The sequence below is a fragment of the Kitasatospora sp. NPDC001683 genome (genome assembly GCF_053596495.1).
The window spans coordinates 1-113406 of sequence record NZ_JBSFGK010000003.1; the positions used below are offsets into that span (position 1 = coordinate 1).

Annotated in this window: 96 protein-coding genes and 1 pseudogene (1 of these 97 only partly in view); 38 read left to right on the top strand and 59 right to left on the bottom strand. The window is 73.1% G+C overall.

Translation table 11 applies throughout. The features are described from left to right. Nucleotides 1-209 precede the first annotated feature (209 nt). Nucleotides 210-1817: a PucR family transcriptional regulator gene (locus tag ACWCYO_RS01940; protein WP_449783043.1), complete on the bottom strand. Its 1608-nt coding sequence runs from the start codon at nt 1815-1817 to the stop codon at nt 210-212. A 419-nt stretch (nt 1818-2236) separates the two neighbouring features. Between ACWCYO_RS01940 and ACWCYO_RS01945 the strand changes: the two genes are divergently transcribed. From ACWCYO_RS01945 to ACWCYO_RS01965, 5 genes are all read left to right on the top strand, one after another. Next, nucleotides 2237-3124 (top strand): FAD binding domain-containing protein, encoded by an 888-nt coding sequence (locus ACWCYO_RS01945; protein ID WP_270142148.1) that lies wholly within the window; start codon nt 2237-2239, stop codon nt 3122-3124. Continuing rightward, nucleotides 3121-3606 carry a (2Fe-2S)-binding protein gene (locus ACWCYO_RS01950; protein ID WP_449783044.1) on the top strand — a complete coding sequence of 162 codons (486 nt, stop codon included), beginning with the start codon at nt 3121-3123 and terminating at the stop codon, nt 3604-3606. The genes ACWCYO_RS01945 and ACWCYO_RS01950 overlap by 4 nt, the downstream gene beginning before the upstream one ends. 64 nt (nt 3607-3670) lie before the next feature. Further along, nucleotides 3671-6037, top strand: a complete 2367-nt coding sequence (gene pucD / locus ACWCYO_RS01955) for a xanthine dehydrogenase subunit D (protein WP_449783045.1) — start codon at nt 3671-3673, stop codon at nt 6035-6037. A gap of 330 nt (nt 6038-6367) precedes the next feature. Continuing rightward, complete coding sequence (locus ACWCYO_RS01960) at nt 6368-7852, top strand: NCS2 family permease (protein ID WP_270142154.1); 1485 nt, start codon at nt 6368-6370, stop codon at nt 7850-7852. Nucleotides 7853-7942: 90 nt separating this feature from the next. Next, nucleotides 7943-9127 carry an XdhC family protein gene (locus ACWCYO_RS01965; RefSeq protein ID WP_270142155.1) on the top strand — a complete coding sequence of 395 codons (1185 nt, stop codon included), beginning with the start codon at nt 7943-7945 and terminating at the stop codon, nt 9125-9127. A gap of 61 nt (nt 9128-9188) precedes the next feature. Here ACWCYO_RS01965 and ACWCYO_RS01970 read toward each other — a convergent pair whose 3' ends face one another. The 13 genes from ACWCYO_RS01970 to ACWCYO_RS02030 form a co-directional block, all read right to left on the bottom strand. Then, entirely contained in the window at nt 9189-9605 is a 417-nt protein-coding gene (locus tag ACWCYO_RS01970; protein ID WP_270142156.1) for a PIN domain nuclease, read from the bottom strand. Further along, the gene (locus tag ACWCYO_RS01975) at nt 9598-9795 is read right to left on the bottom strand and encodes a type II toxin-antitoxin system VapB family antitoxin (protein WP_270142157.1); all 198 of its coding nucleotides are present in this window, start codon (nt 9793-9795) and stop codon (nt 9598-9600) included. Before ACWCYO_RS01975 ends, ACWCYO_RS01970 begins: the two co-directional genes overlap by 8 nt. Before the next feature lie 97 nt (nt 9796-9892). Next, a complete protein-coding gene (locus ACWCYO_RS01980) occupies nt 9893-11653 on the bottom strand; it encodes an SDR family oxidoreductase (protein WP_270142159.1) in 1761 nt (586 codons plus the stop codon). Then, the gene (locus tag ACWCYO_RS01985; protein ID WP_449783046.1) at nt 11650-12591 is read right to left on the bottom strand and encodes a M24 family metallopeptidase; all 942 of its coding nucleotides are present in this window, start codon (nt 12589-12591) and stop codon (nt 11650-11652) included. Before ACWCYO_RS01985 ends, ACWCYO_RS01980 begins: the two co-directional genes overlap by 4 nt. A gap of 13 nt (nt 12592-12604) precedes the next feature. Further along, on the bottom strand, nt 12605-13693 hold the full coding sequence (locus tag ACWCYO_RS01990; protein ID WP_449783047.1) for a PDR/VanB family oxidoreductase: 1089 nt from the start codon (nt 13691-13693) through the stop codon (nt 12605-12607). A 126-nt stretch (nt 13694-13819) separates the two neighbouring features. Beyond that, complete coding sequence (locus ACWCYO_RS01995) at nt 13820-14734, bottom strand: metal-dependent hydrolase (protein WP_449783048.1); 915 nt, start codon at nt 14732-14734, stop codon at nt 13820-13822. Nucleotides 14735-14961: 227 nt separating this feature from the next. Then, the gene (locus tag ACWCYO_RS02000) at nt 14962-15741 is read right to left on the bottom strand and encodes an IclR family transcriptional regulator (protein ID WP_270142166.1); all 780 of its coding nucleotides are present in this window, start codon (nt 15739-15741) and stop codon (nt 14962-14964) included. 301 nt (nt 15742-16042) lie between these two features. Then, nucleotides 16043-17503 (bottom strand): catalase, encoded by a 1461-nt coding sequence (locus ACWCYO_RS02005; protein WP_449783049.1) that lies wholly within the window; start codon nt 17501-17503, stop codon nt 16043-16045. 61 nt (nt 17504-17564) lie between these two features. Beyond that, nucleotides 17565-18839, bottom strand: coding sequence for an allantoicase (gene alc / locus ACWCYO_RS02010; protein WP_270142168.1), 1275 nt, complete (start codon nt 18837-18839; stop codon nt 17565-17567). 77 nt (nt 18840-18916) lie between these two features. Next, entirely contained in the window at nt 18917-20296 is a 1380-nt protein-coding gene (gene allB, locus ACWCYO_RS02015; RefSeq protein WP_449783050.1) for an allantoinase AllB, read from the bottom strand. A gap of 168 nt (nt 20297-20464) precedes the next feature. Further along, a complete protein-coding gene (locus ACWCYO_RS02020) occupies nt 20465-21607 on the bottom strand; it encodes a glycerate kinase (protein ID WP_270142171.1) in 1143 nt (380 codons plus the stop codon). Nucleotides 21608-22004: 397 nt separating this feature from the next. Continuing rightward, on the bottom strand, nt 22005-22898 hold the full coding sequence (locus ACWCYO_RS02025; RefSeq protein ID WP_270142173.1) for a 2-hydroxy-3-oxopropionate reductase: 894 nt from the start codon (nt 22896-22898) through the stop codon (nt 22005-22007). Nucleotides 22899-22979: 81 nt separating this feature from the next. Continuing rightward, nucleotides 22980-23822: a TIM barrel protein gene (locus tag ACWCYO_RS02030; protein ID WP_449783138.1), complete on the bottom strand. Its 843-nt coding sequence runs from the start codon at nt 23820-23822 to the stop codon at nt 22980-22982. 219 nt (nt 23823-24041) lie between these two features. Between ACWCYO_RS02030 and ACWCYO_RS02035 the strand changes: the two genes are divergently transcribed. The 7 genes and pseudogenes from ACWCYO_RS02035 (at nt 24042) to ACWCYO_RS02065 (ending at nt 29925) form a co-directional block, all read left to right on the top strand. Next, nucleotides 24042-24287: a thiamine-binding protein gene (locus ACWCYO_RS02035; RefSeq protein ID WP_402815750.1), complete on the top strand. Its 246-nt coding sequence runs from the start codon at nt 24042-24044 to the stop codon at nt 24285-24287. Next, nucleotides 24284-24667 carry a helix-turn-helix domain-containing protein gene (locus ACWCYO_RS02040; RefSeq protein WP_449783051.1) on the top strand — a complete coding sequence of 128 codons (384 nt, stop codon included), beginning with the start codon at nt 24284-24286 and terminating at the stop codon, nt 24665-24667. The genes ACWCYO_RS02035 and ACWCYO_RS02040 overlap by 4 nt, the downstream gene beginning before the upstream one ends. 203 nt (nt 24668-24870) lie before the next feature. Next, the gene (uraD, locus tag ACWCYO_RS02045; RefSeq protein WP_449783052.1) at nt 24871-25374 is read left to right on the top strand and encodes a 2-oxo-4-hydroxy-4-carboxy-5-ureidoimidazoline decarboxylase; all 504 of its coding nucleotides are present in this window, start codon (nt 24871-24873) and stop codon (nt 25372-25374) included. 94 nt (nt 25375-25468) lie between these two features. After that, nucleotides 25469-25804: a hydroxyisourate hydrolase gene (gene uraH / locus ACWCYO_RS02050; protein WP_270142180.1), complete on the top strand. Its 336-nt coding sequence runs from the start codon at nt 25469-25471 to the stop codon at nt 25802-25804. Between the two features lie 30 nt (nt 25805-25834). After that, nucleotides 25835-26755, top strand: a complete 921-nt coding sequence (gene pucL / locus ACWCYO_RS02055; RefSeq protein WP_270142182.1) for a factor-independent urate hydroxylase — start codon at nt 25835-25837, stop codon at nt 26753-26755. A gap of 288 nt (nt 26756-27043) precedes the next feature. Next, a pseudogene (locus ACWCYO_RS02060) lies at nt 27044-28470 on the top strand (nucleobase:cation symporter-2 family protein). A 69-nt stretch (nt 28471-28539) separates the two neighbouring features. Continuing rightward, the gene (locus ACWCYO_RS02065; protein ID WP_449783053.1) at nt 28540-29925 is read left to right on the top strand and encodes an 8-oxoguanine deaminase; all 1386 of its coding nucleotides are present in this window, start codon (nt 28540-28542) and stop codon (nt 29923-29925) included. Between the two features lie 419 nt (nt 29926-30344). On the opposite strand, the gene ACWCYO_RS02070 is transcribed toward ACWCYO_RS02065, so the two are convergent. Both ACWCYO_RS02070 and aceB read right to left on the bottom strand, forming a co-directional pair. Further along, on the bottom strand, nt 30345-30746 hold the full coding sequence (locus ACWCYO_RS02070) for an allophanate hydrolase-related protein (RefSeq protein WP_270142185.1): 402 nt from the start codon (nt 30744-30746) through the stop codon (nt 30345-30347). Between the two features lie 145 nt (nt 30747-30891). Further along, nucleotides 30892-32544: a malate synthase A gene (gene aceB / locus ACWCYO_RS02075; protein ID WP_449783054.1), complete on the bottom strand. Its 1653-nt coding sequence runs from the start codon at nt 32542-32544 to the stop codon at nt 30892-30894. Nucleotides 32545-32745: 201 nt separating this feature from the next. Here aceB and ACWCYO_RS02080 point away from each other — a divergent pair, with 201 nt between their 5' ends. Next, nucleotides 32746-33543, top strand: a complete 798-nt coding sequence (locus tag ACWCYO_RS02080) for an IclR family transcriptional regulator (RefSeq protein WP_449783055.1) — start codon at nt 32746-32748, stop codon at nt 33541-33543. A gap of 260 nt (nt 33544-33803) precedes the next feature. Here ACWCYO_RS02080 and ACWCYO_RS02085 read toward each other — a convergent pair whose 3' ends face one another. Further along, nucleotides 33804-34229, bottom strand: coding sequence for a glycoside hydrolase family 16 protein (locus tag ACWCYO_RS02085; RefSeq protein WP_449783056.1), 426 nt, complete (start codon nt 34227-34229; stop codon nt 33804-33806). A 227-nt stretch (nt 34230-34456) separates the two neighbouring features. On the opposite strand from ACWCYO_RS02085, the gene ACWCYO_RS02090 reads away from it, so the two are divergent. Then, entirely contained in the window at nt 34457-34786 is a 330-nt protein-coding gene (locus tag ACWCYO_RS02090; protein WP_270142192.1) for a phenolic acid decarboxylase, read from the top strand. Nucleotides 34787-34880: 94 nt separating this feature from the next. Here ACWCYO_RS02090 and ACWCYO_RS02095 read toward each other — a convergent pair whose 3' ends face one another. Then, nucleotides 34881-36059, bottom strand: coding sequence for an alpha/beta hydrolase (locus tag ACWCYO_RS02095; RefSeq protein ID WP_270142194.1), 1179 nt, complete (start codon nt 36057-36059; stop codon nt 34881-34883). Between the two features lie 235 nt (nt 36060-36294). Then, nucleotides 36295-36921, bottom strand: coding sequence for a TetR/AcrR family transcriptional regulator (locus ACWCYO_RS02100; RefSeq protein WP_449783057.1), 627 nt, complete (start codon nt 36919-36921; stop codon nt 36295-36297). Nucleotides 36922-37058: 137 nt separating this feature from the next. Between ACWCYO_RS02100 and ACWCYO_RS02105 the strand changes: the two genes are divergently transcribed. Beyond that, nucleotides 37059-37823 carry an SDR family NAD(P)-dependent oxidoreductase gene (locus ACWCYO_RS02105; RefSeq protein ID WP_449783058.1) on the top strand — a complete coding sequence of 255 codons (765 nt, stop codon included), beginning with the start codon at nt 37059-37061 and terminating at the stop codon, nt 37821-37823. Nucleotides 37824-37959: 136 nt separating this feature from the next. Here ACWCYO_RS02105 and ACWCYO_RS02110 read toward each other — a convergent pair whose 3' ends face one another. The 5 genes from ACWCYO_RS02110 to ACWCYO_RS02130 form a co-directional block, all read right to left on the bottom strand. After that, the gene (locus ACWCYO_RS02110) at nt 37960-38622 is read right to left on the bottom strand and encodes a Pr6Pr family membrane protein (RefSeq protein WP_270142199.1); all 663 of its coding nucleotides are present in this window, start codon (nt 38620-38622) and stop codon (nt 37960-37962) included. Nucleotides 38623-38729: 107 nt separating this feature from the next. Next, on the bottom strand, nt 38730-39710 hold the full coding sequence (locus ACWCYO_RS02115; protein ID WP_270142200.1) for a phosphotriesterase family protein: 981 nt from the start codon (nt 39708-39710) through the stop codon (nt 38730-38732). Then, nucleotides 39707-40156: a carboxymuconolactone decarboxylase family protein gene (locus ACWCYO_RS02120; RefSeq protein ID WP_270142202.1), complete on the bottom strand. Its 450-nt coding sequence runs from the start codon at nt 40154-40156 to the stop codon at nt 39707-39709. Before ACWCYO_RS02120 ends, ACWCYO_RS02115 begins: the two co-directional genes overlap by 4 nt. 17 nt (nt 40157-40173) lie before the next feature. Then, nucleotides 40174-40812, bottom strand: a complete 639-nt coding sequence (locus tag ACWCYO_RS02125; RefSeq protein ID WP_449783059.1) for a DUF4865 family protein — start codon at nt 40810-40812, stop codon at nt 40174-40176. A gap of 96 nt (nt 40813-40908) precedes the next feature. Continuing rightward, nucleotides 40909-41475: a TetR/AcrR family transcriptional regulator gene (locus tag ACWCYO_RS02130; protein WP_270142205.1), complete on the bottom strand. Its 567-nt coding sequence runs from the start codon at nt 41473-41475 to the stop codon at nt 40909-40911. Between the two features lie 403 nt (nt 41476-41878). Here ACWCYO_RS02130 and ACWCYO_RS02135 point away from each other — a divergent pair, with 403 nt between their 5' ends. Further along, nucleotides 41879-42871 (top strand): aldo/keto reductase, encoded by a 993-nt coding sequence (locus ACWCYO_RS02135; RefSeq protein WP_449783060.1) that lies wholly within the window; start codon nt 41879-41881, stop codon nt 42869-42871. A gap of 132 nt (nt 42872-43003) precedes the next feature. Here ACWCYO_RS02135 and ACWCYO_RS02140 read toward each other — a convergent pair whose 3' ends face one another. The 5 genes from ACWCYO_RS02140 to ACWCYO_RS02160 all read right to left on the bottom strand — a co-directional run bounded on the left by ACWCYO_RS02140 (nt 43004) and on the right by ACWCYO_RS02160 (nt 49242). Beyond that, the gene (locus tag ACWCYO_RS02140; RefSeq protein WP_449783061.1) at nt 43004-43744 is read right to left on the bottom strand and encodes a winged helix-turn-helix domain-containing protein; all 741 of its coding nucleotides are present in this window, start codon (nt 43742-43744) and stop codon (nt 43004-43006) included. A 732-nt stretch (nt 43745-44476) separates the two neighbouring features. Continuing rightward, on the bottom strand, nt 44477-45100 hold the full coding sequence (locus tag ACWCYO_RS02145; protein ID WP_270142211.1) for a GTP-binding protein: 624 nt from the start codon (nt 45098-45100) through the stop codon (nt 44477-44479). Then, entirely contained in the window at nt 45081-45656 is a 576-nt protein-coding gene (locus ACWCYO_RS02150; protein WP_449783062.1) for a DUF742 domain-containing protein, read from the bottom strand. Before ACWCYO_RS02150 ends, ACWCYO_RS02145 begins: the two co-directional genes overlap by 20 nt. 8 nt (nt 45657-45664) lie before the next feature. Further along, on the bottom strand, nt 45665-46084 hold the full coding sequence (locus ACWCYO_RS02155) for a roadblock/LC7 domain-containing protein (RefSeq protein ID WP_270142213.1): 420 nt from the start codon (nt 46082-46084) through the stop codon (nt 45665-45667). After that, on the bottom strand, nt 46081-49242 hold the full coding sequence (locus ACWCYO_RS02160) for a nitrate- and nitrite sensing domain-containing protein (RefSeq protein WP_449783063.1): 3162 nt from the start codon (nt 49240-49242) through the stop codon (nt 46081-46083). The genes ACWCYO_RS02155 and ACWCYO_RS02160 overlap by 4 nt, the downstream gene beginning before the upstream one ends. Before the next feature lie 552 nt (nt 49243-49794). Between ACWCYO_RS02160 and ACWCYO_RS02165 the strand changes: the two genes are divergently transcribed. Beyond that, a complete protein-coding gene (locus tag ACWCYO_RS02165) occupies nt 49795-51621 on the top strand; it encodes an AMP-dependent synthetase/ligase (protein ID WP_449783064.1) in 1827 nt (608 codons plus the stop codon). Nucleotides 51622-52159: 538 nt separating this feature from the next. Beyond that, nucleotides 52160-53047: a nitroreductase/quinone reductase family protein gene (locus ACWCYO_RS02170; protein WP_449783065.1), complete on the top strand. Its 888-nt coding sequence runs from the start codon at nt 52160-52162 to the stop codon at nt 53045-53047. Between the two features lie 92 nt (nt 53048-53139). On the opposite strand, the gene ACWCYO_RS02175 is transcribed toward ACWCYO_RS02170, so the two are convergent. The 4 genes from ACWCYO_RS02175 to ACWCYO_RS02190 all read right to left on the bottom strand — a co-directional run bounded on the left by ACWCYO_RS02175 (nt 53140) and on the right by ACWCYO_RS02190 (nt 57411). Then, a complete protein-coding gene (locus ACWCYO_RS02175) occupies nt 53140-53937 on the bottom strand; it encodes an SGNH/GDSL hydrolase family protein (protein ID WP_449783066.1) in 798 nt (265 codons plus the stop codon). 371 nt (nt 53938-54308) lie between these two features. Beyond that, entirely contained in the window at nt 54309-55106 is a 798-nt protein-coding gene (locus ACWCYO_RS02180; RefSeq protein ID WP_449783067.1) for an SGNH/GDSL hydrolase family protein, read from the bottom strand. Nucleotides 55107-55430: 324 nt separating this feature from the next. Further along, nucleotides 55431-56069: a hypothetical protein gene (locus ACWCYO_RS02185; protein ID WP_449783068.1), complete on the bottom strand. Its 639-nt coding sequence runs from the start codon at nt 56067-56069 to the stop codon at nt 55431-55433. A 190-nt stretch (nt 56070-56259) separates the two neighbouring features. Next, nucleotides 56260-57411: a hypothetical protein gene (locus ACWCYO_RS02190; protein WP_449783069.1), complete on the bottom strand. Its 1152-nt coding sequence runs from the start codon at nt 57409-57411 to the stop codon at nt 56260-56262. A gap of 394 nt (nt 57412-57805) precedes the next feature. On the opposite strand from ACWCYO_RS02190, the gene ACWCYO_RS02195 reads away from it, so the two are divergent. Both ACWCYO_RS02195 and ACWCYO_RS02200 read left to right on the top strand, forming a co-directional pair. Next, a complete protein-coding gene (locus ACWCYO_RS02195; RefSeq protein ID WP_270142228.1) occupies nt 57806-58975 on the top strand; it encodes an exonuclease SbcCD subunit D in 1170 nt (389 codons plus the stop codon). Next, entirely contained in the window at nt 58972-62010 is a 3039-nt protein-coding gene (locus ACWCYO_RS02200) for an AAA family ATPase (RefSeq protein ID WP_449783070.1), read from the top strand. Before ACWCYO_RS02195 ends, ACWCYO_RS02200 begins: the two co-directional genes overlap by 4 nt. A 66-nt stretch (nt 62011-62076) precedes the next feature. Here the strand turns inward: ACWCYO_RS02200 and ACWCYO_RS02205 are convergent, their stop codons facing one another. Continuing rightward, nucleotides 62077-62310, bottom strand: a complete 234-nt coding sequence (locus ACWCYO_RS02205) for a hypothetical protein (protein WP_270142232.1) — start codon at nt 62308-62310, stop codon at nt 62077-62079. 142 nt (nt 62311-62452) lie between these two features. Here ACWCYO_RS02205 and ACWCYO_RS02210 point away from each other — a divergent pair, with 142 nt between their 5' ends. Then, a complete protein-coding gene (locus ACWCYO_RS02210; RefSeq protein ID WP_270142234.1) occupies nt 62453-63019 on the top strand; it encodes a DUF1990 family protein in 567 nt (188 codons plus the stop codon). Here ACWCYO_RS02210 and ACWCYO_RS02215 read toward each other — a convergent pair. After that, nucleotides 63016-63471, bottom strand: coding sequence for a YjbQ family protein (locus ACWCYO_RS02215; RefSeq protein WP_270142236.1), 456 nt, complete (start codon nt 63469-63471; stop codon nt 63016-63018). The genes ACWCYO_RS02210 and ACWCYO_RS02215 overlap by 4 nt on opposite strands. A 206-nt stretch (nt 63472-63677) precedes the next feature. Further along, nucleotides 63678-63947 (bottom strand): hypothetical protein, encoded by a 270-nt coding sequence (locus tag ACWCYO_RS02220; protein ID WP_270142237.1) that lies wholly within the window; start codon nt 63945-63947, stop codon nt 63678-63680. 737 nt (nt 63948-64684) lie between these two features. On the opposite strand from ACWCYO_RS02220, the gene ACWCYO_RS02225 reads away from it, so the two are divergent. Beyond that, complete coding sequence (locus ACWCYO_RS02225; protein ID WP_449783071.1) at nt 64685-66898, top strand: bifunctional glycosyltransferase/CDP-glycerol:glycerophosphate glycerophosphotransferase; 2214 nt, start codon at nt 64685-64687, stop codon at nt 66896-66898. 75 nt (nt 66899-66973) lie between these two features. Here ACWCYO_RS02225 and ACWCYO_RS02230 read toward each other — a convergent pair whose 3' ends face one another. Beyond that, the gene (locus ACWCYO_RS02230) at nt 66974-67186 is read right to left on the bottom strand and encodes an EF-hand domain-containing protein (protein ID WP_270142241.1); all 213 of its coding nucleotides are present in this window, start codon (nt 67184-67186) and stop codon (nt 66974-66976) included. A gap of 176 nt (nt 67187-67362) precedes the next feature. On the opposite strand from ACWCYO_RS02230, the gene ACWCYO_RS02235 reads away from it, so the two are divergent. Then, nucleotides 67363-68031: a lysophospholipid acyltransferase family protein gene (locus ACWCYO_RS02235; RefSeq protein WP_270142243.1), complete on the top strand. Its 669-nt coding sequence runs from the start codon at nt 67363-67365 to the stop codon at nt 68029-68031. 16 nt (nt 68032-68047) lie between these two features. On the opposite strand, the gene ACWCYO_RS02240 is transcribed toward ACWCYO_RS02235, so the two are convergent. The 3 genes from ACWCYO_RS02240 to ACWCYO_RS02250 all read right to left on the bottom strand — a co-directional run bounded on the left by ACWCYO_RS02240 (nt 68048) and on the right by ACWCYO_RS02250 (nt 71764). Continuing rightward, nucleotides 68048-69883, bottom strand: coding sequence for an ABC transporter ATP-binding protein (locus tag ACWCYO_RS02240; protein WP_449783072.1), 1836 nt, complete (start codon nt 69881-69883; stop codon nt 68048-68050). A gap of 246 nt (nt 69884-70129) precedes the next feature. Next, nucleotides 70130-70903 (bottom strand): SDR family NAD(P)-dependent oxidoreductase, encoded by a 774-nt coding sequence (locus ACWCYO_RS02245; protein WP_270142246.1) that lies wholly within the window; start codon nt 70901-70903, stop codon nt 70130-70132. A gap of 162 nt (nt 70904-71065) precedes the next feature. Beyond that, complete coding sequence (locus tag ACWCYO_RS02250; protein WP_449783073.1) at nt 71066-71764, bottom strand: LysE family translocator; 699 nt, start codon at nt 71762-71764, stop codon at nt 71066-71068. Between the two features lie 126 nt (nt 71765-71890). On the opposite strand from ACWCYO_RS02250, the gene ACWCYO_RS02255 reads away from it, so the two are divergent. Further along, a complete protein-coding gene (locus ACWCYO_RS02255) occupies nt 71891-73216 on the top strand; it encodes an aminotransferase-like domain-containing protein (RefSeq protein WP_449783074.1) in 1326 nt (441 codons plus the stop codon). Nucleotides 73217-73323: 107 nt separating this feature from the next. Here ACWCYO_RS02255 and ACWCYO_RS02260 read toward each other — a convergent pair whose 3' ends face one another. Genes ACWCYO_RS02260 through ACWCYO_RS02270 form a run of 3 tightly spaced genes read right to left on the bottom strand, consistent with a single transcriptional unit; the run spans nt 73324 to nt 76786 of the window. Beyond that, complete coding sequence (locus ACWCYO_RS02260; protein ID WP_270142250.1) at nt 73324-74229, bottom strand: SDR family oxidoreductase; 906 nt, start codon at nt 74227-74229, stop codon at nt 73324-73326. Next, nucleotides 74226-75218 carry an alpha/beta fold hydrolase gene (locus ACWCYO_RS02265; RefSeq protein ID WP_270142252.1) on the bottom strand — a complete coding sequence of 331 codons (993 nt, stop codon included), beginning with the start codon at nt 75216-75218 and terminating at the stop codon, nt 74226-74228. The genes ACWCYO_RS02260 and ACWCYO_RS02265 overlap by 4 nt, the downstream gene beginning before the upstream one ends. Continuing rightward, nucleotides 75215-76786, bottom strand: a complete 1572-nt coding sequence (locus tag ACWCYO_RS02270) for a flavin-containing monooxygenase (protein ID WP_449783075.1) — start codon at nt 76784-76786, stop codon at nt 75215-75217. The genes ACWCYO_RS02265 and ACWCYO_RS02270 overlap by 4 nt, the downstream gene beginning before the upstream one ends. 259 nt (nt 76787-77045) lie before the next feature. On the opposite strand from ACWCYO_RS02270, the gene ACWCYO_RS02275 reads away from it, so the two are divergent. Then, nucleotides 77046-77822 carry a MerR family transcriptional regulator gene (locus ACWCYO_RS02275; RefSeq protein ID WP_449783076.1) on the top strand — a complete coding sequence of 259 codons (777 nt, stop codon included), beginning with the start codon at nt 77046-77048 and terminating at the stop codon, nt 77820-77822. 283 nt (nt 77823-78105) lie between these two features. Here the strand turns inward: ACWCYO_RS02275 and ACWCYO_RS02280 are convergent, their stop codons facing one another. The 4 genes from ACWCYO_RS02280 to ACWCYO_RS02295 all read right to left on the bottom strand — a co-directional run bounded on the left by ACWCYO_RS02280 (nt 78106) and on the right by ACWCYO_RS02295 (nt 84226). Continuing rightward, the gene (locus tag ACWCYO_RS02280) at nt 78106-79704 is read right to left on the bottom strand and encodes a M4 family metallopeptidase (protein WP_405000793.1); all 1599 of its coding nucleotides are present in this window, start codon (nt 79702-79704) and stop codon (nt 78106-78108) included. A gap of 611 nt (nt 79705-80315) precedes the next feature. After that, nucleotides 80316-82256, bottom strand: coding sequence for a protein kinase domain-containing protein (locus tag ACWCYO_RS02285; protein WP_449783077.1), 1941 nt, complete (start codon nt 82254-82256; stop codon nt 80316-80318). A 106-nt stretch (nt 82257-82362) separates the two neighbouring features. Then, the gene (locus ACWCYO_RS02290) at nt 82363-83286 is read right to left on the bottom strand and encodes an alpha/beta fold hydrolase (RefSeq protein ID WP_449783078.1); all 924 of its coding nucleotides are present in this window, start codon (nt 83284-83286) and stop codon (nt 82363-82365) included. 178 nt (nt 83287-83464) lie between these two features. Next, nucleotides 83465-84226: a dienelactone hydrolase family protein gene (locus tag ACWCYO_RS02295; RefSeq protein WP_449783079.1), complete on the bottom strand. Its 762-nt coding sequence runs from the start codon at nt 84224-84226 to the stop codon at nt 83465-83467. A gap of 93 nt (nt 84227-84319) precedes the next feature. On the opposite strand from ACWCYO_RS02295, the gene ACWCYO_RS02300 reads away from it, so the two are divergent. Continuing rightward, nucleotides 84320-84661: a DUF6191 domain-containing protein gene (locus ACWCYO_RS02300; protein ID WP_270142266.1), complete on the top strand. Its 342-nt coding sequence runs from the start codon at nt 84320-84322 to the stop codon at nt 84659-84661. 21 nt (nt 84662-84682) lie between these two features. Here ACWCYO_RS02300 and ACWCYO_RS02305 read toward each other — a convergent pair whose 3' ends face one another. Then, a complete protein-coding gene (locus ACWCYO_RS02305; RefSeq protein ID WP_449783080.1) occupies nt 84683-85630 on the bottom strand; it encodes a (2Fe-2S)-binding protein in 948 nt (315 codons plus the stop codon). 270 nt (nt 85631-85900) lie between these two features. Between ACWCYO_RS02305 and ACWCYO_RS02310 the strand changes: the two genes are divergently transcribed. The 10 genes from ACWCYO_RS02310 (at nt 85901) to ACWCYO_RS02355 (ending at nt 98163) form a co-directional block, all read left to right on the top strand. Further along, nucleotides 85901-86866: a FecCD family ABC transporter permease gene (locus ACWCYO_RS02310; protein WP_449783139.1), complete on the top strand. Its 966-nt coding sequence runs from the start codon at nt 85901-85903 to the stop codon at nt 86864-86866. A gap of 17 nt (nt 86867-86883) precedes the next feature. Beyond that, a complete protein-coding gene (locus ACWCYO_RS02315; RefSeq protein WP_449783140.1) occupies nt 86884-87897 on the top strand; it encodes a FecCD family ABC transporter permease in 1014 nt (337 codons plus the stop codon). Then, nucleotides 87897-88727: an ABC transporter ATP-binding protein gene (locus ACWCYO_RS02320; protein WP_270142269.1), complete on the top strand. Its 831-nt coding sequence runs from the start codon at nt 87897-87899 to the stop codon at nt 88725-88727. The genes ACWCYO_RS02315 and ACWCYO_RS02320 overlap by 1 nt, the downstream gene beginning before the upstream one ends. Before the next feature lie 64 nt (nt 88728-88791). Beyond that, complete coding sequence (locus tag ACWCYO_RS02325) at nt 88792-89790, top strand: ABC transporter substrate-binding protein (RefSeq protein ID WP_270142270.1); 999 nt, start codon at nt 88792-88794, stop codon at nt 89788-89790. 122 nt (nt 89791-89912) lie between these two features. Beyond that, a complete protein-coding gene (locus tag ACWCYO_RS02330; protein WP_449783081.1) occupies nt 89913-91112 on the top strand; it encodes an ATP-grasp domain-containing protein in 1200 nt (399 codons plus the stop codon). Beyond that, the gene (locus tag ACWCYO_RS02335; protein ID WP_449783082.1) at nt 91109-92899 is read left to right on the top strand and encodes an IucA/IucC family protein; all 1791 of its coding nucleotides are present in this window, start codon (nt 91109-91111) and stop codon (nt 92897-92899) included. Before ACWCYO_RS02330 ends, ACWCYO_RS02335 begins: the two co-directional genes overlap by 4 nt. Continuing rightward, nucleotides 92896-94083: an MFS transporter gene (locus tag ACWCYO_RS02340; protein ID WP_449783083.1), complete on the top strand. Its 1188-nt coding sequence runs from the start codon at nt 92896-92898 to the stop codon at nt 94081-94083. Before ACWCYO_RS02335 ends, ACWCYO_RS02340 begins: the two co-directional genes overlap by 4 nt. Further along, a complete protein-coding gene (locus tag ACWCYO_RS02345) occupies nt 94080-95876 on the top strand; it encodes an IucA/IucC family protein (protein ID WP_449783084.1) in 1797 nt (598 codons plus the stop codon). Before ACWCYO_RS02340 ends, ACWCYO_RS02345 begins: the two co-directional genes overlap by 4 nt. Before the next feature lie 44 nt (nt 95877-95920). Continuing rightward, the gene (locus ACWCYO_RS02350) at nt 95921-97183 is read left to right on the top strand and encodes a type III PLP-dependent enzyme (protein WP_449783141.1); all 1263 of its coding nucleotides are present in this window, start codon (nt 95921-95923) and stop codon (nt 97181-97183) included. 182 nt (nt 97184-97365) lie between these two features. Then, complete coding sequence (locus ACWCYO_RS02355) at nt 97366-98163, top strand: inositol monophosphatase family protein (protein WP_270150861.1); 798 nt, start codon at nt 97366-97368, stop codon at nt 98161-98163. A gap of 52 nt (nt 98164-98215) precedes the next feature. Here ACWCYO_RS02355 and ACWCYO_RS02360 read toward each other — a convergent pair whose 3' ends face one another. The 4 genes from ACWCYO_RS02360 to ACWCYO_RS02375 form a co-directional block, all read right to left on the bottom strand. Beyond that, complete coding sequence (locus tag ACWCYO_RS02360; protein WP_449783085.1) at nt 98216-99730, bottom strand: pyridoxal phosphate-dependent decarboxylase family protein; 1515 nt, start codon at nt 99728-99730, stop codon at nt 98216-98218. Continuing rightward, nucleotides 99727-101205, bottom strand: coding sequence for a diaminobutyrate--2-oxoglutarate transaminase (locus tag ACWCYO_RS02365; RefSeq protein ID WP_449783086.1), 1479 nt, complete (start codon nt 101203-101205; stop codon nt 99727-99729). The genes ACWCYO_RS02360 and ACWCYO_RS02365 overlap by 4 nt, the downstream gene beginning before the upstream one ends. Before the next feature lie 229 nt (nt 101206-101434). Beyond that, nucleotides 101435-102157 carry a response regulator gene (locus ACWCYO_RS02370; RefSeq protein ID WP_270142280.1) on the bottom strand — a complete coding sequence of 241 codons (723 nt, stop codon included), beginning with the start codon at nt 102155-102157 and terminating at the stop codon, nt 101435-101437. After that, a complete protein-coding gene (locus ACWCYO_RS02375; RefSeq protein ID WP_449783087.1) occupies nt 102154-103893 on the bottom strand; it encodes an ATP-binding protein in 1740 nt (579 codons plus the stop codon). Before ACWCYO_RS02375 ends, ACWCYO_RS02370 begins: the two co-directional genes overlap by 4 nt. Before the next feature lie 254 nt (nt 103894-104147). Between ACWCYO_RS02375 and ACWCYO_RS02380 the strand changes: the two genes are divergently transcribed. After that, a complete protein-coding gene (locus ACWCYO_RS02380; protein ID WP_449783088.1) occupies nt 104148-105524 on the top strand; it encodes a cation:dicarboxylate symporter family transporter in 1377 nt (458 codons plus the stop codon). A 107-nt stretch (nt 105525-105631) separates the two neighbouring features. On the opposite strand, the gene ACWCYO_RS02385 is transcribed toward ACWCYO_RS02380, so the two are convergent. Next, the gene (locus ACWCYO_RS02385; RefSeq protein ID WP_270142285.1) at nt 105632-106597 is read right to left on the bottom strand and encodes a hypothetical protein; all 966 of its coding nucleotides are present in this window, start codon (nt 106595-106597) and stop codon (nt 105632-105634) included. Nucleotides 106598-106710: 113 nt separating this feature from the next. Then, nucleotides 106711-107214, bottom strand: coding sequence for an RNA polymerase sigma factor (locus ACWCYO_RS02390; RefSeq protein ID WP_449783089.1), 504 nt, complete (start codon nt 107212-107214; stop codon nt 106711-106713). Between the two features lie 315 nt (nt 107215-107529). Here ACWCYO_RS02390 and ACWCYO_RS02395 point away from each other — a divergent pair, with 315 nt between their 5' ends. After that, nucleotides 107530-107901 carry a hypothetical protein gene (locus ACWCYO_RS02395; protein WP_270142288.1) on the top strand — a complete coding sequence of 124 codons (372 nt, stop codon included), beginning with the start codon at nt 107530-107532 and terminating at the stop codon, nt 107899-107901. A 175-nt stretch (nt 107902-108076) separates the two neighbouring features. On the opposite strand, the gene ACWCYO_RS02400 is transcribed toward ACWCYO_RS02395, so the two are convergent. From ACWCYO_RS02400 to ACWCYO_RS02420, 5 genes are all read right to left on the bottom strand, one after another. After that, entirely contained in the window at nt 108077-108718 is a 642-nt protein-coding gene (locus ACWCYO_RS02400) for a GTP-binding protein (RefSeq protein WP_270142289.1), read from the bottom strand. Continuing rightward, a complete protein-coding gene (locus ACWCYO_RS02405; RefSeq protein ID WP_270150863.1) occupies nt 108699-109046 on the bottom strand; it encodes a DUF742 domain-containing protein in 348 nt (115 codons plus the stop codon). Before ACWCYO_RS02405 ends, ACWCYO_RS02400 begins: the two co-directional genes overlap by 20 nt. A 161-nt stretch (nt 109047-109207) precedes the next feature. Then, on the bottom strand, nt 109208-109618 hold the full coding sequence (locus tag ACWCYO_RS02410) for a roadblock/LC7 domain-containing protein (protein WP_270142291.1): 411 nt from the start codon (nt 109616-109618) through the stop codon (nt 109208-109210). Continuing rightward, the gene (locus ACWCYO_RS02415; protein ID WP_449783090.1) at nt 109615-112554 is read right to left on the bottom strand and encodes a nitrate- and nitrite sensing domain-containing protein; all 2940 of its coding nucleotides are present in this window, start codon (nt 112552-112554) and stop codon (nt 109615-109617) included. Before ACWCYO_RS02415 ends, ACWCYO_RS02410 begins: the two co-directional genes overlap by 4 nt. 109 nt (nt 112555-112663) lie before the next feature. After that, on the bottom strand, nt 112664-113406 hold the 3' portion of the coding sequence (locus ACWCYO_RS02420) for an MHYT domain-containing protein (RefSeq protein WP_449783091.1). It continues 136 nt past the right edge of the window; the window shows 743 of its 879 coding nt (coding positions 137-879); the start codon falls outside the window, past its right edge — the gene reads right to left on this strand; the stop codon is at nt 112664-112666.

Sequence of the window (113406 nt, forward strand, 5' to 3'; positions counted from 1 at the left end):
GCGGCCGTCGTTCCGCCCGCGGCTTTTGACGCGGATGGTGGTGAGCACCTCTTGTTTGCGGTCGGCCCGCCGCGAGCTTGCGGGGCGGGCCCTCGGCCTTTGACGGCTTCTGCCAGCGGATTCCCAGGAACGTACCGGATTCGATCAGAGTCGACCGCCGCCCGGCCACAACTGCCAGGAATCAATCAGACCATCGATCAGACCATCGATCAGGCCAGTTCCAACGCCAGGTAGAAGTCCACCCGGTCCTCCAGCCGGGAGAGGTCCCGCCCGGTCAGCTCCTCGATCCGGCCGATCCGGTAGCGCAGGGTGTTGACGTGGACGTGCAGCTGCCCGGCGCAGCGGGTCCAGGAGCCGTCCGAGCGCAGGAAGGCCTCCAGGGTGCGGACCAGGTCCGCCTGGTGCTCTATGTCGTACGCGATCACCTTGTCCAGCAGCCGGCTGCGGAACGCCCGGCGGACCTCGTCCGGGACTGCGGCCAGCAGCAACACGTGCGAGGCCAGCTCCTCGGGGCCGGCCACGCAGACCCGGCCGACCCGGGCGGCGGCGATCCGGCGGGCGTGCCGGGCCTCCTCCAGGGCGCCGCGCAGGCCGCCGGCCTCGGAGGCGGGGGCGGAGACGCCGAGGGTGATCCGGCCCTCCGAACCGAGTCCGGCCTCCAGCGGGGCGAGCAGTTCGCGCAGGGTGTCGGCGGGCACCGGGGTGTCCAGCGCGGGCAGCACCACCACGGCGCCGTTGCCCGCCCCGGCGACCAGGGCGCGGTCGGTGGTGCCGCCGAGCGCCTCCTCCAGGACGGCCCGCACCGTGCCCTCCGGCAGTCCGGTGCCCTCGGCGCTGAGCACCAGCCAGGAGCCCGCCTGGGGGTGGGACTTGGGTTCGGGGCTCTCGTAGCGGGCGGCCATCGCCGAGGAGGCGAACAGGGTGCGGCTGATCTCGGCCGGGTCGGCGTCGCGGCGCAGCAGGGCGAGCAGTTCGTCGGCCAGCCGGCGGCGCAGCCGGCGGCCCTCGTCCCGGCGCTGGCGCTCGGCGGCGACCAGCCGGGCCAGGTTCTCGGCGAGCTGCTGGCGCTTGGTGGTCCACTCGGTGACGTCGCCGGCCACCGCGAGCATCCAGTCGGCCAGCAGCGAACCGGCCTGCGGCGTCTCGTGCTCGGCGGAGACCGCGGCGGGCAGCAGCGAGTAGGCGCCCCCGGCCAGCCGGGCCCGGTGCGGGGGGCGGCGGCGCTGGCGCTGGGCGGCGAGGTGGGCGCGGACCAGCTGGTCGCGGTCCTCGGCGGTGAGCCGGTCGGCCGGGCCGGCGATCACCGCGCCGGTCGGGGCGAGCACCCAGCAGTCCAGGTCGAGGTCGCCGCCGAGCAGGTCCAGCACGGCGTCCAGTCCGCCGCCGCCGGCCGCCGAGACCAGCAGCCGGTGACGGTCGACCAGGGCGGCGAGGTCGGCGGCGCGGTCGGCGGAGACCTGGCGGCCGATGAACTCGGTGACGGTGCCGAACGCGATGTCGTCGGGGACGGCCAGCAGCGGCATCCGGTGCCGGCGGCAGGCCTCGACCAGGTCCTCGGGCACCGGGCCGACCTCGGCCTCGCCGGCCGCCAGGGCGACCGCGCCGCCGGCCGCGATGGTCCGGACGAACCGTTCGGAGTCGGCGGGGCCGCTGCGCCAGAGCATGCCGGTGAGCACCAGCTCGCCGCCGTGCAGGTAGCGGCCGGGGTCGTGCAGGTCCGTGGTCATCACACCGCTGACCTGCCGGTCCAGCTCCTCCTCGGCCGCGAGCAGGCGCAGTCGTGGGGCGCCGGGGGCGAGCAGGTCACGGACACGCATCCGCGGACTCCTTACGGGGGGTGGATCAAGGGGATGGACCAGGGGGGTGGACCTGGGGGGTGGACCTGGGGGCAAGGGCTGGAACGGGGGCGGGGGGCCGGATCGGGGGGTGGGGGACGCCGGACGGACGGTCCGGGGGTGACAGTCTGCCCGAACATCAGTGCTCGGCGTTACGCACCAGCGGGTCACCGGGTCACGGGTCCGTAGCCCGCGAATCACGGCCGGATTACGGTCATAGGTAGCACCCGGTGGGTACCTGGGCTGCGGGATTCTCCTGCTTAGAGGAACGTACAGGATGCCGGGCGGGCTCACAGCCGGGGCTTCATGCCATCGGTGACTGCCAGTGGCCCCGGTCACAGGAGTTCACTGGGCGACACGCCACCGGACACCCGGTCGGCGAAGACTTGAGGAGACACCGCATGGAGTTCCTTCGGCCCGCCACCTGGGACGAGGCTCTCGCGGCGAAGGCTGAGTACCCGACCGCGTTGCCCATCGCGGGCGGCACGGACGTCATGGTCGAGCTGAACTTCGACGTGCACCGGCCATCCGCGATTCTCGACCTGAACCGCGTCACCGAGCTCACCGAATGGACGAACGACGGCAGCGTCGTCCGACTCGGCGCCTCGGTCCCGTACGCCCGGATCATCTCGGAGCTGTCCGGGCCGCTGCCCGGGCTCGCGCTGGCGGCCCACACCGTCGGCTCACCGCAGATCCGCAACCGCGGCGGCGTCGGCGGCAACCTGGGCGCGGCCTCCCCGGCCGGTGACTCCCACCCGGCGCTGCTGGCGGCCGGGCGGGACGTGTACGTCGAGGCGGCCTCGGTGCGCGGCACCCGGCTGATCCCGATCGACGAGTTCTACGTCGGGGTCAAGCGCAACTGCCTGGAGGCGGACGAGCTGATCCGGGCCGTGCACATCCCGGTCGCGGACGGTCCGCAGCAGTTCTCGAAGATCGGCACCCGCAACGCGATGGTGATCGCGGTGTGCGCCTTCGGCTTCGCCCTGCACCCGAAGAACGGGACCGTCGGCACCGGGATCGGTTCGGCTGCCCCCACGCCGCGCCGCGCCGTCGAGGCCGAGGAGTACCTGCAGGGCGTGCTCGCCGAGCGCGGGCTCTGGGAGTCCGGGGCGCTGCTGGGCACCGAGGTGGTCCAGCGCTTCGGCGAGCTGGTGAAGGCCGCGGCCTCCCCGATCGACGACGTCCGGGGCACCGCCGACTACCGGCGGCACGCGCTGGCCGTGATGGCCCGTCGCACCCTCACCTGGTGTTGGAACGACTACAGCAAGCAGATCAGGAGCGCGGCATGAGGGTCACGTTCACCGCCAACGGCAAGCCGGTCGAGGCCGACGACGTGTGGGAGGGCGAGAGCCTGCTCTACGTGCTGCGCGAGCGCGTCGGCCTGCCGGGTTCGAAGAACGCCTGCGAGCAGGGCGAGTGCGGTTCCTGCACCGTCTACCTGGACGGCGTGCCGGTCTGCTCCTGCCTGGTCGCGGCCGGCCAGGTGCAGGACCGCGAGGTGCGCACGGTCGAGGGCCTGGCCGAGGAGAACGGCGAGCTGGGCCTGGTCCAGCAGGCGTTCGTCGACGCCGGGGCCGTCCAGTGCGGCTTCTGCACCCCGGGGCTGCTGGTGCAGACCGACGCCCTGCTGGAGCGGGACGCCCAGCCGAGCGACAACGACATCCGCGAGGCGCTGTCGGGGAACCTGTGCCGCTGCACCGGCTACGAGAAGATCATGGACGCGGTGCGGCTCGCCTCGGCCCGCAAGTGTGCCGGAGAGGCTTCGGCATGAGCGAGCGAATCATCAAGAAGTGCGGATTGTGCGAAGCGCCCGCCGAGCGAAGCGAGGTGGACGCATGAGCGAGCGCACCATCCAGGGTCAGAAGAACCTGCAGAACATCAACCAGGCCTCCAAGGACGGCATCGGCGGCTCGCCGCTGCGCCCGGACGGCAACCTGAAGGTCAAGGGCGAGTTCGCGTACTCGTCCGACATGTGGCACGAGGACATGCTCTGGGGTATGGCGCTGCGCTCGCCGCACCCCCGGGCGAACATCCTCTCGGTGGACATCTCCGAGGCGCTCAAGGTGCCCGGCGTCTACGCGGTGCTGACCCACGAGGACATCCCCGGCTCCAAGTACTACGGCCTGGAGATCCAGGACCAGCCGGCCCTGGCGATCGACAAGATCCGCTACCACGGCGAGGCGATCGCGCTGGTCGCGGCCGACCACCCGGAGACGGCCCGGCGTGCGGTGAAGAAGATCAAGGTCGAGTACGAGGTGCTCACCCCGATCGTCACCGAGGAGCAGTGCCTGGACCCGGAGACGTACGGGTACGTGCACGAGCCGCACGAGTACAAGTCGCACGCGTACGGCAACATCTGCCACGAGCAGAAGCTGGTCTCCGGCCTCGGCGTGACCGACGAGGTGCGGGCGATGGCGGACGTCATCGTCAGCGGCGACTACGAGGTCGGCATGCAGGACCAGGCCTTCCTCGGCCCCGAGTCCGGCCTGGCCGTGCCCGCCGAGGACGGCGGCATCGACCTCTACATCGCCACCCAGTGGCTGCACGTGGACCGGGAGCAGATGGCCCCGGTGCTGGACCTGCCCGAGGAGAAGGTCCGGCTCACGCTGGCCGGCGTCGGCGGCGCCTTCGGCGGCCGCGAGGACATCTCGATGCAGATCCACGCCTGCCTGCTGGCCCAGCACACCGGCAAGCCGGTCAAGATCGTCTACTCCCGGGACGAGTCCTTCTACGGCCACGTCCACCGCCACCCGGCGAGGATGCACTACGAGCACGGCGCCACCCGCGACGGCAAGCTGGTCTTCGCCGACTGCCGGATCGTGCTGGACGGCGGCGCGTACGCCTCCGCCTCCCCCGCCGTGGTCGGCAACGCGGCCTCGCTCGGGCACGGCCCGTACGTGATCCCGAACGTGAAGATGCACGCCATCGCGCTCTACAGCAACAACCCGTCCTGCGGGGCGATGCGCGGCTTCGGCGCGGTGCAGGCGGCGTTCGGCTACGAGTCGCAGATGGACAAGCTGGCCGCCGAACTCGGCATGGACCCGGTGGAGCTGCGGCAGCTGAACGCGATGTCGGAGGGCGACTTCATGCCCACCGGCCAGCGGATCGACTCCCCCGCGCCGGTCGCCGAACTGCTGCGCCGGGCCAAGGAGATGCCGCTGCCGCCGCCGCTGGACACCGAGCACCTGGACGTCCGCGCGCTGCCCGGCGCGCTGTCCAACACCTCGCACGGCGAGGGCATCGTGCGCGGGGTCGGATACTCGGTCGGCATCAAGAACGTCGGCTTCTCCGAGGGCTTCGACGACTACTCCACCGCCCGGGTGCGGCTGGAGGTGATCGGCGGCGAGCCGGTCGCCATGGTGCACACCGCGATGGCCGAGGTCGGCCAGGGCGGCGTCACCGTGCACGCCCAGATCGCCCGCACCGAGCTGGGCGTCGAGCAGGTCACCATCCACCCGGCCAACACCGAAGTGGGCTCGGCCGGTTCGACCTCCGCCTCGCGCCAGACGTACATGACCGGCGGCGCGGTGAAACTGGCCGCCGAGGCCGTCCGGCGGGCGCTGATCGAGAAGGGCCGGCGCCGCTACGGCTGGACCCACCAGGACATCACGCTGTCCGGCGGCAAGGTCGTCTCGGAGAGCGCCGGCGTGCTGGTCCCGATGGTGGACCTGCTCGGCGACGAGGCCATCGACCTCACCCGCGAGCACCACCACCGGCCCACCCAGGCCTTCGACAAGGAGACCGGCCAGGGCTTCGGCCACGTCCAGTACACCTTCTGCGCCAACCGCGCGGTGGTGGACGTGGACGTGGAACTGGGCCTGGTCAAGGTGGTCGAGCTCACCGCCGTCCAGGACGTCGGCAAGGCGCTCAACCCGCTCTCCGTGGTCGGCCAGATCCAGGGCGGCTGCACCCAGGCGCTCGGGCTCGCGGTGATGGAGGAGATCATCGTCCGGGACGGGAAGGTGCGCAACGCCTCCTTCACCGACTACCTGATCCCCACCATCCTGGACACCCCGCCGATCCCGGTGGACGTCCTCGAACTGCCCGACCCGCACGCCCCGTACGGGCTGCGCGGCGTCGGTGAGGCGCCGACCGTGTCGGCGACCCCCTCCATCGTGGCGGCGATCCGCAACGCGACCGGTCTCGCACTCAACCGGATCCCGGTCCGGCCCGAGCACCTGACCACCGAACAGCCCGGCTGACCCCGGGAGTTCGGAGCAGCAGCACAACCGAACAGCAACACACCAAAACAGCAACACCGAACAGCAACACCGAACAGCACGACCGACAGCACGACCGAGCAGTACTTCCCGGGGCGGCGCCGAGTCTTCCCCGCCGCCCCGGGAGCCCCCCACCCGCTGCCCGCCCACGCCGGGGTTCCGCAGTGGTGCGCACCACCCACATCTGCACCGCTGGCACTCTCCCCGACGAGTGCCCCCAGTGAGTCGAGACCGTCCCCCTGTGCCAACTTCGTTGACTGGCAATCAGGTCGACTCGCCCACCCCAACCCCCGTTGACACTTGGGAGTGGACATGACCAGGATCCCCACGGAGCCCGGCACCACCGAAGCAGACAGACCCACCGAGGACGAGACCCACGCCTCGCCCACGGCGCCAGGGCCGAAGGGCGCGCTCGACGCGTACTTCAAGATCTCTGCCCGCGGCTCGACTCTCGCCAACGAACTGCGTGGTGGCCTCACCACCTTCATGGCGATGGCGTACATCATCCTGCTGAACCCGCTGATCCTCAGCGGCGCGGACGTCAACGGCGTCAAGCTCGACCACGCCGCGCTGACCACCGCCACCGCCCTCGCGGCCGCCGTCACCACCATCCTGATGGGCGTGGTCGGCAACGTGCCGCTGGCCCTGGCCGCCGGGCTCTCGGTCTCCGGCGCGGTCTCCGCACTCGTCGTACCGCACACCACCTGGCCGCAGGCCATGGGCCTGTGCGTGATCTACGGCCTGCTGATCGTGCTGCTGGTGGTCTCCGGACTGCGCGAGAAGATCATGAACGGCATCCCGCTGCCGCTCAAGCACGCGATCACCATCGGCATCGGCCTGTTCGTCACGGTCATCGGCCTCTACAAGGCCGGCTTCGTGCACACCGGCGGCCCCACCCCGCTCTCGCTCGGCCCCTTCGGTGAGCTCTCCGGCTGGCCCGTCCTGATCTTCTGCCTGACCCTCCTCGCGATCTTCGTGCTGATGGCGCGCGGCGTGCGCGGCGCGATCCTGATCGGCATCGCCGGCGGCACCGTGGTCGCGATCCTCGTCAACAAGGTCGCCCACGTGCCCGCCAAGGCCTGGGCGAACTCCGTCCCGGTGTGGCCCGGCAGCCCCGTCGCCGCCCCCGACTTCAGCCTGTTCGGCCACGTCGACCTGTTCGGCGCCTTCGGCGGCGAGGGCATGGGCGCGATCAGCGCCTCCGTCGCGGTGTTCACCCTGGTCCTGGCCGGGTTCTTCGACGCCATGGCCACCATCATCGGCGTCGGTACCGAGGCCGGACTGGCCGACCGGCAGGGCCGGATGCCCGGCCTGTCCAAGGCCCTGTTCATCGACGGCGCCGGCGGCGCGGTCGGCGGCATCGCCGGCGCCTCCGGCCAGACCGTCTTCGTCGAGTCCGCGACCGGCGTCGGCGACGGCGCCCGGACCGGCCTCGCCTCCACCGTCACCGGCGCCCTGTTCGCCCTGATGCTGTTCTTCTCCCCGCTGGCCGGCATCGTCCCGGTCGAGGTCGCCTCCGCCGCCCTGGTGGTGATCGGCTCGATGATGATGAGCCAGGCCCGGCACATCGACTGGTCCGACCGCGAGGTCGCCATCCCGGCCTTCCTGACCGCCGTGCTGATGCCCTTCACCTACAGCATCACCGCGGGCGTCGCCGCCGGCGTCATCTCCTACTCGGTGATCAAGGCCGGGCAGGGCAAGTGGCGCGAGCCCGGAGTGCTGATGTGGATCCTCACCGGGGTGTTCGTCCTGTACTTCGCGCTCACCCCGATCAAGTCCTGGCTGGGCGTGCACTGAGCGCTTTGATCACCGTCGCCGCCGTACGGGATCGTTTCCCGTACGGCGGCGTCTCCCGCTACTGTCGAAACCGTGTAAGGAGCCTCCGACATGCAGGACATCGCCGAGCAGATGCAGGCCTGGCACGCGTCCGGGCGCTCCTTCGCCGTGGCCACCGTGGTCGGCGTCTCCGGCAGCGCCCCGCGTGATCCGGGGGCCGCCCTGGCCGTCGACGCCGCCGGTGAGGCGGTCGGCAGCGTCTCCGGCGGCTGCGTCGAGGGCGCCGTGTACGAGCTCTGCCAGGCCGCCATCGAATCCGGCGAGCCGGTGCTGGAGCGCTTCGGCTACAGCGACGAGGACGCCTTCGCGGTCGGGCTGACCTGCGGCGGGATCCTCGACGTGTTCGTCCAGCCGGTCGTCCCCGGGAGCGACTCCGGAATGGACGCCGGCCTCGCCCTCATCGCCGACGGCACGCCCGTCGCCCTCGCCCGGGTGATCGCCGGACCGGCCGGAATGCTCGGCGCCACCATCGCCGTCACCGCCACCGGACAGCACGGCGCGCTCTCGGTCGGACCGTCCACGGTGGGCGCGCTGGAACGCTCCGTGGTCGCGGAGTCCCGGGCCATGCTGGACGCCGGACGCACCGGGCGGATCGTGCTCGGCCTGGACGGTCGGCCCTGCGACGAACACGGACAGGGCACCGTCACCTGCTTCGTCGAGTCCTACGTGCCCGCGCCGCGGATGCTGGTCTTCGGCGCGATCGACTTCGCCGCCGCCGTGGTGCGGATCGGCAAGTTCCTCGGCTACCACGTCACCGTCTGCGACGCCCGGCCCGTCTTCGCCACCGCGCGGCGCTTCCCCGAGGCCGACGAGGTGGTCGTCGACTGGCCGCACCGCTACCTGGACTCCCAGCTCGGCCGCATCGACGGGCGCACCGTGCTGTGCGTGCTCACCCACGACGCCAAGTTCGACGTCCCGCTGCTGGAACGCGCCCTGCGGCTGCCGGTCGGCTACGTCGGCGCGATGGGCTCCCGGCGCACCCACCGCGACCGGCAGGCCAAGCTGCGCGAAGCCGGCCTGACGGACACCGAACTCGCCCGGCTGCGCTCCCCCATCGGCCTCGACCTCGGCTCCCGCACCCCGGAGGAGACCGCGGTCTCGGTCGCCGCCGAGATCATCGCCCACCGGCGCGGCGGCAGCTGCCTGCCACTGAGCGCCGGCAACGGGCCGATCCACCACGACGTGGCGGCGGCTCCGGAGGAGCCTCAGCCGGCGCCCCGGACCCACGCCGCCTGAGGCCGCCCAGCCGGGGACGGCCTGTGTCGACCGATCAGTCGGCACGGGCCCGATGAACTGCTCAGTCCGCCGTCCCCTGCGGAACGACCCACGCGGTCGGCTGACCGGTGACGGCGGCGATCATGTCGTAGTCGCCGTCGTAGTGCAGGACGGTCGCGCCGTGGCGCTCGGCGGTGGCGGCGATGACGAGGTCGGCCACGGACAGCGCCCGCCAGTTGACGGCGGCGGTCAGGAGGGCCTGCACCTCGATGGCGCGGTCCCACACCTCGTCGGGTGTGGACAACCAGCCGAAGCCGCGCAGGCCATCTCGGATTCGGTCTGCGTCGGTCTTGGACCTGGCGCTGTACATGATCTCCAGCTCGACGGCACCGCAAATTGCGAGCCGCCCTTGATTGAACAACCGATCGATCACTTCTCCAATCGCAGGCTTGGGGTAGCGAGCAAAAGCGGACTTGTCGATGAGGAAGCGCTCACTCACTCTTGTCCACCGGTCCAGTCAGATCTGGCAGTCCGCCCTCTGCGAGCCAGGCGAGAAACTCCTTACCCTTGCGACGCTTCACCGCGTCCTCAAGGGCGGCGTTGACGGTGGCGACCTTGGTCGTGGTTCCGAAGATCTCGGCCGCCTCGGCCAGGAGTTCGTCGTTGACGTCTATCACGGTGCGAGCCATGGCTGGGCCTCCTGAAGGACTACGGGCCTGCGATATCGAAATCCAGGTTCGTCGATATCGCAAGCTCATCAGGGCCGATCAGGTGATATTCACCTGTTCAGGTGACGTTGAGGCGGGCGGCGAGGCGCAGGAGGCCGGGGCTGAGGCGGGAGAGCAGGCGGGCGGCCTTGGCCTCGGGGGTGACCGGGACGACGGGCTTGCCGGTGCGGACGGCGGTGAGGATGGCGGTGGCGACCTTCTCCGGGGGGAAGCCGCGGCGGGCGTAGAGCCTGGCGGCGCGGGCCTGCTTGGCGGACTGCTCGGCGGCGGTGCTGGCGGAGAAGGTGGAGGTGCGGGTGATGTTGGTGTTGACGATGCCGGGGCAGATGGTGGAGACGCCGATGCCGTGGCCGACGAACTCGGCGCGCAGGCAGTCGGAGAGCATGAAGACGGCGGCCTTGCTGGTGGCGTAGGCGGTGAGCGCCTTCGAGGGGAGGTAGGCGGCGGCCGAGGAGACGTTGACGATGTGGCCGCCCCGGCCGCGGTCGGCCATCAGGGTGCCGAAGGCGCGGCAGCCGTGGATCACGCCCCAGAGGTTGACGTCCAGGACGCGCCGCCACTCCTTCTCGGTGGTCTGCAGGAAGGTCCCGGAGTGGCCGATGCCGGCGTTGTTGACCATCACGTCGGGCACGCCGTGCTCGGCGGCGACGCGCTGGGCGAAGGCGTCCATCGCGGCGCCGTCGGAGACGTCCACCCGGTAGGCGTGCGCCTTCGGGCCGATCAGCGAGGCGAGTTCGGCGGTGCGCTCGGCGGCCGCGAGGTCGAGGTCGCAGACCACCACCCGGGCGCCGTCCTCGGCGAAGGCGAGCGCGGTGGCCCGTCCGATGCCGCTGCCGCCGCCGGTGACGACGACCAGGCGGCCGTCGCCGTCGGCCTCCCGGGACCGTCCCGCCTCGATCCGGGCGGTGAACTCGCGGACCATGCCGGCCACGGTGGCTCCCTTCTCCAGCAGTGCCGACCAGTGGCCGGCGTGCAGTGTGCGTCGGGTCAGATCGGGCACCCAGCGCTCCAGGCCCTCGGAGAGGTAGGTGCCGACGTAGCGGTCCCGGGTGAGGGTGATCAGCTGGACCGGGACGTCCGTCCGCCGCTCACGCGGACTTCCCATCGTGGGGCGGAAGTTGGCCCGGTACAGCTCGATGCCGCGGACCGCGTCGCGGCGCAGGGTGCGCTGCGGGTGGTCGGCGCGCGGGGTGACGTGCTCCAGGTCGCGCAGCACCCGCGGCCAGGCCCGGGCGAGGCCGAGGCGCCAGACGGCCGGGGCGAGGTAGGGCAGGTGGAAGGCGGTGATGTACCAGGAGTGCAGGCCCTGGTGGAGCAGCTGCCCGAGGTGGCGCGGGGTGGGGCGGCGCAGCCGGTGGCGCAGCCAGTGGCCCATGTGGTCCAGGCTGGGGCCGGACAGGGTGGTGTAGGAGGCGATCCGGTGCCGGGCGCTCGGGTCGGTGACGGCCTCCCAGGACTGGATCGAGCCCCAGTCGTGGGCGACCAGGTGCACCGGGCGGTCGGGGCTGACGGCTTCGGCGACCGCGAACAGGTCGTCGGCCAGCCGCTCCAGGCGGTAGCCGTCGCGGTCCGCCGGGGCGGCCGACTCGCCGGCGCCGCGCACGTCGTAGCGCACCACGTGGTGGTCGCGGGCGAGGTCGGCGGCGATGTCGTCCCAGACGGTGTGGGTGTCCGGGTAGCCGTGCACCAGGAGGACGGTGGGGGCCTGCGGGTCGCCCTGCTCGAAGACGGCGAGCGGGAGGCCGCCGGAGTGGACGGTCCGGCGGCGGACGGCGGACGTCGTGGAGGGCGCCCTCGGGGGCGTCGTCGGGGGCGTCATCGGATGGCCTCCAGGGTGGTCTGCTCGTCGGTCGGCTCGGCGCCGGTCGGCTCGGCGCCGGTCGGCTCGGTGGTCGGCTCGGTGGTCGGCTCGGTGGTCGTGGCGGTCCAGCGGCGGACGTGCGGGAGGTCGTCGTCGAGCCAGTAGGCGTCGTCCTCGGTGACCACCAGCAGTTCCTCGAACTTGATGCCCACGCCGCGGAATCCGATGTGCGGCTCGACCGCCCAGAGGCCGGGGGTGGGCGCGTGCCGGGACGACCGTCCGTCCGCCCACAGCGGTGAACGGCCGTGCAGGCGCTCGGAGATGAGCTCCCGGCCGAGGGTCTGCAGGGTGCGCACGCCGAAGCCGAAGACGTTCACCCCGGCCGGGCCGCGCACGGTGGTGCGGGTGACCTGGTGGCCGATCACCCGGCCCGGGTAGACCTGGTGGCGGTTGTCGTAGCCGTGCGCGGCGATCTGCGCGTCCACCGCCGCGTACACCTCGTCGAGCGGTCGGCGGGCCCGCACCTCGGCGAGGATCAGCTCGCGGTAGACCCTGAGGTCGGCGGCCAGCCGGTCCCAGACCCGGTTCTCGCCGATCTTGCCGCCGTAGCCGATGTCGGCGGTGTAGCCGTCCACCACGGGCGCGCAGTCCAGCACGTACGGCATGCCCTCCTCCAGCCGGCGGTTGCCGGCGAAGAACTGCAGCGGGGTGTGGAAGTGCCGGAAGGCCGTGCGGTCGCCGAACCAGGCGAACGGGACGTGGAAGAAGTCCTGCACCCCGGCGGCGACCAAGCGGCGGCGCAGCTCGGCGGTGGCCTGCCGCTCGGTGACGCCCGGTTCGACCCAGGCGGCGACCTGTTCGGCGCAGTGGTAGGCGAGTTGCTGGGTCTCGCGGAAGCGGGCGAGGTCGCGCTCGGTGTACGGGAAGGCAGGGGTCGCTTTCGCCATCGGGGGCATCGGGGGGCTCCTTCTAGACGTCGAGCACGAGGGTCTCACCCTCGGCGGCCCGGGAGACGCAGGGCAGCAGGGCGCCGGCGGCGCGTTGCTCGGGGGTGAGGCGGCGGTCCCGGTGGTCGGGCTTTCCGGCGAGCAGGTGGACCTCGCAGGTGCCGCAGAAGCCCTGGTGGCAGGAGTACGGGAGGTCCGGGCGGGCCTCGCGCAGCACGTCCAGGGCGGAGCGGTCGGCGGGGACGTCCAGGGTCGGGCCGTCGGCGCCGAGCCGGACGGCGAAGGGCTCGCCGTCGGTGATCGGGGCGGCGCCGAAGCGCTCGAAGTGCAGGGCGGTGGCGGGCGACGCGTCGAGGGCCCGCTGGACGGCGGCGAGCATCGGGGCCGGGCCGCAGCAGTAGACGGCGGCGCCGCGCGGGGCGTGGGCGAGCAGTTCGGCGCCGGTGGCGACGCCGCCGTGCTCGTCGTCGGTGCGCAGCACGACGCGCCGCGGGTCGATGGCGCGCAGCTCGTCCGCGTACGGGAGGGTGTCGGCGCTGCGGCCGACGTGGACCAGGCGCCAGTCGAGGCCGTGGCGCTGCGCCTCGCGGGCCATCGGGAGGAGCGGGGTGATGCCGATGCCGCCGGCGAGCAGGAGGACGGCCGGTTCGGCGCAGAAGGCGAAGCCGTTGCGCGGGCGGCGGGCGGTGAGGCGGGCGCCGGGGTGCAGGGTGTCGTGGATCTCTACCGATCCGCCCCCGCCCTCGGGCAGGCGCCGGACGGCGATCCGGTAGTGGTGGCGGTCGGCGGGGTCGCCGCTGAGCGAGTAGTGGCGCTCGCGGCCGGAGGGCAGGGCGAGCCGCAGGTGGGCGCCGGGCTGCCAGCGCGGCAGCGGACCGCCGGAGGGGTCGGTGAGGCTCAGTTCGACGACGTCGGCGGCCAGTGGGCGGCGGGCGGCGACGACCAGCTGCAGCGGCGGGGCGGGGCGGCTGAGCGGGCGGCGGGGGTTGCGGCGCAGCAGCGGGCCGCCGAGGGCCTGGACGTAGCGGTCCTGGATCGCGGTGAGGCGGCGCAGGAAGCGGTCGGCGCGGGGGCGGCCGTAGAGGTCGGGGGGTGGGGTGAGCAGGTCCATCCGGCGGTCCTTGACGTCAGGGGACGGCGAACAGATGACACGGCGAACAGATGACAGATGACGTCATCTGTCATCTGTTCGCTGAAATCTGTCGATTGAAATCTGTCAGCTGCCGACTGTCCGCCGTCAGCGCCCCGCGGCGGCGCGGGCGGCCGGGGAGGTGGCGAGGTAACCGAGCGCCTGGCTGGAGGAGCCCTCCTGCGTGGGGTGGTAGCCGGGCCGCAGGTAACGCAGGCCGGAGCGGATCGACTTGACCGGGTCGGGCAGCAGGCCGCGCTTGGTGATCCGGTAGGCCTCGCGCCAGCTCGGGCGCAGTCGACCGTCCAGCGTCGGGTCGGCGGCCAGCAGGAAGCGGACGCCGCGGACCCAGAGGTGGACCAGCAGCGGGCCGGCCATCGCCATGGTGCGGACCCGGCGCGCATAGCCGGGGTCCAGGTGAACCAGTAGGTCGAAGGCGACGCTGCGGTGCTCGACCTCCTCGGCGCCGTGCCAGCGCAGCAGGTCGAGCATCGTCGGGTCGGCCTCGGCGCGGTCCAGCCCCGGGGAGTTGAGGATCCAGTTGCCGAGGAAGGCGGTGAAGTGCTCGATCGCCGAGATGGCGGCCACCCGCTCGATGAGGGCCTCGTGCCGCCGCGCGGGGGACAGCCCCGGCCGCTCGCCGAGCACGCGCTGGAAGACCCAGGCGACCTGACGCACGTACGGGCGCGGGTCGAGCCCCTGGCCGAGCAGGTGGTCGAGCACCTCCTGGTGGGCCTCGGCGTGGATGGCCTCCTGTCCGATGAAGCCGAGCACCTCCTCGCGCAGTTGCTCGTCCCGGACGAGCGGCAGCGCCTCCTTGAACACCTTGACGAACCAGCGCTCCCCCTCGGGCAGCAGCAGGTGCAGGACGTTGAGGATGTGGGTGGCCATCGGCTCGTCCGGCACCCAGTGCAGCGGCAGTCGGGCCCAGTCGAAGCGGACGTCCCGGGGTTCCAGCACGAGGCTGTCGTGCACGCGCGCGGCGGGGGCGGCGAGGGCGGGGACGGGGGTGGTTCGGGGCATGGCAGGCCCTCCTGACCTGGCAGCGGCGGCTCGGCTCAGGGAAACGTACTCGCCGGTAGTGGCGCCGACAAGGGTTTCGGCGACTCTTATCGACATCGAGTCTAATAAGTGTGTGCACCGGAGAACGACCGCGGAGACACGCCGCCGGAAGGCGAACGGGCCCCGCCGGACGCGGATCGTCCGACGGGGCCCGTCGAGCGGGGCCGGGCAGCGCGCGGAAGCGCCGCTCAGACCGCCATCGCCAGCATCAGCGGCGCCGCCCGCGCCGCCAGCAGCTCGGCGGCGGCCTTCAGTTTGTGGATGTTGTCCACCGGCATCGAAGTGGCCAGGCAGCCGACCGTGCTGCCCGCCGTGATCGGCACCGCCGCGCAGACCGTGCCGAGCGCGTACTCCTGGATGTCCAGCACCGGCACCGTGGCCGGCTGCCGCTCCAGCCGGTGCATCAGCTGGTCGGCGTCGGTGACCGTACGGGAGGTGAGCCGGGCCACCGGGTGGCGGGAGAGGTGGTCCCGCCGGGCGTCCGCGTCGAGCTGGCTGAGCAGGCACTTGCCGATCGCGCTGGCGTGCGCGGTGGCCCGGAAGTCCACCCACTCCTGCACGGCGGGCGCGTAGTCGGCCGCCGAGACCGCCTCGACCGTCAACTCCCCGTCGTGGTACCGGCTGAAGTACACCGCTGCACCCAACTCGTCCCGGAGTTCGGCGAGTTTGCGGTTCAGCCGGGCCTTGACGAGCTGTTCCCGGTTGTGCTGCCCGAGCAGGGCGAAGGTGCCGCCGAGCACCCAACCGCCGTCCTGGCACTGGAGGTAGCCCTCGATCTCGAGGATCTCCGCGAGCCGCCGCACGGTCGGCAGGCCCAGCGAGGTCTCCCGCGCGAGGGCGACCAGGGTGGCCCCGTCGGGGTGCCGGTCGACGGCCTCCAGCAGTCTGAGGGCGTGCTGCAGGGAGGTGAACGGGCCCGTCAGACCCTGGTCCAGCGCGGCGTGACGACCCGGGGCTGGTGTCGACATGTCGTCCCCTTCCGATGTCCCCCCACGGAGCGACCGCGGGCGGCCTCCAGCCTATCCACCCGGGGGCTCGGTCGACCGCTGTCCGTGAATATCGGTGAACATTCCGTGGAGCACCGGCCGTTCGCCTGGTAGAAGGGGCGCACCGACCGCAGCGGCCGCGCGCCCGGGCTGCGCGGCGGGCGCCCCCGGAACGCCCGACGGGCCCCTCCCCCACTGCCCTGGGGGAAGAGGCCCGTCGTACGCCCGCCGGGTGCGGGCCCGGCGGCAGGGAGGGTGCGGAGAGGTCGGTCGGGCGGGCGGCTCAGCCCTCGTCGCCCGCGCGGAGCTTGGCGACGGCGGCCTCGACCCGGGCGCCGTACTCCTCGTCGGCGGCGTGGAAGTGGGCGAGGTTCTTCTCGATCACGTCGTCCCGCGTGACCTGCGCCAGGAAGCCCGCGATGTTGTTGACCAGGCGGGTCCGCTCGCCCTCCGACATCAGCCGGTAGAGCTCGCCGGCCTGGAAGAAGTCGTCGTCCTTGCTGTGCGCCGGCGTGGTGTAGGTGCCGGTGTGGCCGTCGAGCTTGAGCGGCGCGGCGAGCGCGTCGTCGCTCTGGGCCGGGCCGTCGTACGAGTTGGGCTCGTAGTTCTTGCCGCGGCCGGCCGCGTTGAGGGCGTTGTAGCCGTCGCGCCCGTAGTTGTCGGCCTCGGTGGCGCGCGGGGCGTTCACCGGCAGCTGGGTGTGGTTGACGCCGAGGCGGTAGCGCTGGGCGTCCGCGTAGGCGAACAGCCGGCCCTGGAGCATCTTGTCCGGGGACGGGCCGATGCCGGGCACGAAGTTGTTCGGCGAGAACGCGGCCTGCTCGACCTCGGCGAAGACGTTCTCCGGGTTCCGGTTGAGCACCAGGCGGCCGACCTTGACCAGCGGGTAGTCGGCGTGCGGCCACACCTTGGTGAGGTCGAAGGGGTTGAAGCGGTAGTCCGCGGCCTCGGCGACCGGCATCAGCTGGACGTGGAGGGTCCAGGACGGGAACACCCCGCGCTCGATGGCCTGGTGGAGGTCGCGCTGGTGCGAGTCGGCGTCGGCGCCGAGCACCTCGGCGGCCTGGTCGCCGTCCAGGCTGCGGATGCCCTGGTTGGTCTTGAAGTGGTACTTCACCCAGTAGGCCTCGCCCTCGGCGTTGACCCACTGGTAGGTGTGCGAGCCGTAGCCGTTCATGTGGCGGTACGAGGCCGGGATGCCGCGGTCGCCGAACAGCCAGGTGATCTGGTGGGTCGAGGCCGGCGAGTGCGCCCAGAAGTCCCAGACGTTGTCCGCCTCCTGCACGCCGGTGTACGGGTCGCGCTTCTGCGAGTGGATGAAGTCGGGGAACTTGATCGGGTCCTTGATGAAGAACACCGGGGTGTTGTTGCCGACGAGGTCGTAGTTGCCCTGCTCGGTGTAGAACTTCAGCGCGAAGCCGCGCGGGTCGCGCACCGCGTCGCCGGCGCCCAGGTTGCCGGCCACGGTGGAGAAGCGCAGGAAGACCTCGGTGCGCTTGCCGACCTCGGACAGGAAGGCCGCCCGGGTGTACTTCGACACCTCGTCGGTGACCTCGAAGTAGCCGTACGCGCCGGAGCCGCGGGCGTGCACGACGCGCTCCGGGATGCGCTCGCGGTTGAACCGGGCCAGCTTCTCCAGCAGGTGCTGGTCCTGGAGCAGCAGCGGGCCGTACTCGCCGGCCGAGGCCGAGTTCTGGTTGTCGGCGACCGGGGCGCCGGACTCCGTGGTCAGGATCTTGGACATGGAGGGTCCTTCAGATGTCGATAAGGCGGTGCGTGGAGAGGTGGAGCGGGCGCGCCGAGTGTCAGACGCCCAGCAGGCGCCACAGCGCCGAGCGGCGGCGGGCGGAGTGCTCGCCGTCCGGGCCGTCGGCCGGCTGGAGGCCGGCGACCGCGGCGGTGGCCGCGGCCGGGTCCGCCAGCGGGCGGGCGGCGGCCAGCGCGGCGGCCTCCTCGGGGCCGAGGCCGGCGCCGGCGAGGGCGGCCACGGCTTCGGCGGCGGGGATCGCGTTGAACCAGCGCAGCGCGAGGGCCGCGCGGCCGGCCTCGGTGAGGCGGCCGGTGAGCCGGAGGCGGGCGAGCCCGCCGTCCGGGTAGACGTTGATCCGCACGTGGGTCACCGGGCGGCCGACGTCGAGCCGGAAGCGGTGCCGGGTGTCGGGCTGCAGCCGGGTGCGGGGCAGGATCTCGAACCATTCGCCGTCGGCCGGTGTCTGTGACGTCGCAGCCTGCCCGGTCGAGGCGTCGAAGCCGATCAGGTCGGCCCAGCCGGGGGCGTTGGCGACGAAGTGGGTGGTGTCCACCTCGGCGGCCAGGACCTCGCCGCCCCCGGCCAGGGCGATCTGCACCCAGTCGTTGGCCTTGTCGCGCCGACGCCGGGTCTCCCAGCCCTCGCCCATGACGGAGGCGCGACCGGGAGCGTTCAGGTTGTGCGGGGAGGAGAAGTAGCGGTCGGACGCCGCCTCGGCCACGCCGCCGTACTCCTGGGCGGCCAGGTCGAAGGTGAGGCCGTCCAGTTCGCGCGGGTCGGGCAGCACCTCGCCGTGCACCCGGAGCCGGGCGACGCCGCCGTCCGGGAAGATGCTGAGCCGTACGTGGGTGTAGCGGGCGTCGTCCTGGACGGTGAACTCGTGGGCGGTGTCGCCGCGGAGCGGGGTGCGCGGCACGATGACCGTCCACTCGGCGTCCTGCAGTTCCTCGGGCGAGGGGTGCCCGGGGACGGAGGCGGCCTCGACCGAGGCGCTCTGCGGGTAGTTGCCGGTGAAGTGGGCGGTGTCGACGATCACGCCGCGGATCACGCCGCCGACGCCGAGCCGCACGATCGTCCAGTCGTGGTCCTGGTCGGTGGGGTGCGGCTGCTCGGCGGAGACGCCGCGGCGGCGCTTGGACTCCCAGCCGTCCATGATCTGGCCCTTGTGGCCGAAGGTGTGCGGGCGGAACTCGGCGGGCTTGGCCACCAGCAGGTTCTCGGCGTCCGCGAAGGTGTCCTCATTGGTGGCGACGACGCCCGCGCCGAGCAGTCGGGAGGCCAGGTTGACCAGCTCGGTGAAGGGAGCGCTCGGGGTGTCGGCAGTGGTCACTGACTCTCCTCGGAAGACGGTGGCGGTTCGGGAAGCGGTCGGCTCGGAAAGCGGTCGGCTCGGGCCGCGGCTCCGGTTCAGGAGGCGGTGGCAGGACGGGAGTCGGCGGGCCGGGTGAGCTGCCGGCCGAAGGGCTCGGCGCCGGCGTCCACCGCGCGGCCGCGCAGCCAGGTGGTGCGGACCGCGCCGGTCAACGTCCGCCCCGCGTACGGGGTCACCGGGTTGCGGTGGTGCAACTCACCGGCGTGGACGGCGAATTCGCCGTCGGGATCGAAGGCGATCAGGTCCGCGTCGCAACCCGCCGCGATGGCGCCCTTGGTGCCGGTGAGGCCGACCAGTTCGGCCGGTCCGGCGGACATCCAGCGCACCACGTCGGACAGGGCGTGGCCGCGACGGCGGGCCTCGGTCCAGATGGCGGGCAGGCCCAGCTGCAGCGAGGCGATGCCGCCCCAGGCGGCAGCGAAGTCGCCGCTGCCGCCGTACTCGGGCAGCAGCTTGAGGTCGGGGGTGGACGGCGAGTGGTCGGAGACGACGGCGATGAACTCGCCGTCGGCCAGGGCCTCCCAGAGCGCGTCCCGGTTGGCCTCGTCGCGGATCGGCGGGCAGCACTTGAAGGCGGTGTCGCCGTCCGGCACCTGCTCCGCCGCGAGCGTCAGGTAGTGCGGGCAGGTCTCGGCGGTCACCCGTACGCCCTCCGCGCGCGCCGTGCGCAGCAGCGGCAGCACGGCCGCCGAGGAGACGTGCAGGATGTGCACCCGGGCGCCGGTGCGCCGGGCGGTGTCGAGCAGCTGGGCGACGGCCGCGGTCTCCGCTCCGGCGGGGCGGGAGGCGAGGAAGTCCCGGTAGTGGACGCCGGGTTGCTGCGGTGCGGCGGCCAGCACGGCCGGGTCCTCGGCGTGGATGATCGCCAGTGCCCCGATCCGGGCCTGCTCGGCCAGGGCGGCCTCCAGATCGGCGGCCTCGACGTGCGGGAACTCGTCGACGCCGGACGGGGCGAGGAAGCTCTTGAAGCCGAACACACCTGCCCGGTGCAGGGGTTCGAGGTCGGCGACGTTGCCGGGGACGGCCCCGCCCCAGAAGCCGAGGTCGACCCAGGCCTGGCCCTCGGCGGTCTTCCGCTTGACGGCCAGCCCCTCCACGGTGGTGGTGGGCGGGATCGAGTTGAGCGGCATGTCGATGATCGTGGTGACGCCGCCGGCCGCGGCGGCCCGGGTGGCGGTGGCGAAGCCCTCCCACTCGGTGCGGCCGGGCTCGTTGACGTGCACGTGGGTGTCGACCAGGCCGGGCAGCAGGGCGGTGTCACCGAGGTCGACGAGCTCGCGGTCGCCGACCACCAGCGATCCGTGGGCGGCGACCTGCTCGATCCTCCCGTCCCGGATCAGCACGTCGGCGGGGCGCTCGCCGTCGGGCAGCACCGCCCGGCGGGAGCGGATCACCGCTGGCTGGCTGAACGGCATGGGGACCTCCGAAACCTGGAACTGGGGGGATGGGGGTACGCGGGGGCACACCGGACCACGCGGCCCGGGGAGGCGCTCGCTGGGTGGTCGGAGTGGGCGGGAACCGAAGGATTGCGGGGAGCCTAGGCCCGCCTTCAACAAAACGTCAATGGAGGAACCTACGGGGGATCAGCCCGGCAGCAGCGCTTCGGCCAGCCGCTCCCCCGCCACCTCGGCCAGCTCACCGGCCCTGGTCATGCTGTCCCCCGGCTGCTCGGCCAGGTCGGTGAGCGCGATCGCGGCGGTGAAGCCGGCCGTCCGCCACTCGGGCTCGGACAGCTCCAGCCGACCGGCCACGGCAGCCACCCGAACCCCCGCCCGGGCGGCCGCCGCGGCGACCCCGGCGGGGGCCTTGCCATGGAGCGTCTGTGCGTCCAGGCAGCCCTCGCCGGTGACGACGAGGCGTGCCCCACGCACGGCCTCGTCGAAACCCAGCAGATCGAGCAGCAGCTCGATACCGGGTCGCATGGTGGCGCCGAGCAGGGCGAGGGCGGCGAAGCCCACCCCGCCCGCGGCCCCGGCGCCGGGGGCCTGCCGCACGTCGCGTCCGGTCACCGCGGCGACCTGGTCGGCGAAGCGGGTCAGCCCCTCCTCCAGGACCACCAGGTCGTCCCCGTCGGCACCCTTCTGCGGGCCGTACACGGCGGTCGCGCCGCGCGGGCCGAGCAGCGGGTTGTCCACGTCGCAGGCGACCACGACCTCGACGCCGGTCAGCAGTTCGGCCAGCGGGCCGAGTTCGATCCGCTCCAGCCGGCGCAACGCGGCGCCGCCGGGCGGCAGTTCGCTGTCGTCGGCGTCGCGCAGCCGGACCCCGAGTGCCTGCACCATGCCGGCACCGCCGTCCGTGCAGGCACTGCCGCCGAGGCCCAGCACGATCCGCTTGGCGCCCATGGCCACCGCCCGGCCGATCAGCTGGCCGACGCCGTAGGAGCCGGCCGCGAGCGGGGCGGTCCGGCCGCCGGGCAGCCGGGCGAGCCCGGAGGCCTGGGCCAGCTCGACCACGGCGGTGTCGCCGCGGACGGCGAGCGCCGCGTCCACCGGCAGGCCGGTCGGGCCGGCCACCTTGGCCGGGACGCGCTGGAAGCCGGCCGCGAGCGCCGCGGCCAGGGTGCCCTCGCCGCCGTCGGCCACGGGCAGTTCGCGCACCTCGGTGCCGGGCGCGGCGCGCCGGATGCCGGCGGCGATCCGGGCGGCGACCTCGGCACCCTCCAGGGTGCCCTTGAACTTGTCCGGCGCTACGACCACGTGACCCTGGTGGGGGGTGGGGGGCATCGGTGGTCCTCACTTCCGTACGGGTCTGGCGGTGGTTCGACAAGCATGTGTCCGGTGGCCCCGGGAACGCGACCCCCGCCCGGGTGGTGCGGTCCGGGCCGTGGGGGGGTGGTGCGACCCCCTCCCCGCCGTTCCCCTCGTCCCGCTTCCGACGTACGAGGGGCTCCCCTCGGCGGGGAGGGGGCCAGGCGACACGCAGCAGGCACGACCGAAGTGCCCCTCGGGGAGGGTGTGCGAGTCACCGGCTTGGGTCGACCGGCGGGCGGGCGGATGAGCCCCTGCCCGCACGCCGGTCGGGTCCGGCCTCCTGGCGGCGCGGGCACGACCGGATCAGGTACACGCCGCCAGGAGGAGTCTGTCGGGGCGCCGGGGCCCGTCGGTCACTTGACCTCGCGGATCACTTGACCTCGCGGCCGGAGAGCCGCTCGACGCCACGCAGCAGCGCCGAGTGGTCGAGGGAGCCGTCGCCGTTGGCCCGGGCGGAGGCGACCAGCTGGGCCACCACGGCGCCGACCGGCAGCGCGGCGCCCACGGCGCGGGCGGCGTCGGTGACGATGCCCATGTCCTTGTGGTGCAGGTCGATCCGGAAGCCGGGGGCGAACTCGCGGTTGAGCATGTTCGCCTTCTTGCGGTTGAGCACGGTGGAGCCGGCCAGGCCGCCGCCGAGCACGTCCAGCGCGGCACCGAGGTCGACGCCGGCGTTCTCCAGGAACACCACCGCCTCGGCGAGCACCTGGATGTTGACCGCGACGATCAGCTGGTTGGCGGCCTTGACGGTCTGGCCGGCGCCGTCCGGGCCGACGTGGACGACCGTGGTGCCCAGCGCGTCGAACAGCGGCTTGGCCTCGGCGAAGTCCGCGGCCTCGCCACCGACCATGATCGACAGCACCGCCTCGATCGCGCCGGCCTCGCCCCCGGAGACCGGGGCGTCCAGGGTGCGCACGCCCTTCTCGCGGGCGGCCTTGCCGACCTTGATGGAGGTCTGCGGGGTGATCGAGGACATGTCGATCACCAGGGTGCCCGCGGCGACGTTCTCCAGGACGCCGCCCTCGCCGAGGATGACCGCCTCGACGTGCGGGTCGGCCGGGACCATGGTGATGACGACCTCGGCGTCCTTCACCGCGTCCGCGATGCTGGCGGCGCCGTGGCCGCCGGCCGCGACCACGGTGTCGATCGAGGCCTGGGAGAGGTCGAAGCCGGTCACGTGGTGGCCGGCCTTGACCAGGTTGACGGCCATGGGCTTGCCCATGATGCCGAGGCCGACGAAGGCAATCTTGCGGGAGGCGCTCATCGCGTCGGGTTCCTTACGTGTGCGGGTGGGAGGGGTGGGCTCCGGGACAGGCCCCGAGGGGCGCCGCAACGGCGGACGGCGCTACCGGGCCGCGCGCAGCTCGCGCGGCAGCCAGCCGAAGCTGTCGGCGCTGACGCCGGTGGAGGGGCGGTACTCCAGGCCGATCGAGCCCGTGTAGCCCGCGGCGCTGAGCCGGGCGAAGAGGTCCTCGAAGTCCAGCTCGCCGGTGCCGGGCTCGTTGCGGCCCGGGTTGTCGGCGATCTGCACGTGGCCGATCCGGTCCGCGTGGGTGTCGATGACCGCCGCCAGGTCCTCGCCGTTCCTGGCCAGGTGGTACAGGTCGCAGAGGAACCCGGCGTTCCCCAGACCGGTGGCGGCGTTGACCTTGTCGACCACCTCGACCGCGGCGGCCGCGGAGACCAGCGGGTAGGCCGGGGACTCGGCCTTGTTGAGGGCCTCGATCAGCAGGATCGCGCCGATCCCGTGCGCCGCCTCGGCGGCGAGCACCAGGTTCTCCAGCGCCAGCGCGTCCTGCTCGGCCGGCTCGACGCCCTCGATCCGGTTGCCGTACAGCGCGTTGAGCGCGGTGGCGCCGAACGAGGCGGCGAGCTCCGCGGCGACCGGGACGTTGGCGCGGAACCGCTCCTTCTCGGACGGGACCGAGACGGTGCCCCGGGCGCCCTGGCTGAGGTCGTCCAGGAAGTTGAGCCCGGTGAGCCGGACGCCCGCGTCGCCGAACGCCTTGCGCAGCGCGTCCAGTTCGGCCTGGCTCGGGTTGTGCTCGGTGCCGAAGGGCCACCAGAGCTCGGCGGCCGTGAAGCCGGCCGCGGCCGCGGCCGCGGGGCGCTCCAGCAGCGGGAGTTCGCCGAACAGGATCGACAGGTTGACCGTGAAGCCGTGCTTGGCAGCCGCCGTCACGTCCATCACCTCTCACTCTCTCTTCCTTCATCCGCAACTTCCACGATCCGGAAGAGGGATTCTGTGTGGTGGAAGCATCTCCGGCCCGGCGAGCGAGTGTCAAGGCTGCCGCAACATTTTGTTGAAGTAGCCCGGACCCGCCCGCCGGCCGGGCCGGCCGCTGTTCGATCGCCCAGGCCCTGCCCCCCGCCCACCCCCGCTCGATACAGTGAGCACGTGCGATTGATGGTGGAGTTCACGACAGAACCGTTCGAACTGGACACGTTCCCGGAGCACGCCGCCGCGGCCCGCAAGGTCGTCGACGAGGCCGGCCTGGACGTGTCGGTCGGCCCCTTCGGGACCGGCGCCGAGGGCGAGGCGGAGCAGGTCCTCGCCGCGGTGACCCGACTGCTCCGGGAGACCCTGGACGCCGGGGCGACCCGCATCTCGGTCCAGGTCAGCCTGCTGGACGAGGAGGGCGGTACGCCGTGACCGAGCAGCACGTGGACCATCCCCTCGCCGCGGCGGTCAAGCCGCTGCTGGACGCGGTCGGCGCGACGCCCGTCCCGCTGGACGAGGCGAAGGCCGAGGACGTCGTCCTGGAGTGGGAGGGCACTCCGGCCCTGGCCGTCCGGTTGCCGCACCTGAGCAGCGCGCTGGACCGGCTGCTGGCCGAGATGACCCGACAGTTCGACGGCCGCCCGCTGGCCGAGCTGGACCGCTGGGAGAAGCAGCGGGTCGTCGCCCTCCTGGAGGAGCGCGGCGCCTTCACCGTCCGCCACGGAGTCGAGACGGTCGCCTCGGCCCTGGGCGTCAGCCGCTTCACCGTGTACAACTACCTGAACCGCCAGGACAGCTCGAAGCCGTCCTGAACGGACCGCGAAGCCAGTGACCCCGCCGGTATGGAGAGTGTGGATCCGTCCGCGGCGGGGCACACTTGGCGAATCGCACACGAAAGGGCCCCGCACCGGGGGCCGGTTCAAAACGTAACCACCAATCGTTCAACAAACTGTTGACGGCTGGGTGGGGTCGATCTAGCTTTTCCGGGTGGCACCACTCTTCAGGAGGTCCACTCGTGACCAACCACCCCCACGCCCTTGACGCCCTGGCCGCGGCCGATGCCGCGGAGCTGGAAGGGATCCTGCTGGAGGTATGCTCCAGCCCCCGTTGGGCCGCCGCCGTCGCGGAGGCCAAGCCCTGGTCCAGCCGTGAGGCGCTGCTCGCCGCCAACGCGGCGGCGATGGCGGGACTGACCGTCGCGGACCTGCGCGACGCGATGGCCGGACACGCCCGGATCGGACAGCCCAAGCCGGGCGACGCCACCTCCGAGCGCGAGCAGGCCGGCATCCAGGGCGTGGACCAAGCGGTCCTCGACGAACTGCACGAGGCCAACGCCGCCTACGAGGCCAAGTTCGGCCACGTGTTCCTGATCTGCGCGACCGGCCGCACCGCGACCACCATGCTCGCCGCCCTGCGCGAGCGCCACCCCAACGACCCCGCCACCGAGGCGGAGATCGTCCGGGGCGAGCTGCGCAAGATCAACGACATCCGGCTCAACCGCCTCCTCGACGCCTCCTGACTCATCGTCAAGAATGCTTCGTGGGCGGCCGCACGTTGCGCCCGTCGTGAATTGACGCACCATCACCTCTGCCATCAGTAAGGTCACTTCACCCATGACTGGCATCTCCACCCACGTGCTCGACACCAGCCTCGGCCGCCCGGCCGAGGGTGTCCCGGTCGAGCTCGCACTGCACACCGAGGGTGGCTGGCAGGTGCTCGGCGCCTCCGCCACGGACTCCGACGGCCGGGTCAAGGACCTGCCGGCCGTGGAGGCGGGCTCGGTCGTCCGGCTGCTCTTCGACACCGCCGCGTACTACGCGCGCAAGTCCGAGGAGCCGCCGTTCTTCCCCGAGGTCTCGATCGTCTTCACGGTCGCGCCCGCGCAGCACCACTACCACGTGCCGCTGCTGCTGAACCCGTTCGGATACTCGGTCTACCGCGGAAGCTAGTAGACCGACCTTGAAGCTTAGGAGCCTGTCATGGCCCACGTGCTCGGTCAGAACCAGTACGGCAAGGCGGAGAACCGCATCGTCCGGGTCTACCGCGACTCCACCCGGCACGAGATCAAGGACCTGAACGTCTCGGTCTCCCTCCAGGGCGAGTTCGAGGACGTCCACCTCACCGGGTCCAACGCCAACTGCCTCCCCACCGACACCACCAAGAACACCGTCTACGCCTTCGCCAAGGAGTACGGCATCGACTCGGCCGAGGCCTTCGGCATCCTGCTGGCCCGGCACTTCGTCGACGACACCGAGCGCGGCGTCGTGCACAGCGCCCGGATCCGGATCGAGGAGTACGCCTGGGACCGGATCAAGACGCCGGACAGCTCGGCCCGCTTCATCGGCTCGGAGGAGGTCGGCCACTCCTTCGTCCGCAACGGCCAGGAGACCCGCACCACCGAGGTCGTCTACGACGGCGAGAAGGTCCAGGTCATCTCCGGCCTGAAGGACCTCATCGTGATGAACTCCACCAACTCGGAGTTCTGGGGCTACATCAAGGACAAGTACACCACCCTGCAGGAGGCGTACGACCGCATCCTCGCCACCCAGGTCACCGCCCGCTGGAAGTACGGTTACAGCGGCCGCGACGGCGAGGCCCAGCCCAACTGGAACCGCTCCTACACCCACGTGAAGCGGCACATGCTCGAGGCCTTCGCCGAGACCTACTCCTACTCGCTGCAGCAGACCCTGCACTCGATGGGCACCCGGGTCCTCAACAACCGCGCCGAAGTCGACGAGGTACGCCTCGAACTGCCCAACAAGCACCACTTCCTCGTCGACCTGGAGCCCTTCGGGCTCAAGAACGAGAACGAGGTCTACTACGCCGCGGACCGCATGTACGGCCTGATCGAGGGCACCGTGCACCGTGAGGGCGTCGTCCCGGTCATCCCGGTCGTCTGACCTCCCCCGCAGCGCCACCGCTCCACCGCTCCACCCCGCTCATCCCCCGGACTCCGCCCGGAGTCGCCGCACCTCCGGCCCGCACGGGCCGGTCGAGACCGGGCGGACCGCACCACCCGCACCACCTGTTTCTCCACCCCCACCAACCGGAGTTCGTGTCTGCCTCGCGGCGGCCGGCCCGGGGCACTGGAGAAGCACCCCGAGGGATCCTTGCTCCGCCGTCCCGCCCTCGGGAGGTCTCCAGCGCCACGGGCGCGCCGGGAGCCACGGGCACAAGAGGGGCTCGACATGGCACCCAGCAACACCAGCAGTAACGACGGCGGTTCCACCCCTGCAAGAACCCCAGGTCCGGACGGCGCCTCAACCCGCCTCCCCGGCGAGCCGTCCGGGTCCGGAACCCATCCCGGTACCCACCCCGGTATCCACCCCGTGGACGAGGTGCTGCCCCCGGTGAAGCTGTTCTCCACCGGGCTCCAACACGTCGCCGCGATGTACGCGGGAGTCGTCGCACCCCCGCTCATCGTCGGCGCCGGCGTCGGACTCTCCGCCTCGCGGGAGTCGCGCCCATGATCGCCATCGCCAACGAACACGGACCGAAGGACGCCCTCCCGGTGATCTTCGGAGCGGTGATCGTCGCGGGGGCCCTGTGCTTCCTCGCGGCGCCGTACTTCTGCAAGCTCATCCGGTTCTTCCCCCCGGTCGTCCAGGGCACCGTGATCACCCTCATCGGGGTGTCCCTGCTCCCGGTGGCGGTGAACTGGGCGCGCGGCGGCTCGCCAGGCGCCCCCGGGTACGGCTCCATGCGGGCCATCGGCCTCGCCGCGATCACCCTCGTCGCGGTGGTGCTCTGCAACCGGCTGCTGCGCGGCTTCTGGCAGCAGCTGTCCCTGCTCATCGGTCTGGCGTTCGGCACCCTGATCGCCTTCCCGCTGGGGCTGGCCGACTTCGGCGCGGTCCGGGACGCGAAGGTCTTCGCGCTCCCCTCCCCGTTCCACTTCGGCGGGCCCGCGTTCGACGTCGCCGCGATCGTCTCGATGTGCATCGTCATGGTGGTCTCGATGACCGAGTCCACCGCCGACATGCTCGCCCTCGGCAAGATCGTCGAGCGCGAGGCCGACGAAACCACGCTCGCCGCCGGTCTGCGGGCCGACGGACTGGCCACCGCGATCAGCCCCGTCTTCAACGGCTTCGCCGCCAGCGCCTTCGCCCAGAACATCGGGCTGGTGGCACTGACGAAGATCCGCAGCCGGTTCGTGGTCGCGGCCGGCGGAGGCATCCTGATCCTGCTGGGGCTCTTCCCGGTGCTCGGTTCGGTCGTCTCCCTGGTGCCGCAGCCCGTCCTCGGCGGTGCCGGGATCGTGCTCTTCGGCACGGTCGCGGCGAGCGGGATCCGCACCCTCGCGGAGGCCGGCATGGAGTCCAGCGCCAACACCATCCTGGTGTCGGTCTCGCTCGGTGTCGGCATCATCCCGATCGCCGTGCCGAACTTCTACGACTCCTTCCCGGAGGCCGTCCGGACCCTGATGCACTCGGGGATCTCGGCCGGCTGCGTGATGGCCGTCCTGCTCAACCTGCTCTTCCACCACGTCGGAGCCGCCCGGGCCGGATCCGGGTCCGCCTCCGGGCCCGGATCCGGGTCCGCAGCGGGATCCGCAGCCGGATCCAGATCCGGTCAGGCCTCCGACGCGACGGTGCCGACGGCGACACCGTCCTGACCGGTCCGGGCAGGGGCGCGCACCATGAGGTGCGCGCCCTTCCCGGCCCTCCCCCATAGGAGTGACACCATGGCAGTCCAGCCCCCTCCCGCCGACCAGCGGATCGTGATCGAGAACGTCGCGATCGCCACCGTCGACGCCGCCGACACCGAGTACGCCCGCGGCCACGTGGTCATCCTCGGAAACCGCATCGAGTCGGTCGGCGACGGCCCCGCCCCGAACTGGCTGGACAACGTGGTGCGCCGGATCAACGGCGAGGGCCACCTGATCACGCCGGGCCTGGTCAACACCCACCACCACTTCTACCAGTGGATCACCCGGGGCCTCGCCCAGGACGACATCCTCTTCGACTGGCTGGTCGCGCTCTACCCGACCTGGGCCCGGATCGACGAGAAGCTCGTCCACGCCGCCAGCCAGGGCTCGGCCGCCGCCCTGCTCAAGTCCGGCTGCACCACCGCCTCGGACCACCACTACGTCTTCCCCAAGGACGGCGGGGACGTCCTCGGCGCCTCGATCGAGGCCGTCCAGGAGCTCGGCCTGCGCTTCACCGCGCTGCGGGGCTCGATGGACCGCAGCAAGAAGGACGGCGGGCTGCCGCCGGACCACGCCGTCGAGGAACTGGACGACATCCTGGCCGCCTCCGAGGCCGCCGTCGACCGCTACCACGACTCCTCCTTCGGCTCGATGCTGCACGTCGCGATCGCGCCCTGCTCGCCGTTCTCGGTCTCCACCGACCTGCTCCGCCAGTCCGCCGAACTCGCCCGCCGCAAGGGCGTCCGGCTGCACACCCACGGCTCGGAGACGGCCGAGGAGGAGCAGTTCTGCAAGGAGCTGTTCGGCATGGGGCCGACCGACTACTTCGAGTCGGTGGGCTGGCTCGGCGAGGACGTCTGGATGGCGCACTGCGTCCACATGAACGACTCCGACATCGCCAAGTTCGCCGAGACGGGTACCGGCGTGGCGCACTGCCCGTCCTCCAACGCCCGGCTGGCCGCCGGCATCGCCCGGGTGCCGGACATGCTCAATGCCGGCGTACCGGTCGGGCTCGGCGTCGACGGCACCGCCTCCAACGAGTCCGGCGAGCTCGGTACGGAGCTGCGCAACGCGCTGCTGATCAACCGCCTCCACGGCTACCCGACCGCGCTGACCGGCCGCCAGGCGCTGCGGCTCGGCACCATGGGCGGGGCCCGGGTGCTGGGGCGGCAGAACGAGATCGGCTCGATCGAGGCCGGGAAGCTGGCCGACCTCGCGCTGTGGAAGATCGACGGGATCATGCACTCCTCGATCGCCGACCCGGTCGCGGCCCTCACCTTCGGCGCGCTGCCGCCGCTGGCGGTGCTGTTCGTCAACGGCAACGCCGTGGTCGAGAAGGGCGAGCTGACCACCGTCAACGAGGACCGGATCGCCCGCGCCTGCGCCCGGGCGGCCAAGGAGCTCGCCTCCCGGCCGGTGTGACGTTCGGCGGTTCGACCATTCGGCTGATTGACCGTCTGAGCTGTTCGGGCGGTCCTTCGGCTCCGTGACTCCGGGGCGCCCAGGGACGGTGCGCGCCCGGACTCCGCGCTCCTTCGGGCGGCGGACAGATGTCAGCCGACAGATTTCATCATCTGTCATCTGTTGTCCGTCATCTGTTCGCTGTCATCGATGCGCGGACCGCAGCCCCGGATCCACGGCGAGGGTCCGGGGCTGTGGCGCGTCCGGGAGGGGCCCGCCGTCTCACCCGGTCGAGCGTCGCGCGGCCGGGACCTTTGGGCCAGGGTGTCGGCCAGGACCGTCGCCAAGAACAGCCGACGGGTGACAGATGACAGATAACAGATGACGAAATCTGTCAGCTGTCATCTGTCACCCGTCGGCGCCAGCCTGACCCCAACCCCTCAGGCCGTGCGCCCCAGCGTCGCCAGGTAGGCGCGCCAGCCGCCGTGGTGGGTGATCTCGCGGTGCACGCCGCGCTCGAGCTCGCCCCGGGCGAGCAGCATCGACAGGCACGCGGAGCCGTCCGCCAGCTCGATCACGCCGAGCTCCAGCTCCCGGGGCTCGCCGGGCAGGATGACATCCCGCAACCGCTCCAGGCTGACGTCGTACAGTTCGCCCTCGATCGCGCTGTCGACGGCCGGGTCGGCCAGCAGCCCCGGGCAGACGTCCGTCCCGCCGCTGTGGTCGATGGAGAAGAAGCGGTATCCGGGTGCGGTGCGGACCGGGCCGATCAGGGCGTCGGCGACCTTGTCGTGGAACGGTCCGCCGACCATCGCCTGGCCGTTGAAGAAGATGCGCGCCATCAGTGAACTCCTCGGAAAGAAAAGACCGTTCCGTACGACGACGAGAGGACAGGTGGATTCGTCGCCGTACGGAACGGAGCAAAGGGCGGCGGAACTGCTACAGCCCGGCGGGCGGCAGCGGAGGCGCCGGCGGATAGATTGGTGCTCAGCCCAGCAGGGGAAGCGCGGGGAGGGTCAGGAAGTCCGCGAACTCCTCGGCCAGGGCGACCCGTTCGAAGAGCTGGGCGGCCTCGCGCCAGCGACCGGCCTCATAGGCCTCGGCGCCCGACTCGGCGCGGAGCTCGGTGAGTTCGGTGGCGACCAGGCTGCGGACCAGCTCGGCGGTGGCCTTCTCGCCGGTGTCGGAGAGCACGACCCCGTTGTGGATCCACTGCCAGATCTGCGAACGGGAGATCTCGGCGGTGGCGGCGTCCTCCATCATGTTGAAGATGCCGACCGCCCCGAGCCCGCGAAGCCACGCCTCGATGTAGCGGATGCCGACCTGGACGGCGTTGTGCAGCCCGGCGTGGGTGCAGGTGCCCCCGGCGCCCGCGATGTCGAGCAGGTCGGCGGCGGTGACCGGCTCGGCCGGACCGGGGTTGTCCTTCTGGTTGGGCCGCTCGCCGAGCACCGCGTCGAAGGAGGCCCGGGCGACCGGGACGAGGTCCGGGTGGGCCACCCAGGAGCCGTCGAAGCCGTTGCCGGCCTCGCGGTCCTTGTCCGCCTTGACCTTTTCGAAGGCGGCGGCGTTGACCTCCGGGTCCTTGCGGCTGGGGATGAACGCGGCCATGCCGCCGATCGCGTGGGCGCCGCGCTTGTGGCAGGTCCGCACCAGCAGCCGGGTGTAGGCGGCCATGAACGGCGAGGCCATGGTGACGCTGTTGCGGTCCGGCAGGATGTAGTGCTCGCCGGCGTCGCGGAAGTTCTTGACGATCGAGAACAGGTAGTCCCACCGCCCGGCGTTGAGGCCGGCCGCGTGGTCGCGCAGCTCGTAGAGGATCTCGTCCATCTCGAAGGCGGCGGTGATGGTCTCGATCAGCACGGTGGCCCGGACGGTGCCGTGCGGGATGCCGAGTGCGGCCTGGGCGTGGGTGAACACGTCGTTCCACAGCCGGGCCTCGAGGTGGCTCTCGGTCTTCGGCAAGTAGAAGTACGGGCCGGAGTTCGGGTCCTCGGCGCCCTTGGCGAGCAGCCGGGCGGCGTTGTGGAAGAAGTACAGGCCGAAGTCGACGAACGCGCCGGCCACCGGGACGCCGTCGACCAGCAGGTGGTTCTCGTCCAGGTGCCAGCCGCGCGGGCGGACCACGACGGTGGCGAGTTCGGCGGCGGGCTTGAGGGTGTAGGCCTTGCCGGCCGAGCTGGTGAAGTCGATCCGGCCCTCGAAGGCGTCGATCAGGTTGACCTGGCCGCTGACCACGTTCTCCCAGGTCGGAGAGGTGGCGTCCTCGAAGTCGGCGAGCCAGATCCTCGCACCCGAGTTGAGGGCGTTGATGACCATCTTGCGGTCGGTGGGGCCGGTGATCTCGACCCGGCGGTCCTGGAGGGCCCGCGGCGCCTCGGCGACCTTCCAGTCCCCGGCGCGCACGTCGGCGGTCTCGGGGAGGAAGTCCAGCGTGCCGGTGCGGGCGATCTCCGCGCGTCGGGCCTTCCGCCTGGCCAGGAGCTCCTGCCGGCGGCCCTCGAAGGCGCGGTGGAGGCCGACGACGAAGGCGACCGCCTCCGGAGTGAGCACCTCCTCCGCCCGGTGGACGCGCGGACCGGCGACAGTGACGACCGGAGCGGCGGGGGAGGCGCCGACGGGCCCCTGATCTGCAGCCATGAGCAGGACACTCCTAAGACGGTTGAGCCTGGCGAAGGGAGCTCCGGTGGGAACTTCCTCGGGAACTTCCTCGATCGTTACCCGCCTGTCGGCGAGTTCGATTCTGTAAAGTGGAGACTAGTTTCCGCGATACAGAATTTCAACGGTTTGTTGAAGAGGTCGCCGGGACTCTACTCCTCCCCGACAGCGAAGGGAACGCCGGTGGTTGCGACCCCCGACACAGCATCGACGACAGGCGCCGACCGCGCGAGCGGCGGCGTGCAGTCCGTCGAGCGCGCCTTCCAACTCCTGGAGGCACTGGCCGACTCCGGCGGGGTGGCCACCCTCAGTGAACTCTCCAGCAGTTCCGGCCTCCCGATGCCGACCATCCACCGACTGGTTCGTACCCTCGTCCAGCAGGGCTATGTCCGCCAGGACACCGCGCGCCGCTACACCCTCGGCCCCCGGCTGATCCGCCTCGGCGAGACCGCCGGCCGCCTGCTCGGCAGCTGGGCCCGCCCGTACCTGGCCGAGCTCATGGAGGCCACCGGCGAGACCGCCAACCTGGCCGTGCTGGAGGGCGGCGAGGTGGTGTACGTCGGGCAGGTGCAGTCGCGGCGCTCGATGCGGATGTTCACCGAGGTCGGACGGCGGGTGCAGCCGCACTGCACCGGCGTCGGCAAGGCACTCCTCGCCCAGCTCCCCGAGGACGAGGCGCGGGCGATCCTGGGCCCCAACCCGCTGCCCGCCCACACCGAGTACACCGTGACCGACCCGCAGGAGCTGATGGACCAGCTCGCCGAGGCGCGCGAGCGCGGGTACGTGGTCGACGACCAGGAGCAGGAGATCGGCGTCCGCTGCATCGCGCTCGCGGTGCCGGGCGCGCCGGCCCCCACCGCCCTGTCGGTGTCCGGCCCGGAGGCGCGGATCCGAGCGCTGGAGGAGCAGGCGGGGGCGTCCTCGCTGGTGCCGGTGATGCACCAGATCGCAACCCGGCTCGGGCAGGTCCTCGCTCCCTGACGGAACGTCAGTCCACTTGCCCAGCCGCCTGTTCCACGGCGGTCGTGGCGGCGGTCGCGCGGTATCGCCGCTGGCCCGGGCGTGCCGGGTGTGCCGACCGGCGGGTCCGGCGGGATTGCGCTCGGCGGGTCCGGCGGAATGCGCAGCCCGGACGACCGGACGGACGCAACAACCGGCAGCCGTTCGCCCGGAAGTGGTCGTACGGCTGCCGGTTCCTGAGAGCGGCTGGTCTGCGGGCTACGTGCGCTCGGCGTCCGCGCTCAGCGGTAGACGCGCACGTAGTCGGCGGCGAAGGTGATCGGGGTGTTCCCCTGCGGCGCCGGGTGGTACTTGCCGGCGCTCACCGAGAGGTTGAGGATCAGGTACGCCGACCAGTTGGCGCCCACGCCCGTGCCGTCGGAGAAGACCTTGACGCCGTTGACGTACCAGTCCACCGAGTTGGCGCCGTAGTGGGTGCCGATGGTGACCCAGCCGTCGTTCGCGATCGTCTTGGCGTTCTTGTAGAACAGGTGGTCCGGGTTGACGTGGTTGGTCAGTTCCAGCGTGCTCGGGTTGTCGGCGTGGTACTCGAAGGAGTCGATCTCCCCGTGCGAGCCGCTGGTGCCGTTCCAGGTCCACAGCGCCGGCCAGGCTCCGGTGCCGGACGGGAGCTTGACTCGCGTCTCGGCGTAGTCGCCGGTCTTCACCTGGAAGCCCTCCTTGGAGTGGCTGTGGCTATGGCTGTGGCTGTGGCTGTGGCTGTGGCTGTGGCTGTGGACCGCACCGTGGCGCGCGGGGCGGCCCGAGTCCGCCCGGTCGGATAAATTGGAAGCCTGGCATTTTCCGCGGTGCACAAGTGCACCGAGTCCGATGTGCCGGCCCGTACGCCCCGCACGATCCGCCCGCTGCTCCCGAGAAGAGGTCCCGCCCCACCATGACCGCGTCCCTGCCCGCCTTCGCCGGCCGTACCTACGTCTTCCGGGTCGACAACGGCGCGGCCTTCCGCAACACCTACTCGGCCGACGGCACGCGGCTGCGCTGGGAGGGCCTCGGCGAGTCGGCGGGCCAGTGGGAGGACGTGCGGCTGCACGTCGCCGAGATCGCGCCGGAGATCTACTTCGTCAGCTGGACGGAGCAGAGCGGGATCACCGTCAGCCACGTGATGGACCTCAACGCGCTGACCGTGCGGGCCTTCTGGACCTTCGAGGGCGAGGGCGGCCGGGTCGGCCAGCTGCACACCGGGACGCTGGAGCGGGTGGCCTGAGCGGTGTGACGACGACGAAACCGGAGCCCCGGGACCCGACGCTGCCCCATGGGTCCCGGGGGTTCGGTTCGTTCTCGCCGGGCGCGGGCCGCCGTCAGACGGTCTGGCCCTGCGGGCTCGGCTGGCCCTGCTGGTTCGGCTGGTTCGGCACCTTGAGGTGCTGGGACAGCCACTCCAGCGAGGAGGGCAGCAGCGCACTCCAGGTCTCGAAGTTGTGGCCGCCGTTCTCGAGCATGCTGTACGAGACCTTCATCGGGCTGTGTACCGCGTCGATGAACGCCTCGGTGTCCTGCTTGTAGTTGCCGTCGCCCTTCTTGGTGCCGGCCAGCAGGAGGGAGATGTTCGGCTGCGGCAGGTTCTTCAGCCGCCACATCAGGTTGGCCTCGTCGCGGCGCTGCTTGCTGCCGCCGAAGAGGTCACCGGTGGTCGGGTCGTCCGCGGCCTCGTAGTACGCGGACAGGGCGACGGCGGTCGGGAAGACGTCCGGGTGGCGCATGGCCAGCTTGACGGCGCAGTAGCCACCGGTCGAATTGCCCATGAAGGCCCAGGCCTGCGGGTCGGTCGAGACCCGGTAGCTCGCCTCGATCGCCGAGGGGACGTCCTTGGTGAAGTACGTGTCGGACTGGGCGCCGCCCGGGATGTCCTCGCACTCGGTGTCCTGCGGCAGGGCGGGCGAGGGGCGCATCAGGACCATGACGGTCGGCTGCATCCTGCCCTCCTGCAGCAGCTTGAGCGCCGCGCCCGGGTAGTTGAACCGGGTGATCAGGTTCTCGGCGATTCCCGGGAACCCGGTGCTGACGATCACGGCCGGGAACTGCTTCTGCGCGTACTCCGGCTGGAAGTACTGCGGCGGCAGGTAGACGTACGCCTCGGTCGACAGCCGGCTCTCCTTGCCGTCGATCCGGACCTTGCGGATCTCGCCGGACCGGCTGGGCTCACGGCCCATCGCGCCGCCGCCCTTGACCGAGGCCTGGCCGATGGTCTCCACCATGAGGCGTCCGGAGGCGTCCGCCTTGTTGTGGATCACCACCGGTCCGGTGCTGCCGGTGCCCAGCAGGTCGTCCCAACTGCTGTAGAACGCGAAGTAGTTGTTCGCCACCAGGCCGAGCGCGGCGAGCACGGCGAGCTGGGTGGCGAGCAACGTGCCTATCCGGCCGAGCACCGCTTGCCAGCTCTTCCTGGCGAGTCTGGGCCACAGCCAGACCGTGCCGATCATCATCACGACCGCCAGCAGTACGGCCAGCGCCAGCACCTTGTGGCTCGTCAGACCCATGTCCCAGTTGCTCCCACGCCTCGAACTCCACGCCCCCTCCGCTCAGGGACATCCGAGGAGGTCACCCCGGTTCCCCCACCGGGGCGCGAGGACCAACCCTAGCGGGAGCTGGGAGGAAGCTGATGGGGGGCTGGAGGGTGCCGAGGAGGGGCGACCGACCGACAGGTTTCAGCTGACAGATTTCGAAATCTGTCAGCTGAAACCTGTCAGCCTGCCAGCCACCCGGCGCCGACCGCTACCCCTCGTCCACCCGCTCCCAGAGCCGCAGCCCCGCCGTGAGCTCACGCATGCAGCGGGCGCCGAGGTCCTGCGGGGAACCCGGGCCGGCGACCGGGGCGTCGGAGTCGGCCCACTGCTCCAGGGCCACCCGGATCGCCGCCGTGGCCGCGGCGGCGGCCAGCCGGATCTCCAGCGGATCGGCGCCGTCCGGGCAGCGCGCGGCCAGCACGGACCGCAGCCGCTCCTCCGATCCCGCGTGGACGCGCTGCCAGGTGCCGTCCAGCCGCGGGTCGCGCAGCAGGCTGCGGGTCCAGTGCATCGCCTCGACGGCCTCTTCGTCGGCCGGAGTCAGCGACGCGACCGCCGAGCGTTCCAGCGACTGGCGCAGCGGGAGGTCGGTCGAGCTCTCGGCCAGCAGGTCCACCCAGCGCTGTCCGCCCGCCGCGAGCAGCGGGGCGACGGCGTCCTCCTTGACCGAGAAGTAGCGGTAGAAGGTGCGCAGCGAGATGCCTGCGGCGGCCGCGATCTCCTCGGCGGTGGTCGACTCCGCGCCGCGCTCGGCGAAGAGCGCGGCGGCGGTGCGGGCGATCTCCAGCCGGGTGGCGTCACGGCGGCGCTGGGTCAGGGTCGGGCGTCCGGTCACAAGGGTCAGCGTACGCAGCCGGACGCCGTCGGGACGCATTGCGCCGTTCTGTCACATCAAGACTTTTTGGCACGTTGTGCCACATAGGCGTAACGTGCCTATCGAGGTCGAGAGACCACGATCGAAGGAGTACCACCATGGAGCGCTTCAGCGGACGGAACGTCCTGATCACCGGCGGCGGCTCTGGCATCGGCCAGGCCACCGTGCACCGGATCCTCGCCGAGGGCGGGAAGGTCGTCGCCGTCGACGTCAACGAGGAGGGCCTGAAGAAGACCCTGGACCACGCGACCGCCGACGGCACCGCCGATCGTCTGACCATCCAGGTCCTGGACGTCTCGGACGAGGCCGCCGTCGTCACCGGCGTGGCCGGGGCGATCTCGGCGCTGGGCGGCCTGGACGTCCTGGTCAACGCGGCCGGCATCCTCCGCTCCTCGCACACCCACGAGACCACCCTGGAGTTCTGGAACAAGCTCCTCGCGGTGAACCTGACCGGCACCTTCCTGATGACCCGCGAGGCGCTCCCCGCGCTGCTCGCGAACGGCCGGGGCGTGGTGGTCAACTTCAGCTCCACCTCCGCGACCTTCGCCCACCCCTACATGGCCGCGTACGCCGCGACCAAGGGCGGCATCCAGTCGTTCACCCACGCGATCGCCTCGGAGTACTCGAAGCAGGGCCTGCGCGCGGTCTGCGTCGCGCCGGGCAGCATCGACAGCGGCATGACCAACGACCCGGGCCTGCCCGCCGACGCCGACTTCAGCCTGCTCGCCAAGCTCTCCCCCGCCCTCGGCCAGGGCTTCGCGGGTCCGGAGACGGTGGCCGGCGTGATCGCCATGCTGGCCTCCGACGACGGTGCCTTCGTCACCGGCACCGAGCTCCGCATCGACGGCGGCACCCACATGTGACCCGTCGGTCCGGTCGAGCGCGGGGCCCGTGCCCTCCCCCACCGGGCACGGGCCCCGCCTGCTTCCTCCGGGCGCTCGGCTCCTCGACCGGCCGGTCCGGCTGACGGAGCCGTCGCCGTACAGCCGTGCGGCTCCGTCAGCCGGTCCGGGCCCGGGCGTGACGGCCGCGCGGTGGCACCGTGCCCTGCCGGGCGTCCCGGTGGGCGGCGAGGGCGTTGCCCACCGCGGCGACGGCGGCCCCGATCAGCAGCAGGGCCACCACCAGCAGGAAGCACGCCCCCGCGACCCGGCGGTAACCGCCGTGCCCGGCGGGGTCGAGGAACGGGTACGGGTACCAGTCGACGGCGTGGCCGCGGGTCAGCGCGTACACCAGGTAGACCAGCGGGAACGCCAGCCAGCCGAGCACCGCGGCGGGGCGAACGCGCCGGGCGGGCGGGTCGAGCAGCCAATCGGCGAGCACGACGAGCGGCACCGCGCGGTGGACCACGTCGTCCACCCACGGAATCACCAGCAGCGCGGGGTACTTCGCCAGCAGCGTGCCGTAGGCCAGCCCGGTGATCACCAGGTAGAGCACCACCGCCCCGCGCACCGCGTCCGGCACCGGCCGGCGGCCGGTCAGCCCGGCCCAGCCGCCGTAGGCCAGGACGGCCATCCCGGCGAGGTTGCTGAGGTTGGTGAAGTAGCTGAAGAAGTTCACCACCCCGGTGCCGTCGGTCGCCGCGTGGTAGCCCGAGAAGCAGAGGGCGACGGCGAGGAAGGCCGCGACGGCGAGCCGGGCGGGAGCGAGCCACGAGTGCATCGTCGAAACCGCCTCTCTGGGGCGTGGTCCGGGCAGGGGCTACTCGGATTCAAACCCCGTCGAGCGGGCTCGGCCACAGGAGGAGCACTGCCCGGGCCGCCCCGGCTTCAGGGCGTGCGCCACTCGGCGGCGAAGGCGGCCGCCGGGTTGGCGACCAACAGCCGGTCGGGCAGCTCGGGCCCGAAGGTGCGGGCCAGCCGCGGGGCGAGGTCGGTGAGCAGCCGGGCGGGGCCGCCGAGCGCGCGGGCGGTGCGGGTGGTCGTGTCGGCGCCGAGCAGCAGTCGGTCGGTGTGGCCCGCCTCGACCAGGTCGGCGATCACGTCGAAGGCCTGGAGGTCGGCGGGGTGTCCGATCCGGGACGGGCTGTCGAGGGCGAGGAACACGCCCTCGGCGGCGAGGCTGCGGTGCAGTGCCCGGTCTGTGAAGCGGGTGAGGTGGCCGAGGACGATCCGGTCGGGGCTGACTCCGTGCCGTCCGTGGAGCCGGCGCACGACGCCGTGTGGGTCACCGTCGGGTTCGAGGTGGACGGCGATCGGGGCGCCGGTGGCGTGGTGCGCCTCGGCCGCGGCGGCCATCGTCCGGCGGGTGTGCCCGGTGAGCGGGCCCGCGTCGTCGGCGATCTTGATCAGGCCCGGTCGTACGCCCTCGGGGGCACCGGGGAGACCGGTGGTGAGCTCGGTGACGAAGCGCTCGGCGAGGTCGGCGTACGGGGCGGGGGCATGACTGGAGCCGGAATCGGCGCTGGGGTCGGGGTCGTCCAGGTTCGGGAAGCGGCCCGGGAAGTAGTGGGCGGTCTGGTGCGCGCCCGTGGCGGCGACGACCTGGACGCCGGTCGTGCGGGACAGCTCGGCGAGGGCGTCCGCGCCCCGGCCCATGCCCCACGGGGTCCACTGGACGAGGGTGCGGCCGCCGGCGGCGGCGTAGGCGCGCAGCACGTCGGCGGCGGGGGCCGATTCGTCCAGCTCCTGGTCGGGGAACCGGGGGCTGCGGATGAAGAGGTGGTCGTGGGAGTCGGTGAGGCCCAGCTCGGCGGGGTCGAGGTCGCCGAGGACGGTCCGTACGGCGCGGGTGGTGGGGACGGCGGTCATGCGCCCTCCTCCGGGGTGCCCGCCTCCGCGAAGGTCGCGGTGGCGACCCGGAGACCGGCCAGGGCCTTGGGGACGCCGACGTACGGCGCGAGGTGGACGATCACCTCGATGATCTCCTCGCGCGTCATTCCGATCCGCAGGCTGTTGCGGACGTGGTCGGCGAGCTGCGGCTCCACGCCGCCGAGGGCGGTGAGCGCGGCCAGGTTGGCGATCTGGCGGTCGCGCAGGGCGAGGCCGGGGCGCTGGTAGGTACCGCCGAAGAGGCTCGTGACGATCCAGTCGGCGAAGCCGGGGGCGAGTCCGTCCAGGCCGCCGAGGGTGGTGGCGGCGACCGGGCCGGCGAGCTCGGCGAGCAGGGCGTAGCCGGCTTCGCGGTCGAGCGGGGCGGGGGTGAGGTCGGCGGGGGTCATGGCGGCGGGCCGGGTGGGCATCGGAGCTGTGGGCATCGGAGTGGTGGGACCTTTCACCAGCGGCGGCCGGTCGGCAGCCGGTCGAGTTCGGGGCGGGACAGGTGCAGCACCCGGTAGCGGGTGCCGGGCGCGTTCTCGGGGGCCGGGCCGTGCCAGAGGGCGAGACTGAGCAGCTCCCAGCGGCTCGGATCCACGGCGACGGCGGCGGTGTGCAGGGCGGGCTGCGCGGGGCGGTCGGCGAGTTCCCCCGGTTCGGCGAGTCCGGCGAGTTCCCCGAGTTCGGCGAGTTCGGCGAGTTCGGCGAGAGCCCGGTCGATGGCCTCGGCCGGGTCCGCGGTCTCCGGGAGCCGTACGGTCGTGCGGGTCGCGGTGGTCGGGGTGTCGGTCCGGGTGCCCTCGATCAGGCCCGCGCCGATCCAGTGCCGGACGGCGGGACGGCCGAAGTCGGCGCTCAGGCCACGGAAGCCCGGGCCCCAGAGGAAGGCGTTCATGCCCTCCGCGGTGCGCCAGAGGTAGAACGGCGCGTACTGGTTGACCGGTGAGCCGTCCTGGCCGCGCTCGCGGACCAGGTACGCCTTGAGGCCGAGCCCGGGGTGGGCGTCGAGCAGGTGGCCCTTGTCGGCCACGCGCTTGTGGATGATGCCCATGTCGTAGTCGGTGGGGAGGGTGATCTCGTACTGCATGGCGTGCACGGCGGGCTCCTGGGCTCGGGCGGCTGGTGGCATGCGTCGGGCGCTGACCGCTCGGTCCCGGGCGGTCGGCGTCGGGCGAGGTGTGGTGGGAGCCCGTCAGACCTGGCGGTGGGCGGCGAGTAGGCCGAGGGCGCCGCGGACCGCCTGTTCGAAGGGTTCGGCGCTGGCCGCGGCGCGGGCCAGGACGTAGCCACCCTGGATGACGGCGACCACGGCGGCCGCGGTGTCCGCCGGGTCGAGGCCGGGGGCGAACTCGCCGTGCGCCCGGCCCTCGGCGATCAGTTCGGCGATCCGGCCGCGCAGCCAGTCGAAGGTCTCCTCGACCGGGGCGCGCAGCTGCGGGTCGGCGACGACGTCCGGATCCTGGGCCATCCGGCCGATCCGGCAGCCGCGCAGCACCTCGCGGTCCCGGTGCAGGTAGGCCGCGATCCGGTCGTACGCGGTGCCACGGGCGGCGAGGTCGGCCTCGGCGGTGGCCCGCATCTGCTCGGCGCTGCGGCGCAGGGCGGCGGCGGCGAGGTCGGGCTTGCCGGTGAAGTGGTGGTACATGCTGCCCTGGCCGACGCCGGAGCGCTGCTGGATGGCCTTGGGGCTGGTGCCGACGTAGCCGCGCTCCCAGAGGAGGTCCTGGGTGCTCTCGATGAGACGGTCCTGGGTGCTCATGGGAATCACTGTACATACCAGTAGGTACAGAGGGGAAGGGGATTTTCCCAAGCAGGCCGCACCGCGTCGGAGGGCGCCGGAAGACGCCGGGGAGCGCCGGAAGGACTGAGGGCCGTGCGCCGCCCCCCGGCGGCCACGGCCCCTCGACCGTTCGTCATCCCCCGTGCCACCGTTGGGCATTCCGCCGCGGCCGGTGGCGCGCGTCACGTCACCTACGGTGGCGGGTGCACACCGGGTAGGGGTGCGCGGCGCATTGCGCGGGCGGGCGGCACCCGGCCGCCCGCGCGGGCGGGCCCAGAGGGTTCACAGCGGACGTCACCGCCCGATCACCAAAGGCGTTGCGACAGGACCCAGTTCGCAGCGAGGGCTTGATCGGACCCAGCCGGCTGGCAAGATGTCCGGCATGAGCTACCTCGCCGCGGATGACCGCTATGCCTCGATGACCTACCGGAAGGCCGGCCGCAGTGGCGTGCAGCTGCCCGCCGTCTCGCTCGGACTCTGGCACAACTTCGGTGACGCCCAGCCACTGGACGTGCAACGGGCGGTGCTGCGCCGGGCCTTCGACCGCGGAGTCACCCACTTCGACCTGGCGAACAACTACGGTCCGCCGTACGGCAGCGCGGAGCGCAACTTCGGCTACCTGTTCGCGCAGGACTTCCGGCCGTACCGCGACGAGCTCTTCATCGCGACCAAGGCCGGCTGGGACATGTGGCCCGGCCCGTACGGCGACGGCGGCAGCCGCAAGTACCTGCTGGCCAGCCTGGACCAGTCGCTGGGCCGGATGGGCCTGGACTACGTCGACGTCTTCTACTCGCACCGCCACGACCCGGACACCCCGCTCGAGGAGACGATGGGAGCCCTGGACAGCGCGGTCCGCTCGGGCAAGGCCCTGTACGCGGCGATCTCCAACTACCCGGCGGAGCAGCACCGGGAGGCCGCGGCGATCCTGCGCGAGCTGGGGACACCGGTGCTGATGAACCAGTCGGCGTACTCCATCCTCAACCGGCACGCGGAGGAGGCCGGGGTGCTGGACGCGGTGGGCGACACCCAGACCAGCCTGATCGCCTACTCGCCGCTCGCCCAGGGGCTGTTGACCGATCGTTACCTCTCGGGGCAGGTGCCGGCCGGTTCCCGGATGTCGGTCGGCAGGTTCCTGAGGGAGGAGGTGCTGACCGGGCCGCAGCTGGAGCAGCTGCGGGCGCTGGCCAAGGTCGCCGAGCGTCGCGGGCAGACCCTGGCGCAGCTGGCGCTCTGCTGGGTACTGCGGGACCCGCGGGTGGTGTCGGTGATCATCGGGGCGAGCAGTGTCGCCCAGCTGGACCAGAACCTGAACGCGCTGGCCGCTGGGCCGCTGACGGAGGACGAGCTGGCGGAGATCGACCGGCTGAGTCTCTGAGGGAGGGCGACGCCCGGCGGGTGACAGATGACAGCTGACAGATTTCGAAATCTGTCAGCTGTCATCTGTTAGCTGTTTTCTGTCAGCTGTTTTCTGTCAGCTGCCTTCTGTCAGCTGTTACCCGTTCGCCGCTCAGCCGGCCGGCGTGTACTTGTACCCGACCCGACGGACCGTCACGATCGAGTCCCGGTAGGCCGGTCCGAGCTTGCGGCGCAGCCGGGCGACGTGCACGTCGACCGTGCGGCCGTCCCCGACGTGGCCGTAGCCCCAGACCGCCGAGACCAGGTGGTCCCGGGTGTGCACCCGCTGCGGGTGCTCGGTGAGGTGGGCCAGCAGCTCGAACTCCAGGTACGTGAGGTCGAGCAGCCGCCCGTCGACGTACGCGTTGCGCCGCTCGGTGTCGACGGTGATGCCGCGTCCGGCCGGCCGGACCGACCGGACCGCGCCCGGGGCGGCGGGTCCCGCCATGCCGACCGGTGCCGGCGCCGGCACCGGGTTCTCGGCCGGCACCAGCACCAGGTACCCGACCATCGGGTGGCCGGCGGCCCCGCCGGCCTGAGCGCCGTACTGGGCGAGCAGGCCCTGCGGCAGCACGCCCTGCGGCAGGGCGGCGACGACGGTCGCCCCCGCCGGCAGTGCGGCGAGCAGCGACGCGGGCGCCGGCGGTACGACCGCACCGGGCTGCGGCCCGACGGCCGGGACCACCCCCGGGCGGCTCGGCCCGACGACCGGGGAGCCGGCCGGGACGGTGGGAACGGCGGAGACGGACGGGACGCTGGAGGGAACGGCGGTGACGGGGGGAACGGACCGGACCGCGCGCAGATGCGGGGTCGCGGTGGGCAGGGGAAGGGTGGCCGTGGAGGAGGAAGACATGGTGTGCCGCTCATTTCGCGCGTGACGGACGGGGTGGAGTCGTCTGCGCGTCGACCGGGCGCACTGCCGGAGCTGGACCGGGCGGAGCCGGGTTCAGCGGGCGGAGGGCCGGGACGCGCGGGGCGAACCCGGACACGTCTGATCGAACAGGTGCGGCTGCCGGGACGGCCAGAACGGCTCGAGGTCGTGGCGACCCCGTCGGCCGTCCGTGCCGAGCCCGGCGCGGAGACTGCTGGGGCGGACGGTGTTCACTGGTGGTTACTCCGCGAGGCGGGGCCGGTCGGGCCGGTCACGGGTGCACCTGACGGGCGGCACCTGACGGGCGATCCGCTGCGGCCTGGTCGACGGGGGTCGGTGGTGCGTCGGGCGGCGGCCGGGTGTGGGCCGGAGGCGCCGGGGACGTACCGGGTCGGGGCGAAGCCGGTCAGCGACAACAGGCGCTGCAGATCAGCGCGTGGTCGATGTAGCGGCGGACGGTGAGCGCCGGCATGACGGGGCCGGGCACGGCGGTGATGCGTCGTCGGTCGACGGTCATCCCTGCTGCCCCCCTTGGTTCTGCTTCGCTCTGACGGCCCTCCCGACGGCATGGCCGGGACGGCTCTCGTCCACAGAGCCTTCCACGCCCGAGCCGGTCTAGGCAACCTTCCGGACACCGAGCGTCCGACATGTGGAACACCGAATGAGATGCCGGGTGCACGAAGCGCCCCTGACCAGCGGCGATCCCACGGCCCCTCAGACCTGTCCGACGGCCCGCCGACGGAGCGCGGCGGCGTGCTCGACCAGCGCCACCAGCAGCTCCTTCCCGTCCTCCCGCAGTCGCGCGTCGCACAGCAGCACCGGGATCCCCGGGTCGAGGTCCAGCGCGTCCCGGACCTCCTCCACGGCGAACCGCTCGGTGCCGTCGAAGCAGTTGACCGCGACCAGGAACGGGATGCCGCGCTGCTCGAAGAAGTCCACCGAGGGGAAGCAGTCGGCCAGTCGCCGGGTGTCGGCGAGCACCACGGCGCCGAGCGCGCCGCGCGCCAACTCGTCCCAGACGAACCAGAACCGGTCCTGCCCGGGCGTCCCGAACAGGTAGAGCGCGAGGCCGGGCCGCAGGTCGATCCGGCCGAAGTCCATCGCGACCGTGGTGGTGCGCTTGGCCTCCACGCCCGAGGTGTCGTCCACCGGCCGGCCCAGCTCGCTGAGCTCCTCCTCGGTGCGCAACGGCCGGATCTCGCTGACCGCGCCGACCAGGGTGGTCTTGCCCGCGCCGAACCCGCCCGCCACCAGGATCTTCACCGCGACGGCCGGACCACCGCGCCAGCGCGGGTCGTTGGCGCCGGGAAGGGTGTGGTCAGAGCGCACGGAGTCCATTGATCACGTCTCGCAGCAGGCGCTCGTCCGGCAGCTCGGCGAGCGGAACGGGTCGGGTGACGCTGATCAGGTCGGCGTCGTACAGGTCACCGAGCAGGACGCGCACGACGCTGACCGGCAGGTCGGTGTAGGAACCGAGTTCGGCGACGGACAGCGGCTCGTGGCGGCACCAGGCCAGCAGGGTCTGGTGCTCCGGGTCGAGGACCTGCGCGGGCACGGCCCCGGCGTCCGGCCCGGGGTCCTTGGCGGTGACCAGCGAGATCAGGTCGAACAGGCCCTCCTCGACCGGCCGGGTGCGGCCCCGGGTCATCGAGTAGAGCCGCACCACCGGGCCGGCCTCGTCGTCGAACCACCGGTCGTCGGCCGGGGTGCGCGCCCGGAACAGGTCCAGCTCGGGTCCGTCCGTGGCCTCCTGCCCCGGTACCTGCTCCGCGCCGTCGGTCCCGGCGGGGCCCGCCGACACCTGGGGGTCGTCGAGCGCCACCGGACCCTCCGGTGCCGCCGAGCCCTCCGGTGTCGCCGGGCCGCCCGGCCCGTCCGCCTTCGGATCCGCCATCGGACCGCTCAGCCCCTCGGCGCGGCGGCTTCGGTGCGCGGCTCGGCGGCCATGTGCTCGCCGACCCGCTTGACCAGCAGGGCCATCTCGTAGGCGATCTGGCCGATGTCCGCCTCGGCCTCGCTCAGCACCGCCAGGCAGCTGCCGTCGCCGGCGGCCGTGATGAACAGGAACGCCTCGTCCAGCTCCACCATGGTCTGCCGGACGCCACCGACCTTGAAGTGCCCGCCGGCGCCCTTGGCCAGGCTGTGGAACCCGGCCGCGACGGCGGCGAGGTGCTCGGCGTCCTCCCGGTCGAGGTCGCGCGAGGCACCGGTGGCCAGCCCGTCGCTGGAGAGGATCACCGCGTGCCGCAGGGCCGCGACGCGGCCCACCAGGTCGTCCAGGAGCCAGTTGAGGTCCCCGGACGGCTGCGTCGAAGTGGTCATGAATCAGTTCCTTCCGCTGGAGCGGGTGGTGCGGGCACTGCGGGCACTGCGGGTTCTACCGGTACTACGGGCCCTGCAGGTGGAGCGGGTACTGCGGATACTGCCGGTGCTACGGATGCTGAGGGTGTCACTTGAGGTACGGGCGAGGCGCCCGCAGGGTTCCGCCGTACCGACTGACCCGACGGGATCCGGCGGGCCAGCGACGCCCGACCGGCGTCCTCGGGGGCGGGCGCGGGCAGCGCCGCCGGGGCCGGGGCCGGGCTGATCGCGCGGCGGGACGGGTCCGGAGGCTGCCAGGCCGGTACGGTCGGGCGGTCCGCTGCGGCCGGGGTGTCGTGGGCGGTTCGGCCACGGGCGGCTCGGTCCTGAGGGCCACGGTCGCGGGCGGCGCGGTCCAGCGCGGCACGGTCCTGCGCGGCGCGGTCCAGCGCGGCACGGTCCTGCGCGGCACGGTCCTGCGCGGTACGGTCCGCCGGGCCGGTGGCCCCGCGTCCACGGGTGAAGCCGCGCTGGAACGAGGCGAAGGTGGCCCGGGCCTCCTCCGGCGAGCGCCCCCGGGCCTCCCGGGCCTCCCCGGCGTCGCGCGCCTCGGCGGCCTCCGCGACCGGCCCTCCGGCGCGGTCCCCGGACCCGGTCTCCCCGCGGAGCCGCTCCTTCGCCAGTTCCTTGAGCTGCGGCGCGAGGTTCGCCTGCCGCACCCGCCGGGGCAGGCCGCCCGGCGTCCGCGGCACCGCGTCCACCGGAACGGCGTCCAGGGCAGTAGCCTCCACCGGAACGGCGTCCACCGGCGGGGCATCCACCTGAACCGGAAGCCCCGCGGCCGCCTCCGCCTCCCACCGGTGCCGTCCCGTTCCCGGCGCGCCGCCCTCGGTGTCCGGCCCCGGCGCGGGCACCAGTACCGGCCCGCCCTTGGTCCGCGCCGCCCGGCGCGGCAGCCCGTTGGCCGTACGCCCCGCCTCGGGCACGGACGGTCGCGGCCCGCCGGTCACCCGGTGCCGCCCGCCCGTACCCGCCGCGGGCACCGCGCCGGAAGCCGTGCCCGAAGACGAGGCCGCAGTCGTTCCCGAAGCAGTGCCCGAAGACGAGGCCATAGACGAGGCCGAAGCAGTGCCCGTGGACGTCCTCGCGGACCCGCCCGCGCCGTCGCCCGAGGCCGGGTCCGGCACCGCGACCAGGTCGCGCCGCCCCGCCGGGCGCCCGCCCGTCCGTCCCGCCGGGCGGCGCGCACCCGCCCCGGCGGTGGGCGGCTCCGGCAGCCCGTCCGGCGCCTCCGCCAGCAACTCGCGCGGGATCAGCACCACGGCCGTCGTCCCGCCGTACGGGGAGGGCCGCAGGTGGACCCGGATGCCGTGCCGCCGGGCGAGCCGGCTGACCACGAACAGTCCCAGCCGGTCGGTGTCGGCGAGGTCGAACTCCTGCTCCACCGCGAGGCGTTCGTTGATCTCGGCGAGCAGCTGCTCGCTCAGTCCGAGCCCGCGGTCGTCGATCTCCAGCGCGAAGCCGTGCGCCACCACCTCGCCCTGGACGGTGACTTGGGTGTTCGGCGGGGAGAACACCGCTGCGTTCTCCACGAGTTCGGCGACCAGGTGGGTCACGTCGGCGACGGCGCTGCCGAGCAGGCCGGTGCCGGGGAAGGGCCGGACGATCACGCGGGCGTAGTCCTCGACCTCGCCGACCGCCGCACGGACCACGTCCACCATCCGGACCGGTTTGCGCCAGGCGCGTCCGGGCGAGCCCCCGGCCAGGATGATCAGGCCCTCGGCGTGGCGGCGCATGCGGGTGGTGAGGTGGTCGACCTTGAAGAGGTCCTCCAGCTCCGCCGGGTCCTCGGTGCGGCGCTCCATGGTGTCGAGCAGGGTGAGCTGGCGGTGCAGCAGCACCTGGCTGCGCCGGGCCAGGTTGACGAACACCGCCGCGACGCCGCGACGCAGTTCGGCCTGTTCGACGGCGGCCTCGACGGCGGCCCGCTGGACGGCGTTGATGGCCTGGCCGACCTGTCCGATCTCGGCCTGGCCGAAGTGCAGTTCGGGTGCCTCGACGGCCACGTCCACCGCTTCGCCGCGGCGCAGCCGCAGCATGACGGCGGGCAGCCGGGTGGTGGCGAGTTCGTTGGCGGCGTTGCGCAGGTTGATCAGCTCGCGGGCCAGGCCGCGGCCGATCCGCAACGAGATCACCACCGACAGGGTGACGGCGACCAGGCCGATGGCTCCGGCGATGCCGCCGCGCCACAGTGCCGCGATCGCGGCGGAGCGGCCGCGGTCGTCCAGCCCGGCGGCGATCCGGGAGTCGATGGCGGAGAGGTCGCCGAGCGAATGGTCGGCGGTCTCCCGCCAGTTGTCGACGTTGAGCGCCTGGACCACCCGCTCGGGGCCGCCGGCGCCGACGAAGTCCGCCTCGGCGCGGGCCAGCGCGCCCCAGGCCTCGCCGCCGCGCAGGGCGATGTAGTCGGCCTGGTCGGCGGGTTCGAGCTCGGCGATGTAGACGGTGAACAGCGCCTGCTGGTTGTGCAGGGCGTCCAGCGCGGCCTGGTACTGCTCGGAGGTGGGCTTGGTCCCGCCGGTGCGCAGGCCCTCCATCGCCGCGTCCTCCTGCGAGAGGTACTCGCGGGCGCGCACCAGCTCGATCAGGATGGTCCCCTGGCGCGGGAGTTGGCCGCTCTGCCGGGCGACGTAGGCGGACCGGAAGCCGAACACCGGTCGGACCAGGTCGCTGTACTGCCCGAGCGCGAACTCCCAGTTGAGCGCCAGACGGCCGACCTGGGCCCGGAGCGGGCCGAGCTGGTCGGCGGCGGCGATGATCTGCACCAGGCGGGCGCGCTGGGCGGCGGAGAGCCGGTCGCCGGCCGCGTCCTTCTTCTGCCGCAGCACCGCGAGGCTGCGGTCGGTGGCGGTGCTGGCGTGCTCGAAGGCGTCCCGGCCGACCGGCGAGTTCGGGTCGGCCAGGTGCTGTACCGCGGCGCGGCGCTCGTTCTGCAGGTCGCCCGCGTACTGGTCCACCGCCGTCCCGTAGTCCTTGTACGTACGGCTGATCGCCAGCTGGTTCCAGGCGTCCCCGGTGGCGGCGAGCGTCGCGTACACCCACAGGGCGATGAGCGCGACGATGGGCACCAGGAGCAGCGCGATGATCTTCGCGCGGATCGAGCTGCTGCGCAGACGCATGGAGTCCTCGGTCGGGAAGTGCCAGGCGCGGACGGGGAGCGGTTCGGAGGGATTCCGGGGTTCCCGGGGTTCTGGGGTTCCGGGGCGGGGTGCTGGGGACGACGGGTTCGGCGGGACTTGGGGAGGCCTGCGGAGGAAGCTGCGGAAGGCTCCCCGCCACAGGTCTGCGAGACTCTACTACGCCCTGACCACACGTTCGAGGGTCGAACCATTCCACTCCTCCACCTTGCCCCGGACACGTCAGAAGCCGATCGCCATCCCGCCCGTACCGCCGACGCACCGCCGACGCGGCACCGGCGCACCACGGGCGCGGCACCGCCACACCGTCGACCAGCAGCACGCAACGCCCCACGACCCCCTCCCCGCCTCCTCCGCACCTGCGGCACCGCCCCGACGGACCGGTGCCGATCTCGTCGCGTCACCGTCACAACCCTGGGCAGTGACAGGCCGATCCGATAGTTTCGCTCTGCCCGCACGCACGGGGGCCGCCACTTCGGCGCCCGCGCGCCGGGACCGGCAGACAGCGCCGCGAGTCGCGAACTGGGGAGGACCGTGCGCGAGTTCACCACCCCCGCCCCGGCCGGGCCCGAGGCCACCGGAGGACTCGCCGACTCCCTGTACGACACCGCCGAACGCACCCCCGACCTGGTCCAGCTGTCCCGGCGGACCGCCGACGGGCGCTGGCAGGACGTCACCGCGCGGGAGTTCCGGGACGAGGTGCTCGCGCTCGCCAAGGGCCTGCTGACCCACGGCGTGCGCTACGGCGACCGGGTCGCGCTGATGTCCCGCACCCGCTACGAATGGACGCTGTTCGACTACGCGCTCTGGTCGGTCGGCGCGATCACCGTCCCGGTCTACCCCACCGCCGCGCCCGAGCAGGTGCGCTGGATCCTCGCCGAGACCCAGGCGGTGGCCTGCCTGGTCGAGGACGAGGACGCCGCGATGACCGTCGGCGCGGTCTGCGACGCCCTGCCCGACCTGACCGGGATCTGGCAGCTGGACCGCGACTGCGTCGCCGCGATCACCGAGGACGGCCGGGACGTCCCCGACGCGCTGGTGCACCGCCAGCGGCTCGCCGTCGCGGCCGCCAACATCGCCGCCGTGGTCTACACCTCTGGCACCACCGGACGCCCCAAGGGCTGCCTGATCACCCACGCCAACCTGGCCGCCGAGGCCGACTCGCTGCTCGCGGGCTGGGGCGAGGTGCTCCGTGACACCGGCGGCGGCCAGCCCGCCACCCTGCTGTTCCTGCCGCTGGCGCACGTCTACGGACGGGCGGTGCAGATCGCGGCGATCCGCGGCGGCTTCCGGATCGGCCACATCCCCGAGGTCTCCACCGACGCGCTGCTGCCCGCCCTGGAGAGCTTCCGGCCGAGCTTCCTGCACGCCGTCCCGTACGTCTTCGAGAAGATCTTCCAGCGGGCCAGGCGCGCCGCCGAGGAGGCCGGGCGCGGCGAACTCTTCGAACAGGCCCGGCAGGTGGCCGTCGACTGGGCCACCGCCCGGGAGCAGAAGGCCTTGGGGCTCGGCCCCGGCCCGGGTGCGGCGCTACGGCTGCGCCACCTCGCCTACGAGCGGACCGTCTACCCCAAGCTGCGCGCCGTGCTCGGCGGCCGGGTGCGCACGGTGATGTGCGGGGGCTCCGCGCTGCGGCGGGAGCTGGGCCTGTTCTTCACCGGCGCCGGGCTCCAGCTGTACGAGGGCTACGGCCTCACCGAGACCACCGCCGCGATCACGGCCAACCCCGCCGGGCGGCAGAAACTCGGGACCGTCGGGCAGCCGGTGCCGGGCGCTTCGGTGGCGATCGCCGACGACGGCGAGGTCTGGGTGCGCGGCGGCTCGGTCTTCGGCGGTTACCTCAACCACCCGCGGTGCACGGCGGAATCACTGGTCGAGGGCTGGTTCGCGACGGGCGACCTCGGCCGGCTGGACGAGGACGGCTACCTCACCATCACCGGCCGCAAGAAGGACATGATCGTCACCAGCAGCGGCAAGAACCTCGCCCCGGCCGCACTGGAGGAACGGGTCGAGGCGCATCCGCTGGTCTCCCAGTGCCTGGTGGTGGGCGACGACCGACCGTACGTGGCGGCGCTGATCACGCTCGACCCGGCCGCGCTGGCGCACTGGCTGAAGACCCACGGGCGGGAGCAGCTGGACGCCTGGGCGGCGCTCTCGGACGAGCAGTTGCACGTCGAGATCCAGCGCGCGGTCGGGGCGGCGAACACGGCGGTGTCGCGGGCCGAATCGATCCGCGCGTTCCGGCTGCTGCCAAGGGAGTTCAGCCTGGAACAAGGACTGCTGACGCCCTCGCTCAAGCTGCGTCGGCAGGCGATCGCGGAGCGGTACGCGGCGGACATCGAGGAGTTGTATCGGTCCTGAATGGTCACTGAACGCGCTTGTCCGCGATGTGCTTTGAGGCTACGTCTTGTCCCGTTCGTGGCCTGATCGTTCGGTGTTCGGCTCACCTGCCGTTCCCTTGACGGGCCGATTGGTCCAGTCCATTGTTGCTCTTCGGTCCGCGTGCGGCGCACCGGCACCGCCCGTTCCCGCCCCTCCGGGAGCGCCCTGGTTCCACGATCCAGATCACCGTTCGCGCCCTCCCCACGGGCGTGCCCCCACCTGCTGGAGTCCTCACGTGTCGATGTCCATGTCCGCCCCTTCTCCGCTGATCTTGCTCGTTGACATGGCGTCCGCGACGTGGCTCTAATGGGGGCGTGCAGCGCGGCGTCGGCCACAGAGTAGTGGGCCGGCCGACAGCCGAGCCAGCACCTGACGCGTAAAGGGACGATGCGCGATGAGCACTTTCTCCGCTTCCCTGATCTGACGTAGGCGGCCACCGCGGTGTCCGCCCGTTGTCGCGCGCGCCCGCGTGTGGCCGTGAATCCCCCGAATTCTCAGGAGACTTCACCACACACGTATGTCCATGTCCTTCAATCTGAACGTCATCGAGGAGTTCCGCGCGAACGGCGGCCGGGTCGGCGGCCCGTTCGAGGGCGGCGACCTGCTGTTGCTGACCACCACCGGGGCGCGCTCCGGTCGACCGCACACCGTGCCGCTGGGGTGCGTCCGGTCCGAGGGGCTGCTCCTGGTCGTCGCCTCGGCGGCCGGGGCGCCGGAACACCCGCAGTGGTACCGCAACCTGCTGGCCCACCCGGTGGTTCGGGTCGAGCTCGGCACCGAGACCTTCGACGCGATCGCCGTGCCCGCCGAAGGCGCCCATCGGAAGCGGCTGTTCGACGCCGTCGTCCGCGCCGCGCCCGGGTACGGCGACTACCAGGCGCACACCTCACGGGAGTTGCCGGTGGTCGTGCTGGAACGGCCCGAGGCACCAGCGGGCCGGCCGCGCGAGGTGCGCAGCCTGGCCGACAAGCTGCTGGAGGCGCACACCTGGCTGCGGGCCCAGCTGCGCCACGTCCGGTCGGAGGCGCGGTCCCACGCCCCCGGCCGCCCGGCCGGGCTCGGACTGCAACTGCGCCAGCACTGCCTGGCGTTCTGCGATGGGTTGACGCACCATCACACCGGCGAGGACTCCGCGATCTTCCCGGCCCTCGCCCGTGACCACCCCGAGCTCGCCGGGGTGCTGGAGCGGCTCGGCGAGCAGCACCGGGCGATCGGGCGGATCAAGGAGGAGCTGGTGGCACTGCTGGCCGGGATCGAGATCGCCGAGCCGGAGCGGCTCCGGACGGAACTCGACCGGATGTCGGCCGAGTTGGAGGCGCATCTGGACCACGAGGAGGCGGAGCTGCTGCCGGCGCTCGCCGCGATCCCGTTCCCCCCGGTGCGGCCCACTCCGAACGGGCGCTGAGACGGCGCCGCCGCCGGCCCCTCCCAGCGCGGGAGGGGCCGGCGGCACCGGGGCGTCACGTCAGGAGTCCGACGTGACGGTGGAACCGGGGCTCAGGACTGGCTGAAGACCGGGAGGTAGCCGTTGGCCTGGCCGGCCGAGTTCGGGTGGTAGCTCTCGTCGAGCGGCAGGGTCGTGCTGTGCAGCCAGGTGTCGAGCCCGCCGCAGATCTCGTGCCCGGCGAAGATGTCGCGCACGTCAGCGAAGGTGAAACCGGCGTTGGCCACCTCCTTGGCGATGACGCCGTCCAGCGTGTCGGCGGCCTCGTTGATGGCGGCGCGCTTGGTGTCGCCGATGCCGAAGAGGCAGTAGCCGCCGATCTGGTACAGGTGCGGGTAGCCCATCACCACCACGTGGGCGTTCGGCGACTTGGCCTTGATCGCCGAGTACACCTGGTCCAGCTGACCCGGCAGGGTGTTGATCGCGTAGTTCTCGGCCGTGTTGACGGCGTTGAGGCAGTCGCTGTCGGAACCGAGCACGCAGGTCTGCATGGTGCTGGAGAACCCGGCGTCGTTGCCGCCGACGGTGAGGCTGACCAGGCTGGTGCCGGAGCTCAGCGCGGAGATCTGGCTGTTGAGGACGTCGCCTGTTCTGGCGCCCGAACAGGCGACGAAGGAGAAGGAGGACGGGGAGTTCGCGTTCGACCACAGGTAGGCGTAGGCGTTGGTGCTGCGCTTGCAGCTGCCGCTGTCGCTCAGGTAGTTGCCGGCGCCCACGCCGGCCGAGTAGGAGTCCCCGAGCGCCACGTAGTTGACGCCGGCCGCGCTGGCGGACGACGCCGTGAAGAGCGTCGTCATGGTGAGGACGGCCGCTATCGCGGCGACGGAGAGAGCACGAGCGGGGCGGAACATCGCACCTCCAGGTATGACGTGGGTCACAGAAAGGAATACCAAGCGGTAATCGAACGCGGAAGCGTTCACGCCAAGGACATTGACGGTCCGTCTGTCGGTGGAGAGGTGAACTGCGCCGGGAATGCCGCGAGTTCACGCCGGTCGGCGCGCGGGCGCACGTCGATCACGTCGATGCACGTCGATGCACGTCGACGGCGCCGTCAGCGCTGTCGGCACCGCCGGTGCGACCGAACGCGGGCGCGCGACGGCTGATGCGCACCAGGTCAGTGCACGGGCTGGTCACCGCACGGCTGGTCACCGCACGGCCGGTCACCGCACGGCCGGACGGCGCCGTCGCGCGAGCGACCGGGCAGGCGTCACGCCCGGGGCACTCAGGAGCGACTGAAGACCGGGAGGTAGCCGCTGGCCTGGCCGGCCGAGTTCGGGTGGTAGCTCTCGTCGATCGGCAGGGTGGTGCTGTGCAGCCAGGTGCTCAGCGAGCCGCAGATCTCGTGGTCGGCGAATATGCCGCGCACGTCACCGAAGGTGAGGCCCGCGTTGGCGACCCGCTTGGCGATCACACCGTCCAGCGTGTCGGCGGCGCCGTTGATGGCGGCGCGCTTGGTGTCGCCAATGCCGAAGAGGCAGTCACCGCCGACCTTGTAGAGGTGCGGGTAGCCCATCACCACGACATGGGCCTTCGGCGCCTTGGACTTGATCGCCGAGTACACCCGGTCCAGCCGGCCGGGCAGGGTGTTGACCGCGTAGCTCTTGGCCGTGTTGACGGCGTTGAGGCAGTCGCTGTCGGAGCCCAGCACGCAGGTCTTCATGGTGTCCGCGAAGCCCGCGTCGTTGCCGCCGACCGACAGGCTGACCAACGTGGTGGAACTGTTCAGCGCGGATATCTGGCTGTTGAGGACGTCCCCGGTTCTCGCGCCGGAACAGGCCACGAAGGCGAAGGAGGACGGCTTGTGCGCGTTCTTCCACAGATACGCGTAGGCGTTGGTGCTCCGCTTGCAGCTACCGCTGTCGCCCAGGTAGCCGCCGGCACCGACGCCGGCCGAGTAGGAGTCCCCGAGGGCGACGTAGTTGACGCCCGCCGCATTGGCGGCCGAAGCCGTGAAGAGCGTCGTCATGGTGAGACCGGCCGCCATCGCGGCGACGGACAGGGCACGAGCAGGGCGGAGCATTGCACCTCCTGGTATGACGCGGGTCACAGAAGGGATACCAGGCGGTAGCTGAACGCGGAAGCGCTCATGCCAAGGATATTGACGGTCAGTCTGATAGCTGAGAAGTGAACTTGCCCGGACGGAGCGTGAGTTCACGCAGGTGGGTACGGGTGTATGTCGACGCGTGTCGGTCATCGCGTGTAGACAAAAAACTTCCGAGAAGTCAGCTCGTGGTCAGCCGGTGGTCAGCGTGCGGCCGCCGGCGCGTCAGCTCGGCGGCGCGGGACAGTACCGGTACGGCGGAGCGACGCAGAACGGGCCGGAGCGACGTTCCGAGGGCGCGACTCAGCGCCCCGGGACGCGTCCACCGCCCGGGTACACAGGGCCGGGGAAGACCGTGCAGCCCTCGACCGGCAGCTCCTCGATCGTCTCGTTCGCGGCGGCGGGCACGCCGAGCCAGCGCACGGCGGTGGCGACCGCCGCCCGGGCCTGGCGCAGCCCGGGCGCACCCCAGCCCAGCAGTTCGACCGCGAGGCCAGGCGCGACCAGCAGCCGCCGGTAGTGCCGGCCCGAGGCCGGGTCGGCCGCGCTCGGTCCGACCGCCCGCAGCGCCGCCGCCATCCGGACCCGCGCGCACTCGTGCCCGCCGTTCGCCGAGCCGACCCGGTCGTAGAGGTAGCCGAGGTAGTACGGCCGGCCGATCACGGCCTGGGCCTCCTCCCCCGCCTCCCGGGCCAGGGCGGCCGCGGGATCCCCGCCGTCCTCGGGCTCCAGCGAGCCGCCGGGCAGCGAGCAGATGCCGTCCCTGGGGTTCACCAGGGTCAGAACCCGCCCGTCCGGGGCGAACAGCCAGCCCCAGGACTGCTTCACCGGCAACCCGTCCGGCACCTGCTCGCCCGGCCGCCAGGGCCAGCCCGCCGTGGGACGCCGGCGCACCTTCCCGAGCAGCTCGGCGATCTCCGCCGTGAACTCGATCCGGGCCATGCCGCGCGTCCCCCCTCTCGCTGTCGGGCTCGCCGGACCTGCGGAGCACGGTTCGGAGCGGAGCGGCCGGAGCGGCGGCGTGGGGTACCGCGCGCTCCTGCTGTTGATCTTCTCCGATCTTCCCCGAACAGGCGGTCGATGAACAGTCCCCAGCGCCGCATGGTGGACGCGGAGGCCGCGAACGCGCCGATCACCCCAGCGGCCCACCCCCGCCCCCGGCCTCCGGGAAGCCCGGCAGCGGGAACCCCGGCTGCGGGACCACGCCGGGCGGGAAGGGCAGCCCGCGCGCCGCGTCGTCGGCCAGCTCGTCGAACACCTCGTGGGCGGTCATCGGCCGCAGCCGCCCACCGGCCAGCGCCCAGCCCCGCACCCTCGGCCCGGGGCTCGCCCCACCCGGCGAGGACGTGGACGGATCGCCGTGCAACAGCAACGCCCCCTCACCGCCGGAGGCCACCCCGGCCGCGAGCGTGACGCAGAACGCCTCCGCGTCCCGCCCGGCGGGGTGCAGGCGCCCCGCCTCCAGGCAGACGTCCACCGCGGAGGTGAGCTCCTCGCCGTCCTCCGGGCCGTGGCAGCGCAGCGTCAGCAGGTGGCAGCCGTCCCCCGCTCCCTCGGCCAGCGCCAGGTAGACCGAGGTCACGTAACTCATCACCGCCGCCATCCGCCGCTGCCCCGCCGGGTCGTCGCCCACCGCGCCCAGCAGCGCCACGCAGGCTACGGACATCCGCACCCGCGCCCGGTGATCGTCCAGCAGCACCGGGAGGAGGTCCGCCAGCGGCTCGCCCGCGTAGACGAAGGGCTCCCCGGCCAGCTCCGGATCCCCCGCGTACGCGACCCGGGCGGCCGGTGCCCGGGGATCGAGCCCGAGCGCCGAGCAGTAGTCCTGGAAGTCACCGGCCTCCAGCACGCGCAGGTGCACCTCCAGCCCCTGCTCGTGCAGACCCGTCAGCTGCTCCTCCGCCCGCAGCAGGTACTCCTGGTGCCCGAGCGCTCCGAACAGCCCGTACTTCGCCAGCCCGGCGAAGTCCGCCGCTTCGACGGCCAGCGCCAGCGCCACCGGCTGCGGCGGCGCGCCCCGGGCCCGACCACCGCGCCGCCCACCCGCACCGGCTCCCCCGGACCCGACCGCCCCGACCGCCCCGGCAGCCCGCCCGCCGGGCGGCGGCGCTCCACCGGGCCCGCCGACCGGCAACCGGCCGCCCCCGGCCCCGGGCCCGCCGAACAGCAACGCCCGCGGCTCCCGAAGCGCCCTCCGCCCCCGGAACACCTGCGGCTCCCGCAGCGACCGAAGCCGCACCACCACGACGCCCCGCACCTCGTACACCGACTCCTGCACAGCCATGGGTTTCCTCCCGTTCACTCGACCTGCACCGACCCGCACCGGCTCACACCGACCTGCATCGGCCCGCAAAGACCGGCACAGACCAGCTAAGGCCGGCACAGACCAGCACGAACCAACACCGACCGCCCCGACATCCGGAGCCGTCGACGCCACGGAACATACACAGAGCCACTGACAATCCACCCCAAGTAATCGAACATCGGCGGCCGGATCCCCTTGGGGGTCCAAAATTGGCCCCCCTATCTGCCCCAGTCGCACCCGCCCCAACCGCCGGCGGAACACGATGCACCCCTTCCGACCCGACGGCCCGTCAGCAGATCCCGACCCGCCCCAGAACCCCCGTGACCCCTGAGCCCGGCGGGATTGTCAGTGTCGGGCGTTAGGGTCGGGGACCATGCGACTGCTGCATACCTCCGACTGGCATCTCGGGCGTTCGTTCCACCGGGAGAGCCTGCACGACGCCCAGCGCGCCTTCCTGGACCACCTGGTGGCGGTGGTCCGGTCCGAGGGCGTGGACGCCGTGCTGGTCGCCGGGGACGTGTACGACCGGGCGCTGCCGGGCCTGGACGCGGTCGCGCTCTTCGACGACGTGCTGCACCGGCTGGCCGACCTCGGCGTGCCGACGGTCTTCATCAGCGGCAACCACGACTCGGCCCGCCGCCTCGGGGTCGGCGCCGGCCTGATCGGCCGGGCCGGGATCCACCTGCGGACGGACCCGGGCGAGTGCGCCGAGCCCGTGCTGCTGGCGGACGAGCACGGCCCGGTGGCGGTGTACGGGTTGCCGTACCTGGAGCCGACGCTGGTGCGCGAGCGGTTCGGGCTGGCCAAGGGCGGGCACGCGGCGGTGCTCGGCGCGGCGATGGACCAGGTCCGGGCCGATCTGGCGACGCGCCCCGAGGGGACCAGGGCGGTGGTGCTGGCGCACGCCTTCGTCACCGGCGGCGCCCCGAGCGACAGCGAGCGGGACATCGCGGTCGGCGGGGTCGCCGCCGTGCCCGCCTCGGTGTTCGACGGGGTGCACTACGCGGCCCTGGGCCACCTGCACGGCTGCCAGACCCTCGCCCCGCACCTGCGCTACAGCGGCTCCCCGCTCGCCTACTCCTTCTCCGAGGTGCGCCAGCGCAAGACCATGTGGCTGGTCGACCTCGCGGCCGACGGCTCGGTGACGGCCGAGCGGGTCGACTGCCCGCAGCCGCGCCCGCTCGCCACCCTGCGCGACACGCTGGAGTCGCTGCTCACCAAGGAGGAGTACGCCGAGCACGAGCAGTCCTGGGTGCAGGCCACGCTCACCGACGCGGCCCGCCCGAGCGAGCCGATGGAGAAGCTGCGCCGTCGCTTCCCGCACACCCTCCAGCTGCTGTTCGACCCCGAGGACGGCGGGGCCGAGCCGTCCCGGTCGTACGCGGCCCGGGTCAGCGGCCGGGACGACCTGGAGATCGCCGAGGGCTTCCTCCGGCACGTCCGCCCCGGTGCCGGGCCGGAGCCGGACGAGCTCGACTGGCTGCGCGAGGGCTTCGAGCGCGTCCGCGAGGGCGCCGACCGGAAGGCGGACCTGCCCCGATGAGGCTGCACAAACTCACCGTCACCGCCTTCGGCCCGTTCGCGGGCAGCGAGACGGTGGACTTCGACGCGCTCGCCGCCGGCGGACTGTTCCTGCTGCGCGGCGCGACCGGCGCGGGCAAGAGCAGCGTGCTGGACGCGGTCTGCTTCGCCCTGTACGGCGAGACGCCCAACGCCCGCCGGGCCAACCGGCTGCGCAGCGACCACGCCGATCCCAAGCGGCTGACCCAGGTGGAGCTGGAGCTGACGTTGGGCGGGCGGCGGCTGCAGATCACCCGGCTGCCCGAGCAGCGCCGGCCGAAGAAGGTCGGCACCGGCACCACCGTCGAGCGCCCGCAGACCCTGCTGCGCGAGTGGGCCGCCGACGCGGGCGACGGCACGCCCGGCTGGCGGCCGGTCAGCAAGTCGCACCAGGAGGCCGGCGAGGAGATCCACCGGCTGATCGGCATGAGCCGGGAGCAGTTCTGCCAGGTGGTGCTGCTGCCCCAGGGCGACTTCGCCAAGTTCCTCAAGGGCGACTCGGAGGAGCGCGGCAAGCTGCTGCGCCGCCTCTTCGACACCGAGCGCTACGGACTGGTCGAGTCCTGGCTCGCCGAGCAGCGCCGTGCCCAGGAGAGCGCCGTCCAGGCCGGCCGGCGCCGGCTGCGCGACCTCGCCAGCAAGGCCGAGCAGGCGGCCGGGCCCGCCGCCGAGCCCGTCGGCGCGTGGGTGCCGGCCGAGGACGGTGACGCGGACCTGACGGCCGGAGTGCTCGGCTGGGCGGCGATCCTGCGCAGCGGCGCGGCCGAGCAGCTCGCCGTCGCCGAGACCGCGCTCGCGGGCGCCGAGGCGGCGCAGCGGGCGGCCCAGCACGAGCGCGAGGCCGCCGAGGAGCTGGCCGGTCGGCAGCGCCGGCACCGGGAGGCGCTGGCCGAGGCCGAGCGGCTGGCCGGGTTCGAGCCGGCCGCGGCGCGGGACCGCCAGCGGCTGGCGGCCGCCCAGGAGGCGGTCGGCGTGGAGTCCGCGCTGCGGCTGCGGGAGGGCGCGGCCGACGCGTTCGGGCGGGCCCGCGAGACGGAGCAGCGGCTCCGGGAGGCGCTCGCCCGGGCGGAGGGCGGCGGGCAGCTGCCCGCCGGGGCCGACGCCGCCGAGCTGGCCGAGGCCGAGCTGCGGCTGCGCGCCGAGGTGGTCCGGCTGGAGGCGGCCCGGGCGGAGGAGCGGCGCTGCACCGAACTCGCCCGCGAGCAGCACGCCTTGACGCAGGACCGGCGCGGCGCCGAGGAACTGGCCGAGGAGGCCGAGGACTGGCTGGCCGAATTCGACGGCGAGCTCGGCCGGTTGGAGGAACAGCAGGAGCGGGCCCAGGCGGCGAGCACCCGGGTCGAGCAACTGGACGGGCAGCGCATCGAGTTGACCGCTCGCCTGGCTGCGGCCCGGGAGCGGGACGGCCTGCTCGCCGAGATCGCGGCCGCCGAGCCGAAGGTCGCCGAGCTGCGCACGGCCGCGTTGGATGCCCGCGAGTTCAGCCTGGACCTGCGAGACCGCCGTCTCGCGGGCATGGCCGCCGAGCTGGCCGAGCAGCTGCGCTCCGGGGAGGCCTGCCGGGTCTGCGGCTCGCCCGAGCACCCGGCACCCGCCGAGGCCGCCGAGGGCGCCCGGGTGAGCGCCGAGGACGAGGAGCGGGCCGGCCGGGCCCAGGCCGCCGCCGAGCGGGTCTGGGGCGAGGCCGACCAGGCGCTGACCGCGCTGCGGGTGCGCGAGGCGACCGCCGCCGGAGCCGCCGGGCCGGAGAGTACGGAGGTGCTCGCGCGATCGCTCGCCGAGCTGGAGCGCGAGCACCGCACCGCGCGCCACGAGGCGGAGGCGCTCGGCCGGGTCGGGCAGGAGATCGCCCGGCTGTCGCAGGACCGCGCCCGCCGGCTGGACGAGCTGCACGAGGCCAAGGAGCGCGCCGCCGTGCTCACCGACCGGCTGGCGAAGCTGGACGACGAGCAGCGGGAGCTGACCGCCAGGGTCGCGGCCGCCCGGGGCGAGGCCGCCTCGGTGGCCGACCGGGCCGCGTCGCTGACCGGGCTCGCCGAGGCGGTCGCCGCGGCCGCCGCGGCCGCCCGGACGGCGTCGGAGGCGCGGGCCCGGCTGGACGGGGCCGAGGAGGAACTCGGCAAGGCCGCCGCCGCGGCGGGCTTCCCGGACGCCGGGGCGGCGCTCGCCGTGCTGCTGCCGCGCGCGGAGCGGGAACGGCTGGAGGCCCGGCTGGAGCGGCACCGCGCCGAGTCGGCCGCCGTCCGGCACGAGCTGGCGCTGCCCGAACTGGCCGAGGCGGCGTCCCGTCCGCCGGTCGACCTGCCCGCCGCCGCGGTCGCGCTCGACGCCGCCACCGACCGGCTCGGCCGGGCGCACGCGGCCCGGTCCGCAGCCCAGGAGCGCTGCGCGGCACTCGCCGCGATCGGGTGGCAGCTGGGCGACCTCGCCGCCGAGCTGGGCCCGGCGCTGGAGCGGTACGGGCGGATCAACCGGCTCGCCGCGCTGGCCGCCGGCACCTCCACCGAGAACCGGCTGCGGATGCGCCTGGAGTCGTACGTCCTGGCGGCCCGGCTGGAGCAGGTCGCGGCGGCGGCCAGCGACCGGCTGGTCCGGATGTCCGGCGGCCGCTACACCCTGGTGCACAGCGACGACCGGGGCACCGGCAACAAGCGCTCCGGCCTGGCCCTGCGGGTGGTCGACGCCTGGACGGGCACTGAGCGGGACACCGCGACCCTCTCCGGCGGCGAGAGCTTCTTCGCCTCGCTCTCCCTCGCCCTCGGCCTGGCCGACGTGGTCACCGACGAGGCGGGCGGGATGCCGTTGGACACCCTGTTCATCGACGAGGGCTTCGGCACCCTGGACGAGCAGTCCCTGGAAGAGGTGATGGACGTCCTCGACGGCCTGCGCGAGCGGGACCGCGCGGTCGGCATCGTCAGCCACGTCGCCGATCTGCGCAGCCGCATCCCCGCCCAGCTGCTGGTCCGCAAGGGCCGCCACGGCTCCACCCTCGCCCTGGCCGGACGGGAGGACGCGTAACGGCGGCCGCCGCCCAGACCGTTCAGACGGCTCAGCCCTCTCAGCCTTTCAGACGTCCCAGCCCTCTCAGCCCGAACAGGCGATCCGCTGGGCCTGCTGCCAGGCGCAGGTCGGGCACAGTGTGCTGCCCGGCTGATCGGCGGGCAGCACGGTCGGCTCGCCGCACAGCACGCAGTCGGCGCGCGGCCCGGTCGCCGCCGGGTCCTCGCGCAGCGCCGCCTCGGCCGAGCCGCCGGGCGCCGACTCGCAGACCGCAGCGTCCTCGCTCACAACGGCGTCGTTCGTCGCGGTATCGCTCATGCCGCCTTCCTACTCCCCGCCCCCGCCCCACCGCAAGGCACCCCCGCCCCGGCCGCTCGCGCCACGGCGCCGGCAAGCCGGCCCGTCGCCACCCGCGCCCCCGCCGGAGGCGCTCCCCCGCCTCCCGGCTACCGTGGCCGCCATGGATGGCGATCTTCCACAGCGGCTGCGAGCCGCCCGGGCCGCCGAGCCCACGTACCCGGAGGTCGGGGCCACCCGGCGCGGCCGGCTGCCGGACGGGTACGCGCACCTGCGGCGGCGGGTGCACCTCGGACGGGGGCCGGAGGTGCTGGAGCGGGCCGGGCGGTACGTGCTCGGGTGGGGCAGTCAGCTGGGTACCGGGTTCGCGGTGTACCCGGGCGGGCCCGCCCGGGAGGGGGCCACCGTGCTGCTGCGGCTGAGCCTGCCGGGCAGCCGGTGGCCGCGGCTGGTGATCCCCTGCCGGGTGGTGTGGACGGTGGCGGCGCCGGACCGGATCGGGTTCGCGTACGGGACGCTGCCCGGGCATCCGGAGTGCGGCGAGGAGTCGTTCCTGGTGTCGATGGACGCCGACGGCGAGGTGTGGTTCGAGGTCGCCGCGTTCTCCCGGCTGTCCGCCTGGTACGCCCGGCTGGGCCGGCCGGTCGCGCTGCTCTGCCAGCACCTGGCGATCGAGCGCTACCTCGCCGCCGTGGCCGGACACGTCGCCCACCCGACCCCGGGAAGCTAACCGAGGAAGGACAGCCGGACGGTGCGGCGCGGGTTGTCCCCGTTGGTGTCGATCAGCACCACCGACTGCCAGACGCCGAGCGCCAGTTGACCGCCGAGCACCGGCAGGGTGGCGTGCGGGGCGACCAGGCCGGGCACCACGTGGTCCCGGCCGTGGCCGGGGCTGCCGTGCCGGTGGCGCCAGCGGTCGTCGGCCGGGAGCAGCTCGCGCAGCGTGGCGAGGAAGTCGTCGTCGCTGCCCGAGCCGGTTTCCAGGACGGCGATCCCGGCGGTGGCGTGCGGGACGAAGACGTTGAGCAGTCCGTCCCGTCCGGCGGCCCGCTCGTTGAGGAACGCGGCGCAGCGGTCGGTGATGTCGAGCGCGACCTCGCGGTTGCCGGTGGTGATCTCCAGGGTGGTGCTCTGGAAGGAGCCGGTCGACCCGGCCGACGTGGAGTGGTTGTTGTCCGCCATGGCGCCATCCTGACCCAGGTCAGCGGGTTGCGCGCACTGCCTCGCCGACTGCCCGCGCCGGGGCGTCGGGCTCGCATAGGGTGGGAGGTTCGGACCGAAGTGATGGTCCGGCCTCCGGACACGCGGACGACCCGACGGACCGGATGGTCCGACGGGTCGAGCCGGGCCGGGTCGGCCGCGACCGGGGAAGGCCGCCAGGGCAGGCCCTAGCCGCGCCCGCCGAAGAGGCTCCGCCGCAGCCGACGCAGCGGCGCCAGCAGCGAGACGCGGGTGTGGCGACGGCGGGCCGCCGCCGGGGCGTCGGCGCCGCGCGGCGTCAACTCCCTTATCAGCCCGAGCGCCTCGGCGGTGTCCACCGCCGGGAGCGCGGGCGCGCCGAGCACGGCCAGGTGTCGGTCGATCCGGCGGCCGGTCGCGCCGACACCGCACTGGATCGCCGGCACACGGGGCCGAGTCCGCACTTGCATGTGTTCCATCAGTTTTCCCACCCCTACGAGGCGCCAGGGCCGTGAGGCGAAGACTATCCGTGAGGGACGGCCTTCGCGCAACCGTCCTTGGTGTTGTGCCACCGTACCGCGCGACGTCAACTGACGATTCACCAGGGGCCGCCCGGGCGGTCACGACTAGGCATCAATGATGGTGCACGACCAGCCGTCCGTCATCAGGGCCAGGAGGCACGGACCCGGCGCCCGTTCGCGCCGTGCGCGCCGGGCGCACGGGGCGTCCGGACGGTGTCGTCGCCGTGTCGATGAATGGCTCCCATATAGGGGACAACCACAAGGTCGACAAAACGATCATTGGCGGGGTGATCGACGGCGGAACCCGATTCATGAAGTGAACACATTCGAGGGATTGACTCGCGTCGATCCTCCAAGCAATATCTGATGCACGCGCCGGTGCCCGCACCGCACCCAGGCGCGCGTTCGAGTGATGAAATGACTCGATCGAACTCCGGCTCCTGCGGGCCACTGCCCGGCCACCTCGACGCTGCGGTGGCCAGGCCCGCACGGTGCCCGGACCGGCGGCCGGCCGTAGAGGGTCGGCCGGGCCGCCACCAGACTGCCGGTGCCGCCCCGCTCGGGGCCCGGCACCGGCGGTTCCGGGCCGATCGCGTCGCCCGTCCCCTCCCCCTCCCCCAGCGCCCCTCCCGCCCGTCGCCCGCAGGCGGACGTCCCCGCAGGTCGCGCCGTGTGGATCGGTAGACTCGGCCAGCGTGTCCCTCCTCCTCAGCATCGTGCTCCCGGTCCACGGCGTGGAGCGGTACCTGCCGCGCTGCCTCGACTCGATCCTCGGCGAGACCCCCGCCGCGGAGACCCGCTTCGAGGTGATCGCAGTCGACGACCTCTCCCCCGACGGCTCCGGCGCGATCCTGGACGCCTACGCCGCCCGCGACTCCCGGCTGCGCGTGACGCACCTCACCGAGAACCAGGGCCTCGGCGGCGCCCGGGCCGCCGCCCTGCCGCAGGTGCGCGGCGAGTACGTCTGGTTCGTGGACAGCGACGACTGGCTGCCCGAGCGGACGGTCGGCGTGATCCTGGACGAGCTGGCGCAGGAGCGCCGCCGCGAGGTGCCCGCCGACGTGCTGCTCACCGACTTCACCCACGTCTACCCGGACGGCGGGAGCGAGCCCAATCCCTGGCGGCACGTGCTGGTCGGCTCCCCGCTGGTCGAGGGCTGCACCCTGGCCGAGTACCCGGCGCTGTTCCAGACCGTGATGTCGGTGTGGAACAAGGTGTTCCGCCGCGCCTTCCTGGAGGGCCTCGAGGTCGCCTTCGGCCGCGGCTACTACGAGGACATCTCGGTCACCTACCCGGCGCTGCTGGCCGCCGAGCGGCTGCGCTACCTCGACCGCCCCTGCTACTTCTACCGGCGCGGCCGGGACGGCGCGATCACCGCCACGGCCTCCCCCAAGCACGCCGACGTGTTCGCCCAGTACGACGCCATCTTCGCCTTCATCGACCGCTGCGACCGCCCGGACGGCCCCGGACGGCCCGTCCCGGAGTCACTGCGCACCCTGGTCTTCGACCGGACCGTCCGCCAGGCGCTGAACGTCTACGACACCCCCGGACTGGTCCCCGTCTCCCGGCGCAAGGACTACTTCCACCGGGTCGCCCTGCACTTCGAGCGCCACCGCCCGGCGAACTACCGCTTCCCCGGCGGGGTGCGCGGCGTGCAGTACCGGCTGGCCGCCCGCGGCGCCCGGATAGCCTACGCCGAGCTGCGCCGCACCGGCCGGCTGCCGCGCGAACTCAAGCGCGGGGCACGGGCGGTGGCGCCCGCGGTGAAGAAGGGCGTGCGCAGCGGCGCCCGGTTCACCGCGTACAACGCCTTCCGCCGGCTCCCGCTGGACGAGCACCTGGCGGTCTACGCCGCGTACTGGCACCGGGGTTACGCGTGCAGTCCGGCGGCGATCTACGAGAAGGCGAAGGAACTCGCCCCGCAGATCCGGGGCGTGTGGGTGGTGGAGAACCGCCGGCAGGCCGACAGCATGCCGCCCGGCGTCCCGTACGTGATCGTCAACACACCCGCCTACCTCAAGGCGATGGCGACCGCGAAGTACTTCGTCAACAACGTCAACTTCCCCCGCACGATGGCGAAGCGCCAGGGCACGGTGCACGTCCAGACCCAGCACGGCACCCCGCTCAAGGCGATGGGCATGGACCTGCAGGGCCGCCCCGAGGCGGCCGAGGGGATGGACTTCGACCGCCTCCAGGAGGCCATCGACCGCTGGGACTTCCTGGTCTCCTCCAACCCGCACACCAGCGAGCACTTCGCCCGGGCCTTCCCCGGCCGGTACGAGATGCTGGACACCGGCTACCCGCGCAACGACCGGCTGGCCAACACCACCCCGGAGGAGGTCCGGGCGATGCGTGCCCGGTTCGGGCTGCGACCCGGCACCACGGCCGTGCTGTACGCGCCCACGCACCGCGGCGGCAAGGGCGGCTACGTGCCGCTGCTGGACGTGGCGGAGCTGGCCCGGCGGCTGGGACCGCGGTTCACGCTGCTGGTGCGCACCCACTACTTCCACACCGGCGGCCCGGGTGACCTGACGGCCGGTGAGGACGCGGCGGAGATCGTGGACGTGTCGGCGCACCCGGTGGTGGAGGACCTCTACCTGGCCGCGGACGCGCTGGTGACGGACTACTCGTCGATGATGTTCGACTACGCGGTGCTGGACCGGCCGATCGTCGTCTTCGCGCCGGACTGGGAGGAGTACCAGCGCGAACGCGGCGTGTACTTCGACCTGTTCGCGGAGCCGCCGGGCGCCGTCACGGTGGACGTGGCCGGGCTGGCTCGGGCGCTGCGCGCGGGCGATCCGGAGCCGGAGACGCGGGAGCGGTTCCGGGCGAAGTTCTGCGTCTGGGACGACGGCGGGGCGGCGGAACGGGTGGTGCGCCGGGTGTTCCCGGTGGGTCCGGCACGCTGACTGACGAGCAGGGTCCTGCAACGAGCGGGCCCTTGGGGCGGGGCCGGTACGGTGACCGGCCCCGTCCGCGCCGGCTCAGCGCTGGCGAGCGGCCAGGAACTCCTCGAAGTCCAGGTAGCCCTGGTGACGGGTGTCCATCGCGTGGATCAGCGCCTCGGCCATCGAGATGGTGACGCTGTGGTCGCCCATCTCGTTGGCGGCGAGCGCGTACTCGGCAGCGGTGATCTTGCCGTCGCCGTTCTTGTCGAAACGGTCGAACATCTCCTTGATGGCCTCGACGCTCTCCATCGTTTCCTCCTGGGTACTGCGGGGTCTTGCTCGGTTCGGACGGCCGTACCCTACCCGTCCGTGGTGTGCGCCACGGTGTCCGGGAGTGGACGCGCGCCGGGGTGGGTGTCGTAGTCTGCGGGTCTGATTGCTGACCCGGGCACCTCCCGGGCGGTCGTTCGTCCAGGGAGGGAACCGTGCTCGACCTCGCCACCAGGCTGGTGCTGAAACCCGTTTCGCGGGGGATCTGGCGCCCGGTCATCGAGGGTGCCGAGAACGTGCCGCGCAAGGGCGGGGTGATCCTGGCCAGCAACCACCTGTCGTTCATCGACAGCGTGGTGATCCCGCTCACCGCCCCCCGCCGGGTGCACTTCCTCGCCAAGGCCGAGTACTGGACCGCCCCCGGGCTCAAGGGCAAGGTCTCCAAGGGCTTCTTCGAGGCGATCGGCGCGGTGCCGGTCGAGCGCGGCACCTACCGTTCCGCCCAGGCCTCGCTGGAGTCGGCGCTGAAGATCCTGGAGGACGGCAAGGCGTTCGGCATCTACCCCGAGGGCACCCGGTCGCTGGACGGCCGGCTCTACCGGGGCAAGACGGGCGTCGCCTGGCTCGCGCTGACCGCGGGCGTGCCGGTGGTGCCGGTGGCGCTGGAGGGCCCGGAGCAGATCCTGCCGGTGGGCAAGCGCGTCCCTCGGATCAAGAAGGTGACGGTCCGGTTCGGCGAGCCGCTGCACTTCGACGAGTTGCACGGGCAGGCCCGTTCGGCGCAGGCCCGCCGCCAGGTTACCGACGAGGTGATGGCGGCGATCCAGAAGCTGTCCGGCCAGGAGGTCGTGGGGAGCTACAACGAGATCCCGAAGGCGGCCTGACGGCCCTTCCACCGGGTCACGCGTGGCCGAGGGCGGCGTCCGACAGGGCCGCCGCCTCCGGCGCCTCCCGGCGCAGCAGCGCCGCGTACCGCCCGTCCAGTTCCACCAGCTCCTCGTGGGTGCCCAGTTCGACCACCTCGCCCTGGTCGAGCACGGCGATCTGGTCGGCGGAGCGGACGGTGGAGAGCCGGTGCGCGATGGTGATGGTGGTGCGGCCGGCGGCCAGGGTGTCCACGGCCTGCTGGACCGCCCGTTCGGTGCGGTTGTCGAGCGCGCTGGTGGCTTCGTCCAGGATGAGCACCGGCGGGTTGCGCAGGATGGTGCGGGCGAGCGCGAGGCGCTGCTTCTCGCCGCCGGAGAAGCGGTAGCCGCGTTCGCCGACCAGGGTGTCGTAGCCGTCCGGGAGGGCGGCGATGGTCTCGTGGATCTGCGCGGCCCGGGCGGCCGCGACCAGTTCGGCGTCGCTGGCGCCGGGCTTGGCGAAACGCAGGTTCTCGGCGACCGAGGCGTGGAAGAGGTAGGTCTCCTGGGAGACCACGCCGACCGCGCGGGCCAGGGTGTCGAAGGACAGCTCGCGCACGTCCACGCCGTCCAGGGTGACCCGGCCCCCGGTGACGTCGTACAGCCGCGGCACCAGGTAGCTGAGGGTGGTCTTGCCCGAGCCGGTCTCGCCGACCACGGCCAGTGAAGTCCCGGCCGGGACCTTCAGTTCGACGCCGGCCAGGGTCGGGCGCTCCTGCTCGGGGTCGTAGCGGAACTCGACGGCCTCGAAGCGGACCTCGCCGCGGATGTCGGTCAGGCCGATCGGACGCGGCGGTTCGGCGATCTCCACCGGCAGGTCGAGGTACTCGAAGATGCGCTGGAAGAGCGCGAGCGAGGTCTGCACGTCCACGCCGGTGGAGAGCAGGCTGACGGTCGGACGGAACAGGCCCTGCTGGAGGGTGACGAAGGCGACCAGGGTGCCGACGGAGACGATCGGCGCGCCGGCGGCGGAGGTCAGCCCGGCGGCCCAGTAGATCAGCGCGGGCATCGCGGCCATCACGATCATGATGGTGTTCATCCGCCAGCGCCCGGCCATGCTGGACCGCACCTCCAGGTCGGCTAGCTGGTCGGACTGCTCGGTGAACTCCCGGGCGAGCGAGTCCGAGCGGCCCATGGTGCGGCCGAGCAGGATGCCGCTGACCGACAGCGACTCCTGCACCGCCGAGCTCATCGCGGCCAGTTGCTTCTGCCGTTCGGTGGTGATCTTCTTGCGCTCCCGGCCGACCCGCCGGCTGATCCAGACGAACAGCGGGAGCAGGAGCAGCGAGACGACGGTCAGCCGCCAGTCCAGGGCGACCATGGCGACGATCGAGGCGACCACCGCGGTCAGGTTGGAGACCAGACTGGTCGCGGTGGAGGTCACCGTGGACTGCATGCCGCCGATGTCGTTGGCGATCCGGGACTGCACCTCGCCGGTGCGGGTGCGGGTGAAGAAGGCCAGCGACTGCCGCTGCAGGTGGCCGTAGACGGAGGTGCGCAGGTCGTGCATGACGCGCTGGCCGACGGTGGTGGAGATCAGCGTCTGCAGCACGTTGAAGACGCTGTTCACCACGGCGGTGAGGATCATCCCGAGCGCGAGCAGGCTGAGCAGCCCCGTGCGGCCCTGCGGGATGGCGGTGTCCAGCACGGCCCTGAGCAGGAACGGCGAGATCACGGACACCACGGCGGAGGCTGCGACCAGCAGCCCGACGGTGCTGAGGCGGACCCGGTAGGGGCGGAACAGGGCGAGGATGCGCCGCCACTGGGCCGGCGGGCGGGGATCGCCCTCGGCGCGGTCGGGCGGGGTCCAGTCGATGGCGGCGGGCCTCAAGGACGGGCCTCCCTGGATCGGGCGCGCGGGGGCGTGGCCGCGGCGGCGGGCATGGCGGTCGGTCGGGATTCAGCATAGCGAGAGTAGCTCATAGTTAGGCAAGCTAATAGTGAGAGTGCCTCTATTCCTGCGGGCCATGTGCTCCTGGCCGCCATGCCCTCCGACTGCCCTGCCCTCCGGCCGACCTGCTCTCCGGCCGACCTGCTCTCGCGGTCGCCATGCCCTCCCGGCCGACCGCCGACCGCGTCAGTTCGTCCGGTAGGTGCGCGCCGCCTTCGAGGAGAGGCCGCCGAGCTTGCCCGAGGGCAGCACCCGGGCGATCGCCACGGCCAGCTTGTAGCGCTTGCCCGGTACGGACACCGAGCGGCCGCGGGCGAGGTCACGCATCGCCTCGTCCACCACCCGCTCGGCCGACAGCCAGGACCAGGACGGGATGTTGCCGGTGCCCATGCCCGCCCGCTGGTGGAACTCGGTCCGGGTGAACCCCGGGCACAGCGCCATCATCCGCACGCCCGTCCCGCCGAGGTCGCGCAGCACGCCCTGAGTGAAGCTCACCACCCAGGCCTTGCTCGCCCCGTACGTGCCGCGCGGCAGGAAGGCCGCCACCGAGGCGACGTTCACGACCGCGCCCCGGCCGCGCTCGCGCATTCCCGGCAGGGCGGCCGTGGTCAGCCGCAGGATGGCCTCGATGTGCACCTTCAGCATGTCCAGCTCGTCCTGGAGCGGGACGGTCCCGAAGGCGCCCTTGTTGCCGAAGCCGGCGTTGTTGATCAGGAGGTCCACCGGACGCTCGGCGTCGGCGAGCCGGGCCTCGACGGCGGCGATGCCCTCGTCGGTGGCGAGGTCGGCGGTCAACACCTCCGCCTCGGTGCCGTACTTCGCGTGCAGGTCGGCGCCGGCGCGCTCCAGGCGCTCGGTGTCCCGGGCCACCAGGACGAGCCGGTAGCCGCTGCGGGCGAGCCGGCGGGCGAACGCGGCTCCGATGCCGGCGGTCGCGCCGGTGATCAAGGCTGTGGTCATGCCCCAGACCGTACCGACTCACCGCAGCCACGCCCACACCCAGGGCGAAGCTCCTGCACGCGCCACAGGCCTCGGCCGCGGTGGCGGGGCTGACCAACAGCGGGCCTCCGGACGGGCGGTTCGCCCACGCGGGGTACGAGCTGCCGCGGTCCGCCGGCCGGGCTAGACCGCGACGGCCTTGGCGCGGTCGGCGGCGATGTGCACCGCGAGGCCCGCGAGGACGGTGCCCATCACGTAGCGCTGGACGCGCAGCCAGGCCGGGCGGCGGTTGAGGAAGCCGGCGATGCTGCCCGCGCTCATCGCGATCAGGCCGTTCAGGGTGACCGCGATCACGATCTGGGTCAGACCCAGCACCAGGCTCTGCACCGCGATGTGGCCGCGCTCGGGCGCCACGAACTGGGGCAGCAGCGAGACGTACATGATGGCGATCTTGGGGTTGAGCAGACAGGTCAGGAAGCCCATCGCGAACAGCCGGCGGGGCGGGTCCGGAGGCAGCTGCTGCGGGGCGAAGACCGCCGTGCCGCCGGGCTTGACCGCCTTCCAGGCCAGCCAGAGCAGGTAGCCTCCGCCGGCCAGCTTGATCGCGGTGTAGAGGACGGGGACCACCGAGAAGACCGCGGCCACTCCGGCCGTCACCGCGACCAGGTAGACCAGGAACGCGGTGGCGACGCCCGTCAGCGACACCAGTCCGGCGCGGCGGCCCTGGGATATCGAGCGCGAGACCAGGTAGATCATGTTCGGCCCCGGCGACAGCACCATGCCCAATGCCACGGCGGCGATGCCGAGCACGGCGTGGCCGTCCACGGCGCGCAGCGCGTCCGGGGCGCCCAGGGCGCTCGCGAAGGATGTCAGCTCGTCCATGCGTCGAGGCTAGGCTGCGGGATGATCTCGATGCAATGATGACTTTGCGCTCGGTGCAATGACGCTGCAACGCCGGGTGGCCACGTGCGTTCAGGTGCCTGCAGGTTCGGGAGAGGTTGGCTCGCGATGGATGACTACCGGCTGATCGCGGACGAGATGGCCGCCGACATCACCAGCGGACGGCTGCGGCCCGGCCAGCAGCTGCCCACCCAACGCGCCTTCGCGCGCCGCCGGGGCATCGCCGCCTCGACGGCGGGGCGGGTCTACCGCGAACTGGTCCGGCGCGGGCTGACCGTCGGGGAGGTCGGGCGGGGCACCTTCGTCCGGGCCGGGCGGTGCGCACCGGACGGGCCGATCGCGCTCGCCGAACCGGCCACCGCTCCGATCGACCTGGAGCTCAACTACCCGAGCGCGCCCGGGCAGGCCGAACTGCTGGCCGGCGGGCTGGCGCCGCTGCTGCGGGCCGACGCGCTGGGCGAGGCGCTGCGGCCGGTCGGCGCGGCCGGGACCGACGCGGCGCGGCAGGCCTTCGCCGGACTGCTGTCGGCGGGCCCGGGCGGCTGGGACGTCGACGCGCGGGGGCTGTTGTTCGCGGGCAACGGGCGGCAGGCCATCGCGGGGGCGCTCGCCGCACTGGTGCCGCCCGGGCAGCGGCTGGGGGTCGAGGCGCTGACCTATCCGGTGGTCAAGGCGGTGGCGGGGCGGCTGGGCATCCGGCTGGTGCCGCTCGCGATGGACGAGCACGGGCTGCGGCCCGACGCCCTGGCGGCGGCCCATCGCGCCGGGCCGCTGCGCGCGGTGTACGTCCAGCCCCGGTTGCAGAACCCGCTGGGCACCAGCCTGCCGCCCGAGCGGGCGGTCGCGCTGGTGGAGGAGCTGCGCCGGCTCGACCTGCCGGTCGTCGAGGACGCCATCTGGTCGTTCCTGCGCCCCGAGTCGGCGCCGCTGGCCGCGCTCGCGCCGGAGCGGACGGTGCTGGTCGACAGCCTCTCCAAGCGGCTCGCGCCGGGGCTGACCACCGGGTTCGCGGTCGTCCCCGACGGGCTGCGCGAGCGGGTCGCGGGCGCGCTGCGGACCGGGGGGTGGACGCCGAGCGGCTTCGCGTTGGAGGCGGCGGTGCGCTGGATCGGGGACGGGACGCTGGCGGCGGTGGTAGCGGCGAAGCGGATGGACGCGGCGGCACGGCAGGCGCTGGCGCGGGAGGCGCTCGCGGGGCAGCGGCTGCGGGCGGACCCGTGCTCGTACTACCTGTGGTGGGACCTGCCGGGGGCCTGGCGAGCGGAGACCTTCGTCGCCGCGGCGGCGCGGGCGGGAATCTCGGTGACGCCTGCGGCGGCCTTCGCGGTGGACCCGCGGAGCACGCCGTCCGCGGTGCGGGTGGGACTGGCCTCGCCGCCGTTGCCGGTGCTGAGGTGGGCGTTGCGGGTGCTGGCGGGGATCGCGAACGACTGACAGATGACAGCTGACAGATTTCAGATGTCAGCTTTCAGATTTCGAAATCTGTCAGCTGTCAGTTGTCATCCGTCGGTTGTCATCCGTCAGTCGTCAGCTGTTCGCCGTCAGCTCCCCGCCCCCGACCGGCTCCCCCGCGCCGCCGTGTCCGCGGCGCCGCCGGCCCCTACGGCCCGTAGGCGAGAGGCGGCGGTGGCCGCGAGCCGCGGGGCGAGCTTCGCCACGTCGCGGGAACCGACCACCGCGATCAGGCTCGGCAGCAGCCAGCGCACCGGCTGCATCCCGCGCAGCCAGGCCTGGGCGTACACGTGGGCGGAGCGCCGGGCGATCCCGGCGACGATCCGGTCCACCGCCGGCTCCAACGGGTACGTCTTGTTGGCCGGCCACGGCAGCCGCCCGCGCATCTGCTTCAGCACCGCGTCCTCGTCGGCGCCGCGCACCATGTCGGTGTCCGTCCAACTCAGGTACCCCACACCGACCTTGACCCCCTGATAGGCGACCTCGGCGCGGATCGAGTGGGCGAAGGCCTCCACCCCGGACTTGCTGGCGCAGTACGCGCTCATCAGCGGTGCGGGCGTCAGCGCGGCGAGCGAGGCGATCTGCAGCAGATAGCCGCGGCTCTCGGTGAGCGCCGGCAGGAAGGCCCGCGCGGTGGCGACGCTGCCGAGCAGGTTGACCTCGATCACCCGGCTGAAGGCACGGTGGTCGCTGTCGGCCAGCGGTCCGCCGATCGCGATCCCGGCGTTGGCGACCACGGTGTCGATCCGCCCGTAGTGCTCCTTGATCCGGTCCGCGGCGTCACTGAGCCCCTCCAGGTCGGTGACGTCCACCTCCCACGCGGTGGCGGCCGCGCCGCACTGCGCGGCGACGGCCTTCAGCTCCTCCGGCTCCAGGCCCAGCAGCGCGACCTTGGCCCCGCGCCGGGCCAACTTGCGGGCCAGCGAGGCACCGACCCCACGGGCGGCTCCGGTGACGACCACGACCTGCGCGGACAACGGCGGGATGGCGTTCATGCGACAGTGGTCCTCTCGGCGGCGGAAGCAGCGGCGGGAACGGCAGCAGGATCGACGGGAACCGCAGCGGTGGCGGCCCCGCCCAGGTGCGCGGCGGCCATCCGGTGGATCTCGGCGGCGACCTCCACCGGCCGCTCCAGCGGCGCCATGTGCCCGACCCCGGGCAGCAGCAACAGCCCCTGCGGATCGGCGAGTTCGGCGACCATCCGGTGGGCGTGCACCGGCGGGGTCAGCCGGTCCGCGGTGCCCACCACCACGGCGGTGGGGGCGGTGATCCGGCCGAGCCCGGCCCGGACGTCCAGCCGGTCGAGCACCCCGGCCCAGTGAACGCGGACCCCGGTCGGGCAGGCGTGCACGATCCGGGCCGTCGCCTCGACCTGGCCGGCGGGCGAACTCGGCCCCATGGTCGCGTACTTGAGCGCGGCCCGGCTGACCGTCGAGACCGGTCCGAGCGGCATCCGGGAGCGCAGTAGCTGCCGGTGCAGGAAGCGTCGCAGGCCCGGGGCGCGGACGGCGTCCGGCAGGACGGTGAGCTCGGCGACCAGGTCGCTCGGGCCGGTGGAGATCAGCACGTTGGCGGCGGTGCGTTCGGCGACCTCGGGACGGCCGCCGGCGGCCATGATGGTCATCCCGCCCATGCTGTGCCCGGCCAGCACCGCCCGCTCCCCCGCCGGGACGGTCCGGGCGAGCACCGCGGCCAGGTCCTCGGCGAGCGCCCGGGTGGAGTAGCGGGCCCGGCTGGGCGGGATCTCGCTGTGCCCGTGGCCGCGCTGGTCGTAGGCCACCACCCGGTAACGGTCAGCGAGTTGGCGGATCACCGGGGCCCAGAAGGCGGTCGAGCAGGTCCAGCCGTGGGAGAGCACCACGGTGGGCGCGCCCGGCCGGCCGTGCACCTCGACGTGCAGCCGGATGCCGTCCGCCGAGCGGACGCTCAACTCCTCGACGGGCGTGGGCGGTACGTACTCGACGGGGAGCTGAACGGACTTCATGCGGTGGCCTCCTGGACGGTACGGGCGGCGGTCGGGGCGGTGCGCATGATCAGCTCGTACTCGCCGAGGTCGACCCTGCGGGTGGCGCGCCGGAAGGAGGTCGTGGAGCCGGGCCAGAGCACGGTGTTCTTGCCGTTCGGGTCCAGGTACCAGCTGAGGCAGCCGCCGGTGGTCCAGACGGTGCGGTCCATCCGGTGCTGCAGTTCCAGGTTCCACTGCCGCTGGGCGCGGACGGTGGGCTGCATGGCGGCGGCTCCGACCGAGTCGAGCGCGGTCAACGCGTCGATCATGTAGTTCAGTTGGGACTCGATCATGAGGATCATCGAGCTGTTGCCGAGGCCGGTGTTGGGGCCGATCACGAAGAAGAGGTTGGGGAAGCCGTGCACGGTCGAGCCGCGCAGCGCCTCCATGCCGTCCTTCCACTCCTCCGCGAGGCTCGTCCCGTTCGCCCCGAACACCCGGGCGCCGATGGGCATGTCGGTGACGTGGAAACCGGTGCCGAAGACGATGGCGTCCACCTCGTGCTCGCTGCCGTCGGCGGCGACCAGGGTGGAGCCGCGCAGTTCGCGCAGGCCGGCGGAGACGACCTCGGTGTTGGCGGCGGCGAGCGCCGGGTAGTAGGTGTTGCTGAGCAGGATGCGCTTGCAGCCGATCCGGTAGTCCGGGGTGAGCTTGGCGCGCAGTGCCGGGTCGGCGACGCCCTGGGCGATGTGGCGTTCGGCGAGCTGCTGGACGAAGCGCAGCAGTCCGGGGCGGCGCACGAAGGCGTCCACCTGGAGCTCGCGGAGCGCGAACAAGGTGCCCCGGCGGATCTTGGCGGTGACCGGCAGACGGCCGTGCAGCCACTTCTCCAGCTGGGTGATCTCGCGGTCGCGGCGCGGCAGCACCCAGGCGGGGGTGCGCTGGAAGACCGTCAGCTTGCCGGCCTTCGGCTGGATCGACGGGATGATCTGGGCGGCGGAGGCGCCGGTGCCGACCATCGCGACGCGCTTGCCGGTCAGGTCGTAGTCGTGGTCCCAGCGAGAGGAGTGGAACACCTTGCCGGGGAAGGTGCTCAGGCCGGGCAGGTCGGGGACCTGCGGGTCGGCGAGCGGTCCAGCGGCGGAGACGACGGCGTCGGCGGTCCACTGGCCGGCCGAGGTGGCGATCCGCCAGTGGGTCCGCTCCTCGTCCCAACGCGCCTCCAGCACCTCGGTGTTGAAGCGCAGGTGCGGGCGCAGGCCGAAGACGGTGGCCACCTTCTCCAGGTAGGCGCGGATGTCCGGCTGGCCGGAGAAGCTGCGCGGCCAGTCGGGGTTGGGCGCGAAGGAGAAGGAGTAGAGGTGCGAGGGCACGTCGCAGGCGCAGCCGGGGTAGCTGTTGTCGCGCCAGGTGCCGCCGACGGAGTCCGCGCGTTCCAGGACGACGAAGTCGGTGATCCCGGCGCGCCGCAGCCGGACGGCCGCGCCGAGGCCACCAAAACCGGAGCCGATCACCGCCACCCGCACGTGCGGTACGGCCTCCGCCGCAGCGCTGGGGTCGGTCGCTCCGGACGCGCCCGGGCGGGGGCGCTTGCTGCTGGATGCCATGCGGCCTCCTCCTGAAGGGTGGGGCGGTGGTCGTCACGCTCTTCCGGGGGGTGGCTCCCCGGAACCTCCCGGGGGCGTTCCCCGGAACCTCCCGGGCCGTCCTCGGAACCCTGCCGATCGCGCCAGCAATCACTGGCATGGTTGGCAGGGTAGCCCTTGCTGACACCGGATGGAAGAAGCACGACGGCGCGGATTCACCGGAGGTTTCCCGAACTTCCCGGAGGCTCCCCGCCGACCCGACGGATCTATGCTGATCGCCGTGGACAAGGTCAGAGCTGCTGCGGGCGACAGAAAACGCGAGTACCGGGTGGAGGAACTGGCCGAAGCGGCCGGCATCACCACCCGCACCCTGCGCTTCTACCGCGAGCGCAAACTGCTCCAACCGCCCCGCAAGGAGGGCCGGATCGCCTGGTACGGCGAGGAGCACCTGACCCGGCTACGGATGATCGGCGAACTCCTCGAACGCGGGCACACCCTGGGCGGGATCGCCGAACTGATCGGCGCCGGCGAGAGCGGGCGGGACGTCGCCGGGCTGATCGGGCTCGAGGCCGCGATCGCCGCCCCCTGGTCGGACGAGACCCCGGTGCGGCTGGATTGGGAGGAGCTGAAGTCCGCCTTCGGGGACCAGCTCACCGAGGAGAACACCGCCGAGGCGATCGCCCAGGGCTACATCACGATCGAGGACGACGGGATCACCCACGTCAGTCGGCGGCTGATGGACGCCACCACCGAGCTGGTCGCCGAGGGCGTGCCGCTCGCGGCGGTGCTGGACGCCAGCCGGCGCACCCGGGAGTACGTCGACGCCATCGCCGAGATCTTCATCGAGGTGGTCAGCGAACACCTGCTCAGCGCGCTCTCCGGCGACACCCCGCTGCCGCCCGGCGAGGCGGCCCGGCTCACCGAGCGCATCCTGCGGGTCCGGCCGCTCGCCCGTACCGTCGCCGATGCCCAGTTCACCCTCGCGATGGACCGCCGGGTGCAGGCCGAGTACGCCGAACTGCTGCGCCAGCGGCGGGAGCACGACTCGGAGGCGTAGCGGGGACCTGGTGTGACAGCGGACGAATGGCGAATGACAGATGACAGCGAACGGATGACAGATTTCAACATCTGTTATCTGTCATCCGTTCGCTGTCATCTGTTCGTCGTCATCTGTTCACTGCCATCCGCCCGCGCACGGACGGCGGGGACGACGGTGGTCCGCACACCGTCGCCCCCGCCGTCACGCCCGGTCGTTGGGCACCCACAGTCCGACCGGGCCCTGCTCGGACGCGCCCCGGGCGGGCCTGCCCAACTCAGGCCCGACCCGGTTCAGGCCCGGATCAGTTGACGTTGACCGCCGTCCAGGCGGCCGCCACCGCGTTGTACTCGGCGCTGTTCGCGCCGTACAGGTCCGACGCCGCGCTGAGGGTGGCCGCACGGGCACCCGCGTAGTCGGTCGTCGAGGTGAAGTACACGGTCAGCGCGCGGTACCAGATCTGCGCGGCCTTGTCCCGGCCGATGCCCGCGAGCGAAGAACCGTCCGCCGTCGGGCTGTTGTAGTCGAACCCGTTGATCGTCTTCGCGCCGCTGCCCTCGGACAGCAGGTAGAAGAAGTGGTTCGCCACGCCGGACGAGTAGTGCACGTCCAGGTTGCCGACGTTCGGGTCCCAGTAGTCCGCCGAGGAGCCGTCCTTGCTCGGCTGGTCCATGTAGCGCAGCGGGCTGCCGTCGCCGCGCAGGTTGATCAGCTCGCCGATCCAGTAGTTCGGCGGGTTGGAGGGCAGGTTGGCGTACCACTCGACCATCGTGCCCATGATGTCCGAGGTGGCCTCGTTGAGACCGCCGGACTCGCCCGAGTAGTTGAGCGCGGCCGTCGCGGCGGTGACGCCGTGGGTCATCTCGTGGCCGGCGACGTCGATCTCGGTGAGCGGCGCACTGTTGTTGTTGCCGTCGCCGTACGACATGCAGAAGCAGTCGTCGCTCCAGAACGCGTTGACGTAGTTGGAGCCGTAGTGCACCCGGCTGAGGGCGCCGACACCGTCGTTGCGGATGCCATTGCGGTTGAAGGTGTTCTTGTAGAAGTCCCAGGTGGTGGCGGCACCGAACTGGGCGTCCACGGCGGCGGATTCGCGGTTGTTGTTGGTGCCGTCGCCGAAGCTGTTGCCGGGGTTGGCGAACAGCGACCCGCTGCCCGACTCGCTGTTGTTCATGTCCGTGGTGGACTGGCCGCCGCGGCTGGTGTCCTTGAGCTCGAACTGCGAGCCGTTCTGGTTGGTGTTGAGCGGGACCTGGCCGACGAAGATGCCCTTGCCGGTACCGGCGGCGGTCTCGATCTTCTCGTGGGTGGAGAGGACCTGGCCGTTGGCCGCGTCGGTGACCAGGATCTGCGCGCTCGGGGTGCCGTCGGCGCGGGTGCCCTCGACGGTGGTCCGGTAGGCCAGTCGCGGGTTGCCGTCGGTCGCCCAGACGACCAGCTGCGCCTGACCGGTCTGGTGGACGTCGACCAGCGGGGACTCGTCGGAGTCGATGGTCTGACCGACGGTGGCCTTGACCGCGCCGGAGGCCTGGGCGGCGGCCTTGTCCGCCGGGATCTGCGGGGTCAGGCTCGGCAGCGCGATCTGGGCGGAGACCGCCTTGTCGACCGACTTCACCGCGCCGTCGGCCTTCTGATGGACGACCAGGTCGCCGCCGATGACCGGCAGGCCCGCGTAGGTGCGCTCGAAGCGCAGGTGCCGGGTGCCGTCCTTGTCGACGACGGCGTCCTTGGCCACCAGCTTCTCCTGGCCGCCGAGGCCGAGCGCCTGCGCCAGCGGGGCGGACTGGCCGTTGGCCACCGCGAGCACGGCCTCGTGCTGCTGGGCGGCCTGCGCCTGCAGCGAGGGGGCCGCCGGGGCGGCCTGGGCGGCGGAGGTGGTCACCTGGATCACACCGGTCAACATGGCCGTGGCCGAGAGCACGGCGACGGCAGCGAGCTTTCGCTTCACGTACGAGTCCTTCCGGGAAACCGCGTGTGGGCGCGGTCGCACCGCGTCCCGGGGGCCGGGGTCGGCACCTGTGGGGCGGAACGGGCGCTGACGTGCTGAAACCCCGTGCGGTCGAGCGGCTCGCCACCAAGGGGTGGGGGTGGGGGCTACCGCTGGGGGATGACCAGAAGCATGACAATCCAGCAGGTGAAATGACAGGTCTGCCTCAGTTATTGGCCAGGTCCCGCCAGTTGGTAAAGGGAATCAAATGGAGGTCAAATCCGGGCAATCCACCCGGCCTTGCAGTGGGTTGCCACTCGAACCAAGGCCCGACCGCCTGCGCGGACGGCAGATCGGTCACCGGCCGCCGATTCCGGGATCGACATCGATCAACGGCCGATCGACTTTTACATCCTTGTAGAACTTTCCATACACACCCTTGACACCGGAATGGCGAGGTCCCGCCACCGGCCACCCTTGCCCGGCGAGCGACGGTCTGATAGCGCCGCCCGTCCGGTGAGCGGCCGCCTACGCGCCGTATTCCCTTACCGTGTCCGGCAGTTGGCGCAGCGAGGGATTCACGAGCGTCACTGCAACCGCCATTCCTGGGCGGGGTTTCCGGGCGTGCACGCGACCATGGTGAGGTCGTTGCCGGGTCCGTTGTCCGTCATGCAGGACTGGTTCTGGTAGTCGCCGAGCGTGTACGAGCCCGCGGTGCTGCCGTTCTGGACGGTCCATCGGGTGAGGAAGCTGTACCCGTTGCTCAGCACGACCTTGCCGTCCATGGTCTGGACGAGCTGCGGGCCGCCGTTGTTGCAGGCGTTGAACACGATCCAGCTGCCGGGGTCGGTGGAGCGCACCCAGCCGTACTGGGTGGCGCCGCCGAGGACGATCGGGTTGTCCCCGCTCAGGTCGTCGTTGCGCATCCCGATCGGGCGGCCGTCCTTGACGCTGACGATGGTGCTCCAGTTGCTGCCGCCGCAGGAGGCGGGCCGGGCGGGGGTCTGCGGGGCGGGCGTGTTGCCGCCGGACGACGAACCGCTGGAAGTGCCGCCCTGGGAGGTGGAGTTGCCTGGACTGACCGGCGACTGGTTCGACCCGCCCCCGCCGCCGGGCTGGTTGGCCTGAGCGCCCGAGGAGCCGCCCGCGGAGCCGCCCGACGACGCGCCGGGCGCCGCGCCACCGCCGGTGTTCGAGCCTCCGCCGCCGCGGCCCTGGGCGCCGCCGATCCCGCCCTGGGCCGGTACCGGTACGGGCGGTTGGCCGCCGGGCGGCTGGTCGGCGGCCGGGGTGACCGGCGGGGTGTAGGTCGGCTGCGGGGTCGCGGACCCGGGCGTGGTGGCGGTCGGGGTGGTGGTACCCGGGGTCGCCGGGACGGTCACCACCACGGTCGGTTGGGCGGCGGGCGACACGGCCGCGGTGGAGTTGCCGGGGCTGCGGTCGATCAGCAGCGCCGTCGCCGTACCCATCGAGATGACGACCGGGACGACGATCGGCAGCAGCAGGGTGCGGCGCGAGCGGCGCCGGCCCGGTTCGGTCTCCGCCTGTGGGTCCACCTTCACGACCTGTTCCGGCCCGGCCGGGGCCGCAGCCACGGGCGCCGCCCCCGCTCCAGCCGCCGCCCCGGCCCCCGCCCGCAGGTCGATCGTCCCGCTGTCCGCCGCCCTGCGCGCCGTTCCCGGCAGGCCGATCGCCACGCGGGCCGCCGCCGCCATCCCGGCGGCGCTCTCGAAGCGGTCCTCGGGCCGCTTGGCCAGCGCGGTGGCGACCAGTGCCCGGACCGCCGCCGGGAAGGTCTCCGGCAGTTCCGGCACCGGCTGGTTGACGTGCTTGAGCGCGACCTGCAGCGGCCCCTCACCCAGGTACGGCACCTGCCCGACCAGCAGCTCGTAGCAGACCACGCCGATCGAGTAGAGGTCGGAGGCCGGGCCGGTGCTCTCCCCCGAGGCCTGCTCGGGGGACATGTAGGCCGCGGTGCCGATGATCGCGTACGGCGCGGTGAGCTTGGTGCTGGCGACGGCCCGGGCGATTCCGAAGTCGGTGATGACCACCCCGCCGTCCTCGCGCACCATCAGGTTGGAGGGCTTGAGGTCGCGGTGCACGATCCCGCGCCGGTGGGCGGCGTGCAGCGCGTCCAGGGCTTCGGCGAGCAGGCCGAGAGCGCGCTCGGCGCTCATCGGGCCGTCCTCCTTGAGCACCTGGTTCAACGGACGGCCCTCGATCAGGTCCATCACGATGTAGGCGCAGCGCTCGTCGCCGTCCCCGTCCGCGCCCTCGCTCCCGCCGCTCTCCCCGTAGTCGTGCACGTCCACGATGCCCGGGTGGTCGATCGCGGCGACCAGCTGGGCCTCGCGGCGGAAGCGCTGGACGGCGGTGTCGTCCTCGAACAGGTCCGCGCGCAGGATCTTGACGGCGACCGGCCGTGCCAGCACCTCGTCATCGGCCCGCCAGACCGCGCCCATCCCTCCGCCGCCGACCTTCTCGACCAGCTTGTACCGCCCGCCGAGCACCGTGCCCGCGCCGCTCATCCGCCCCGCCCCCAGGTGTCATGACCCTCCCCACCGGGTCGTCGGCACACAGTGTGCCAGAGCGTGTCGCGAGCCCAGCAGGCGCTGTACGGACGGTCGTTGGGCGTCAATCTGCGGTGTTCCGGGCGATTCGGGCGAGGTCGGACACCTCTCGGACGGCCGCGGCGACCGCCTGGGGCCGGTCGGCGTGGAGGTAGTGGCCGGCGCCGGGCACCTCGGCGTGGAGGCCCCGGGCGGCTCCGGGCGCGATCCGTGCCTGCGCGGCGGTGAAGCGGGCGCGCAGCGCGCGGGGCAGCCCCTCGGTCGCGCTCAGCACGGTGACCGGCACCTCGGGCAGCGGACCGGCGGCACGCCGACGGCGCAGCACCGGGACGGCCTGACCGGTCAGCCGGTGCTCGGCGAGCACGGCCCGCCGCTGGTGGGGGTGGGCGAGCGCCGCCGCCTCGGCCCGCGTGAGGACGTCGCCACGGTCCGGCGCGGCGGGCGCCAGGGCCGCCCGGAGCAGCCCGAACCGGAGCAGCGCGGCCTCGGCGACGGCGATGGCGCGCGGCCGGAACTCCTCGTGCGCCGGATCCACCAGGACCAGGCCGGCCACCAGCTCCGGCCGCTGCCGGGCCAGGAGTTGGGCCAGCTGACCGCCCCAGCTGTGCCCGACCAGGACGGCCGGTCCGGCATCCAGGTGCCGCACCAGGGCTTCCAGGTCACCGGCCTGCGCCTCCAGCGTCAGACCTGGGGCGCGGTCGGGCTCGCTCGCCCCGAGCCCGGCCCGGTCGTACGCCACGATCCGGCCCAGCTCGGCGAGTTCGGGCAGTAGTGGGGCCCAGGTGAGCGAGGAGTCGCCGCAGCCGGCGATCAGGACGATCGGCACGCCCTCGGTCGGGCCCGCCTCCACCCAGCGCAACGCCCGTCCGTCACGGTCGAGTTCGGCCGTCCGCAGCCCGCCGGGGGTGCGGACGGCCAGCGCCTCGGCGATGACCTCCCGGACGCTGCCGGGCGCCCGCCCGGTTCGACTGTTCCGCTTGTTCGGCACGTTCCGGCCCCCGTGGCTGTTTCGGCGGGGCCCGCCGGTCCGGTTCGACCGGGAGAACGGCTCGGCCCCCGGCCACACCTCGGGCCCGGCCCCCACTGTACGGCCGGTGGATCGGGGACCAACAGGACGGATTCCGAACGGGGTGAGGAACGGCCCGGGTTAGGCGGGGACAGCCGGATTACGCGGGGAGGGCGCGCGTCAGCAGGTCGAAAAGCGCCGCCCAGTGCCGGGCGTCGCCGACCGCGTCGTAGCGGTTGGTGTCGGCCTGGGTGAAGCCGTGCCCGGCACCCTCGTACACCTCCGCCCGGTAGCGGACCCCGGCCGCGGTGAGGGCCTCGCCGAGGCGGGCGATCTGCTCGGGCGGCATCGAGTCGTCCTGGTCGGCGTGGCCGAAGTACAGTTCGGCGGTGATCCGTTGGGCGTCCAGGTGCGGGCTGTCCGGACGGTCGGTGGCGAGGTGGCCGCCGTGGAAGCAGGCCGCGGCGGCGACCCGGTCCGGGCGGCTGATGGCGGTGCGCAGGGCGAGGAAGGCGCCGAGGCAGTAGCCGGTGACGCCGATCTGGCCGTCCTGGACCAGCGGGGAGGCGTCGAACCAGGCCAGGTAGGCGTCCGCGTCGCGGGCGGCAACCTCCGGGGTGGCGACGGCCATGAGCAGTGGGCCGAGCTGGGCGAAGATCTCGCCGGCCTGCTCGATGTCGATCAGCTCCGGCAGTTCCACCAGCGGCGCGCGGCCCTTGCGGTAGTAGGCGTTGGGGACGAGGACGGTGTACCCGGCCTCGGCGATCCGGTCGGCCATGGCCTTCAGGTGGGGCCGGAGGCCGAAGGCGTCCTGATACAGCAGCACGCCGGGGTGGGGGCGGCCGTCGTCGGGGTGGGCGAGGTAGGCGTCGGCGGTGCCGTCCGCCGTCGGGATGTCCACGGTGGTTCCGCGCACGGTCATGGGTGGGAGCTCTCCTTAGGGTCCGTCGGCAGCGTAACCGGTGATCGTCCGGGTCCGGGAACACCGGTGCGGCCGTGCGGCGTTGGGCTGGACATGGGCTTCGTCATAGGTGCGGTGTGCGTGGTCGTGGTGGCGGTCGGGCTGGTGCTGCTGGCCGGCTTGCAGGTCCGGGGCGAGTCCTCGCCGCGCCGCCGCGAGCGCGCGCCGGGGGTCGGGGCGGGCGGCGGCGGTCTCCTGGACGAACTGCACGCGGTGTTCAGCCCGGGCAAGCGGATCCAGGTCGAGCAGCGGCGGGAACAGGCGACGCGCCGGGACGACACCCAGGCCGGGGCGCCGCCGCACTTCGGGGTGGACCTGGACCGGGGCGTGGCGGTGCTGCGACGCGCCCGGGGCGGCGGGGGCGGCGGGGGCGGCGACGGGGCCGAGCAGCGGTAGGGCCGGTCGGTCGACCAACCGTCAGAACCGCCGCAGCCGCTCCTCGTCGCCGGTGCGCGGGCAGGTCAGGCAGGCGACGGCTTCGGGTTTGACGGCGTAGTAGAGGCAGCAGCCGAGCCGGGTGCGGGTGTGGTGGTCGCGGCCGTCCGGGGTGCGCAGCCGGCGGAAGTCGGCGGCTCCGGGCAGCGGCAGGGTGCCACCGGGCAGCAGGGCGCCGGCGGCTGCGACGGCGGCGTCCTCCCCGACGGACGCCATGTCCTTTGCGCCCTGGCCGCCTTGCCCGTCTTGCCTGTCCTGCGCGTCCTGCGCGTCCTGCGCGTCCTGCGCGTCCTGCACGCCGTGCCCGCCATGCCCGTCCTGCACGCCGTGCCCGTCCTGCGCGTCGAGCATCCGGCCGAGGTACCAGACGGCGGAGGCGAGGTCGTCGGTCACCATGCCCCAGAGCGCCCGGTCGCGGCGCCGGGTCGGACCGGCGAAGGCGGCGAGCACCGGTTCGAGGTGGGTGACCACGGCGGACCGCAGTTCGGCGCGCAGTTCGTCGTCGCCGGGGCGGGTGACGTGCCCGCCCGGGCGCAGCGCGAGTGCGCCGGTGGGGGCGTGCAGCCAGAGGTCGGCGGGGTCGACGACCGGGACCCGTCGGGCGAGGTGCCAGGGGCCGGCGATGAGCAGGCAGGCGGACCAGACGTAGTGGTGGAGCAGCCGGGAGGCGGTGACGTGCGGGCGGGGCGCGCGGCCGTGTTCGGCGGCGATCCGGGCCTCCTCCCCGGCCAGAGCGGCGGCCAGGACCCGTTCGTCGGTGGCGAGTTGGGTCCCGGAGTACCAGCCGTCGGCGGCCGACGGGTCGTCCTCGGCGGGGTCGAGCAGGCGCAGTCGGAGCGCCGGGCAGAGGCCGCGCAGCCGGTGGTAGTCGTCGGCCAGGGCGACGGACCGCCCCCGGGAGAGGACGGGCAGAGGTGTTCCGGGGACCATCGGCGCTCCCGAGATCGGCTCCGAGTGATCGATCAAGATGCTCGATCAAGGTGATCGAGCAAGGTGATCGATTAAGGTGAGGCTCACCTTACAACGCCTCAGAGCGTGCACACACCACCCTTCCGCACGACCGGGCGTTCCCGCCCGACCTTCAGACCGGCCTTGACGAAGTTAGGCAAACCTAACCTAAGATGTCGACTCGTGTTGAGAACCGACCCACCGGCCGCCACAGCCCCGGCGGCGCCCCGTACCCCGACGCTCCGGCAGCCCCTGCTGCTGGTCGTCGGCGTGTGCGCGCTCGTGCTGTGCGCCGCCCTGAGCCTTGCCCTGGGCTCCCGATCCATCCCGCTGTCCACCGTCGTCGACGCCCTCACCGGTGCCGCCCACGGCGGCGACGCCGACGTGGTGACGGGCCTTCGGGTCCCGCGCACGCTCATCGGACTGGCCGTCGGAGCCGCGCTCGGCGTCGCCGGGGCGGTCGCCCAGGGCGTCACCCGCAACCCGCTGGCCTCGCCGGTCACCCTCGGCATCAACGCCGGCGCGAGCCTCGCCGTGGTCGCCGCGATCTACGCGCTGGACCTCTCCCGCCCGGCCGAGTACGTCTGGTTCGCGTTCGCCGGGGCCGCCGTCGCCGCCGTCGCCGCGTACACCATGTCCCGGCGCGGCGGGGACCTCGACCCGGTCCGGCTCGCGCTCGGCGGCACCGTGCTCACCGTTGTGCTCACCTCCTGGACCTCCGCACTGATGCTGGCCAGTCACCGCACCCTGGACGAGGCCCGGTTCTGGCTGGCCGGCTCGATCGCCGGACGGCACCTGGACACCCTCACCCCGGTGCTGCCGTTCCTGGTCCTCGGCCTGATCGCCGCCTTCGCGATCTCCCCCGCGCTCAACGCGCTGGCCCTGGGCGACGAGACCGCCCAGTCGCTGGGCGTGCCGGTGGCCCGGATCCGGCTGGTCGGCGGCCTGGCCGTGGTCCTGCTCGCGGGCAGCGCGGTCGCCGTCTCCGGGCCGGTGGCGTTCATCGGACTGGCGGCGCCGCACCTGGTCCGTACGCTGCTCGGCAACGACCACCGCTGGCTGCTGCCCGGCTGCCTGATCGCCGGTCCCCTGCTGCTGCTCGCCGCCGACGTGCTCGGCCGGCTCGTGGTGCAGCCCTCCGAAATCGAGGTCGGCATCGTGACCGCCTTCCTCGGCGCGCCGCTGCTCGCGGTGCTGGCCCGGCAGGTGGCCAAGTGACCACGCTGACCGCCCCGATGGGCGCGATCGCCCGCCACCGGGCCAGGACCGCCGCCTGGTCGCTGCTGGCCGTCGGGCTGCTGGTGCTGCTGACCGGCATCGCCCTCGGCACCGGCCAGGTGAGCATCTCCGCCTGGGACGCGCTGCGCGCCCTGTTCGGTCAGGGCGAGCCCGGCGACGTCCTGGTGGTGCAGCAGTTCCGGGCGCCGCGCGTGGTCTCCGCGCTGATCGCGGGCGCCGGGCTGGCGATGGCCGGCTCGATGCTGCAGCGGCTGTTCCGCAACCCGCTGGCCGCCCCCGACACCATCGGCATCACCGGCGGCGCCTCCTTCGGCGCGGTGCTGATGCTCGCCACCGGCGCCTCGCAGCAGCTGATCCCACTCGCCGCGGTCGGCGGCGGGCTGCTCGCCGCGCTGCTGCTCGGCGGCTTCGCCTGGCGCTCGAAGATGGCCGTCACCCGGCTGGTGCTGGTCGGCCTGGCGGTCCAGCAGGGCTCGGCCGCCGCCGTGAACCTGATGGTCGTACGGTTCCCGGCCGAGCTGGCCTCCTCCGCGATGCAGTGGACCACCGGCTCGCTGTACGGGCGCAACTGGACCGAGGTGTGGATCGGCGGCACCGCCATCACGCTGACCGCCGGGGCCCTGCTGCTCTGCCAGCGGCGGGTCGCCGTCCTCGACCTCGGCGACGACTCGGCCGGCGGCCTCGGCCTGAACCCCGCGCGGGACAGGCTCTGGCTGCTGCTGCTCACCATCACCCTCGCCTCGCTGGCCGCCGCCCTCACCGGGCCGGTCGCCTTCGTCGCGCTCGCCGTCCCGCACCTGGTCCGGCTGCTCGCCGGACCGCCCACCCCCGGCACGCTCGGCCTCACCGCGCTCACCGGCGCCGTGCTGCTGCTCTCGGCCGACCTCCTCGTACTGCACGTGATCCCCGTCCACGGCCTGCCGGTCGGTGCCGTCACCGCCACCCTCGGCGCGCCCTGGCTCCTGGTGCTGATGATCCGCCAGGGCCGGCTTCCCCAGAGGAGCAGCTGATGCAGCTGACGGCCAGCGCCACCGACGTCAACCGGCTCGCCGCCCACGGGCTCGGGCTGTGCTACGGCGAACGGACCATCGTCGACGGGCTCGACCTCGAACTGCCCGGCGGCGCCGTCACCGCGATCGTCGGACCGAACGCCTGCGGCAAGTCGACCCTGCTGCGCGGACTCGTCCGACTGCTCGACCCGGCCGCCGGCGCCGTCACCCTGGACGGCGCCGACATCCACCGGATGCCCGCCCGGACGCTCGCCAAGCGGATGGGCCTGCTGCCGCAGCAGCCGGTCACGCCCGAGGCGGTCACCGTCGAGGCGCTGGTACGGCTCGGGCGCTACCCGCACCAGCGGATGCTCAGCCCGTGGTCCAAGGCCGACCAGGCGGCGGTCGAGGAGGCGCTGGCCCGCACCGGTACCGCCGAACTGCGCGACCGGCAGGTCGACCGTCTCTCCGGCGGGCAGCGCCAGCGGGTCTGGATCGCGCTCGCGCTCGCCCAGGAGACCGACCTGCTGCTGCTCGACGAGCCGACCACCTTCCTCGACCTACGGCACCAGCTCGACGTGCTCGACCTGGTCGCCGACCTGCACGCCGAGGCCGGGCGCACCGTGGTCATGGTGCTGCACGACCTCGGGCAGGCCGCGCGGTACGCCGACCACCTGGTGGTGCTCAAGGACGGACGGCTCGCCGCGGCCGGTCCACCCGCCGAGGTGCTGACGGCCGAGCTGGTGGAGTCCGTGTTCGGCGTGCCGTGCCGGGTGGTGCCCGACCCGGAGACCGGGACGCCGCTGGTCGTACCGCGGGCGCGCGTCCGGACCACTTCCCTTCCGGTGTGAACTTCTCTTCCTGTGTGAACTTCCCTTCCCCGTAACCCCGTTCGACCCGATCCAAGGAACCCCGATGAACCGCCGACTCCCCGTCGCCGTCCTCGCCGTCACGCTGTCCGCCACCCTCCTCGCCGCCTGCGGGAGCAACGGGGACACCGCCAGGTCAGGGGGCGACTCCGCGCCCTCCGCCGGCTCGGCGGGCACCGCCGCCGGGTTCCCGCGCAGCGTCAAGCACGCCGCCGGGACGGCCCAGATCAAGTCACAGCCCAAGCGCGTCGTGGTACTGGACAGCGGCGAACTGGACGACGTCACCCTGCTCGGCGTCACGCCGGTCGGCGCGGTGTCCCCGCACATGAAGACCGAGGGCGGGTTCCCGAACTACCTCAAGGACAAGATCAAGGACACCAAGGACGTCGGCCCGATGAACGAGCCGAACCTGGAGCTGATCGCCTCCCTCAAGCCCGACCTGATCCTCTCCTCCAAGGTCCGGCACGCCAAGGTCTACGACCAGCTGAACGCGATCGCGCCGACCGTACTGGCCGAGACCACCGGCTTCCCCTGGAAGGAGAACCTGGCGCTGTACGCCCAGGCGCTCGGCAAGGAGGACGAGGCGAAGAAGGCGCTGGCCGACTACGAGGAGCGGGCGCACAAGCTGGGCGAGGCGATCAAGGCCAAGTACAACGGGACGATGCCGACCGCCTCGGTGGTCCGCTTCGTGGCCGGCCCGACCCGCCTGTACGCCAAGGCCTCCTACAGCGGCGTGGTGCTCAAGGACGTGGGTCTGGCCCGGCCGACCTCGCAGGACGTGGACAAGAACATCATCGAGGTCAGCGCCGAGCAGATCAGCCAGGCCGACGCCGATCTGGTGTTCGCCACCACCGCCGACGACCCGTCCAAGACCAAGGAGAGCGAGGTCCAGCAGACCCCGGTCTGGCAGGGCCTGAACGCCGTCAAGAACAACAAGGTCTTCACCGTGCCGGACGAGACCTGGATGTCCGGCATCGGCGTCCAGGCCGCGGACGCGATGCTCGTCGACATCGCCAAGGCGGCGGGCGTGGACGCGCCCAAGTAGCGAACGGCGAACAAGGAACAACTGACAGCGAACGGATGACAGATAACAGATTTCGAAAGTTGTCACCTGTCATCTGTTCGCCGTCCTCCGTCCGCCACCCCGCCCCTCCCAAGGACACTCCCATGCGCCTCTACCTGCTCGCCCTCAACCCCACCGACTCGGTCACCCATGGCTTCCTGCCCGCCGCCGCCCGGCTCGGACTCGACGTCACCGTCCTCACCGACCACGTCGAGGCCCACCAACACGCTTACGCGAATTCACAGTTCGCATGCGACGTGGTGGAGTGCGACGTTCAGGACTTCCGCGAGGTGATCGGGCTGATATCCCAACGCGACGTACCCGCCGCCGTGTTCAGCAACAGCGACCACCTGCAGACCCAGACCGCGCTGGTCGCCGAGTACTTCGGCCTGGCCGGCAAGGACTGGAAGGCCGCGCTGCGGGCGAAGAACAAGGGCGAGCTGCGCCGCCACCTCGCCGAGTGCGGACTGGACCGGGTCTGGTCCGCCGAACTGGCGCCCGGACAGGACCCGGCCGGCCTCACCCCGCCGTTCCCGTGCATCGTCAAGCCCCGCGAGGGCGTCGCGAGCGAGGACGTCACGCTGGTCGCCGATGCCGCCGAACTCGCCCTGCGGGTCCGGGAAATCCAGCGGCGCCGCCCCGGCGCCACACTGGTGGTGGAGGAGTTCCTGGCCGGCGAGCTGTGCACCCTGGAGACCCTCGGCGACGGCCGATCCCGGCACGTCCTCGGCGGCTTCCGCACCCGGCTCTCCCCGCCGCCGGACTTCATCGAGGAGGTGCTGACCTTCGTCCCGGCGCACCCCCGCCCGGTGGTCGACCAGGTGCTCGACCAGCTCGACGCCCTCGGCGTGGGACTCGGCGCCTGCCACACCGAGTTCGTCCTCCAGCCGGACGGCCGCGCCCGCATCATCGAGGTCAACTACCGTGCCATCGGCGACCAGTGCGACCTGATGCTCGCCGAGATCCTCGGGATCCCCTACTTCGAGCTGGTGCTGCGCACCCACCTCGGCGAGGCGCTGCCGGCCGATCTCGGCGCGCGCACCGACCGACGGGCCCGCCACGAGCGCGTCTGCGCGGACCGGGCCGGCACCCTGACCGCCTCCCCCGAGCCGCGGTTCGAGCGCCGCGCCGACGGCGTCGTGCTCTCCTACCGCCCGGTGCGCGAACTCGGCGCACACCACGAGCTCTACCGCACCAACCGCGACTACCTGGGCATCGCCTGGGCGGTCGGTCCGGACCAGGGCGCGGTCGACACCGCCGTGGCGGAGTTCATCGCCGCCAACCGCTGGGAGATCACCTCGTGAACCGCGCCGACCTGACCCCCGCCGACGCGACACCCGCCGACGCGACCCCCGCTCGCAGCACACCCCACAGCGTTTCCTCCAGCAACGCTCCCGGGAAAGCCCCCGCCAGCAACGCCCCCGTCGACGCAACGGTCGCCGAACGGCTGACCCTGCGCGTGCTGTCCGCCCTGCTACGCGAGGACGTGCTCGGCCTGCGCGCCAACGGCGTCCTGGAGCAGCGGCCCGACGGCCCCTGGCTGAGCGACGGCACTCTCGCCCTCCCCGTCACCCCCGACGGGTTCCAGGCCGACCACGCCGCGCGGCTACCGGAGTTGGAGGTCGATGGCACCCGCCTCACCGACCTGCCCGCCATCCTCGCCCACCTGGCGGACCGCGCCGACCCGCTCGACCGTCCCGGTCACCTGGCCTTCGCCGAGGAATGCCGGCAGACGCTCGCCACCATGGACCTGCACGACCGGGTGCTGCCCGAGGTGCACGCCGAACTGGCCGAGCGCTACGGCAAGGACGTGGCCGACTGGACCGGCCCGCGTGCCTCGCTCGGCTTCGAGGCGCTCGCCGCTTTCCTGGATCACCCGGTCTACCCGACCGCGCGCGGCCGATCCGGCCTGACCTGGCCGCAACTGCGCTCCTACGCCCCGGAGTTCCATCCCTCCTTCCGACTTCGCTGGCTCGCCGTCCCGGCCGAGCGCCTGACCGTGCGCGGCGACGGCCCGCTGCCCGCCTGGTGGCCGAGCGCCGAACGACTGGGCGTTCCTGGCGAGTTCCTGACCGTCCCGGTCCATCCGCTCACCGCGGGGGAGGACTTCACCCGGATCGCCCCGGGCGCGGTGCTCGCTCCCGAGCCGTACCTCGAGGTGCTGCCGACGCTGTCCATGCGCACCGTCGCCGTCCTCGCGGACCCGGCCTGCCACCTCAAACTGCCGTTGGCCACCGCGACCCTGGGCCTGCGCAACCGGCGCACCATCAAGCCGGTCACCCTGGTCAACGGGGCGGTCGGGCAGCGCCTGGTGGAGGCCGTGGTGGCCCGCGTGCCGCGCTTCGCCGGTCGGGTGCTGCACGTCGACGAGCAGCGCTACGCCCACGCCGACGACGAGTTGCTCGCCGTCCTGCTACGCCGCTACCCGGACGACCTGGACCGGGCCGTCACCGTCCCGCTGGCCGCGCTGCTCGCCGAGGCACCCGACGGACGGCTGGTGATCGACCACCTGGCCGACCGCTTCCACCGCGGCTCCGTCCTCGCCCTGTACGAGGAGCTACTGCGACTGTTGATCGACTGGCAGACCACGCTGTTCGGCCATGGCATCGCCCTGGAGTCGCACCAGCAGAACACCTCCCTCGTCCTCGACGGGACCGCTCTGCGGCTGCTCTTCAAGGACAACGACGGCCCCCGGATCAACACCGCCCGGATCGACGAACTGGCGCCATTGGCCGCCGAGTTCCGCGACCCCAGGATTCTCCGCGACCAGGACCGCGCGCTCACCGACCTGTTCACCACGATCACCGGCCACCTGTGCACCGCCTCGCTGGCCTTCGGCCTCGCCGCGCACGGCCGGGTGCCGCTGGGGCGCAGCCTGGAGCTGCTGCGCACCACCCTCGCCGAGGCCGTCGACCGCCTCGGCCCGGCCGGGCAGGCGCTGCGCACCGACCTGCTGGACGCCGAACGGCTGCCGGTCAAGGCCATGGTGAGCGCCGGCACCCTGCTGAGCAAGGAGCGCAGCGGCGCCGCCGACATCAACAAGCACTACACCGACGGCCCCAACTACCTGCTGCCGAAGGACCGTTCATGACGACCGTCGAGCCGCTGCCACGGCCGGCCGGCACGGTCGGACTGGACCGGCGCCAGGTGCACGCGGTGGCGGCCTGCTACTTCGTCGCCTCCTTCGCCGCCCTCGGCCTGCCGCCCTACCTCACCGAGATCCTCCCGGGCCTCGGCGACCACGACGGGCGCTGGGCCGGCTTGCTCTACATCGTGCCGACCGTCTTCACCGCCCTCGGCGCACCGCTGTGGGGCCGACTGGCCGACCGCTTCGGCCAGAAGCGGCTGCTGCTGCGCGCCCAACTCGGCCTCGCCGTCTCCTTCCTGCTCGCGGGCGCCGCCGACAGCCTGCCCGCCTTCACCGGGGCGCTGGTCTTCCAGGGCTTCCTCGGCGGCACCTTCTCCGCCACCAACGGCTACGTCGCGGCTTCCCTAGGCGGCTCCCAGCTGTCCAGGGCGCTGACCCTGATGCAGGGCAGCGCCCGGGCCGCCCTGGTCGCGGCGCCGATCCTGGTCGGCGCGCTGTCGCCGTGGATCGACCCGCACCGGCAGTACCTGGTGCTGGCGGTGCTGCCGCTGACCGCCGCGGTGGTGCTCACCCTCCTACCGGAGCCGGTCCGTCCGGTCACCGACCGGACGGACCACGACCCGGCCCAAACGGACCAGCCGGGCTCGCTCAGGCTGCTCTACGCCTTCGAGTTCGCCTTCGTCTTCGCCACCATCATCTCCTTCCCGTACCTGATCACCCTGGTCCAGCAACGGCTGCCGGGCACCAACGGCACGGTCGCGGGCCTGCTGTTCGCCCTGCCGCACCTGGTCTACCTGGTCGGCGCCGGCCGGGTGCACGCCATCGTCGAGGCCCGCCCCCGAACCGGACTGGCGCTGGGCTTCGCGCTGGTCGCCCTCGGGCTGGCCGGCCACGCCCCGGCCCACTCCCTGCTCGCCTTCGCCCTCACCCGGGCGGTGCTCGGCCTCGGCATGACCTTCGGCCTGGTCTGCCTCGCCGTCCTCGCCGCCGAAGCCGCCCGCGGCCGCGCGCCGGGACGGATGTTCGGCACCCGCGAAACCGTCTCCAAGTCCGGTGCCGTCGCCGCCGGACTCGCCGCCGCACTCGCCAACGGCAGCGGCGGACCGGCCGCCCCGGTGGTCACCGGCACCGTCGCCGCACTGGCCGCCGCCCTGCTCGCCCTCCTGACCCGTAGGAGCCCCCGATGACCGCCCGGCCCACCACCCTCCCCGCCGCGCCTCCCGCCGTCCGCCCCCTCGACGCCGCCGCCGAACTGCCCGGTGCCGAACTGCCCGGTGCCGAACTGCCCGGTGCCGACGAGGCGGTGGTCCACACCCTGCTCAACTGCCTGCTGCGCGAGGTCTCCGCGCCCGAACACCAGACCGCGGTCGACGACGGCCGACTGCTGTTGCGCCTGCCCCGCCGCGGCACCCTGCTGCGGGTCGCCCTGCGCCGCACCTCGCTGCTCGGCGCGCACCGTTTCACCGGCCCCGCGTACGAAGAAACCCCGGGCGGTTGGCGCGAGTTGGGCTGGCGCGAGCTGGCCGGGTACGCCCAGGACGAACTGGAGCTGCGCACCGGCACGGTGAACGAGGAGTTCCTCGACCAGGTGGCGTCCAGCCACCGCGGCGTCGGCGCGGGCCTGACCGGGCGTCCGGCCGCCGGAGCGGACCGCTACCTGGAGTCCGAGCAGGCCCTGCTGTTCGGCCACCGCTTCCACCCGGCCCCCAAGTCCCGCTCCGCCGCCCGGGGAGACTGGCGCCATTACGCGCCCGAGTCCCGCGCGACCTTCCCGCTGCGCCACCTCGCCGTCCGCGCCGAACATCTGGCCGAGGAGTCCGTGGACGAGGGTACGAGCGCCGTGCTCGACGGCCTCGGCGAGGTGCCGGACGGCTACCGGCTGCTGCCCGCCCACCCCTGGCAGTTCCAACTCATCGGCGACCACCCGCTGTTGCGCGCCGCCCTGGCCCGCGGCGACGTCCTCGACCTCGGTCCGCGCGGCGAGCGCTTCGCCGCCACCGCCTCGGTGCGCACCCTGTACGGCGCGGACGCCTTCCTCAAGTTCAGCCTCAACGTCCGCATCACCAACTGCCTGCGCAAGAACGCCGCCTACGAGCTCACCGGCGCCGTCGCGCTCACCCGGCTGCTCGACCCCTCGCTCACCGACCTCGCCCGACGCTTCCCGGGGGCGGCGATGCTGCGCGAACCCGCCTTCCGCACCCTCGCCCTGCCCGGTGCCGACGGCCGTGCCGACCGGGCGCTGTACGAGGGCTTCGGTCTGATCCTGCGCGAGGGCTTCGGCGGCCTGCTGCGGCCCGGCGTGACCCCGCTGCTCGCCGCCGCCGTCGCCGACGAGCACCCGACCAGCGCGGCCCACATCTCCCGCCTGTTGGGCGGGAGTTCGGACGGCGCGGCGGCGCTCGACTGGTGGCGCGACTATCTGCGGCTGCTCCTCCCGCCGGTACTGGCCGCCTACTTCGATCACGGCGTGGTGCTGGAGCCGCACCTGCAGAACGTGCTGATCGGCGTCGACGCCGACGGCCGCCCGGCGCAGGTGCTCTTCCGCGACCTCGAGGGCACCAAGCTGGTCCCCGAGCAGAACGCCGACATCCTGGCCGCCCTGCCGCCCGAGGTGGCCGGCCCGATGACGTACGACGCCGAGCGCGGCTGGGACCGGGTGGTCTACTGCCTGCTGGTCAACCACGTCGCCGAACTGCTCGCCGCCCTCGCCGACCGCCACCCCGAACTGGAGGGCGCGCTCTGGCAGGCCGTCCGGGACGTCCTGGAGGAGTACGCCGCCGCGAACGGCCGACCGCCCCGGCTGCGGGCGCTGCTGGCCGGCGTCCCGCTGCCCGCCAAGGCCAACCTGCTGACCCGCTGGGAGCGCAAGGCCGACCGCGAGGCCGGGTACGTCCGGCTGCCCTCCCCGCTGGCCGGCTCGGTGCTCGCCGAGGCCGCCCGCATGACCGCCGATCTTCCCACCGGGAGCACCGTCCGATGACCAGCACCGTGACCAGCACCGTGACCAGCACCGTGACCAGTGCCATGGCCGACACCGCGGCCAGCACTGCGGCCAGCACCGTGAACCGCTCAGTGGCCGACCCCGCGAACAGCGCCGTCCAGCGCCACGTCGCCTCGCTCGCTCCCGAGGAACTGCCCGCCTACGTCTACGACTTGGTGGCACTGCGCGAACACGCCACGGCCGTCCGGGCCGCGCTGCCCGAGCGGGTCGAGCTGTACTACGCCGCCAAGGCCAACCCGGAGGCGCCGCTGCTGACCGCGCTGCGCGACGCAGTCGACGGCTACGAGGTGTCCAGCGGTGGGGAGTTGGCGCATGTGCGGGCCGCCGTGCCGGACGCGCCGCTGGCCTTCGGCGGGCCGGGCAAGACCCCGGCCGAGATCGTCGCCGCCGTGGACGCCGGGGTGCACCGCTGGCACGTCGAGAGCGAGCAGGAGCTGCACCGGCTCGCCGCCGTGCTGGCGGAGCGGCCGAGGACGGTCGTGGACGTCCTGCTACGGGTCAACCTGCCGGTGGTCACCGACGCCCTGGACGCGGTGCCGCTGGCGATGGGCGGACGGCCGACGCCCTTCGGGCTGGACCCGGACCGGGCCGAGGAGTGCGCCCGACTGCTCACCGACGGCGGGCCGCTCGGCCGGCAGCTGCGCCTGCGCGGGGTGCACGCCCACCTGGCCAGCGGACTGGCGGCGCCGGAGCAGCTGTCGGTCGCCGAGCAGATCGTCACCTGGTCCGCCGAACTGGCCGAGCGGCACGGTTTCCCGCTCACCGAGGTCAACGTCGGCGGCGGGATGGCGGTGGACTACGACGACCCTGCGCAGCGCTTCGACTGGACGGCCTTCGGCGAGGGCCTGACCAAGCTCCTCGGCGCCCGCCCCGGGCTGACCCTGCGGATCGAGCCCGGCCGGGCGCTGACCGCGTACTGCGGCTGGTACGCGACCGAGGTGCTGGACGTGAAGCGGAGCCACGGCGAGGACTTCGCGGTGGTCCGGGGCGGCACCCACCACCTGCGCACCCCCGCCGCCCGCGGACACTCCCAGCCCTTCGCGGTGCTCCCGGTGGACGCCTGGCCGCACCCGTGGCCGCGCCCCGCCGTCGACACCGACCGAGCCACCCTGGCCGGGCAGCTGTGCACCCCGAAGGACGTGCTGGCCCGGTCGACCGGCGGCGCGGCCGGTCTGCGGTCGGCGGACCGGGTGCTGTTCGCGATGGCGGGCGCGTACGCGTGGAACATCTCGCACCACGAGTTCCTGATGCACCCCCGCCCGCGATTCCACTACCTGGGCGACTGACGGGCGGCGCCCGGGTTCCGGATGACGGACAGATGACGGTTTTCAGATGACAGCTGACAGATTTCGAAATCTGTCAGCTGTCATCTGAAAGCTGAAATCCGTCTGCCGTCAGCTGCCCGCCGACACCCCATCCGCACACTCGTGCGAAAGTGGTACCCGGCGAAGGGAGCGCGGACGTGCTGATGGACAAGGTGGCGGAGATACTCGCCGAGGCTTCGGCCGAGGCGGTGGAGCCGCGCTTCCGCGCGCTGGCCGCCGGCGAGGTGATGGAGAAGGCACCCGGCGAGATCGTGACGATCGCCGACCGCGAGGCCGAGGCGATCATCGCCCGCCGCCTGCACGAGCTGCTCCCCGTCCCGGTAGTCGGCGAGGAGGCCGTGGCCGCCGAGCCGTCGCTCGCCCGGGCCATCCACGACGAGCCCGCCGTCTGGCTGGTCGACCCGGTGGACGGCACCTCCAACTTCGTCGCCGGACGCCCCGACTACGCCGTGATGTGCTCCCTGGTCCGCAGCGGCCGGACGGTCGCCTCGTGGATCTGGCAGCCCGCCACCGCGACCGGCTACCGCGCCGAGCTGGGCGCCGGCGCCTGGCGCGACGATGAACGCCTGGCCCGCCCCCCGGCACCCGCCGAGGCCGGAAAGCTGACCGGCATCCTGAAGAGCCGCTTCCTCGAACCGGAGCAGCGCCACCGGCTCGAGGCCGGCTGCTCGGCCTTCGGCGAGATCTCCCCCGGCCGCAGCGCCGCCGGTGTCGAGTACCCGGATGTCGTCGAGGGCCGGACCGACTTCATCCTCTACTGGCGCACCCTCCCCTGGGACCACGCCCCGGGTTCGCTGCTGCTCTCCGAGGCCGGCGGCGTCGCGGCCCGCCTGGACGGCACGCCGTACCAGCCCGAGGCCCCCGGCTGCGAGGACGGCCTCCTGGTCGCCGCCGACCCCGACACCTGGGAGCTCACCCGCGGCATCCTGCTGAACGCCTGACCACACCCTGCCCCGCCCCACCCCACACCATCCCGGCCACCGCCCCGAACCCCTACCCCGCCCGGTCCCCGGCGACCCTGCGCCCCGCCCCGACCACCTCCCGCACCAGCGCTGCCACCTCCCCCGCCGTCGTGTGCGGGTTGAGCAGCGTGAGTTTGAGCCGCACCCGCCCCGGGCCGACCCCCGGCAGCTCGGTGCGCCCGATCACCGCACGCCCGGTCCGCAGCAGCAGCCTGCGCAGCTGCCCGTTCAGCTCGTCCACGGTTGCCTCGTCCGTCGGCCCCGGCGGACGGTAGCGGAACAGCAGCGCGGTGAGGACCGGCTCGGCGTGCAGTTCCAGCGAGGGTTCGGCCCGGACGGCCGCGGCCGCCGCCAGCGCCAGTTCGTGGCAGGCGTCCACCAGCCCGCCGAGCCCCGCACGGCCGAGGGTGCGCAGCGTGACGGCGAGTTTGAAGGCGTCGGCCCGCCGGGTGGTGCGCAGCGAGCGGCCGAGCAGGCTGGGGTAGCCGGCCTGCTCGTCGTCCACCGGGTTGAGGTACTCGGCCCGCCGGGCGAGCGAGACGTACGTCTCCGCCCGCCGGACCAGGAAGACCCCGGCTGCCGCGGGCTGCCAGCCGAGCTTGTGCCAGTCGAGGGAGACCGAGTCGGCGCGGGCGATGCCGTCGAGCAGCGGGGCGAGCCGGTCGGAGAGCAGCGCGCCGCCGCCGTACGCGGCGTCGACGTGCAGCCAGGCGCCGTAGCGTCCGGCCAGGTCGGCGGCGGCGTTCAGCGGGTCGATGGCGCCGGTGTCGGTGGTGCCGGCGGTGGCGACGACCGCGATCGGGGTCCGCCCGGCCCAGCTGGCCTCGGCCAGTGCCCGTTCCAACTCCTCTGTTGACATCCGGAGTTGATGGTCGACGGGGACGGCGATGACGGCCAGCTCGCCGAGCCCGAGCAGGGCGGCCGCGCGCTGGACCGAGAAGTGCGCGGCCTGGGAGGCGAGGATGCACGGCCGACCGCCGGGCGGGATGCCGTCCAACTCCACGATGCCGTCGAGCTTCTGGTCCCGGGCCAGCATCAGCCCCATCAGGTTGGACTCGGTGCCGCCGGAGGTGAGCACCCCGGCCGCGCGGGCCGGGTCGTAACCGACCAGCGCGGCGAGTTCGGCGAGCAGCGCGGTCTCCAGGGCGGTTGCGACGGGGGCCTGGTCCCAGGAGTCCTGCGAGGGGTTGAGCGCGCTGACCGCGAGGTCGGCGGCGGCCGCGACGGCGAGTGGCGGGCAGTGCAGGTGGGCGGCGCAGGCCGGGTCGGCCGGGTCGGCGGCGCCGTAGGCGAGCAGTTCGGTGAGCCGGGCCAGCGCGCCGCGCCCGTCGGCTGCGGACAGCGCGTCCGCGACCAGCGCGGCGATCTCGCCCGGGCTGCCGGCGGGTAGCGGTCCGGAGCGCAGTGCGGTGCCGGCGTCGAGCGAGTCGAGGACGGTGGCCAGTAGCGGACCGAGTGCCCCCGGCCCGCCGGCGCCGCCCGCGAGCGCGTCCAACGGGACGTCCTCGCCGCGCAGTTCGGGCCCCGCCCCGGATCCGGCGGTCACGCGCCGCCCCGAGCGGCCGGAGCGGAGCCCGAGGCCGGAGCGGAGGAGGGCGAAGCCTGGACGGAGCTCGAAGCCGGAGCCGGAGCGGAGGAGGCCGAAGCCGCCGCGATCGCCTCCGCCAGCCGCTCCAGCACCGCCGCGATCTGCTCGTCGGTGACGGTGAGCGGCGGCAGCAGCCGCAGCACCGCGTCGTGCCGCCCGCCGAGTTCGACGATCAGCCCACGCGCCAGGCAGGCCTCCCGGACCCGTAGGGCGAGCGTCGGATCGGCCGGCCGGGCGCCGCAGGCGTCGGGTTCGGCGGCCGGGTCGACCAGTTCGACCCCGATCATCAGCCCCCGCCCGCGGACGTCGCCGATCGCGGGCAGTTCGGCGGCGAGCTCCCGCAGCCGGGCGGTCATCCGGGCGCCGGCGACGGCAGCCCGCTCGGCCAGCCCGTGCGCGGCGACGTACCGCAGGGTGGCGGCGCCGGCGGCCATGGCGAGGGTGTTGCCGCGGAAGGTGCCGGTGTGGGCGCCGGGCCGCCAGCCGTCGTAGTCCTCGCGGTAGACGACGACGGCGAGCGGCAGGCTGCCGCCGATGGCCTTGGAGAGCACCATCGCGTCCGGGACGATGCCGCTGTGCTCGACGGCCCACATCGCGCCGGTGCGTCCGACGCCGGTCTGCACCTCGTCCACGATCAGCGGGATGCCGCGCTCGGCGGTGATCCGGCGCATCTCGCGCAGCCAGCCGTCGGGCGCGGGGACGACCCCGCCCTCGCCCTGTACGGCCTCCAGGATCATCGCGGCGGGCGGCACCACTCCACCCGAGGGGTCGTCCAGCAGCCGTTCCACGTACGTGGCGCCGAGCTCGGCACCCGCCTCGCCGCCGACCCCGAACGGGCAGCGGTAGCCGTACGGGTAGGGCAGCCGGACCACCTCGCCGCCGCCGGGCAGCGGTTCCTTGACGGCGACGTTGCCGGTGAGCGCGAGGGCGCCGGCCGTCATGCCGTGGTAGGCGCCGGTGAAGGCGAGCGCGCCGGCGCGGCCGGTGGCAGTCTGCATCAGTTTGAGCGCGGCCTCGACGGCGTCCGTGCCGGCCGGTCCGCAGAAGTGCACCCGGGCGCGGGCCGCGAACTCGGCGGGCAGGCTCTCGAACAGCGCGCTGGTGAAGTCGTCCTTCTCGGCGGTGGCGAGGTCGAGGAGGTGCAGCGGAGCGCCGCTGTCGAGGGTGCGGCGGATCGCCTCGAGCACGACGGGGTGGTTGTGGCCGAGGGCGAGCGTCCCGGCGCCGGAGAGGCAGTCCAGGTAACGGCGTCCGTCGGCGCCCTCGACGGTCATCCCGTGGGCCCGGACCGGGACGATCGGGAAGGAGCGGGCGTACGTCCGGGCGGCGGACTCGCGGACGCGCTGGCGGCGCAGGATGGCCTCACCGGCGGGCGGGGCCCCGGAGGCGGTGGCCCCGGAGGCGGCTCGGGCGGGTACGGCGGCGAGCGACAAGGCGAACCCCCAGGAGAAGTTAGGTAAGCCTAACTTTATCGCTCTTGACCTGCCGGAATGCCTCGGGGCACCCAGAACCACCCGAGCGAGTGAACCTCCCCCGGCACCGCCCGTGTCACCCCCCGGCCAGCCCAACGAGCGATCCGCCGGACGGTCACGCCACCGACCGGCCTCAACCGGATCCCACCGGATTCGACCGAACTGGACCGAACTCGATCGGCCCTGAAGGTCACCGCCCCTTCCACCGGTAGCAGAGCTCCGGCCGCCCGACGCTCCCGTACTGCGGCTCGCGCACCGCCTGCCCGGTGTCCACCAGGTGCTCGAGGTAGCGCCGCGCGGTGATCCGGGAGACCCCGGCGGCGGTACCGGCCGCCGCCGCCGACAGGCCGGTGGAGGCCTCCCGCAGCACCGAGGCGACGGTGTCCAGGGTGGGCGCGCTCAGCCCCTTGGGCAGCGAGCTGCGCTCGGGCGTGCGGAGCAGGGCGAGCGCCTGGTCGACCTCGTCCTGCCCGGTCGCCTCGCCGGTGCGCCCGAGGCTGTCCCGGTAACGGGCGTAGCGCTCCAGCCGGTCGTGCAGGGCCGCCGCGCTGAACGGTTTCAGCAGGTACTGCACGACCCCTGCCGAGACCGCCTGCCGGACCATGGCGAGGTCGCGCGCCGAGGTGACGGCGATGACGTCGGTGCCGTGCCCGGCGGCGCGCAGCGTGCGGCACAGCTGGAGGCCGTGGCCGTCCGGCAGGTAGAGGTCGAGCAGGGTGAGGTCGACGGGCGCCCCGGCGGCGCGCGCCCGCTCCAGGAAGCGCAGCGCGTCCGCGCAGCTGTGGACGGTGCCGACGGCGTGGAAGCCGGGCTCGCGCTCGACGTACAGGGTGTGCGCGGCGGCGGCCACCGGGTCGTCCTCCACGACCAGGACGGAGATCCCGCTCCGGGAGTCGGCGCCGGCGCCGGTCACGCCGGGACCCCTTCGCGCTCGCGGACCCGTCCGGCCAGCGGCAGCCGTACGGTGAGCACCGCGCCGCGTTCGCGCCCGACCTCGACGGTGCCGCCGTTGCGCCGGGCGGCCTGGGCGACCAGCGCCAGCCCGAGGCCGTGCCCGTGGCCGTCCTGCTTGGTGCTCCACCCGCGCCGGAACACGTCCTCGACGGCGGCCGGGTCGATGCCCGCTCCGGTGTCGGCGACCCGCAGCAACAGACAGGCGCCCTGGGCGTCCGAGGCATCCTGGGCGCCCGAGACGGCCTGGGCGTCCTCGACGCCGTCGCCCGTTCGCGGGTTCTCGATCCGCGCGGTGACGGTGACCTCCGGTGCGACCGGGCTCTGCGCGGCCCCGGCGATCGCGGCGTCCACCGCGTTGTCGATCAGGTTGCCGAGGACGGTGATCAGATCCCGGGCCGAGAGCCCGGGCGGCAGCACCCCGTCGTCGATCCGGCTGTCCTCGGTGAGGGTCAACTCCACTCCCCGTTCGGCCGCTTGGGCCGCCTTGCCGAGCAGCAGCGCGGCCAGCACCGGCTCGCTGACCGCCGCGACCACCCGGTCGGTGAGCTGCTGGGCGAGGGCGAGTTCGGCGGTGGCGAACTCCACCGCCTGTTCGTGGCGGCCGAGTTCGATCAGCGAGACGACCGCGTGCAGCCGGTTGGCGGCCTCGTGGGCCTGCGCGCCGAGCGCCTCGGTGAAGCCACGCACCGAGTCCAGCTCGCCGCTGAGCGACTGGAGTTCGGTGTGGTCGCGGAGGGTCACCACCCGGCCGAGACCGGTGCCGATGGTGGAGGTGTTGAGCACCACGACCCGCTCGGCGGTCAGGTGCACCTCGTCCCGCACCGGCACCTCGCCGAGCACGGCCGTCACCAGCGCCTCCGGCAGCCCCAGTTCCGCCACCGGCCGTCCGTCCAACTCGCCTTCCAGGCCGAGCAGTTCACGCGCCGCGTCGTTGCACAGCACCACCCGGTGCGCGCGGTCGAGCAGGATCAGCCCCTCGCGCACCGAGCGCAGGGTCGCCTGGTGGTACTCGTAGAGGTGGCTGAGCTCGTCCGGTCCCATGCCGTGGGTGTGCCGCCGCAGCCGGGAGTTGGCGAGGTAGGTGCCCACCCCGCCGAGCGCCAGGGCGGCCACCGCGACCCCGACCAGGGCGAGCATCGGCGTGCCCAGCTGCGAGGAGATCGACTCCAGCGTCAGCCCCACGCTGACCAGCGCGACCACCCGGTGCCGGTCGTCCCACACCGGGGTGACCACCCGCACGGACGGGCCGAGCGTGCCGGTGTAGGTCTCGCTGCGGGTCTGGCCGGCCAGCGCCCAGTCGATGTGCCCCAGGTAGGACTTGCCGATCTGCTCGGGCAGCGGGTGGGTCCAGCGCACCCCGTCGGTGTCCATGACGGTGATGAAGGAGACTCCGGTGTCCTGACGCACCTGCTCGGCGTACGGCTGGAGCACCGCGGTGGGGTCGGGCCCGGCGACGGCCGAGCGCACGGTCGGCGAGTCGGCGACGGCGTGGGCGACCGAGGTGACCTCGCGGCGGGCCGCGTCCTCGGTGCGCTCGGCGGTGAACAGGTACGCGAGCACCGCGCCGCCCGCGACCACGGCGGCGACGATGACCACCTGGACGACGAACAGCTGCCCGGCCAGGCTGCGGACCAGCCGGCGCGGCAGGGGGATCCACCGGCGACGCGAGCGAGTGGGGGCGGTGCTCACGGACATGCCTGCCAGTGTGCACCACGGCCCGCGACGCCCCCAGGGGCCCGACCGGTCCCCGGCCGCGACCGGCCCGCGACCGGAGCGCCCCCAGGGTGCCCCCAAGCGCTCCCGAAGCACCCGCCGAAGCACCCCTGGACCCGTTCCCGTCGCTTCGTGAACTCTATGAACGCAAACGTGACCTCCGTCACGCCCGAACCCCATAGTCGGAGCGGCCCACCACCCGGGGCCGCCAGGACTGCAGGGCGAAGGAGCCGCAGATGTCGATCACCGAGACCGCCACGGCGGGGGGACCCAGACGCAAGGACCGGACCCACTACCTCTACCTCGCCGTGATCGCCGCGGTGGTCGCGGGCGTGGTGGTGGGGCTGGCCGCCCCCGGCTTCGCCGTGGAGCTGAAGCCGATCGGCACCGGGTTCGTCAACCTGATCAAGATGATGATCAGTCCGGTGATCTTCTGCACCATCGTGCTGGGCATCGGCTCGGTCACCAAGGCCGCGAAGGTCGGCAAGGTCGGCGGCCTCGCCATCGGCTACTTCCTCGTCATGTCGACCATCGCGCTGGCCATCGGCATGGTCGTCGGCAACCTGCTCGAGCCCGGCGGCGGCCTGCACCTGACCGCCGCGCTCGCCAAGTCCGGCCACGCCCAGGCGGCCGCCGGCGGCGCCCAGTCGACCACCGACTTCCTGCTCGGGATGATCCCCGACACCCTGTTCTCGGCCCTCACCCAGGGCAAGGTGCTGCAGACCCTGCTGGTCGCACTGCTGGCCGGCTTCGCGCTGCAGGCGATGGGCCCGGTCGGCGCCCCGGTGCTGCGCGGGATCGAGCACCTGCAGCGGCTGGTCTTCCGGATCATGTCGATGATCATGTGGGTCGCCCCGATCGGCGCCTTCGGCGCGATGGCGGCGGTGGTCGGGGCGACCGGCGTGGACGCGCTGAAGAGCCTCGCCGTGATCATGATCGGCTTCTACGTGACCTGCGTGCTGTTCGTCGTCGTGGTGCTCGGCGCGCTGCTGCGCCTGGTCGCCGGGGTCAATGTGTTCGCGCTGCTCAAGTACCTCGGCCGCGAGTTCCTGCTGATCCTCTCGACCTCCTCCTCCGAGAGCGCGCTGCCCCGGCTGATCGCCAAGATGGAGCACCTGGGCGTCAGCCGCCCGGTCGTCGGCATCACCGTGCCGACCGGCTACAGCTTCAACCTGGACGGCACCGCGATCTACCTCACCATGTCCTCGATCTTCATCTCCGAGGCGATGGACAAGCCGATGTCGATCGGCGAGCAGCTCTCGCTGCTGGTGTTCATGGTGATCGCGAGCAAGGGCGCGGCCGGGGTCACCGGTGCCGGGCTTGCCACCCTCGCGGGCGGACTGCAGTCGCACAAGCCGGCGCTGGTGGACGGGGTCGGCCTGATCGTCGGCATCGACCGGTTCATGTCGGAGGCCCGGGCGCTCACCAACTTCGCGGGCAACGCCGTCGCGACCGTGCTGATCGGGCACTGGACCGGCGAACTGGACGCCGAGCGCGCCCACCGGGTGCTGGGCGGCGAGCTGCCGTTCGACGAACTGACGCTGGTCGACACCCACGGTCCCGCCGACGCCGCACGGGAGCCCGTCCCCGCCGCAGCGGCGGCTACCGCCTGAGCGACCACCCCGTCCTCCCCCCGATCCGGCGCCACCCAACGATCCCCGGAAACGGCGCCGGGCCGGGGGCCTCCCCGTTCTGCCTGGAACTCCCGTCCAGCCCCAGTTCACAGCTCCTGCGAGCCACTGACCGCCCAGGCCACCCCACTGGCCGGATCCTCCAGCGCGACGTGCAGATGGCGCAACCCGGCGGCCGGCTCCTGCCAGGTGAAGCAGCGCATCCGGGCCACCAGGGCATCCACCTCGGAGCGGTCCGGCCCGTTCGCACCGGCCATCGCGCCCAGCGCCCGCCAGAGCCGCAGCCGCCCGTGCGCGCAGCCGTGCGTCCGGCCGACCGCGGCGGCCTGCACCAGCGCCGGGTAGACGAGCGCGAACGGCAGGAACCCGCCCACCACCCGCCGCGCCCGGGCCAGTACGGCGGCCGCCAGCGCGGCCGGGCCGCGGACGCAGACCACCTCCGCCCAGGGCGCCAGCGCGGCCAGCTCCGCCAGCCCCCGGGTGACCCGCTGCCCGCCCGGCCGGGCCGCCGCGCCCGGCAGTTCGACCTCGCCCAGGCCCTCCCGGCTGGCCGGCAGGGTCAGCACCGCACTGCGCGCTCCCCCGCCCGGCAGGTACTCGCGCACCCGCGAGGCCTCGTCCCAGCCCGCCTTCTCCCAGGGCTCCAGGCGCAGCGGCACGCCCTCCGGATCGGGCTCGGCCCCGTACGAGAGGTCCTCGCCGAGCAACACCCGGGTGTGCGCGACCAGGCGGCGCACCGGGGCCGGACCGAGCAGCGGGGCCAGCCGCAGCCAGGAGTGGCGGGTCGCCAGCACTTCCCAGAGCGGGCCGGCGTCGTGGTCGGCGACCCCGGCGGCCGTCCCCTCCCCGCCGTCCGCGTCGAACAGCCGGACGGCGAGTTCGGGCGGCGCCGCGTAGGCGATCAGATGGCCGAGCGGCGCGGTCAGGGCCATCGCCGCCTGCTCCCCGGCCTGCACGACGGCGGCCGCCCGGCCCTGCCGGTAGGCGGCGAGCAGCTCGGGCCAGCGGCCGTCCTCGGCCAGGGCGCGGAGGTGGTGGCCCTCGTACGTGATCACGATTTTCAGCGTACGGGCCGGGGTCTTGCATCAGCCGACTTGCCGTCGGTTCGGTGCGTCGAGGCCCCGGACGTGCGGGATCGGTTCGGGCCGTCTGGGACGGTCGGAGGTTTTCAGGGGTCGTGCCGGCGCTCGTGCTCCAGGACGGCGCGCAGCCGGCCGTGGGCGCGGCGGCGGGTGACGGCCAGGGTACTGCGGTGCAGACCGAGCAGTTCGGCGGCCTCGTCGACGGAGTAACCGTCGAGGTCCACCAGAACCACGGCGCGGGCCTGCTTGACGGTCAGGAAGCCGAGCAACCGGACCACCTCCCAGTGCGCCTGGAGCTCGGTCGTCCCGCCGTGCGGCGGTTCGAGCGCGCAGTGCCCGTGCTCCACCGCCTCGGCGAGCTCGGGCACCTCGGGCAGCGCCACCCGGCGGCGGTCCCGGCGCCACTGGTCGCGCAGGATGTTCGTCATCGTGGTGAACACGTAGGCGTAGGGCTGCGGATGGCTGAGAAAGCGCTCGGGGCGGCGGGCGATCCGCAGGTACGCGTCGTGGACGACGTCGCCGGCGGCGAGCGGGCAGCCGGCGAGCATCGCGGCCGCCTGTTGGAGTCTGGGTAGCAAGTCCGTGAACACCCGGTTGAAATCCGCGAATTGGCGTTCCGTCGGCTCCGGACCGAGGTCCTTCCGCCGCCCGCCCGCACACCGTCCACTGCATTCCGCCATGCCGCTCTCCCCGGAAATCGGCACTCCGAACGCCCAGTTGGGTTGGCCGCAGCCCAACCGAGCAGGGTTGTGACACAGATCACATCATAGGTCGTCCTCTCACGGTGCGCAGTCATTCGTGTGCAATTCGTCACCGGCCGGACAGGAGGCGGGAATTCACCCTCCGCCCACCCACCGACCGGCCGGGGCATCCCCCGATGGGAACCGTTGAGCGAGGAGAACGCCATGCGAGGCTGCATCGCCAGGAAGATCGCCACGTTCGGGATGGCCACCGCGGCCGCCCTGGGCATGCTCGGGACCGCCACCCTGCCGGCCGCCGCGGCGCCGGCCGACGACCAGTCCATCACCCCGGGCGCGGCCGCGGCCTCGCCGCACGTCGCCGCCGCCCCCTACCACTGCGTCATCACGGCCGACTACGGGTGGCGCTGGGAGGGCTACTGCAACATCTACTCCGGCCAGCTGCGCACCATCACCTACTGCGCCAACGGCAGCAACTCCGTCGGCCTGTGGATCGGCGCCCGGCCGCAGGCGTGGGCGGTCTGGGGCAACTGTCCGGGGTCGAGCTGGACGAAGATCGTGTTCCAGTGGCACAGCTGACCGGGTAGCGGCTGCGGGGGCGGGGACGAAGTGGCGAACAGATGACAGCCGACAGATTTCGAAATCTGTTATCTGTCGGCTGTCATCTGCCGTCTGTCATCCGTCATCTGTCACTTGTCATCCGAATCCGCATCCGTCGCCGTCGCCGTCGCCGGAGATCGACCGCACCCCGAGCTCACCGGACCGGTGAGACCTCCGCCAGCAGCCGGGCGGCGTGCACCCGACCGGCGTGCTCGACCAGGTTGATCAGCACCTCCTTACCGGACGCGCGCCGCCGGGCGTCGCAGAGCACCACCGGCGTACCGGGGTCCAGATCCAGCGCGCGAGCGACCTCCTCCGGACCGTACTCGCGCGTCCCGGCGAAACGGTTCACCGCGACGACGAACGGGATGCCGCGGTGCTCGAAGAAGTCGACGGCCGGGAAGCAGTCGGTCAGCCGGCGGGTGTCGGCGAGCACCACCGCACCGAGCGCGCCCTGCGCCAGCTCGTCCCAGAGGAACCAGAACCGGTCCTGCCCCGGGGTGCCGAACAGGTAGACGGCCAGCCCCTCCCGGATGGTGATCCGGCCGAAGTCCATCGCCACGGTGGTCGTCGTCTTGCGCTCCACCCCGTCCAGGTCGTCGACCCCGCGCCCGGCCTCGGTCAGCCGTTCCTCGGTGCGCAGCGGGCGGATCTCGCTGACGGCGCCGACCAGCGTCGTCTTGCCGACCCCGAAGCCGCCCGCCACCAGGATCTTGAGCGCGAGCACGGAGTCGGCCGGATCCGGCGCGTCGGACGGCCAGCGGTCGGAGGGGCGGTCAGAGTGCGCGGAGCCCATGGATGACCTCCTGGAGGATGCGCTCGTCGGGGAGCAGGGCGGGCGGGACGGGGCGGCTGACCCGGATGAGACCGGCCGCCAGCAGGTCGCCGAGCAGCACCCGCACGACGCCCACCGGCAGGTCCAGGTCGGCGGCCAGCTCGGCCACGGACAGCGGCGTGCCCCGGCACAGGCCGAGGATGCGCGTCAGCTCCGGGCCGACCGGCAGCTCGGGTGCGTCCGGGGCGAGCGCCGGATCGGGCAGGTCGGACACGACCACGGCGATCAGGTCGAACTGCTGCTCGCCCGCTCCGGTCCGGCCCCCGGTCACGGTGTACGGGCGGACCAGCGGCCCGGCCTCGTCGTCGTACCAGCGGGCCCGGTGGGCGGCGGCGAGCGGGTTCCGGGGCGGCCGGCCGGGGTCGGCCTGCGGATGCTCCGGATGTCGCTGGTGGTACGGGTGGAAGGCGTGCTCCGGCCGGTACGGCCGGTCCGGGTGGTGCACCGTCCTCAGCCTCCGTGCACCGCGCGGGGCGGGGCGCTCAGGTGCTCGCCGACCCGGCGGACCAATCTGGCCATCTCGTAGGCGATCAGCCCGAGATCGGCCCGGGCGGTGGCGAACACGGCCAGGCAGGTGCCCTCCCCGGCCGCCGCGACCAGCAGGTAGCCCCCCTCCAACTCGACCAGAGTCTGCCGGACTTCACCCGCACCGAAGTGCCGACCGGCGCCCTTGGCGAGGCTGTGGAAACCTGAGGCGACGGCGGCCAGGTGCTCGCCGTCCTCGCGTTCCAGACCGGCCGAGGTGCCCATGGCCAGGCCGTCGGCGGAGAGCATCACGGCGAAGCTGACCTCGGGGGCACGCTGGACCAACTCGTCCAGGAGCCAGTTCAGTTCCCCCGTGCGGTGGGTGGTGCCGATCACGGCCGGTCTCCTTCGGGTCGGGCGTCGGGTCGGTGGTCGGGGCGGCGGTCGGGGCGGCGGTCGAATCGGTCGTCGAATCGGTCGTCGGGGCGCTCGGACGGTCGGCCGGAGCCCAGCTCGTCGAATCGCCGGTCGGGCTGCCGGTCGGGCCGCAGCCCGCGCGCCCAGCCGCGCTGGAAGGCGGACATCGCCGCCCGCGCCGCCTCCGGGCTACGGGCCGCGGTCCCGACCCCGGTGGAGACGGAAGCGGTCCGGCGGCCGCGCGGGATCGCGTCGGCCGGCGCCTCCCTCAGCTGCGGCACCAGGCTCGCCTGGCGTACCCTGCGCGGCAACTCCTCGTGGCCGTCGGTCGGCTGGCCCCTGCCCGGCGGTGGCGCGGTCGCCGTGCGGTACGGCGGCGGCGGACCGGGCTGCGGACGGAAGGCGGCACCCGGGCCCCCGTCCGCAGCCGGTCCGGCAGGCCGGGCGCCGGAGGCCCGGAAGGGGGTGTGGCGCACCGGCCCGGGGTCGCCACCCCGGCCGCCGAAGGGCAGCAGCGCCCCGCCCTCCGGCGGCGGCCCACCCGCCGCCGGAAGCTCCATCTCCGTCACCCCGCCGCCCGCGGCGGCCGGCTCCGGCCCGCCCCGCGCCGGGACCGGTCCGGACTGCGCCGGCGCCGCTCCGGACGGTGGCCACGACGGAACGCCGGGTACCGGGCCGGGTGCGGCGTCCGGTACGGAGCCCGGCGCGGGCTGCGGCCACGCCGCCGAGCCTGGCAGCGACACCGGCACCGACACCGAGGCCGATACCGGCGCCGGGTTGGTCACCAGGGCGGACTCCGGGATCGGAGCCACGGCCCCGACCGGCCCGTCCGGAACGGTCTCGACGTCCGACTCCGGTACCACCTCGAAGCTTTGCTCCCGCTCCTCCCGACCGTCCGCCAGCAGATCGGTGGGCAGCAGGACCACGGCGGTGGTGCCGCCGTACGCGGAGGTCACCAGCGAGACCCGGACGTCATGCCGCCGGGCGAGCCGGCTGACCACGAACAGGCCGAGCCGGTCACTGTCGAACAGGTCGGTCTGCTCGGCGGCGGCGATCCGTCGATTGGCGGCGGCCAGTGCGGCCGGGCCCATGCCGAGGCCACGGTCCTCGATCTCCAACGCGTAGCCGTTGCCCACCTGTTCACCGCGGACGTGCACCCTGGTGTGCGGCGGGGAGAACCCGGTGGCGTTCTCGACCAGTTCGGCCACCAGGTGGGTGAGGTCGGCGACGGCGTGGCCGACGACGGCGGCGCGCGGCAGCGGGTGCACCTCGACCCGGGCGTACTCCTCGACCTCCGAGACCGCCGCGCGCACCACGTCCACCAGCGGAACCGGCCGGCGCCAGGCCCGGCCGGGGGCGGCGCCGGAGAGGATGATCAGGCCCTCGGCGTGGCGGCGCATGCGGGTGGTGAGGTGGTCCAGTCGGAACAGGTCGGCGAGCTCGGACGGATCCTCGGTGCGCCGCTCCATCGTGTCCAGCAGGGTGAGTTGGCGGTGCACCAGGACCTGGCTGCGGCGCGCGAGGTTGACGAACACCCCGGACACCCCGGACAACACCTCGGCCCGTTCCACCGCCGCCGTGACGGCCGCCCGCTGCACGATGCCGAGCGCCCGGTGCACCTGGCCGATCTCGTCGTCGCGGCCCACCGGACGGGGCGCCTCGGTCTCGATGTCCACCTCCTCCCCGGCAAGCAACTTCCGCATGGTGGCGGGCAGTTTGCGACCAGCCAGGTCAAGTGCCGAGTTGCGCAAGCCGGTCAGCTCGGTGACCAGGCCGCGGCCGATCTGCACCGAGATCACCAGCGAGCCGAGCAGACCGAGCAGACCGAGCAGCACGGCGATCCCGGCCGGGGTGAACAGGCCGAGCGCATAAGGGTTCTGACGCTCGGCGGCGATCCGTCCGGCCCGGTCCTCGACGCCGCGCAGCCCGTCGACGAGGTTCCCGGCCACCATCGCCCAGCGGTCCGCCGGCACCGCGGCGACGGCGGCCCGGCCGTCGACGGCGGTACGGACCTTCTCCTCGTAGCCGACCAGTTCGCGGTGGTCCGGCCCGCCGGTCAGGGCGACCAGCGCGTCCTGGTCGGCGGCGCCCAGATCGGCGGCCGCTCCCTGCTCGAACTCGCGCCGGGCGAAGGCCACCCCGGAGAACTCGCGCAGCTGGTCGTCGCCGAGCCCGCCGGAGAGCTCCGCGGAAAGCAGCAACGCGTCCTCGCGGGACAGGAGTTCACGGGAGCGGGCCAGGTCCAGCAGCACCCGGGTGTCGGTACCGGCCCGACCGTCCTGCAGCGGTGCGACAGCGCCGGACACGGCCAGCGCCCGGTCCACCGCCGCACCGTACGCGGCGTACGCCTCGGGCCAGCCGACGCTCCGGGCCAGCACCTTGCCACGCAGCTCGGGCAGGGCGGCGAGGGAGGCGCCGAGGGCGTCCAGGCGGGCGGCGGCGTCCGCCCCGAGACCCTGGGCGTCGGCACGGTTGTAGCCCTCGCCGGGGTGGCGGGGGTCCGGGAACAGCGGGGCGAGCGCCCGGTCGGTGACGGCGGCGGCCTCGCGCAGGGCGCTCTCCCGACCCGCCGCGGGCACGGTCCCCGGGACGAGCCCCGGCCCGGCCAGCAGCTGACCGGCCGCCGCACGCTCGGCCTGCAGGCCGGCGACCGTGTCGGCGACGGGCGTGAGGAGGGTGCGCTGGGCATCGCGCAGGCGCAGCAGGTCCCAGACGCCCTGGGCGGTGGTGACGGACGCGAAGCCCCAGAGGGCGATGACGGAGACGACCGGGACCATCAGCAGGGCGATGATCCGGGCGCGGACGGTCCGGGGGCGCAGCCCGCGCAGCCAGGGGCCGGGGCGCGGTGGACGGGCGGGCGGCCCGGCGTGGGCACCCCGGCGGGCGCCGGGGGCGGTACCGCGGTCTTCTCGCATGGGTGTGGGGCCTCTCGGGCGGGGGCGTGGTGAGACGGGGGCTCGGGCGCAGCGGGGCTGTCGGCACCGCGGGGCTCGAGGCGCAGTGGGGCTCGGGGCGCAGTGGGGCTCAGGCCGCGCGGTCGTGACCGTACTGGTCAACGCCGTACGGGTCGGCGTCGTACCGGTCGGCGAGCGCGGGATCCGATGGGTCGACGTCCGGGCGGGCGGCCGCGACGGAGAACTCCTCGGCGTCCAGCTCCTCCGCCGACAGCTCGCCGGCCCGTTCCTGGGCGGTCGGGGAGAGTGCGACGAAGGCGGAGGCGAGGAAGAGGAACGAGCCGAGGCCGACGGCGAGCGGGAAGACGAACTCCATCGGGCTGACCCCGCCGAGGTCGGTACGGGCGGGGTCCAACTGGACGTGGACGGCGGCCATGCCGATGTAGTGCATGCAGCTGACGGCGAGCCCCATGCCCAGCGAGGCGGCGGCGGCCGCGTACACGTTGCGGATGGTGACGGCGGCCCAGAGCGCGGCGGTGGCGGCGCCGACCGCGACCAGTACCGACAGCGCGACCGTCCCGGCGTCGTAGCGCAGTCCTCCGTGCATGCGGACGGCGGCCATGCCCAGGTAGTGCATCGCGGCGACACCGACACCGGTGGTGACGCCGCCACCCAGCAGGGCGAGGCCGCGATGCCGGCCGTAGCAGACCACGGTCAGTCCGAGACCGGTGACCAGCACGGCGACCAGCAGGCTGAGCACGGTCAGCGGCACGTTGTAGCGCAGTTCGGTGCCGTCGACGGCGAAGCCGAACATGGCTACGAAGTGCATGGTCCAGATGCCGGAGCCGATCGCGGCGGCGGCGGTGAGCAGCC

What these genes read in the sequence shown, in the direction of transcription:
- ACWCYO_RS02160 (WP_449783063.1), bottom strand. Translation starts at nt 49,242, where the DNA reads ATGCGTCTGCGCAGCAGCTCGATCCGCGCGAAGATCATCGCGCTGCTC.
- ACWCYO_RS02180 (WP_449783067.1), bottom strand. Translation starts at nt 55,106, where the DNA reads ATGCTCCGCCCTGCTCGTGCCCTGTCCGTCGCCGCGATGGCGGCCGGT.
- ACWCYO_RS02230 (WP_270142241.1), bottom strand. Translation starts at nt 67,186, where the DNA reads ATGGAGAGCGTCGAGGCCATCAAGGAGATGTTCGACCGTTTCGACAAG.
- ACWCYO_RS02035 (WP_402815750.1), top strand. Translation starts at nt 24,042, where the DNA reads ATGGTGGAGTTCACGACAGAACCGTTCGAACTGGACACGTTCCCGGAG.
- ACWCYO_RS02195 (WP_270142228.1), top strand. Translation starts at nt 57,806, where the DNA reads ATGCGACTGCTGCATACCTCCGACTGGCATCTCGGGCGTTCGTTCCAC.
- ACWCYO_RS02375 (WP_449783087.1), bottom strand. Translation starts at nt 103,893, where the DNA reads ATGTCCGTGAGCACCGCCCCCACTCGCTCGCGTCGCCGGTGGATCCCC.
- pucL (WP_270142182.1), top strand. Translation starts at nt 25,835, where the DNA reads ATGGCCCACGTGCTCGGTCAGAACCAGTACGGCAAGGCGGAGAACCGC.
- ACWCYO_RS02415 (WP_449783090.1), bottom strand. Translation starts at nt 112,554, where the DNA reads ATGCGAGAAGACCGCGGTACCGCCCCCGGCGCCCGCCGGGGTGCCCAC.
- ACWCYO_RS01975 (WP_270142157.1), bottom strand. Translation starts at nt 9,795, where the DNA reads ATGGCTCGCACCGTGATAGACGTCAACGACGAACTCCTGGCCGAGGCG.
- ACWCYO_RS02285 (WP_449783077.1), bottom strand. Translation starts at nt 82,256, where the DNA reads ATGAGCGGCGCGGGCACGGTGCTCGGCGGGCGGTACAAGCTGGTCGAG.
- ACWCYO_RS02380 (WP_449783088.1), top strand. Translation starts at nt 104,148, where the DNA reads ATGTCGATCACCGAGACCGCCACGGCGGGGGGACCCAGACGCAAGGAC.
- ACWCYO_RS02345 (WP_449783084.1), top strand. Translation starts at nt 94,080, where the DNA reads ATGACCGCCCGGCCCACCACCCTCCCCGCCGCGCCTCCCGCCGTCCGC.
- ACWCYO_RS02070 (WP_270142185.1), bottom strand. Translation starts at nt 30,746, where the DNA reads ATGGCGCGCATCTTCTTCAACGGCCAGGCGATGGTCGGCGGACCGTTC.
- ACWCYO_RS01985 (WP_449783046.1), bottom strand. Translation starts at nt 12,591, where the DNA reads ATGCCCCCGATGGCGAAAGCGACCCCTGCCTTCCCGTACACCGAGCGC.
- ACWCYO_RS02120 (WP_270142202.1), bottom strand. Translation starts at nt 40,156, where the DNA reads ATGCCCACAGCTCCGATGCCCACCCGGCCCGCCGCCATGACCCCCGCC.
- ACWCYO_RS02150 (WP_449783062.1), bottom strand. Translation starts at nt 45,656, where the DNA reads ATGGCGGATCCGAAGGCGGACGGGCCGGGCGGCCCGGCGACACCGGAG.
- ACWCYO_RS02130 (WP_270142205.1), bottom strand. Translation starts at nt 41,475, where the DNA reads ATGAGCACCCAGGACCGTCTCATCGAGAGCACCCAGGACCTCCTCTGG.
- ACWCYO_RS02295 (WP_449783079.1), bottom strand. Translation starts at nt 84,226, where the DNA reads ATGACCGTGCGCGGAACCACCGTGGACATCCCGACGGCGGACGGCACC.
- ACWCYO_RS02000 (WP_270142166.1), bottom strand. Translation starts at nt 15,741, where the DNA reads ATGTCGACACCAGCCCCGGGTCGTCACGCCGCGCTGGACCAGGGTCTG.
- ACWCYO_RS01960 (WP_270142154.1), top strand. Translation starts at nt 6,368, where the DNA reads ATGACCAGGATCCCCACGGAGCCCGGCACCACCGAAGCAGACAGACCC.
- ACWCYO_RS02155 (WP_270142213.1), bottom strand. Translation starts at nt 46,084, where the DNA reads ATGACCACTTCGACGCAGCCGTCCGGGGACCTCAACTGGCTCCTGGAC.
- uraH (WP_270142180.1), top strand. Translation starts at nt 25,469, where the DNA reads ATGACTGGCATCTCCACCCACGTGCTCGACACCAGCCTCGGCCGCCCG.
- ACWCYO_RS02185 (WP_449783068.1), bottom strand. Translation starts at nt 56,069, where the DNA reads ATGGCCCGGATCGAGTTCACGGCGGAGATCGCCGAGCTGCTCGGGAAG.
- ACWCYO_RS02395 (WP_270142288.1), top strand. Translation starts at nt 107,530, where the DNA reads ATGCGAGGCTGCATCGCCAGGAAGATCGCCACGTTCGGGATGGCCACC.
- ACWCYO_RS02265 (WP_270142252.1), bottom strand. Translation starts at nt 75,218, where the DNA reads ATGAAGTCCGTTCAGCTCCCCGTCGAGTACGTACCGCCCACGCCCGTC.
- ACWCYO_RS01990 (WP_449783047.1), bottom strand. Translation starts at nt 13,693, where the DNA reads ATGGACCTGCTCACCCCACCCCCCGACCTCTACGGCCGCCCCCGCGCC.
- ACWCYO_RS02005 (WP_449783049.1), bottom strand. Translation starts at nt 17,503, where the DNA reads ATGTCCAAGATCCTGACCACGGAGTCCGGCGCCCCGGTCGCCGACAAC.
- ACWCYO_RS02065 (WP_449783053.1), top strand. Translation starts at nt 28,540, where the DNA reads ATGGCAGTCCAGCCCCCTCCCGCCGACCAGCGGATCGTGATCGAGAAC.
- ACWCYO_RS02200 (WP_449783070.1), top strand. Translation starts at nt 58,972, where the DNA reads ATGAGGCTGCACAAACTCACCGTCACCGCCTTCGGCCCGTTCGCGGGC.
- ACWCYO_RS02025 (WP_270142173.1), bottom strand. Translation starts at nt 22,898, where the DNA reads ATGAGCGCCTCCCGCAAGATTGCCTTCGTCGGCCTCGGCATCATGGGC.
- ACWCYO_RS02030 (WP_449783138.1), bottom strand. Translation starts at nt 23,822, where the DNA reads ATGGACGTGACGGCGGCTGCCAAGCACGGCTTCACGGTCAACCTGTCG.
- ACWCYO_RS02350 (WP_449783141.1), top strand. Translation starts at nt 95,921, where the DNA reads ATGGCCGACACCGCGGCCAGCACTGCGGCCAGCACCGTGAACCGCTCA.
- ACWCYO_RS01940 (WP_449783043.1), bottom strand. Translation starts at nt 1,817, where the DNA reads ATGCGTGTCCGTGACCTGCTCGCCCCCGGCGCCCCACGACTGCGCCTG.
- ACWCYO_RS01965 (WP_270142155.1), top strand. Translation starts at nt 7,943, where the DNA reads ATGCAGGACATCGCCGAGCAGATGCAGGCCTGGCACGCGTCCGGGCGC.
- ACWCYO_RS02215 (WP_270142236.1), bottom strand. Translation starts at nt 63,471, where the DNA reads ATGGCGGACAACAACCACTCCACGTCGGCCGGGTCGACCGGCTCCTTC.
- ACWCYO_RS02170 (WP_449783065.1), top strand. Translation starts at nt 52,160, where the DNA reads ATGTCCATGTCCTTCAATCTGAACGTCATCGAGGAGTTCCGCGCGAAC.
- ACWCYO_RS02315 (WP_449783140.1), top strand. Translation starts at nt 86,884, where the DNA reads ATGGGCGCGATCGCCCGCCACCGGGCCAGGACCGCCGCCTGGTCGCTG.
- ACWCYO_RS02270 (WP_449783075.1), bottom strand. Translation starts at nt 76,786, where the DNA reads ATGGCATCCAGCAGCAAGCGCCCCCGCCCGGGCGCGTCCGGAGCGACC.
- ACWCYO_RS02210 (WP_270142234.1), top strand. Translation starts at nt 62,453, where the DNA reads ATGGATGGCGATCTTCCACAGCGGCTGCGAGCCGCCCGGGCCGCCGAG.
- ACWCYO_RS02090 (WP_270142192.1), top strand. Translation starts at nt 34,457, where the DNA reads ATGACCGCGTCCCTGCCCGCCTTCGCCGGCCGTACCTACGTCTTCCGG.
- ACWCYO_RS01950 (WP_449783044.1), top strand. Translation starts at nt 3,121, where the DNA reads ATGAGGGTCACGTTCACCGCCAACGGCAAGCCGGTCGAGGCCGACGAC.
- ACWCYO_RS02095 (WP_270142194.1), bottom strand. Translation starts at nt 36,059, where the DNA reads ATGGGTCTGACGAGCCACAAGGTGCTGGCGCTGGCCGTACTGCTGGCG.
- allB (WP_449783050.1), bottom strand. Translation starts at nt 20,296, where the DNA reads ATGCCGTTCAGCCAGCCAGCGGTGATCCGCTCCCGCCGGGCGGTGCTG.
- ACWCYO_RS02145 (WP_270142211.1), bottom strand. Translation starts at nt 45,100, where the DNA reads ATGGACTCCGTGCGCTCTGACCACACCCTTCCCGGCGCCAACGACCCG.
- ACWCYO_RS02340 (WP_449783083.1), top strand. Translation starts at nt 92,896, where the DNA reads ATGACGACCGTCGAGCCGCTGCCACGGCCGGCCGGCACGGTCGGACTG.
- ACWCYO_RS02325 (WP_270142270.1), top strand. Translation starts at nt 88,792, where the DNA reads ATGAACCGCCGACTCCCCGTCGCCGTCCTCGCCGTCACGCTGTCCGCC.
- ACWCYO_RS02305 (WP_449783080.1), bottom strand. Translation starts at nt 85,630, where the DNA reads ATGGTCCCCGGAACACCTCTGCCCGTCCTCTCCCGGGGGCGGTCCGTC.
- ACWCYO_RS02260 (WP_270142250.1), bottom strand. Translation starts at nt 74,229, where the DNA reads ATGAACGCCATCCCGCCGTTGTCCGCGCAGGTCGTGGTCGTCACCGGA.
- ACWCYO_RS02135 (WP_449783060.1), top strand. Translation starts at nt 41,879, where the DNA reads ATGAGCTACCTCGCCGCGGATGACCGCTATGCCTCGATGACCTACCGG.
- ACWCYO_RS01995 (WP_449783048.1), bottom strand. Translation starts at nt 14,734, where the DNA reads ATGCCCCGAACCACCCCCGTCCCCGCCCTCGCCGCCCCCGCCGCGCGC.
- ACWCYO_RS02205 (WP_270142232.1), bottom strand. Translation starts at nt 62,310, where the DNA reads ATGAGCGATACCGCGACGAACGACGCCGTTGTGAGCGAGGACGCTGCG.
- ACWCYO_RS02190 (WP_449783069.1), bottom strand. Translation starts at nt 57,411, where the DNA reads ATGGCTGTGCAGGAGTCGGTGTACGAGGTGCGGGGCGTCGTGGTGGTG.
- ACWCYO_RS02330 (WP_449783081.1), top strand. Translation starts at nt 89,913, where the DNA reads ATGCGCCTCTACCTGCTCGCCCTCAACCCCACCGACTCGGTCACCCAT.
- ACWCYO_RS02115 (WP_270142200.1), bottom strand. Translation starts at nt 39,710, where the DNA reads ATGACCGCCGTCCCCACCACCCGCGCCGTACGGACCGTCCTCGGCGAC.
- ACWCYO_RS02280 (WP_405000793.1), bottom strand. Translation starts at nt 79,704, where the DNA reads ATGTTGACCGGTGTGATCCAGGTGACCACCTCCGCCGCCCAGGCCGCC.
- ACWCYO_RS02020 (WP_270142171.1), bottom strand. Translation starts at nt 21,607, where the DNA reads ATGCCCCCCACCCCCCACCAGGGTCACGTGGTCGTAGCGCCGGACAAG.
- ACWCYO_RS02245 (WP_270142246.1), bottom strand. Translation starts at nt 70,903, where the DNA reads ATGACCACAGCCTTGATCACCGGCGCGACCGCCGGCATCGGAGCCGCG.
- ACWCYO_RS02320 (WP_270142269.1), top strand. Translation starts at nt 87,897, where the DNA reads ATGCAGCTGACGGCCAGCGCCACCGACGTCAACCGGCTCGCCGCCCAC.
- ACWCYO_RS02140 (WP_449783061.1), bottom strand. Translation starts at nt 43,744, where the DNA reads ATGTCTTCCTCCTCCACGGCCACCCTTCCCCTGCCCACCGCGACCCCG.
- aceB (WP_449783054.1), bottom strand. Translation starts at nt 32,544, where the DNA reads ATGGCTGCAGATCAGGGGCCCGTCGGCGCCTCCCCCGCCGCTCCGGTC.
- ACWCYO_RS02110 (WP_270142199.1), bottom strand. Translation starts at nt 38,622, where the DNA reads ATGCACTCGTGGCTCGCTCCCGCCCGGCTCGCCGTCGCGGCCTTCCTC.
- ACWCYO_RS01980 (WP_270142159.1), bottom strand. Translation starts at nt 11,653, where the DNA reads ATGACGCCCCCGACGACGCCCCCGAGGGCGCCCTCCACGACGTCCGCC.
- ACWCYO_RS02255 (WP_449783074.1), top strand. Translation starts at nt 71,891, where the DNA reads ATGGATGACTACCGGCTGATCGCGGACGAGATGGCCGCCGACATCACC.
- ACWCYO_RS02400 (WP_270142289.1), bottom strand. Translation starts at nt 108,718, where the DNA reads ATGGGCTCCGCGCACTCTGACCGCCCCTCCGACCGCTGGCCGTCCGAC.
- ACWCYO_RS01945 (WP_270142148.1), top strand. Translation starts at nt 2,237, where the DNA reads ATGGAGTTCCTTCGGCCCGCCACCTGGGACGAGGCTCTCGCGGCGAAG.
- ACWCYO_RS02175 (WP_449783066.1), bottom strand. Translation starts at nt 53,937, where the DNA reads ATGTTCCGCCCCGCTCGTGCTCTCTCCGTCGCCGCGATAGCGGCCGTC.
- ACWCYO_RS02250 (WP_449783073.1), bottom strand. Translation starts at nt 71,764, where the DNA reads ATGGACGAGCTGACATCCTTCGCGAGCGCCCTGGGCGCCCCGGACGCG.
- pucD (WP_449783045.1), top strand. Translation starts at nt 3,671, where the DNA reads ATGAGCGAGCGCACCATCCAGGGTCAGAAGAACCTGCAGAACATCAAC.
- ACWCYO_RS02300 (WP_270142266.1), top strand. Translation starts at nt 84,320, where the DNA reads ATGGGCTTCGTCATAGGTGCGGTGTGCGTGGTCGTGGTGGCGGTCGGG.
- ACWCYO_RS02105 (WP_449783058.1), top strand. Translation starts at nt 37,059, where the DNA reads ATGGAGCGCTTCAGCGGACGGAACGTCCTGATCACCGGCGGCGGCTCT.
- ACWCYO_RS02355 (WP_270150861.1), top strand. Translation starts at nt 97,366, where the DNA reads ATGGACAAGGTGGCGGAGATACTCGCCGAGGCTTCGGCCGAGGCGGTG.
- ACWCYO_RS02220 (WP_270142237.1), bottom strand. Translation starts at nt 63,947, where the DNA reads ATGGAACACATGCAAGTGCGGACTCGGCCCCGTGTGCCGGCGATCCAG.